Genomic DNA, 111,446 nt, shown 5'->3' with positions numbered 1-111,446 from the left:
TCGGCGCCCCCGCCGGTGCCGGCAGGGATCACGAATTCCACCGGCTTGGTGGGCTCCCATGCGGCGAGGGCAGGTGTCGTCGCCGCCAGCGCCATGACGGCCGCGGTGGACAGGCTGGCTCCGCAGGCCCGGATGCGCGAAATGAGATTCCCGATCATGTTGTCTCCTAGGTAGGCTGTGCTCTTTTTGCTTGGAATCTCAGTCGAAATCCCAGTGAGGCGAATGCTGCGCGCCGTCGCCCAAAGCCGGCTTGACCATGGTCAACTTTTCGGAGATTCCGTATGCGGGTAAGCCCGCGCCCTGCGCCGCCGGCCCATCGGGACAAGTCTAGGGTTTACCCTCTAATCGGGTAAACCCTATAAGATGACCGGAACTCGACTTTGCAATCCAGGAGTTCCCTTATGTCCACCCTCGACCAATCGTCCCGCGCGAACGCCTTCGGCGGCCTGGCCGGCGCGTTCAAGGCCTTGGCCGATGAAGCCAGCGTGCTTGTCCATGCCTTGCTGAATCCGGGCAAGATCATCGAAGAAGTCGAGCAGATGCGTGCCCTGCACCTGGACGCGAACAAGGTCGAAGCCAGCAACCCGGCGCGTGCCGCCGCGTTGCGCTGGCAGGCCTCGCGCGTCGGCCTGCGCTGAGCGCGCCCGGCCAAGGCCGGTGGGGTATTCAGCTCAGGTGAGCACCCGCCTCAACGCTCGGATCTGTTGCCACACCTGCGCCTGCGTACCGGCCACGCCCATGACCTGCATGCACCGCTCCAGCCAGCCGGTGCGCTCGCGCATGCGTTCGATGGCGCGCTGCAGGTCGCGGCGCACGGCGGCACCGTAGGCGCCTTCGGCCTTGGCAACGGCATCGCGCAGCAGCGCCAAGCTCGGCTTCATCATCGCCAGGTCGATCAGGTCGCGGCTGAATACGCCGTCATCAGCCCAGCAGTCGGAGTTGGCGAGCAACTTGCTCGCGGCCATGTCCAAGGGCGTGAGCGTTGGCACGCCGCACAGCTCGTCGGCCTTGCCGGGTACCTGCAGCCCCATGCGGGCCTCGAACACGATCTCGAACTTGATCGGCTGGTCGTCGACCTGCACGCGCGTGCGGATGCCGTACTGGTCGGCGCGCAGTTCGCCGGCCTGCGTCAGCGGCACGGCATCGGCCCGCGTCACGGTCGCAAGTCCATCGATGCCGGTCATCTCCTGGCGAAGCTGACGGTACACCGCAAGGTCCGACACGAGGAAGTCGATGTCCACCGACTCGCGGTACTCGCCGAAGCGCAGCGCGATCGCGGTGCCGCCGCCGAACAGGCAGCCCCGTTCGCGTAGCCGCGGCCCATCGAGCGCCTGGAGTACCCGCGCGACGCGGCGGTGGTGCGGCCGCTCAAACAACAGGGTCGCTCCCGAGTGCCAACCGCAGGGCATCGACGAGGTCCCGCTCGGCCGGAGACAGTGTCGTGGGGTCGAGGTGCCGCCAGTTGCGCTCGTAGATGCCCAAGGCTTCGCGCGGCGTGAGTTCTTGCGGGCCGTGGACCTGCCACGCCAGTTCCTTGAGGCCAGGGTAGTCGGCGATGCGGACGCGCGCGGGAAGCCAGCCTCGGCGATGCGTTTCGGCGGGCGCAGCAGCTTCCTCCTGCGGCCGGATCGCCACAGCCAGACCCAGCGCCACCAGCACCCGCAGGTACGCGGCCATGGTGACCGCAGGTTCGCCCTTTTCGATCCGGTGCAGGGTGACGCGCGAGATGCCGGCAGCTTCGGCCGCGGCCACGGCGCTGATGCCCAAGTCCTTGCGGCGCCAGCGCACCGTGGCGCCGATGGCGGCCAGGGCCTCGGCGGATTGGGGAGTGAGCTCAGGGCCTGGACCGGGCATAAGTGTTTCTCATTCTTGACAAAATCAGTGATTTGTCAAGAATGAGAAACAAATCAGTGCAGTGCGTGGCGCGCTGCGCCTACGATGCTCGCCGCATCCACGCCGAAGAACCGGCGCAGCGCCGCGCGCGTGTCGCTGCGGCCGAAGCCGTCGGTGCCCAGCGTGAGGTAGCGGCGGCCTTCGGGCAGGAATGCACGGATGCTTTCAGGCACCGCGCGCACATAGTCGGTTGCCGCGATCACCGGCCCGCTGCCGCCCGCCAGCTGCTGCGCGATGAAGGGTGTGCCCGGCGCCGCATCGCCGGCCAGCGCACGCTGCTCGCAGGCTCTCCCATCGCGCGCAAGTTCGCTCCAGCTCGTGACGCTGAAGACCTCGGCCTCGATGCCTTCCGCGGCCAGCAGCTGCGCTGCCTTGATCACCTCGGTCAGGATCGCGCCGGAGCCGAGCAGCGTCACTTTGGCTGACGCGCGCTCCGGGCCCGCGAAGCGATAGCAGCCGCGCAGCACATCGGCCTCCGCGCCTGCCGGCAGGTCGGGCTGGGCATAGTTCTCGTTCATCAGCGTGACGTAGTAGAAAACGTCCTTCTGCTCGACCATCATCTCGCGGATGCCGGCATCGACGATCACCGCCATCTCGCCCGCGAACGCCGGGTCGTAGGCCTTGCAGTTCGGGACGGTGGCGGCGATCAGGTGGCTCGATCCGTCCTGGTGCTGCAGCCCCTCGCCGCCGAGCGTGGTGCGCCCCGAGGTGGCGCCGAGCAGGAAGCCGCGTGAGCGCTGGTCGGCCGCGGCCCAGATCTGGTCGCCCACGCGCTGGAAGCCGAACATCGAGTAGTAGATGTAGAAGGGCAGCATCGCCAGGCCGTGCACGCTGTAGCTGGTGGCCGCCGCGGTCCAGCTCGCGATGGCGCCGGCCTCGCTGATGCCCTCTTCGAGGATCTGGCCGTCGGTCGCCTCGCGGTACGAGAGCACCGAGCCGATGTCCTCCGGCGCGTAGCGCTGGCCCACGCTCGAATAGATGCCGACCTGCTTGAACAGGTTGGCCATGCCGAAGGTGCGCGCCTCGTCGGCCACGATGGGCACGATGCGCGGGCCCAGCGTCTGGTCCTTCATGAGGTTGCCCAGCATGCGCACGAAGGCCATGGTGGTGCTCATCTCCTTGCCGGCGGCGGCGATCGCGAACTGCGCGTAGGCCGCGATTTCCGGCTTGGCGACCGGCTCGCACGCGGTCTCGCGCTTGGGCATGCTGCCGCCGAGCGCGGCGCGCTTTTCGAGCAGGTAGCGCATCTCGGGGCTGTCCCCGGCCGGCTTGTAGAAGGCGGCCTGCGCGGCCTGCTCGTCGGTGAGCGGCAGATCGAAGCGGTTGCGGAATTCGAGCAGGTCGTGCTCGTCGAGCTTCTTCTGCGAGTGCGTGGTCATCTTGCCCTGCCCCGCGCTTCCCATGCCGTAACCCTTCTTGGTGTGGGCCAGGATCACGGTGGGCTGGCCGCGGTGAGCCGCGGCCGCGGCATAGGCGGCATGGATCTTCACCAGGTCGTGGCCGCCGCGCTTGAGGCGGTCGATCTGCTCGTCGGTCATGCCTTCCGCGAGGCGCGCGAGCTCCTCGTTCTGGCCGAAGAAGGTGTCGCGGTTGTAGCGCCCGTCCTTGGCCGCGAAGGTCTGCATCTGGCCGTCCACCGTGTTGGCGAAGGCGCGCGCCAGCGCACCACCGCTGTCGCGCGCGAACAGGCCGTCCCAGTCGCTGCCCCACACCAGCTTGATCACGTTCCAGCCGGCGCCGGCGAAGAGTTTTTCGAGCTCGTCGATGATGCGGCCGTTGCCGCGCACCGGGCCGTCGAGGCGCTGCAGGTTGCAGTTGACCACCCACACGAGGTTGTCGAGCCGCTCGCGCGCGGCGAGCGTGAGCGCGCTCATCGATTCGGGCTCGTCCATTTCGCCGTCGCCGAACACACCCCACACTTTCCGTCCCTCGCAATCGAGCAGGTTGCGGTGCGTGAGGTAGCGCATGAAGCGCGCGTGGTAGATCGAGCTGATCGGACCGATGCCCATCGAGCCGGTCGGGAACTGCCAGAAGTCCGGCATCAGGTACGGGTGCGGATAGCTGGAGAGGCCGCGTGCGCCGTGGGCGGGCGCCGTGAGTTCCTGGCGATAGTGCCGGAGATCCCCCTCGCTCAAGCGCCCTTCGAGAAAGGCACGCGCGTAGACGCCCGGCGCGCTGTGCGGCTGGAAGAACACGAGGTCGCCGCGCTGCTTCTCGTCGCGCGCATGGAAGAAATGATTGAAGCCGGTCTCGAACAAGTCGGCCGCACTCGCATAGCTCGCGATGTGGCCGCCCAGTTCGCCATAGGCCTGGTTGGCGCGCACCACCATCGCGAGCGCGTTCCATCGCATCAGCGAAGCCAGCCGCTCTTCGATCGCGAGGTCGCCCGGGAACGCGGGTTGCGCCTCGACCGCGATGGTGTTGACGTAGGGCGTCGACAGCTCGGGCTGCCAGCCGATGCGCTGCGTACGTGCGATGCGCGCGAGTTCGTCGAGCATCCAGCGCGCGCGTTCCGGCCCGTGCGCCTCGGCCAGCGAAGCGAAGGCCTCGCGCCATTCGGCGGTTTCGACCGGGTCGGGATCGTTCAAGGGCATGTCGATCAGTGCGCGCAGCTGACCGGAAGAAATCGGGGCGTTCATGAACCGCACTTTAGGCCGCCTCCGATGGAATGGGCTGCCGTTCCAGCGTCTCTTTCAAGGTTATCACGGCATAGAATGCTGCCATTCAGCCACTTTGAAGCATTTCATGCAACTGGACGCGATCGACCTGCGCATCCTGGACGAGCTGCAGCGCGACGGCGCACTCTCGAACGTGGAGCTCGCGCGACGCGTGCACCTCTCGCCCTCGCCTTGCCTCGCGCGCGTGAAAGCGCTCGAAACGGGCGGCGTGATCCAGCGCTACGTGGCGCTGGCCAACGCGGCCGTGCTGGGGCTCGGGCTCAACGTGTTCATTTCGATCAGCCTCAAGACGCAAAGCAAGAAGTCGCTGGCCGACTTCGAACAGCGCATCGCCGAGCACGACGAGGTGATGGAGTGCTACCTGATGACCGGCGACAGCGACTACCTGATCCGCGTGGCGCTGCCCGACATCGGTGCGCTCGAGAAATTCATCCTCGAGCAGCTGACGCCCATTGCGGGCATCGAGAAGATCCGCTCGAGCTTTGCGCTCAAGCAGGTGCGATACAAAACGGCGCTGCCGCTGCCGGCAGCGCCGTCCTGAATCGCTCGGGCCTTACAAGCCGATCAGACCGCCGTCGTTCTTCGTGATCACGACCGTGGCCGAGCGCGGGCGCGCATTGCCGCCTTCCGGCCAGTGGCTGCCGAAGAGCGCCGGGCTGCCGATGTTCGCTGCCGCCGTGGTCTCGCCCGGGTGCTGGATGTTGACGAACAGCGCGCGGCCGTCGCCCGATTCGGCGATGCCGGTGATCTCGCAGTCCTTCGGGCCGACGAGGAAGCGGCGCAGGCCGTCGGTGCCCGGCGCCTTGCCGACGAAGGTGACCTGCGTGCGCGGGGTCGCGCCATCGACGTTGGTGATGGTCTTGGCAGCGCCGTCGCCCACCTTGCCGGGCACGGCGCCCAGCAGCATGCAGTTGGTGACGTCGGTGTAGGCGCCGTCGTCGGTCTCCAGCCACAGCAAGCCGCTGGTCACGCTGCTGAACCACAGGCCGTCGGGGCTCGAGAAGTCGTTGTCGGCGACCAGGCCCGAGAGGTTGATGTCGGCCGAAGCCGTGGCGCGCGCGCCGAACAGGTACACGTCCCACTTGAAGCTCAGGGCCGCCGGGTCGGCGCCGTCGTCCGCGAAGCGCACGATGTGGCCGTTGGGATTGCCGGTCTGCGCCGTTGCGGCCACGCCCTTGGGGTCGTTGTAGAAGCGCGGGTTGGCCGCATCGGTGGCCGTGATGGGACGCGAAGCGGCGTTGGTGTTGGTGAGGGTCACATAGACCTCGCCGGTCTTCGGATTGACGGCCGTCCACTCGGGGCGGTCCATCTTGGTGGCGCCGGCCGCATCGGCCGCGAGGCGCACGTTGATCACCACGTCGGCTGCGTCGGCGAAGGCGTAGGCGGGATTGCTCGCCGTGATGCCGTTGACGCCGAGCTTGAGCTCCAGCCACACGCCCGTGCCGTCGGCATTGAACTTGGCGACGTAGAGCTTGCCGTCGTCCATGTACTTGTCGCCGGCCGCCAGCCCGCCATTGATGTCGGCCGCATCCCAGGCCTTGGTCGACACGAACTTGTAGATGTACTCGTTGCGCGAATCGTCGCCCATGTACCAAACCAGGGGCTTGCCGGCCACCACCGGGCCGAGGCAGGCGCCTTCGTGGCCCATGCGGCCGAGCGCGGTGCGCTTCTTCGGCGTGCTGCCGGGCGTGAAGGGATCGATCTCGACCACCCAGCCGTAGGTGTTGGCGCCGTTGCGGTAGTCTTCCGTGGCGGTGGCGCCGGTGACCTGGGCATTCCAGCGGCCGTAGATGTTGTCGGCCGTGTCGGGCGTGACGGTGGACCAGAGTTCGCGACCGGTGCCGGCAACGCCGTAGCGCGTGAAGGCGGCGATCTCCTTGGCGCTGCGGCTGGGGTTGTCGGTCGCGGTGATGCGGCGGAAGTAGCCGGCCCAGTTCTCCTCGCAGGTCAGGTAGGTGCCCCAGGGCGTGGTGCCGTTGGCGCAGTTGTTGAGCGTGCCGCGGGTCTTGCTGCCGTTGGTGCTGAACTTGGTCTTCAGGTAGTCGGTGTTCGCAGCCGGGCCCGAGAAAGTCATCTCGGTCAGCGTGTGGACGCGGCGGTTGAAGCTCGAGTCCTGCTTGTAGCTCCAGCTGCTCGCGCCCTTGTTGACCTCGATCACGCTCACGCCGTGCAGGAAGAACTCGCGCTGCACTTCGTCGGCGACGCTGCGGACGGCGGCGTTGCCGGTGCCGACGATGGTCTGGCCGGTGGGATGCAGGAACAGCGGCGTGATGGCTTCGTGGTTCATCGCGAGCAGGCCGCGCGAGGCATTGGCCGGGTCCCACTTGTTCGAAGCATTGATGCCGAAGAAGGTCATGCCGTCATGGTGGTCGCCGGCGCGCTTGTCGTAGGTGGCGGGCGCATCGGTGCCGTCGTTCGCATAGGCAGGCACGCCGGCCGCGATCGGATCGCCGAGGCGGTACAGCACGGTGGCGGTATAGCCGGGCGGCACGCTGACGACGTCGTCCAGGCTCTTGGCGACGGCGGTGAAGCCGAGCTTCGGTGCGGCCGGCGCCGGTGCGGGCGCAGGGGCCGCAGCGGGTGCCGGCGCAGCCGGCAGCACCGGGAAACCGCCGCCGCTGCCGCCACCGCCGCAGGCTTGCAACAGAGCGGCGCCGGCGGTGCCGACGCCCAGGCCGAACAGATGGCGACGGCTCAGGCGCGACGCGATCAGGTCGTTGAAGGAGAGGTTGGGGCTTGAGTTGTGGCCGATGTCGTCGGGGTCGATCGCAGCGATTTCGTTATGGGTCTTGGCGGTCATTCGCAAAACTTTCAGTGGGGACTGGTTGTAGAAAAACTCAGCCCGGTACGCTAAAAGTTCAATGTGACGCCCGGAAGTCAGACATGGGTCAGATCCGCGACGCGCGGCCTCCTCCGCCGCCGGCGGTCGTTGTCTCAGCGCGCGTGCTGCAGCAGGCGCGCCGCCGTCTCGTACATCGCGGCGTTGTTGAAGGCCGCGAGCCCGGCCGTCAGCAGCGCGATGCACGCGGCGACAGGGCCCGGCAGCGAACGCGCGGCAAACACCGCGAGCGCCATCAAGAGCGGCAGGAAGTGCGCGGCATAGAGGAAGGTCTCCTCGCCGTAGATCAGATGCAGCGCAACCTGCGCCGCCAGCGTGAGCCCGAGGACCTTGCCGAAGGCATGCCACTGCGGCGAACGCACGAGCCCGTGCACGCCGGCCGCCAGCAGCAGGGTCCACAGGCCGAGCGCGAGCATGCCGGCCCAGCTGCCCGAACCGGGCGCGCTCAGCTGCACCGTGAGCCAGTTCAGCTTGGGCGCTTCGGAGGCCTTGGCCAGCAGCACTTCGGGCACGCTGATCGGATGCCAGAACATGCCGGCGAGCTTGTGCAGCACGGTGCCCGACTGCTCCAGGTTCACGTAGTCCGCCTCTTCCCGGCTGCCGAGAAAGAAGAACTTGGCGAAGCGGTAGAGGAAGCGCTGCGCCACCGAGACGACGGCGACGACCACGAACGCGATCGCGCTGATGGCGAACGCACGCCGCCAGGGCCGCTGGACCACGGCCAGCGCCAGCCCCGCGACCCAGTTGGTGACCGTGATGCTGAGGCTCGCGATGCTGGCGGCGATCAGCAGGCGGTCGCTCACCGGCCGATGCACCGCCAGCGCCGCGACCAGCAGCACCCACAGCAGGGTCAGCGACCCGATGCCGAAGGTCTCCGGCACCGAGAACCAGAACTGAAAGCCGGCGCTTGCGATGGCCAGCAGGGAAAAGCCGAGCGCAACGAAGCGGCCGGTGCCGAGCAACCGGCACAGCGCATAGAAAGAGATCACCCACAGCGCCGCCACCAGCGCCGCGAAGCGCATCGCCACCTGCAGATCGCTGCCCGGCCACAGCACGCGCAGACCGGCGACCAGCGGATGGATGAGGATCGAGGCGATCGGATGGACCTTGGTGCGGTAATGGTTGCTCTGCGAATCCACCATGTTGGCCAGCACGCGCGGCAGGTCGGCCTGGAACCAGGCGTCGAGGCCCTCGGGCTTGAAGAGCTGCGGCGGCAATTGGCGCGACAGGGCCGCGAGCAGCATCAGGGCCAGCGCCGCGAGCAAGGCGACGAGCAGCGCATCCCAGGCTAGGCTGCGCTTCATCGGGGGCGGATCCACGCCGGCGCCGGGCCGCCCCCAAGGCGGCGTGCGGCCCCCTCGGGGGGCAGCGACGACACGAAGTGCGAGAGCGTGGGGGCCATGTTCAGCCCGCCATCCATAGCGCGACGGCGCCGATCGCCACGGCCAGCCGGCTGACCCAATCGCGCGCGGCGAAGACCACCGGGTCGTCGTGCAGCACGCCGCGGATCGCCTTGAGCCAGATGCGCATGGTCCAGAACAGGAAGACCGGGATCAGCACCCAAAGATATTGGGGGTTCTCGTAGCGCGCCACCATCTGCTGGTCGTGCAGGTAGAGGCCCAGCAGCAGCGCCGCCATCTGCCCGGCTGCCACGCCGGTGCACAGCACGAAAGGCGCATCGGTGGCCACGTAGCCGCGATTGCGCTTCATCTGGCGCACCTCGGCGGGCGGGCCGGTCAGCTCGACATAGCGCTTGGCCAGCGCCAGGCTCAGGAAGATGAAGAGCGAGAACGAGAGGATCCAGAAGGACAGCGGCTGTCCGGTGGCCGCCGTGCCGGCCGCCACCCGGATCGTGTAGAGGGCGGCCAGCGAGAACACGTCGACCACCGCACGGCGCTTGAGATGCAGCGAGTAGGCGGTGGTCAGCGCCATGTAGAGCAGCAGCACGCCCACGAAGGCATCCGGCAGCAGCGCGAGCGACAGCGCCAGCGAGCTCGCACACAGAAGGCCTGTCATGACCAGGCCCGCCGGCACCGAGATCTCCCCGGCGGCGAAGGGCCGCGTACGCTTGCGGTGATGCCGCCGGTCCGTTTCGAGGTCGAGCAGATCGTTGAGCACGTAGATGCCCGAGGCCATGAGGCCGAAGGCCAGGAAGGCGAGCGCAGCGTTGACGACCAGCGACTGCGTGAGATCGTGCAGCACCGGCATCAGCGGCAGGAAGATCAGCAGGTTCTTGAGCCACTGATGCAAACGGGCGCCGTACAGATAGCGCTTGAAGGAGGTGCGCGGCGGCACGATCCGTGCCTCGACCGTGGTCGCGCCGGCCGCGCGCCGGGCCAGCGATTCGGAGCGGCTGACCACCACCGCGGCCTCGGCGCCGCGCCAGACCGCGAGGTCCACGCTGCGATCGCCTGCATAACTGAAGGCGCGGCCGCCGGCGTCGGCCTCGATCGCCGCCAGCTTGCCCGCGCCGCGCAGGTTGCGCTCGCCGTCGGAGGCGAGCACCGCATCGAAAAGGTCCAGGTGCCGCGCCACCGCGTGCGCGAGCTTGGCGTCGCTTGCCGTGGCCAGCACCGTGCGGCGGCCGGCGGCGCGCGCGCTGCGCACCAACTCGATCACCTCGGGCCGGTAGGGCAGGGTCGTGACATCGACGGTGGCGCGCTGCGCCACCTCGTCCTTGAACGCCGCCTTGCCGCGCAGCAGCCACAGCGGCAGAGAGAGCAGCGAGAGCGGCGAAGCGCGCACCAGCTGCAGCAGGGATTCGTGCAGCAGGTCGGTGGCGATCAGCGTGCCATCGAGATCGACGTAGAGCGGGCGCATGGTATTGAGGCCTGTCATCAGGACCCTAGCTCCGGCCGAGCACCACGACGCCCGCCATGATGATGGCGATGCCCAACACCCGGCCGGCGGTCAGCGGCTCGCCGAACAGCTGCCACGCGAGCAGGGCCGCGATCACGTAGCCCATCGACAGCATGGGATAGGCGACGGTCACGTCCACGCGCGTCAGTGCGAGGATCCACAGCCCAGCGCTGAGGAAATAGCAGACCAGGCCGAGCAGGATCCACGGCTGCGTGGCCGCGTTCCATGCGGCCGCCATCAGCGAGGCGCCGCTTCCCATGGCCACGGTGCCCAGCGTCTTGGCACCGGCCTTGAGCATCAGCTGCGCCGCCGAGTTGAGCAGCACGCCCGCGAAGATGATCGAAAAGGTCTGGAGATTCATGAAGATCCTTGCCCGTCGAAGGAAAGGATCATGCCCTGGCACCCGTTACTTCGGCCACAAGACCCACAAACGCAGAGGCTGATTCACGCGCGCGGCCAGGCGCCCCGCTTCGGCGCCGGTGCCGGCGAAGTAGTCGGCGCGCACTGCGCCGACGATCGCGCTGCCCGTGTCCTGCGCGACCACCAGCTTCGCGAGCGGCACCACCGGCCCGGGCGAGGCCAGCCAGACCGGCGTGCCGTAAGGAATGCTCTCGCGGTCGACCGCGATCGAGCGCCCGGCCGTGAGCGGCACACCCTGCGCACCGACCGGGCCGGCGGCCGCATCGGTCTCGGACAGCGGCTCCTCGCGGAAGAACACGTAGCGCGGATTGCTCCACAGCAGTTGCGACAGGCGCTGCGGGTTCTGCGCCACCCACTGCTTGGTGTCGTCCGGCCACAGACTGACTTTCGTCGCGCCCTGGCTCACGAGCCATTGCTGAACGCTCTTGTACGGCTGCTCGTTGGTGGCCGCGAAGGCCACGCGTACGGTGCGCTGGGAGCCGTCGGCCTCGGTGATGCGCAGCCGCCCCGAGCCCTGGATGTGCAGCATCAGCACGTCGATCGGATCGGCCAGCCAGGCGATCTCGCGGCCGCGCAGCGCGGCCTGGGCCTGCGGCAGGGTGTCGATCTCCTGCCGCGTGTACCAGGGACGGCGCGCCACCAGACCGGCGGGCGCCTGGTAGAGCGGCACGGTATGGGTGGCGGTCGGCCGCCGCGAAGCGTCGAACACCGGCTCGTAATAGCTCGTGAGCTTGCCTTCGTTCTGGCCGCCCGCGAGCGATTCGACGCGGTAGGGCTGCAGCCTCTGCTGCATCCATTCGCGCTGTTCCTCGGTTTCGGCGAGCGCCAGCTGGCGCACCTCGCGGCACAGCGGCGCGAAGGCCGCGTTGGGGCGCGCGCAATTCGCGATCAGCGCACCCCAGCCTTCATGCAGCGCGTCGTCGCCGAAGCCCGGCAGCTCGGACCAAGGCACGGGCACCCAGCGGCTCTTGGGATGCGCGAGCGATCCGGTGAGCGGCCCCAGCTCGCGCTGCGGGCTCGCGCCCGGCACGGCCGCGGGCGTCGTCGCTGTTTCGGGCTGCAAGGTGCCGACCGAACAGCCGGCGAGCGTTGCTACGATCGCGAGCCCGACCAGCCACTGGAGTCCTTTTGTCATGGGATTGATTTTGCTTGAAGCGCTGGGCGCCGGAATCGTGCTGGTGCTGATCGTCTGGTGGACCATGTTCTCAGGGCGCAAGCGCGGCGAAATGCACGATGCGGACGATTCTGAAAAAGAGTCTTCGTCCGACGAGCCACCGCCGGGGGGCTCCACATAATTCCTCCTCGCTGAATCCAGCGTCTAAAAGGAATTCATATGAAAAAACTCGTACTCGCCACCACCGCAGCCGCCCTCGTGCTCTCGGGCTGCGCCGGCATGAGCGACACCCAGCGCAACACCGGCATCGGTGCCGGCATCGGCGCCCTTGGCGGCGCGGTCATCGGATCGGCAACCGGCGGCGACAGCCGCGCCATCGGCACGGGCGCTGCGGTCGGTGCGGCCGCAGGCGCGCTGGGCGGCTATCTCTGGTCGCAACGCATGGAAGCGCAGAAGCGCGAGATGCAGGCCGCCACGCAGGGCACCGGCATCGCCGTCACCCAGACCCCCAACAACGAGCTCAAGCTCGCGATTCCGAGCGACGTCTCCTTCGACACCGGCCGCTCTGCCATCAAGCCCAACTTCGCGCCGATCCTCAACCAGTTCGCCAACGGCCTGCGCAACAACCCGAACGCCGAGGTGCGCATCATCGGCCACACCGACAGCACCGGCACCGACGCGATCAACAACCCGCTGTCGGTCGACCGCGCCGCCAGCACGCGCGACTACCTGATCGCGCGCGGCGTGCCGCAGCAGGCCTTCCGCATCGAAGGCCGCGGCTCGCGCGAACCGGTCGCCGACAACAACAGCGATGCCGGCCGGGCACAAAACCGCCGCGTCGAGATCTACGTCGGCGAACGCCCGCAAGGCTAAGGGCGCAGCAGGTTGGCGAGTTCCACGGCCGACTTGACTTCCATCTTCTCGAACACGCGCGCACGATGGACCTCCACCGTGCGCACGCTGATGGAAAGCTGCTCGGCGATCAGCTTGTTGGGCAGGCCCTCGACCACGCGCCGCATCACCTCGCGCTCGCGCTCGGTCAGTTCCTCGACACGGCGCATCAGGAGGCGTCGCGCGCGCTGCGCCTTGATCGCGCGCAGCGAGGCGCCGAGCGCATGCTCGATGCGGTCGACCAGCGCGTTGTCCGAAAAAGGCTTCTCGCAGAAATCGAAGGCGCCGCGCTTCACCGCGTCCACTGCCGTGGGCACATCGGCATGGCCGGTCAGAAAGATGACCGGCATGACTTCCAGCAGGCCGCGCTCGGCCAGGCGGTCGAACAGCACCAGCCCGCTGGTGCCGGGCATCCGCACGTCGAGCAGCAGGCAGTGCGGCTGATCGGCCAGCGGCTCCTCCATCAAACGCAATTCGAAGGCTTCGGCACTCGCGAAATGTTCGCTCACCAGCCGGCGCGAACGCAGCAGCCAGGCCAGCGCCTCGCGCACGCTGGCGTCGTCGTCGACGATGAAGATGAGGGCATCGATCAGGGGTTGCATGTCACTCTGTTCAGGCTGCAGGGAGCGTAAAGCGAAAGACGGTGCCGCGAGGGCGTTGCGGCTCGAACACCAGCGCGCCGCCGTGCTGCTCGACCACCGTGCGGCACAGGCTGAGGCCCAGGCCCATGCCGTCGGGCCGGGTGGTGAAGAAGGGCGTGAAGAGGTGCTGCGCCACCTCTTCGCTGATGCCGCAGCCGAGGTCGGCCACCGAGAATTCGATCCAGCGCCGCGTGTCGGCCTTGTCGCCGGCATCGCTGGTTTCACCGACCGCGCGGGCGCGTGCCGCGCGCAGGCGCAGCACTCGGTCGCTGAGCTCCGGCAGGTCCATGGCCTGCATCGCGTTGCGCGCCAGGTTCAGGAGCACCTGCTCGACCAGCGTGCGATCGCACTGCACCCGCGGCAGGCGCTCCTCGAAGCTGACCTCGACGCGCACCGCGAGCTTGCGCGCCTGCAGCCGCACCAGCGGCAGCACCGCATCGAGCAAGGCCTGCGGCGCGACGGCCTCGCGCGTGCGGTCGCGCCGGCGCACGAAGTCGTGCACGCTGCGGATCACCTTGCCGGCGCGGTCAGCCTGCTCGGCGATGCGGCGCACCGCCATCGCGACTTCGCCATGGTCGCTGCCCTGCTGCGCCTGGCCCGCACCGTGCAGCAGGTTGAGCGAGCCGCTCGCATAGCTCGCGATCGCCGCCAGCGGCTGCGTGAGCTCATGGCTCAGCAGCGAGGCCATCTCACCGACGGTGGCCAGCCGCGCGCTGGCCTGCAGGCGCTCCTGGCTGGCGCGCGAGAGTTCCTCGATGCGCCGCTGCTCGCTGAGGTCGATGGAGGCGCTCATCCAGCCGGTCTGGGCGCCCTGCGCGTTGATCAGCGGCGCCTCGAAGATCAGCACCGGGAAGCGGGTGCCGTCCTTGCGCATGAAGACCGATTCGAAACCTTCGCGCGGCGGCGGCCCACCGGTCAGCCGCGCGGCCTGGCGCCGGCGGTACTCGTGCGCCAGCTCGGTCGGCCAGTACGGCGCCTCGCCGGGATGGTTCAGCAGCTCCTCGGCGCTGAAGCCCACCATTTCGCAGAAGGCGGGGTTCACGTAGGTGATCCGCCCCTGCAGGTCACGCGCGCGCAGGCCGGTGATGACCGAGTCTTCCATCGCCTTGCGGAAGGCCAGCGCGTCGGCGAGGTCGCGTTCGGCGCGCTGGCGCCGGCGCGTGTCGCGCGCCAGCAGGACCAGCACCGACACCAGCGCGATCGAGATCGCGGTGACCAGCGCGGTCAGCAGATTGGGAAAGAGATCGGGCGCGGCACGCCAGCCGTCGACGCGCAGCATCAGGGTGGTACCGGGCAGGTCGACGAGCTGCTGCGAAGTGAACACGCGCGTGCCCAGGCGGCGCGCCGCGCCGACGGCCACCAGGCGGGTGCCGTCGGCCTCGGTGAAGGCAACCTCCTGGCCGCGCGTCAGCGTCGGCGCGACCAGTTCGACCAGCGTGTCGCGCAGCGAATAGGTGGCCACCAGGTAGCCGCCGCCGTCGACCGGCAGACACAGCTCCATCACCTCGAGGCCGCCGCTCGGCACGAAGGGGACGTAGTGGCTCGGCGAGTAGGCCGGCGCGCCCAGCTTGCGTGCGGCGGCGCAGGCGAGCGCGACGTCGGACTGGTCCACGCTGCGGCTCGATTCCTCGAACACGCGCCGGCGGTAGGGCGTGTCGACGGCGGCCAGCGGGCGCAGCGCGGCGTCGCGCCACTCGAGCCTGAGCCACTCGCGGTGCTCGCGCAGCAGCGCCGCGGCTTCGATGGGCCAGTGCTCCCGGTCCATGCCGCTGGCCTGGGAGGCGCGCAGGCTTTGCGCGTTGCGCTGCAGGCCGCTGCGCAGGTCGGACACCGCATCGGCGGTGTCGCGATCCAGCGCGGTCTGGACCTGCTCGACTTCGTGGCGACCCGCCAGCCACACCACGGTGACCAGCAGCGCCAGCACCAGAACGGCCAGCAGCACCCAGAGGAACCAGCGCCGCCAGACGGAGCGCAGGAAGCGCAGCCACGCGAAGGCGTGGCGAAGGGTGCGGGCGGCGGGCAGCGTGGTGGAGGAGGACACCGAATTCAAAGTACGCAATGCGAGAGCGCGGGCAGCTGCGCGCGTGCGCGTTCAATCTGCTGCGCGTCGACTTCGAAGAGCACCACGCCTTCGTCGACGGCGCGCTCGGCCACCACCGTGCCCCAGGGGTCCACCACCATCGACTGGCCCCAGGTCTGGCGCCCGTTCTCGTGCGTGCCGCCCTGTGCCGGCGCGACCACCCAGGCCAGGTTCTCGATCGCGCGGGCGCGCAGCAGCACCTCCCAGTGCGCGGCGCCGGTGGTGCGCGTGAAGGCGCTGGGCACCAGCAGCAGTTCGGCGCCCTGGCGCGCGAGCGCGCGGTAGAGCTCGGGAAAGCGCAGGTCGTAGCACACGCTCATGCCGATGCGCCAGTGGTGGCCGTCGCGCGAGGGCAGATCGAAGCAGACAGGTTGCGCGCCGGGCGCGATCACGCGGCGCTCGTCGTAGCGCTCGCGGCCGTTGTCGAAGAAGAACAGGTGGATCTTGTCGTAGCGGGCCACGCGCTCGCCGTCCGGCGCGTAGGCGAGCGAGCTGTTGAACACATGGGTCTCGTCGCCGCTCTCGAGCGGCAGCGTGCCGCCGACGATCCACAGGCCGAACTCGCGCGCCGCGTCCGCCAGGAAGCCCTGCACCGTGCCGGCGCCGGCGGTCTCGCGCAACGCCAGCTTGTCGGTGTCGCGCGCGCCCATCATGCAGAAGTACTCGGGCAATACGGCGAGCTCGGCGCCGGCGGCGGCGGCTTCGCCCAGCAGCGCGTGGGCGCGCGCCAGGTTGGCTTCGCGGGCGATGGCCGACACCATCTGGATGGCTGCGACTTTCATGTGCGGATCTCCGTTGTTCTTCCTCTTTCAGCGCGGCGCGGGCGCCACCGGCGCGCTCAAGGCTTCGGGCAGCGGCCGGCGCGGCACCTTGGTGATTTTCGGGTCGGCCCAGGTGCCGTCGATCTGGAACTCCTGCGTGGCGGCCGCGATCAACGGCCGGCTCAGCACCATCTGCGCAAGGAAAGTGCCCAGGCCGATCGCGGGGTTGATGGCGGTGGCCACCAGCGCCGCGGTGCCGGCATTGATCTCGGGCACCACCACCACGCGCAGCTTCTGCGTTTCGCGCGCGATGTCGGCCGAGCCGTCCATCAGCACGGCGGCGTTGACGCCCTTCATCTGCAGATTGTTGGTGCTGGCCACGCCCTGGCTGATCTTGGCGTCGCCGCGCACGAAATCGAAAGCGAAGCCCTGGCTGAACACATCGCGGAAGTCGAGCGTAAGGCGCCGTGGCAGCGCCTGCAGGCTCATCACGCCGAGCAGCTTGGCGATGCCCGGATCGGCCTTGAGGAACTGACCCTGTTCGACATCGACCTGCAGCTGCCCGCCCAGGCTCGGGTAGTCGAGCGAGAAGGGCGAGCCGCTCCAGTGGACCTCGCCCTCGAGCCGGCCGCGGCCGCGCCGCACCACGTCTTTCATGCCGAAGCGCCCGAGCAGCTCGCCGGCGTCGGCGATCTCGAGCTTGAAGTCCATGGTGGTGCGGCGCTGCTCGCCGCGGCCGCGTGCGGCCGTGCTGCCCGGCACCGCGGCCCAGCTGCCCTGGGCCGTGAAGGTGGCTTCGGGCATGCTGAAAGCCAGCTTGTTGAGCCGCCATTCGCGGACCGCGCCGCCGCGGTTCACCGCGTCGATCTCGGCGCGGCCGAGGCGCCGGCCCAGGAGCTCGAAGTCGTCGACCACAATGTCGAGCGCCGGCAGCGTGCCGGGCTGCTCGTCGAGCAGCGACTCGACCGCGGTGGCCTCGCTGGGGGCGATCTTGAGACGGGCGAGCCGCGCATGCAGGCGCCCGGCCTGCGCGCTGCGGTACTCCGCATAGCCGCTCAACTCGGTGGCATCGATGTTGGCGCGCCACAGCGCGCCGTCGCGCGTGCCGCCCATCACCACGCTGTGCAGCGTGCGGCCGCCGACCGCGAGCTCCTTCGCGCGCACCGCGAGGATGGTGGGCAAGTAGGCGGACGCGTCGTCGGCAGCGGCGTCGCTGCCGGTCGCCTCGGCCGGCTTGCCGGTGGTTTCGCTGAAGAGCGCCTGCCAGGCCGGCACGTCGATGCGCGCGAGCTGGATGTTCGCAAGCACGCCGCGCTCCGGCGCCGCCGCGGATTCGCCCGCGGCCAGGCCGATGCCGATGCCGCCGCGCAGCACGCGCGGCTCGCTGCCGGAGATGTCGCGCACGTAGGAGGCCGATCCGACGCGGCCCAGTTCGATCGAGAGCCGGTCTTGCAGCAGCGCCGCAGCGCCGGGGCGTGCCTCGCGCAGAACGACCTTCTTCTCGATCGAAAGCGGCATCGCCTCGTCGGCCGGCTTGGCCAGCGGTGCGGGCAGCTGCAGCGCGAGGCCCTGCAGGCTGCTGACGAAGGAGAACTCGGAGGCGCCCTCGCGCACCGCGAAGGAGGCCGTGTAGGGCGTGCTGCCGCTGGTGTTTTTCGCCAGGCGCGCGAGCCAGTCGACCTCGCGCGCCGCGCGCAGGCCGTCGGCGGTGGCCGTGCCCTGGGCGCGCAGGCTCAGCTCGTTGGCGGCGCCGGCATAGCGGCCGGCGCCCTCGATGCGCAGCGCCCCGCCCATCGCTCGGGCCTGCACGCCGGCCAGCGAGAAGCCGCTTTCGGTGAAGCTCAGCGTGCCGCGCGCCTGGGTGAGCGGCGGCATTTCGGGGGCGATCTGGATCTCGTTGTCGGCCAGGGCGACGCTGGCCTGCACTTTCGCCTTGTCCATCGCGGCGAGCGGCAGTTCCAGGCGCAGGCGGTAGTCGGCGTTGCCGGTGGCGCGCGCGTGCGCCAGCGTCGGCCCGGCCTCGCCCGCGAGCGGCGATCCGGCGCGCAGCAGTTCACCGAGCGGGCCCTTGGCCTGGGCGTCGACCTTGAGCAGCGGTGCGTGATGTGCCATGTCCGCGATCTGGGCCTCGGCCTTGGCGATCTCGATGCCGGGCGCGCCGACGACGCGCCCGCGCGCGTTGCGCACCAGCATGCCGGCGCGCTCGAAGACCAGTTCGCCCGAGAGGCCGTTGAGCGCGGGCCATACCTTCGCCTCGCCCGCCGCAGGCGGCACGTAGGCGTAAGTGACGTCGGCCACGCGCGCAGCGATGCGGAAGTCGCCGTGCCGCGGGTCGGTGAAGGGCATGTCCCACAGGTCGCCCTTGACCTTGAAATCGACCACGCTGGCGCTGCCCTTGGTGACCGCGTCGCGCACGTAGTCGCGCGTGTGCTTGGGGATGTGCAGCGGCAGGTAGCGGAACACGCGGGTGCCGTCGGCGCGGTTGAGCTTGCCCTGCAGATCGAGCACGCCCGGAAAGCGCGAGCGCCCGCGCGAGACGGCCGGGTCGCTGGTGCGCCAGCTGGCCTGCGCCTCGCCCTCGGCGTCGGCGTTGGCGAACTTCAGGTTGGCGAGCTGCAGCTGGGTCTTCTCGCCGTCGACCTTCCAGGTGAGCTGGGTGGACAGCTGGTCGATCGAAATCATCGGATCCTCGAACACGCCCGGAAACTCGAGCGCGCCGTTCGCGATCGAGAACGCGGCGCTGCCGCCGGCCTGGCTGGCATCGAAGTCGATGGTCGCGCCGCGCAGGCCGGGCGCGCCGACCGGCGGCAGTGGCTGCGTCGGCGCGGCAGCGGCGGAACGCGGTGCCGCGGGAACAGCGGCCCTCGGCGTGCCGGGCTGCGAGGCGATGCCGAAGCCGCTGACCCGGCCGCGCGCCTGGTATTTGTCGGGCGCGCCGAGCGAGCCCTGCCAGTTGGCGTCGATGCGCTCGACCAGGCCGCGCGGCTCCAGGCCGCCGATGAGCTTATGCGTCGCCTCGCCGAGCGGCAGGCGATCCGCAATCAGCGCCAGCGCCGCGAGATCGAGCCGGTCGGCACGCAAGGCGCCGCGTTCGGACGTGCGGCCCTTCGCCGGCGTGTGCTGAAACCACAGGTTGCCGCCCGGCCAGCGCATGCCATCGGCCGTATCGAACTGCAGATTTGTGGTGGAGAACTCCAGGGTCTCGTCGGTCATGCGGCCGGCCAGGCGCCCGGTGACGGCGCGCAGCACCAGCGGCTGGAGCCCCTTGCCGAGCGAGGTGTCGACGCGCATCAGCGCCAGGTCGACGGCGCCGCCGATGACCTTGCCCTCGTTGACATCGGCCCAGACGCGCAGGGCGCCGTTGCCCTCGCGGATGCGGGCGTCGAGCGCCACGTACTGGCCGAGGCGCGTGGCGTCGATGTGCGGCAGCTCGGCATAGACCTGGCCGTCCCAGCTCTGCCACTTGCCGCTGCGCACGGACAGCAGCGGCTGGCGGAATTGGCCGCGCAGCGTGAAGCGCTCGCCCCAGCCGGCCGGCGGCGTGGCGTCGAGCCGCATCGCATGGCGGCGGCTGCTGTTGCGGGCCACGAACTGCACGTCGGTCAAGAGCAGCGGCGCGGCGCCGCGGCGCTCGTCGGTCCAGCGCACGGTGCCGCCCTTGATCACGAACTCGCGCTGGGCAAAGAACCAGTCGGCGCCGCGGCCTTCGCCGGTGGTGTCGGTCGACATGTCGAGGCCGGCCACGTGCAGCTTGCCGAGCACGTCCAGCCGCACCTCCAGCTGCGGCTGCTCGATGTAGAGCTGCTCGAAGCTCAGGCGCCAGATGGAGCGCGGCGAGACGCTGGCCACCACGCGCGCGAGGCGCAGCGCCTCGCGCTGGCGCTCGTCGAGCAGCACCACGTCGCGCAGCTCGAAGCTCGGGAACAGGCTGCCGGACTGGGCGGTGATCGAACCGATGCGCACCGGCACGCCCATGGCCTTGCTGGCCTGCGCTTCGAGCGCGCCACGGTAGTCGCCGATTCGCGGCACAATCCAGACGTGTAGGACTACGACTGACAGCGCAAGCAGCAGCCATGCACCGATCAGCAAACCCAACAACCAGTGCGCCGTCACAGCGGTGATCTTGAGAAGCAGACGTGAAGGGGAAGACGTCGTGTCGTTCATTGAGGATCGCGCTGTGTCAGGAATTATGACCGCCAGCTCCCACCCGGGTTCCACCGAAGCCGAAGTCATCGCGGCACCCTCCTTGTCCGACTACTCGCGCTTCGTGCAGCGCCTGCGCCGCCGCTACGCGTCCGAACTCGCGCTGCTGCCGCCTGGCGAGCCGCTGCGCGAGCACATGGCGCAGGCCTTCCGGGCGCTGCGCGAGCGCGGCGACAACGTGGCCGATGCGCTGCGCACCGTGCGGCAGCTGGTGATGGAGCGGCTCATCACGCTGGACTGCGACCATCATGCGCCGCTGGCCGTGGTCACCACCGCCGTGACCCAGCTGGCCGAGTTCGCGCTCGATGTCGCCTGCCGCGAAGCCTGCGCCGAACTCGACGCGCAGCACGGCGCGCCCCTCGGCCCCGAAGGCCAGCGCGCCCAGCTCTGGGTGGTGGGCATGGGCAAGCTCGGCGCGCGCGAGCTCAACGTGTCGAGCGACATCGACCTGATCTATCTCTACGACCAGGACGGCGAGACCGCGGGCGATGCCGACGGGCGCTCGCGCCTCGCGAACCAGGAGTACTTCGCGCGCGCCGTGAAGCGCATCTATGCGCTGGTGGGCGACACCACCGCGCACGGCTTCGTGTTCCGCGTCGACCTGGCGCTGCGCCCCAACGGCAATTCGGGGCCCAGCGCGGTGTCGCTCGATGCGCTCGAAGAGTATTTCCAGGTGCAGGGCCGCGAGTGGGAGCGCTTCGCCTGGCTCAAGAGCCGCGTGGTGGCGCCGCAGTCTGTGGTCGACGACTGCTCGGCCCGGGCGCTGCGCGGCGTGGTGCTGCCCTTCGTGTTCCGGCGCTATCTGGACTACAACGTGTTCGACTCGCTGCGCACGCTGCACCGGCAGATCCGCGAGCAGGCCGCGCGCCGCAGCGCCGGACGGCCCGAGCGCGCCAACGACGTCAAGCTCTCGCGCGGCGGCATCCGCGAGATCGAGTTCATCGTGCAGCTGCTGCAGGTGGTGCGCGGCGGCAAGTTCCCCGAGCTGCGCACCCGGCCCACGCTCGATGCGCTGCAGCGCCTGGCGCGCGCCAACCTGATGCCGCAGGAAACGGCCGATGCGCTGGCCGCGGCCTACGAATTCCTGCGCCGGGTGGAGCATCGCATCCAGTACCTGGACGACCAGCAGACCCACGTGCTGCCGGTCCACGACGAAGACCTGCGCTGGATCGCGCACACGCTCGGCTATGCCGACTGCTGCCTCTTCCTGTCGCAGCTCGATGCGCACCGCGAATTCGTTGCGCAGGAATTCGACAAGCTGCTGGGCGGCAAGAAGCCTTGCTCGCGATGCAACGGCGGCAGCGCCAACCCTGCACCGGTCGACCTGAGCGAGCTGATCGACGAGCTGCCGCCGGCCTTTGCCGAACGCATCCGGGACTGGTGCGAAAACCCGCGGGTGACCGCCTTGCGCGACGAAACCCGCGCGCGCCTGCGCCAGCTCGTGCAGCGCACCGGCCAGTGGCTGCGCGAACCCGACAGCGAAGCCCCGGGGCAGATCGGCCACCATGTCGAGGCCGCGCTGCGCTGGGCCGACTGGATCGAACCCTTGCTCCGGCGCGACAACTACATCGCGCTCCTGGTCGAGCGGCCGGCGGTGCAGGAGCGCCTGCTGCGCCTGCTGGGCTCGGCCAAGTGGCCGGCACGCTACCTGATGCAGCATCCCGGGGTGATCGACGAACTGGCCAGCAACGAGATGCTGGCCGGGCGCTTCTCGGCCACCGAGTTCGAGCGCGAGCTGGAAGCCCGACATCTCTCGCTGCGCCAGACCGGCGAGGCCGACGAGGAGCGCCTCTTGAACCTGCTGCGCCATGCGCACCACGCTGAGGTGTTTCGCACGCTGGCGCGCGACGTCGACGGCCGCATCACGGTCGAGCAGGTGGCCGACGATCTCAGCGCCCTGGCCGATGCGGTACTGCGTGTGACGGCACGCTGGTGCTGGCCCCATGTGCGCAACCCGCACCGTGAAGCGCCCCAGTTCGCGATCATCGGCTACGGAAAACTCGGCGGCAAGGAGCTCGGCTACGGCAGCGACCTGGACATCGTGTTCGTCTACGACGACGACGACGAGCGCGCCAGCGAGGTCTACGCGGCCTATGTGCGCAAGCTGATCAACTGGCTCACGGTCAAGACGCGCGAGGGCGACCTGTTCGAGATCGACACCGCGCTGCGGCCCAACGGCAACTCGGGCCTGCTCACGACCAGCTTCGAGGCCTACGAGAAGTACCAGCTCGGCCGCGGCAGCAACACCGCGTGGACCTGGGAGCACCAGGCCATGACGCGCGCGCGATTCGTGCTGGGGGATTCATCGCTGGGCGAGCGCTTCGACCGCATCCGCGAAGCCGTGGTCACCGCGCCGCGCGACCGCGACGCGCTCAAGGCGCAGATCGTCGCGATGCGCGACAAGGTGCGCGCCGCGCGTCCCGTCAAGGCCGACCGTTTCGACGTCAAGCACAGCGCGGGCGGCATGGTCGATGCCGAGTTCACGGTGCAGTTTCTCGTGCTGTCGGAAGCGAAGGCGCATCCCGAGCTGATTCCCAACGTGGGCAACATCGCGCTGCTGCTGCGCGCCGAGAAAGCCGGCCTGCTGCCCGAAGGGATCGGTGCGAACGCGGCCGCCGCCTACCGCGAGCTGCGGCGCGTACAGCACCGGGCGCGGCTCAACGAAGAGCCGACGCAGGTGCCGATGAGTTCGTTGGTGGCCGAGCGCGAGGCCATGCTGGCCTTGTGGAAGGTGGTGTTTGGCTAGGCCGGCCAGTGCACGCAGCCTCGCGCTGGTCGCCGGCGCGGTACTGCTGCTGTTGGCCGGTTGCGCCAGTGGGCCGCGTGGCGGCCCCGGCATCGGACGCGACGGTCCCGATGCCAATCCGCCCGCGGGCCTCGGCCAGGTGCCCGATGCGGAGCCGCGCGTGGAAGCGATCCGCAGCAGCGGGGGCACCAGCAAGCCCTATGTGGTGCTGGGCCGGTCCTACGTGCCGATCACCGACGACCGGCCGTGGCGCGAAACCGGCCTCGCCTCCTGGTACGGCCGCAAGTTCCACAATCAGTCCACCGCCAGCGGCGAGCCCTACGACATGTACGCGATGACGGCGGCGCACAAGACGCTGCCGCTGCCGAGCTACGTGCGCGTGCGCAACCCGGCCAACGGACGAGAAGCCGTCGTGCGGGTGAACGACCGTGGCCCTTTCCACGACGACCGGATCATCGACCTGAGCTACACCGCGGCCCTCAAGCTCGACCTGCTGCGCGGCGTGGCGCCGGTGGAGATCGAGCGCATCACGAACGAGGACATCCGCGCGGGTACATGGCGGCGTGGCGACACGGGCACTTCAGCGCTGGCGTCGGCCGCCCCCGTGGCGCCACGCCCGCTTGCGCCCGACAGCGTGGCCGTGCCTGCGGCCCTCACCAGCCCAGTGCTCGCCGCGCCGCGCGCGGAGGTGCGCGAGCTCGCCGCGCTGCCGCCACTCACGGCCGAAGCCGCGCCGCTGCCGGCAGCAGCGCCCGAGGCCACGCTTGCGTCGGCCTCATCGCCGAGCTCGGGCTTCTGGGTGCAGCTGGGCGCCTTCAGCCAGCGCGACGGCGTCGATCGCTTCCAGCAGCAGGTGGCACGCAGCCTGCCCACGCTCGCGCCGGCGCTCAACGTGTTCGCGGAGCGCGGCACCTACCGGCTGCAACTCGGGCCCTACGCCTCGCGCGAGCTGGCGCGCGACACGGCCGAGCAGGTGCGCAACGGACTGCAGCTCGCACCGATGATCGTCGAGCGCCGCTGACCTTTCAGGGCGCGGGCGTCCTCAGCGCCATCAGTTCCTCGCGCGTGATGGCCCGCGACGAAAACTGCGCGGCAATGCGTTGCAGCTTCTCGGGATTGCGCTGCGTGCGGATGCGCAGGATGCGCTCGCCGTCGGTCTCGATGGTCTGCACCGACTCCAGCGCGCCGTTGAAGAAGCGCAGCAGGCCCGGTTCGCCATTGACTTCCACCACCTGCAGGCGCAGGCCGATGCCGAGCAGCCGCACGACCGCGTAGTAGTACTGCGCAATGCGCTGGGCGCCGCGCAGCATCTGGCGAAAGGCGGGCACCTTGCCGCCGCTGTCTCCGATCAGCTCGACGTCTTCGGCCAGAAGCGCCTTCAGCCGCGCCATGTCGCCGCTGGCCGCCGCCTCCGCAAACCCCTCCAGCAGGCGCTGGTGAGCCTCGCGCTCCACCGCGAAGCGCGGCCGCTGGTCCTGGATCTGGGTCTTGGCGCGATGCACCAGCTGGCGGCAGGCTGCCTCGCTCTTGCCGAGGGTGCGGGCCACGTCCCCGTAGTCGGCATCGAACACCTCGCGCAGCAGGTAGGCAGCGCGCGCCTCGGGCGCCAGTCGCTCGAGCACGGCCAGGAAAGCCATCGAAACGTCGTCGGCGCGCTCCAGCATCTGCTCGGGCGAGGCCGGCGCATCGGTCACGAGCGGCTCGGGCAGCCAGGTGCCGACGTAGTGGTCGCGCTGCTGCTTGGCGGCGCGCAGCCGGTCGATCGACAGGCGCGTGACCACCGTGACCAGCCAGGCCTCGGGGTTGTTCAGCGCATCGACGGTGGCATCGTTCCAACGCAGCCAGGCGTCCTGCACCACGTCTTCGGCATCGGCGGAAGAGCCGAGCATGCGATAGGCGATGCCCAGCAGGCGCCGGCGATGGCGGTCGAAAGTTTGGGTGGAAGCGTCCATATGCAAGCAAGACGGACGAACTGCCCGTCTTGTGACGGGCTCTGCACAAACGCTCAGGCGCCTTGGTACGCGGGCTGTGGCCCCAGCGAGGCCGCCAGTTCCTTGCGGTAGCGGTTGAGCTCCTGCACGGTCTTGAAGCTGCGGTTCATCAAGAGGCTCAGGTTGTGCAGGATGCGCTCGCCGACCTTGTTCTCCCAGACGGCGTCGAACTTGATCTGCTTGTCCAGCCAGTGCTCGAGCCAGTCCGGATCGGGCACGCGGCTCTGGATGGTGTCGCGCGGGAACAGCGCCTTGTTGACGTGCAGGTTGGTCGGATGCAGCGCCTGGGCGGTGCGCCTGGCGCTGGCCATCAGCACGCCGACCTTGGTGAAGGCCGCGCGCGCCTCATCGCCGAACTTTTCCATCGCGCGCTTCATGTAGCGCAGGTAGGCGCCGCCGTGGCGGGCCTCGTCCTGGCTCAGCGTGGTGTAGATGTGCTTGATGACCGGCTCGGTGTGCCACTCGGCCGCGCGGCGGTACCAGTGGTTCAGGCGGATCTCGCCGCAGAAGTGCAGCATCAGCGTTTCGAGCGGCGGCGCGGGGTCGAAGTCGAAGCGCACGTCGTGCAGTTCCTGCTCGGTGGGCGCATGCTGGGGGCTGAAGCGCTTCAGGTACTCCATCAGCACCAGAGAATGCTTCTGTTCCTCGAAGAACCAGATCGACATGAAAGCCGAGAAGTCGCTGTCATGCCGGTTGTCGCGCAGGAACATCTCGGTGGCCGGCAGCGCCGCCCATTCCGTGATCGCGTTCATCTTGATGGTCTGGGCCTGTTCTTCGGACAGGCGGCTTGCATCGAAAGACTGCCACGGAATATCCTTGTCCATGTCCCAGCGGACGGATTCGAGCTGTCTGAAGAGTTCCGGATAAAGCATCAATGTCTTTCTTAAGCCGGCGGATTTTAGTCGGCTGCTTTGGCGCGCTCGTGACAAGCGCGCGATGATGGCGGCTGCGTACCCCCGCCGCGGCGCGGATGCCCCCCTTTTTCACACCGGAAACCCGCCATGCGAATCTCGATCCGACGGCCAGCGCTCTTTCTTTCGGCGCTCGCGGCTGCTGCCTTTCTTCTGCCGGCCAGCGCCAGCGCCCAGGCCACGAGCGCCCCGGCCCCGCCTCCCGCCGCTTGCCCCCCCATCCTGCAGCACACCTTCCCGCGGCTGCAAGACGAAAAACCCCAGGCGCTGTGTCAGTATGCGGGCAAGGTGGTGCTGGTGGTCAATACGGCGAGCTTTTGCGGCTTCACTCCGCAGTACAAGGGCCTGGAGGCGCTGGACAGCAAGTACCGCTCGCGCGGACTGGTGGTGCTGGGCTTCCCCTCCAACGATTTCTCGCAGGAGTCGGGCACGAACAAGGAGATTGCCGAGTTCTGCGAAAGCACTTTCGGCGTGAAATTTCCGATGTTCGCCAAGTCCTCGGTCCGCGGCGCGGAGGCCAATCCACTGTTCAAGGAGCTGGCACAAGCCTCGGGCACCACGCCGAAATGGAACTTCTACAAGTACCTGATCGGTCGCGACGGCAAAGTGGTCGAGTCCTATTCGAGCATGACCTCGCCAGACGATCGCGGCTTCGTGCGCGACCTGGAAAAGCAGCTCGGGCCCAACTGACGCGCCGCCTGCGGCATTCGTCACAAATGCTTACCACTGCCCCGGGAACCGGCTCCCGCGGGCTGGGCTCATACCGGTCTCGGGCACGTAAAGCCCGGCCATTTTCATGTTGCGAGGTCTTCTGGGCGCTTGCCGTTCGGTCGAAATCCCGAGGCGATTCTTCTCCTCCTCCCTCCCTCCCTCCTTCGTTTCGGGGCGCCTCGCAGCATTTTTATATTCCACCTCCGGGTCGAAGAAAAAAGGCGCCTTGCGGCGCCTTTCTTTTTTCGTCAGGGCTGGGTGTCGGCGAAGCTGGGCCGAAGCATCAGCTTGTCGTACAAGCGGGCCAGATTGGCGTGCTCGCCGCGCCAGTCGATCTCGGGGAAGCGATAGCCGACCCAGCCGAGCGCGCAGCCGACCGCGATGTCCGACAGGCTCAAGTGGATGCCGCTGCAAAAGGGCTTGTCGGACAGGCCCTTGGCCATCGCGCGGATGCCGCCCTCGACCTTGGCGCGCTGGCGATCGATCCAGGCCTGGCTGCGCTCACCGTCGGCCCGGCGCGCCCAGGTCGCCTCGAGGCGCCAGAGGATGCCGGCGTCCATCACGCCGTCGGCCAGCGCTTCCCAGGTCTTCACTTCGGCGCGCTCGCGGCTTTGCTGCGGAATCAGCTTGCCGACCGGCGAGAGGGTGTCGAGGTACTCGACGATCACGCGCGAGTCGAACATGGCCTCGCTGCCGTCCATGATCAGGCAGGGAACCTTGCCCAGCGGGTTGGAACTGGCGATGGTCGTGTCGTCAGACCAGACGTCCTCGATCACGAACTGGTAGTCGAGCCGCTTTTCGGCCATGACCACGCGCACCTTGCGCACATAGGGACTGGCAGCGGATCCGATCAGTTTCATGCAGGCTCTCTCCCTTCCGGGGTCGTCGTTATAGCGTTTTGATTCTAGTTGACGTCCTCCCCGCCCAGAAGGACGGGGATTCCTACCGCGCCACGCAGGGGCAAGCCCAGTCATAGTCGTTTCGGTGGGTTCCTGCGCCTGTCCCGTGGGCGCGAGCCCTCGGGCTTTCGAGGCTGCACCCGTAACGCTCGCGCGTGGCAGGTGTCTAACGTCCTCTTCGCAGGCGGCAGCTCCTGGTTGCCCAGAAGCCCGCCCTCGGGCTGTTCTCGCAGCCCAAGCCGCGCGCCCCGCGGTCAAAATGTTCTTTGAAGCATGCACATCTGCATGCTCTGCGTGGCCGCACTCCGCGCAGGAAAAGAGCGCTTGGCTCATTCGGTTGTCAGCGCTCAGGTGACCGCAAAGACGGCACTTGCAGCTGGTGTAGGCCGGATTGACCTTAACCAGTTCGCCTCCACGCGCGGCGAGCTTGTATTCAAGTAAGCGGGCGAACTCGCCCCAGCCTTGGTCGAGGATGGCCTTGGCCGCGCTCTGGCTCCCCCTGAAGGACGAAGCTTCCGAGGGGCCCGGTGAACGCGCGCAGTGCAGAATCGACTACATACCAACGAGGGAAAAGGTAGGAAAGCATGGACATCGAAGCGCCTGTCGACGCCACCCCGGAACGCCATCCGATCGAATTCACGGCCAGCGGCAGCGAGTACTTCCGCATCTGGATCGTGAACCTGCTGCTGATCATCGTCACCCTCGGCATCTACCTGCCCTGGGCCAAGGTCCGCAAGCTCAAGTACTTCTACAGCAACACCTGGGTCGGCGGCGACGCGCTGGACTTCCACGGCGAGCCGGTCAAGATGCTGCGCGGCACGCTGATCGCCGCCGGCTTCCTGATCGCCTATTCGGTGGGCAGCAACTTCTCCGGCTGGGCCGCGCTGGTGGCCGCCTTGGCCTTCGTCGTGCTGTGGCCGGCCCTCTTCCGTGCCGCGATGCGCTTCCGGCTCGCCAACACCAGCTGGCGCGGCCTGCGCTTCCACTTCGCCGGCGACACGGCCGGCGCCTATGCCTGCATGCTGCCGCCGCTCGCGCTGGCGCTGCTGCCGGTGGCGCTCGCAGGCGCGATGGCCGGCACCGGCGGCGAGGCGCCCCAGGCGCTGCCGGCGGTCGCGGCCGGCGTGATCGGCATCGGCATGACGGCCTTCATGGTGGGCGTGCCCTACTTCCTCTGGCGCGTGAAGCGCTACCAGCACGGCAACTACGCCATCGGCGGACTGCAGACGCGGCTCAAGGCCGACGTGGGCGTGCTCTACGGCATCTTCATCAAGCTGATCGGGCTGAGCTTCGTGGCCTTCGTGATCGCCATCGTCGTGTTCGGCGGCCTCGCCTTCGCCGGCCGCAAGAGCGGCATGGGCGCGGCCTTCGTGGTGCTGGTCGTAGTGCTGGGCTTCGGCGGCGTCCTGCTGTTCAACATCCTGCCTAAGTCCTATCTGCAGGTGCGGCTGCAGAACCTGCTGTGGTCGACCACCGGCAACGAGCTGATGCGTTTCGACAGTCGCCTGCTGCTCAAGAACTACCTGGGTCTGCAGTGCAAGAACTACCTGCTGATCTTCCTGACCCTCGGCCTCTACTGGCCTTTCGCCGTGGTGAACACGCGGCGCGCGCAGATCGAGGCGGTCGAGCTACAGACCCGCATCGGGCTGGACCAGATCAGCCAGGTGGCCGGGCGCGAAGACCCGGGCGCGACGGGCGACATGGCGGCCGATCTGTTCGGTTTGGACATCGGGATGTGAGCTCAGCCCTGGACGCGCGCTTCTTCGACGGCCGCAGCAGCCGGCCATACGCGGCGCGCCTGCACGTCCAGGGCGACCTGTTGACGATCGCGCCGGCGCCGGGCGAAACCTTCGCGCCGGTCACCGTGCCGCTGGCCCAGGTGCGCTGGCCCGAGCGCACGCGGCACGGCGGGCGCATCGCGCAATTGCCGCAGGGCGCCAGCGTTCAGGCACTCGACGTCGCGGCCTGGGACGAGTGGGCCGCGCAGCAAGGCCGCGCCGAAAGCTGGGTGGTGCGCGCCCAGCAGAACTGGCGCGGCGTCGCGATCGCCTTCGTGCTGCTGCTGGCCGCCACCGCGACCCTGTACCAATGGGGCCTGCCCTGGGTGGCGCGCGGCGTCACCGCGGCGGTGCCGCTTCGCGTCGACGCCTTGATCGGCGAGGAGGTGCTGGCCTCGGTCGACCAGTCGCTGCTGCAGCCCAGCGCCCTGCCGCCCGTCGAGCAGGAACGCATCCGCCGCGCCTTCGCGCGGATGGTGCGGGCGGCCCACCCGGAGGATGCGGAGGGCGGGCCGGCCTGGAAGCTCGAGTTCCGGCGCGGCCGCGACAAGCAGCTGGGCCCCAATGCGCTGGCGCTGCCGGGCGGCACGATCATCCTCACCGACGAGCTGGTGCAGCTGATGCCCGGCAACGACGAAGCCGTGTTCGGCGTGCTGGCCCACGAGTTCGGCCATGTGCGCCAGCGCCACGCGATGCGGCAGCTGGTGCAGGTCTCGGCGGTCGGTTTCGCGGTATCGGTCGCCTTCGGCGACTTCGGCACGCTGATCGGTAGCGCGCCGGTGCTGCTGGCCGCGCTGGGCTACTCGCGCGATGCAGAGCGCGAGGCCGACGCGGAGTCGGTGCGCCTGATGCGCGCGGCCGGCATTTCGCCGCGGGTGATGGTCGGCTTCTTCGAGGCCATCGAGCGCTGGCGCGGCGCGCAGAAACGCGCCGGGCTCGACGACGACGCCATCGGCCTGGCCTTCTCCTCGCATCCGGCCACAGCCGAGCGGATCGCCTTTTTCAAGGAGGCGGCGGAGAACTGAAATTGATAGCGGCGGGGCGCCACCTAAAATTGGCCCATGAGTTTCTCTACCGTCTCCGCCCTTTCCCCCCTTGACGGCCGCTACGCGGCCAAGCTCTCGGCGCTGCGCCCGCTGATGAGCGAACAGGGTTATATGCACCGGCGGGTGCAGGTCGAGGTGGCGTGGTTCATCGCCCTGTCCGACTGCGGCTTCCCCGAATTCAAGCCGCTCACAGGCGGCGCACGCAAGTACCTGCTGGGCCTGGTCACCAATTTCTCCGAGGCCGACGCGATCGCGATCAAGCAGATCGAGAAGACCACCAACCACGATGTGAAAGCGGTCGAGTACTGGATCAAGTCGAAATTCGAGGCGCGGCCCGAGCTGCTCGCGGCCTCCGAATTCGTGCATTTCGCCTGTACCAGCGAAGACATCAACAACACCAGCCATGCGCTGCAGATCCAGGCGGCCCGCGAGAAAGTGGTGCTGCCGGCGATCGACGGCCTGATCGCGACCCTGCGCGCGATGGCGACCAAGTTCGCCGCCGTGCCCATGCTCTCGCGCACGCATGGACAGACGGCGAGCCCCACCACCGTCGGCAAGGAGTTCGCGAACGTCGCGGTGCGCCTGGCCAAGGCGCGCGAACGGATCGCCGGCGTGCAGCTGCTGGCCAAGATGAATGGCGCCGTCGGCAACTACAACGCGCACATGGCGGCCTGGCCCGAATTCGACTGGGAGGCCTTCAGCCGCAAGGTGGTCGAGACGCCGGCACCGCTTGGCCTGGGGCTCAGCTTCCAGCCCTACAGCATCCAGATCGAGCCGCACGACTACATGGCCGAGCTCTTCGATGCGGTGGCGCGCACCAACACCATCCTGGTCGACCTCTCGCGCGACATCTGGGGCTACGTGAGCCTGGGCTACTTCAAGCAGCGCCTCAAGCCAGGCGAGATCGGCTCCTCGACCATGCCGCACAAAGTCAACCCGATCGACTTCGAAAATGCCGAGGGCAACCTCGGCCTCGCGAACGCGGTGCTGCGCCACCTGAGCGAGAAGCTGCCGATCAGCCGCTGGCAGCGCGACCTCACCGACAGCACCGTGCTGCGCAACATCGGCGTGGCCTTCGGCTATGCCGTGCTGGCCTACGCGAGCCTCGCGACCGGCCTGGGCAAGCTCGAACTCAACGAGGAAGCGCTGGCCGAGGACCTCGACGCCTCGTGGGAAGTGCTGGCCGAGCCGATCCAGACCGTGATGCGGCGCTTCGGCGTCCAGGGCGCCTACGAGCAGCTGAAAGAAGTCACGCGCGGCAAGACGGTGACGGCCGAGGCGCTGCACGGCCTGATCCGCTCGCTGGAGATTCCGGAGGCCGAGAAAGAACGCTTGCTGGCGATGACGCCGGGCAGCTACATCGGCAAAGCCGCAGAACTCGCGCGGCGGATCTGATGGCCCTGAAATCGACGATCTTCAAAGCCAACCTTGCTGTCGCCGACATCGACCACGGCTACTACGCCGACCACGCACTGACGCTCGCGCGCCATCCCAGCGAGACCGACGAGCGAATGATGATCCGGCTGGTGGCGCTGGCGCTCAACGCCTACAAGCTGCAGGACGTGTGCAACGGCGACGGCACGCTGGCCTTCGGCGCCGGCCTGTCGAACCCCGACGAGCCCGACGTCTGGCTGCGCGATTTCACCGGCGAGGTGAAGCTCTGGATCGAGGTCGGGCAGCCCGAGGACAAGCCGATCATCAAGGCCTGCGGCAAGGCCGACGAAGTCATCGTCTACTGCTTCAATCACGCGGCCGAGATCTGGTGGCGCGGCATCGAGAACAAGCTCACGCGGCCGCAGAACCTCAGCGTGTTCCGCGTGCCGACGGCCGCCTCGCAGTCGCTCGCCGCGCTCGCGCAGCGCTCCATGCAGCTGCAGGCCACGATCCAGGAAGGCGCGCTGATGCTGGGCGACGGCAGGCACAACATCGACATCGAGCCCGTGCGGCTGAAGTAGACGGGCTTCGGTTCAGGCGGGCGGCATCATCGCGCCGCACTGCCAGCACTGCTCGAATCCGCCTTCGATGAGCTCGCCGCAACTGCACTGCCAGCGCCGCTGCGGCCGGTGCTGCAGCTCGTGGAGCAGGCGCTCGGCCAGCGCGAACTGGGACTCGTCCTCGATCCAGATCTCGGGCAGGCACTGATCGGGCGGCAACTGCCCGGCCGCGGCGCCGAGGTATTCGCGCTGCACCGAGGCCGCGACCCCGTCTTCGCGCAGCGCATGCACCCACAGCGTGGCGATCGCCAGGTTGGGGGCTTGCACGAGGCGGCGCATTGGAATTTCTTTCAGCTCGGCGCGTCCGCCGGAACCGGGTCCTCGGGCCAGACGTGCTCGGCCTCGCGCGCCCGCTCGGCGTACTTGTTGAAGCGCCAGGCGCTGTCCTGCATCGTAATGCGGCGCCAGGTCGAGCGCTTCTCGCCCGGGGTCATGGCGGGCCAGTGCTGCACCTCGTCGAAGCTGCGCCCGCAGCCCTTGCACTCGTCGTCGCCCTGGCTGGTGGAGCAGATGGCGATGCAGGGCGTGTCGGGCGTGCTGAGGTACCACGCCAGCCAGGCATCCCAGGCTGGTGCGGGAAAGCCGACCTCGTCGACCTCGTCTTCGTGGTGAAACACCATCAGCGCATAGACCTCGGCCAGCGCGCGCAGCTCGGGCGCGAGGGTGATGCCATCGGGCGAGGGCTTCTGCTCGCGCCAGAAGTTGATGGCGGCCTCGATGTCGGTGATGTGGATGGCGGCCATGAGGTCGGAAAAAAGCGAGCGGGCATCATAGTCCCGCAAAGTCCCGAGGCGATCGAAGGTTATGCGGCGCTACAAAATCCATAGCATCGGATGGCCGAACAACGGCGCATGCAGACGTTTTCTCTTTGAAGCCCGGGGAAATTCCAGTTGCCACGCCGGGGGTCTCGATGCTTTAATTCAGGCCACGAAGGGGAGTAGCTCCCGTCCGCTTTCCCGAAGGCGGATATCGCCAGGTCGTCAATACGAAGCGCACAACACTTCCGGCCTGACGGGCAGCCCATACACGCTGCCGAGCAAGACCTTCGATTTGAACCCGTGCAGGTTTGATCGAAGCGATTGCAAGTTCCCGGGGCCACCCGGTCCTCATTCAGTCGCTTCATCCGAGCTGCTCGGGATAGAGCAAAACGAACAGAGGACTTTATGGAACAGCTACTGGCCCCCGAATTCTGGGTCGCCGTCGGTCAAATCATCATGATCGACATCCTGCTCGGCGGCGACAACGCCGTCGTGATCGCGCTGGCTTGCCGCAAGCTGCCGCCGGCGCTGCGCACCAAGGGCATTCTCTGGGGCACGGCCGGCGCCATCGTGCTGCGCGTGATCCTGATCTTCTTTGCGCTCACGCTGCTCGCGATCCCCTTCCTGAAGGTGGTCGGCGCGCTGCTGCTGGTGTGGATCGGCGTCAAGCTGCTCGCGCCCGACCACGATGACGCGCACGGCAACATCGCCGCCAGCGACAAGCTGTGGGCCGCCGTCAAGACCGTGATCGTGGCCGACCTGGTGATGAGCGTGGACAACGTGATCGCGATCGCCGGCGCCGCTCAGGGTGCGGGCCAGGGCCACCAGATGCCGCTGGTGATCTTCGGCCTGCTGGTCAGCATCCCGATCATCGTGTGGGGCAGCCAGCTCGTCATCAAGCTGATGGACCGCTTCCCGATCATCATCACGCTGGGCGGCATGCTCCTGGGCTGGATCGCGGGCACGATGGCCGTGACCGACCCGGCCGTCAGCAATCTTGCCGCCTGGACCTGGGTGCCGAAGCTCCCGCAGACCGACACGGTGCGCTACATTGCCGGTATCGGTGGCGCGCTGCTGGTGCTGGCCATCGGCAAGTGGGTTGCCATGCGCAAGCCGAAACCCGAAAGCACCGCCACGGCCTGATCTCGCAAGAAAGAAGGAGCACCCATGGAAAAGATCATTCTGTATGTCGACGATGCGGCCTATGCGCGCGAGTTTCTCGCGAAGCTGTCGCCGGAAGCGGTCGGCACGGGTGCCCGGCATTGGGTGCTGGTGGCTTGCGCGCCGCGCATGACGCATCGCATCAGCAAATGGGTGAGCCACAGTGCGCGCGAGAACTGGCGCAGCAAATGGTTCGCCAAGGTGCAGGAGCAGCTGCTGCCGGCATTGCGGCTCGAAGGCGGCGAGGTCACGCCGGTCCTGGCCAAGGGGCCGCTGGCCGAGCTGACCCAGCGGCTGAAGCTGGAGCACGGCGCGGCCCAGGTCGTCGATGCGCGGCGGCCGAAGATCGGCGTCGACCTCGAGCCCGTGGCGCCGGATGTGCCCTCGCCCGGCCAGTCGGGCTGGGCCTTGCCGGGCGCGGTGCTGGGCATGGGCGCGCTGCTGGTGCTGGCCAACGAGCTGTCGGAATAGGGCTCGTCGTCCCGCGTCCGGCGCATGCGACTTCTCCTCAAATGGCTGCTGAGCGCGCTCGCGCTCCTCGCAGTCACCTACGTCTACAGCGGCGTGCAGGTGCCGAACTTCACCTCGGCGCTGATCGCCGCGGCGGTGATCGGCCTGCTCAACATGTTCGTGCGGCCGGTGCTGGTGGTGCTCACGCTGCCGGTCACCATCGTGACGCTGGGGCTTTTTCTGTTCGTGATCAACGCGCTTCTGTTCTGGGCCGCCTCGGGGCTGCTCGGGGGCTTCCATGTCAACGGCTTCGTGGCGGCGCTGATCGGCTCCCTGATCTACTCGCTGCTCGGTATCGTCATCGAGGCGGCATTGGGCGGCCTGTTCTCCAAGCGAATCATTTGAGCGGCGGTTCGGCCGCCTGCTCCTTCACCAGCGCCTCGACCGCCCGCGCGCGCGTGTCGATGATCGACGCCTCGTAGTGATCGATGGGCACACCGCCCTGCCCCTCTGCGCTCTTTCGCATCAGTTCCTGCGCAGCCTTGAGCCGGTCGCGCGCGCCCGCGTAGTCGAGGACGGCGACATTGGCCTCGGCATCGGCGCGCACCGCGCGCAGCGTGTCGTTCTGCGCCCCGTAGAGATTGGCCAGCGTGCGCCAGGCGGTCGCATCGCGCGGATGCCCGGCCACCCAGTCGCGCAGCGGCGCGACCATCGGCGCCGGATTGCGGGTGGCGACGGCCGCCTGCGCGGCGAGCAGCATCTCCGGCCGGTCCTTGGCCTTGGTATCGAGCAATGCGGCCGCCTTGGGGGCATCGTTCGCCGCGAGCTCGACCTCGGCGGACAGCAGGCGCGCCAGGCGCGAGGCCGCCGCATCCTCCGACGTCCGCGCGACCAGCCGCTGCGCCAGCGCGCGTGCGGCCTTGAAATCGCGCAGCTCGTTGGCCGACAGCGCCGCCGCGTAGAGCGTACCGGCCTGCTGGGCCGGCGAGCTGCGCGCGAATTCGCCGGCCCCGGCGGCGTTGACCCACAGCCGCAGCACGTCGACGCCGGGGCGCGAGAGCACCCGGGCGCGGGCGGCGATCATCGCGTGGTCCATGATGAGCGGCATCGTGTGCTCCGCGCCCGGCTTGAACTGGAAGCGCCCCTGCATGTCCGAGATCCGCTCACTGTTGAGCGGGTGGCCGCGCAGGTAGGGATAGGAGCCGTTGTCGTTGAGGCGCGAGGCGTATTGCAGCTTTTCGAACATCGCGGCGGCGCCCTGCGGCGCGAAGCCGGCCTGCGTCATCACGCCGAAGCCGACGCGGTCGGCCTCGCGCTCCATGTCGCGCGAGAAGCCGAGCTGGCTCTGCACGAAGGCGGCCTGGCTGCCCATCATCACCGCCTGGCCGGCATCCGGATTGCGGCTCTTGCCGGCCGCGATCATGCCGAGGATCATGCCGGCGAGCAGCAGCGGCATCTGCCGGCTCTGCTTGGCCATGATGCGCGAGATGTGGCGCTGCGTGACGTGCGAGAGCTCGTGCCCGAGCACGGTGGCGAGCTCGTCGCGGCTGCCGGTGGCCGAGATCAGCCCCAGGTGCAGCCCGAGATAGCCCCCCGGCAGCGCGAAGGCATTGATGCTGCGGTCGCGCCCCAGCAGCACCGTCCAGGCGAAGCGCTCGTCGAGCTCGGGCGTGAGATCGCCACGGGTGCGCGCCGCCGCCAGCAGGCGCTGCCAGATGTCCTGCACATACTCGACCAGGACCGGATCGTCGATGTAGTCGGGGTCGCGGTACAGCTCGCGCGCGATCTGGTCGCCGAGCCGGCGCTCAGCGCTGGCGGTCATCTCGCCGCCGTCGCCCATCCCCGGCAGCAGCTGGGCCTGCGCCAAGGACGGCAGGGCGAGCTGGGATGCTATCAAAAGCGTAGCGCACAGGGTTCGCAGCCGAGGCCTCGGCGGTCGAATCGGGTGGAGAAAAAGAGTCAAGCGCGGCATTCCTCGTCAATGGCTCGGCCTCGTATGATGCGTCACTCTACGGAACGTTCATCCATGAGTCCACTCACCCATTTCGACGCCCAAGGCCAGGCCCACATGGTCGACGTGGCGGGCAAGCCCGCCACCCACCGCGTGGCCGTGGCGACCGGCCGCATCGAGATGCAGGCCTCGACCCTGGCGCTGATCGAATCGGGCACGGCCAAGAAAGGCGATGTGCTCGGCATCGCGCGCATCGCGGGCATCCAGGCCGCCAAGAAGACCAGCGACCTGATTCCCTTATGCCACCCCCTGGCGCTGACCCGCGTGGCGGTGGCTTTCGCCATTGCTGAGGGCGGGGTGCCACAGGTGGCGTGCACGGCCACGGTGGAGACGGTTGGGCCCACCGGGGTCGAGATGGAGGCGCTGACGGCGGTGCAGGTGGCGCTGCTCACGATTTATGACATGTGCAAGGCGGTGGATCGGGGGATGACGATCAACGGTGTGCATCTGCTGGAGAAGCACGGGGGGAAGTCGGGGAGTTACACGGCGGGCGACCCCCCGGCAGGCTGAAACGGGCCTATTCGAACGGATCGTCTATCGGCTGGTTGTCGAGCCAGCGGCCGTACTCGCGTGGGAACGCCTTCTTGAAGCGCATCGCCTGCGCCAGCGCTTCGTCGTTCAGACCGAGCAGCATGGCGCTGTCGATCAGCTTGGCAATGACCCGCGGCTCGGGCGAGAAGTGAAGAAGGTGCTGCGCCAGCGCGTGCACCTCGGCCGCGTTGGCGGCGCTGACCGGCGTCAGCATGAGCTTGGCGAACTTCACCTGGTTCGCAAACAGCCATGAGCCCCGGAGCTTGGCCAGGGTGTCGTCTCGCCAGGTCGACAAACGCTCATCGCGCGCGAGGTAGATCTGGCTGATGCGGGTGTAGTCCCACGCGGCGTAGCCGACGGCCACCATCAGGACCGCCGCAGCAGCCAACGAAGGCCCTGCATTCCGCTTCAACCGTGCTTCCCGCGATCCGGGCCACAGGAAGCCCATGCACAGCCCGAAGACGAGCTGGAAGGGCCCGTACCACAGCGGGTACTCGAGCAAGCTGTGCAGCACGATCACGCCGAGCAACCCCCACACCATGAGCCGCGCCGAATCCGTCTCGCGCCAGGGTCGCGCGGCCAGCACCAGCCAGCCGAAACCACCACAGATCAGCAGCGCCGCCGGGATGCCGAGCTCGACCGCGAGATGGAGCGGCAGGTTGTGGGCGTTGTCGAGAATCTCGACGAAGCGCGAGCCGTCGTAGAGCGTGCTGTAGTGCGCAAAGCTCAGTTCGCCCCAGCCCCAGCCGGTCCAGGGGTGCTGGGCGATCAGGTCGAGGACGTTGCGCCAGAGCACCAGGCGGCTGTGCGCATCGGGCGCGCCTTCGCGCAGGCGGTGCATCATGTTTTCGACGCCGGAGCCGGCGAGCAAAGGCAGCAGCCAGGCGGCGGCGAAATAGGCGGGAATCAGGGCCAGCAGTTCCAGGGGGTGCGGCAGCATGTAGTCCGCAGTTCTCCCGTTCGAGCGATGCCGTTCACGCCAGGCAAGCAAAGCGGCGGTGCCGCTGATCAGCAGAAGCTGCAGCAGCCCGGTGCGCGAGGTGGAAGCGGCGGCTGCGAGGATCAGAAGCAGCCCGGCCGGCAGCAGCGCAGCGCGTACGCGGCGGCCGCTTGCCGCATGCAGCCAAAGCCCTGCGATCAAGGCCATGCTGATCAACGTGGCGAACTGGTTGCGCTGGCGCAGGTTGCCGTAAGCCTGGCCCAAGTCGGATGAGGTCGTCCACGGGGCGAGCGGCTCGGCGAGGCCGTAGTACTGAAGCAGGCCGAGGACGGCGTTGATGAGGCCGGCCGCGAGCAGGCCCCACGCCAGCGCCGAAGGCCGTGACGCCGACACGCGTGCCAGCCCGGCACCCACGCAGGCCGCCAAGCCCACAACCGCCACGGCAATGACCGTGGAAATATCGAGTGTCGGGTTGTCGGATCGCCTCACCAGGATCGACACGCCGGCCAGAGCCAACCACAGCCCCACGCGCCGCGCGGGCAGCGCTACCGGTCCTGCCAGCAGCAGCAGCGCCGCACAGCTCCATGCCGCCAGTTGCTGCCAGACGTTGGCCGATGGACCAGCGGCGAAGGGGAAAAGAAAGGACAGCGCGATCAGCGCAGCAGGAACGAGGACCGAGGCGATATCGGGTGCGGGCGCGTCTGCGCGAGCTGCGTTTGGCGTCATGCGCGAAATTGTGCCTGCAGGAAAAAGTACACGAATTGCCCATCCAGAGTCGACGAAAGGGAGCGGCGTGCTGACAAGCGGTAAATCAAAAATCGTTGGATTGGTGACAATTTGTGACCATCGTAAACGTTGCGATCAAAGGTCATCACAGTGCAAAACGCCTCTCTGTCACGTTGCCGCTCGGCGGGCTTCACACTCATCGAAGTCATGATCGTGGTCGCCATCGTCGCAATACTTGCCGCGATCGCCCTGCCCGCCTATCAGGACTATGTGATGCGCGGCCGGCTTGTCGACGCGCACAACGGCTTGGCCGCCATGCGGGCGGACATGGAGCGCTTCTACCAGGACAACCGCACCTACGCCTCGGTTGGCACCACCTTCATTTCGCCCTGCAAGGTCGATGAAACCAAGCGCAAGGTCGGCACCTTTACGCTGTCTTGCGACGGCGATCCCACCACCACCGCGTTCAAGCTGAAGGCGGAGGGCAGCGCCACGACCAGTGGCTTCACCTTCACCGTTGACCAGCAGAACAACCGCACCTCGACGGTCACCGGTGTATCGGGCTGGAGCGGCTGCGCCAACGATTGGGTCGCCAAGAAGGGCGGTTGCTGATGCACGCTCTCCCGGTATACAACCGACGAGCGGCCGGCTTCACGCTGATCGAGCTGATGGTCACTGTCTCCATCATGGCGCTCCTGGCGATGCTGGCCGTGCCGGCGTTCTCGACCTGGATTGCCAACAGCAAGGTGCGCACCATCGCCAACGCCTTGCAGGATGGTCTGCGCACTGCACAGACCGAGGCCACGCGCCGCAGCCGCCAAGTGGTGTTTGCGCTGACGGATGACAGCAATCCCAGCGACGGCTATACCGCCAAGGAGAACGGCAAGTATTGGGCCATCAACACCATCACGCTGACGGACAGCGGCGAGACCGCAGCTTTCGTGGAGGCCGGCGTGCTCGCAGCCTCCGGCGCCAACGTCACCATCACCGGCCCGGTGGCGGTTTGCTTCAACTCCCTGGGCAGGCTGGTGACCAATGCCTCCCCCGGGGTCACCAGCGCCAGTTGCACAGCCGGCGACTCCACCTACAAGGTGGAACTCGCCGGCGCCGACCGGCCGCTGCACGTGCAGATCAAGCTCGGCGGCCAGGTACGCATGTGCGACCCGGCCAAGACCCTTTCCGCTACCCAGCCCGATGGCTGCACCGCCTCATGAAACCCGCTCCTCGCAACCCCGCCGCGCACAGCCAGGCCGGTATCGCCCTGATTGAGGTACTCGTGTCGATCCTGTTGTTCTCGCTCGGCATCCTCGGTCTGATCGGCCTGCAGGCGCGCGCCATCAACTTCTCGGTCGATGCCGAAGACCGCAACCGCGCCGCGCTGCTGGCTGACGAGTTGGCCAGCACTATGTGGCTCAACAAGACGGTCGATCTGCCCAGCGCCGAAAAGGAAAAGTGGGAAGACAAGGTGGAAAGCGCCCTGCCCGGCGCCAGCGCGAGTGTGACCCCCAGCGGCGACACAGCCACCATCAGCATTAGCTGGCGCGCGCCGAACCGCGCCGCCTCAGCGGCCGACAGCAGGCTCACGACCCAGGTGGTGCTGCCATGAAATCCACGCGCCCCTTCCGCCGCGATCCGCTGCCGCGGTCGCAACACGGCCTGACCCTGGTGGAACTGCTGGTCGCCGTGGTCATCGGCCTGGTGGTCACGCTGGCCGTGACGAGCACCATCACCATTGGCGAGGCGCACAAGCGCACCACCACCTCGAACAACGACATCGGCCAGGCGGGCGCCTATTCGGCCAGCGTGCTCGACCGCGCGCTGCGCAGCGCCGGCTCGGCTTTCACGCAGGCGTGGAGCGCGGGCGGAGTGTTCGGCTGCAAGCTCAGCGCCGATCGCTCCAACGCGGCAATCCTGCCGCGCACGGATGCCGATGGCGCCTTCAAGGCCCCTTTCGCCGGTTTCCTCGGTGATCTCGCCGGGCAGAAGGATCTGCGCGTGGCACCGGTGCTGATCGGCAAGAGTCAATCCAAGTCGGGCTCGGATGTGTTGATGGTCATGGGCAGCAACGGTGCGGCCGGCGATGTGGCACGCCCGAGCATCGGCAACGCCGGCGGCGACCAACTCACGTTGAACACCACCATCGGCCTGCTGAAGAACGATCTGGTACTCGTCAGCCAGAGCGGCAAGACGGACTGCCGGCTGGACCAAGTTTCCTCGGCTTCGACTTTCGACGACAACTACACCGACAGAATCAGCCACGAGTTCGGCCGGGGCAGCCTGCCCTTGGCCGGCAGCTATCACAACGCCTCGAACACTACGGCGCTATTGAGCGTGGCGGACGGCTCGGGCTATCTCTCGGCACTGGGCAAGCCCGACAACATTCAGTTCCTGCTCTTCGGTGTGGGCGACAACCACACGCTCTTCAGCTATGACCTGCTGCGCACCGGCGGCACCGACACGCCGCAGCCGATCGCCGAAGGCGTTTACGGCCTCTACGCGCGCTACGGTCTGGACACCAATCTCGACGGCAAGCTCGACACCTGGGCCGCGCCCGACGCGACCGGCTGGGACATCGCCACCGTGATGAAGACGCCCGCCACCGCGCGCCAGATCGTGGCCGTGCGTGTGGCGCTGGTGATGCGCAGCACACTCTACGAAAAGAGCAGCAGCACCAACGTCAAGGTGGACGGGGAGGCGGACGCGAGCTATGTCGCCCCATCAAAGCTCACCCTGTTCACCAGCCTGGACGCGACCTTCCAACAGGACGTACCGATCACCGACCGCCATTACCGCCACCGCGTCGTCGAATTCACCGTTCCTCTGCGCAACATGCTGTTGCTGCCGACCACATGACCAAGCAATCCCTTCCCAAGGCATCGCGCGAGCGCGGCGTGGTGCTGCTGTTTTGCCTCATCGTGCTGGTGGTGCTGCTGTCCGGCGGCGTCGCCGTGGTGCGATCGATGAATAGCTCCCTGTTCAGCGCCGGCAACCTCGCCTTCAAGCGCGACCTCGTCAATCGGGGCGAACTTGCGGCCTCGACGGTGCTGACACAGTTCAAGAGTGGTGCGCTGGCCACGGTCGCCGACACGTACAACAACATGCCAGCCAGGAACTACAGCGCCGTGCAGTTGGTGGCCAACGACCGGGGCATTCCGATGGTACTGCTCAAAACGGGCGCCACTCCCACCGGCAAGAACGTCGCCGGCGCCGATTTTTCGCCAACCAGTGCCGACATCAAGGACGACGCCGCAGGCGTCACCATCCGCTACGTGATCGACCGCCTGTGCAGCGCCACCGGCGAACCCACCATCACCACCACCAACACGCCGCCCACGTCAGCCGGTGCCGACGTCCACTGCGTCTCCGTTCCGTCCAGCACCGACCTGATCGGCGGCGATGCGCGACGCGCCGGCAAGGACCTGGGCAATGCATTGGCGCTGGTCTATCGCCTGACAGTCCGCGTGAGCGGCCCGCGCGACACGCAGGTGTTCCTGCAATCGTCCTTCACCAATCCTCTCGAATAGCCGGGGCAACGAGCCATGAATCACCCTTTGTCGTCGCACCCGGGCCTGCGCCGCGCCGCGCGCACCACCATCGTCTGCGCGGCCTTGCTCGCCATGCAGAATCCGATTCCTGCCGCCAGCCTGGCCGACCAACCCTGGGCCGCTACCGCCGACGTGCCCGGCAATCTGGCGCTGGCGCTCTCGGTCGAGTGGCCCACAGCCTCGCGCACGGCCCACACGGCCGCCTATTCGAGCGCCAGCGAGTTCAAGGGCTACTTCGATCCCAACAAGTGCTACACCTACACCTACGACGCCACCAGCAACGGCGTGACCAAGGCTGACGGCAGCGCCACCGGCAACAAGAGCTACTTCCAGCCGGCCGGCGCGGCCACCAGCCACACATGCACCGGCAGCAACGACAGCAAGTGGAGCGGCAACTTCCTGAACTGGGCCGCCACCGCCACCATCGACCCCTTTCGCTGGGCCATGACCGGAGGGCGCCGCGTGGTCGACACAGCCGCCGAGACCATTCTTGAAAAAGGCTGGCATTCGGGCCAGGGCCTGTTTGACGACCGTGACCTGCCCGTGAGCGAGATCGCCGGTGCCACACCCTTCACCAGCGCCAACCAGTTGACCATCAAGGTCAATGGCATGGGCTTCAAGATGCGCCTGACCGCCAACCCGCGCACACTCAAGGGCGAGTACTACAACAACACCGCGCTCAGCGGCAGCCCGACCCGCACCGTGGCAGCCGATTCGGCCGACCACATCTGGGGTTCGGCCAAGCCGTTTTCGGACATCAACGCCGACAATTTCGCGGCGCGTTATACCGGTACCTTCGTCGCGCAAGAGACCGGAACCTACACCTTCCGCACCATCTCCGACGATGGCGTGCGCCTGTACGTCAACGATGTACTGATCATCAACAACTGGACGAACCACTCGACCACCACCAACGACGCAACGGTCACGCTGACCAAGGGCAGCAGCTTCACCGTCAAGCTCGAATACTTCGACAGCGGAGCCGATGCGGTGATACAGCTGCAATGGGCAACGCCCTCGTCGCCCACGGTGTTCAGCTCCTTTGGCGGCGCGGCCGGCAGCACGACGGCGGTCGACTACAACAACGAAACCGGCAGCGGCGTCTACGACCTCACGATGCGCACGAAGGTGTGCGACACCTCGGCCGGCGCCGGCGGAGTGGAATCCAATTGCAAGGCCTACGGCAGCAACTACAAGCCCGAGGGTTTGCTGCAGCAGTACGCGCAAAAGATGCGCTTCAGCGCCTTTGGCTACCTCAACCAGTCCACGGCCGCAGATGGCACAGGCAATGGCAACGCGCGCGACGGCGGCGTGCTGCGCGCGCAGCAGAAGTTTGTAGGCCCGAGCGAGCCGGTACCGCTGAAATCGGCGAAGACCAATACGGTAGGGGAGTGGAATGCTACTGACGGGACGCTTGTGCAGAACCCCGATCAAATCACCTCGGCGTTGGGCGTGACCATCGCGGATAGCGGTGTGATCAACTACCTCAACAAGTTCGGCCAGTTGACACCCGGCAACTACAAGTCGCGCGATCCGGTCAGCGAGATGTACTACGCCGCTCTGCGCTACTTCCGCAATCTTGGCAATGTGCCTGAATGGACCAACACTGCCGGCGCGTCCAACGCAACGATAAAGACCTGGGTGGATGGTTTCCCGGTCATTGCTACCGACTGGAAAGATCCAATCCAGTACACCTGCCAACGCAACTTTGTGCTGGGCATCGGCGACATCTACACCCATGCAGACAGAAACGTACCCGGCAACACGGCCGATCCTTCCGACCTGGTGAACACCACCCCGCCGGAATTGGTGCGCAAGGACACCACGGTCGACGCCGTGAAGGCGACCGACAAGGTCGGGGCATTGCAAGGGCTTGGCGCCATCGGCACCGACAACACCGGATGGGGCGGCCCGGGCCGTGGCAATTCCGCCTACATGGCCGGCTTGGCCTACGACGCCAACGCCAAGGACATCCGTTCCGACGTGGACGGCAAACAGACCGTGCAGACCTATTGGGTTGACGTGCTGGAGCAGTCGTTTCAAAAGAACAACCAGTTCTACCTGACAGCCAAGTTCGGCGGCCTCAACGTACCCGGCGGCTTCGACCCCTACACGTTCGACCAGGCCATCCCGGACCTCTGGTGGTCCACCAGTGGCGATACGCTGACAGATACCCGCCTCACCACAGATGCCACCCAAAAGAAGCCCGATAACTACTTCACTGCCGGCAACCCCGACGACATGATCTCGGGCCTCAAAAAGGCCTTTGCAGCCATCGCCAACGCGATCGAAACCTTTACCACCTCGTTCTCGCCATCGACATTCCAGTTCGCTTCCAGCGGGTCGGCTTCCTATGGCGCCCAGTTCAACGCCAAGTACTGGAGCGGCGTCCTGTCGGCCAGCGAACTGACCTTTGCCGACGACGGCACCCCCACCGCCACCGCCAAATGGAGCACCGGCACCACTCTTGAAACGCAGCTCGCCGGTGCTGGCTGGAATACGGATCGGCGAGTGGCCACCTGGAGCGGCTCGGCGGGTATTCCGTTTCGCAAAGCCAACCTCAGCAGCACACAGCTGGCGACCCTGGACACCAGCTATGTGAGTACCGACGACAGCGAGAATTACCTGAACTGGCTGCGCGGTGACCGCAGCAACGAACGCACCGAAATCACCACCACCAAGCCCTACCGGTTCCGCAAGACGCTGCTGGGCGATGTGGTCAATGCCAAGGTCACGCCGGTGGCAGTGCCGTCGCGAACCTTCTCGGAAACGGTCAACGTCGGCTACAGCAACTTCAAGACCACGTGGAAAGATCGCCTCACCATGGTCTACGTGGCGGCCAATGACGGCATGCTGCACGGCTTCAACGGCTCGCTCGACAGCAGCACCGATGCCAATGCCGGCAAGGAAGTGTTTGCGTACGTGCCGAGCGCGTTGTTCGCAAAGTCCAGCAGTTCGGATGCCGACGGCTTGCTGGCCCAGTTGGGCAACCCGCTGTACTCCCACAAGTACTATGTGGACGCCACGCCGATCGCCTACGACCTCGACTTCAACAATGCCGGCGGCGCCTTCAAGACCACCAAGGCATCGGATTCCGACTGGCGCACCCTGTTGATCGGCGGGCTCGGCAAGGGCGGCAAGGGCTACTACGCCATCGATGTCACCGACCCGGCCTCCATGACCGACGAAACCAAGGTGGCCGCCAAGGTGAAGTGGGAGTTCACCGATTCGACCATGGGCTACAGCTACGGCGCGCCGCTGGTGGTCAAGACCAAGAAGTACGGCTGGGTAGCCATACTGACCTCGGGCTACAACAACAGCGACGGCTACGGCTACGTCTACTTCGTCAACCCCACGAATGGCGCTCTGCTCGAGAAGGTGCGTACCGGCAGCGCTTCGGACGGCTTGACTCAGGTCACCGGCTTCATGAAGGAGTTCAACGACGGTACCGTCGATGCCCTCTATGTGGGAGATCTCAACGGTCAGCTTTGGCGCTTTGATGTGACGGCAGCCAAGGACACCACTACCACTACCGCTTACCCCGCGCCCCTGCTGCTGGCAACGCTCAAGAGCGACGACGGCACCGCACAACCCATCACCACGCTGCCGCTGATCGAAATTCAGCCACTCACGCGCAAACGCTTCGTGCTGGTGGGTACCGGGCGTCTGCTCGACATCTCGGACGTGGAGTCGACTGCGCCGCAGAGCTTCTACGCCATCTTGGACGGCGGCGTGAACACCTTCAACAGCGCAACCGACCTGCCGGCCAGCGCATCGTTTCCGCTGACGCGCTCCATGCTGACCAAAGTCAGCGACCTGACCGCGGGCATCACCCTCACCAATATCTCGATGGGCTGGTACACCGAGCTGGGCACCAGCACGACCTCCGCCTGGCGACTGGTGCCCAACAACCACCCCACTTACAGCCGCGGCATCGTGGCCTTCGCGGCCTTCATGACCGCCGGCAATCCGTGCAGCCCCTCGGGGATCAGCCGGATCTACGCCATCGATATTGGAAACGGCAAGTCGACTCTGCTAAACACCAGCGACGCCATTGTTTCCTACATCGAGACCGCCTCGGCGATCACCGACCTGGAGTTCGTCAAGGTGGGCAACAAGGTGCGGCTGGTAGCCGGCGACTCGACCGGCAAAGTGACAAACCAGCGCTTCATGCCGCCGCCGAGCCAATCGTTGCGGCTGCTCAACTGGCGTGAAGTGCCGACGGTGGATTGAAGTGGCGTGCTCGGCGCGTCACGCCTCGGGCGCATGATGACCTATATGTTGCTTTCGAACCGGATGGAGCGCGGTTTCGGGGCGCCGCTTCGACCCAACGTTGGCTAATGCTAATGCATACCGGAGCACTGGCGCCAAGCAGCGGTTGATCGGCGAGTTTGCATGCGGCGTGCATTCGGGATTGCGAGCACCGCTTGGAGGCACCCCGGGGGCACGGCGAGCAAGGCGTTAGTTAGCGCCGCAAATCGTTACTGCCTCAGCGCTCCGCGCCCTTGCGCTGGGCCCGAGCTTCTCCGTGGGCCGTTCGGCTCAGAACGACTCGCGCTGTGCGCCAGACAATAACCAGATCAAGCCACAAGCTCCGCTTACGGGCATATTGGCAGCAATGCTCTAGCTTGGCGGGCAGGATTTCCCGAACGTAGAGCTCCTCCGGATCCTGCGCAGCAGCGAGCACCGCGCTCTCGTCTCTGTAGGCAATCGAGGCAAGATCCGTGATGCCCGGCCGTACGCTCAGGATCAGATCGCGCGCTTCGCTCGGATACAGCGCGATATAGCGCGGCACCTCGGGCCGCGGGCCGACCACGCTCATGTCGCCGACCAGCACATTGACGAATTGCGGGAGTTCGTCGAGCTTGTATCGACGCAGGAGCGCTCCCGCTCGTGTGATGCGCGGATCAGCCCCGACCGTGATCAGCGGGCCCTGTTCCGCGGCGCCGACCCGCATGGTTCTGAATTTGTAGATCGCAAAAAGCCGACCCCGTAAACCGACGCGTTCCTGGCGAAACAGAACAGGCCCTCGCGAATCAAGCTTGATCCACAGGGCAACGAACACGAGCAGGGGCGCCGATAGCAACAACGCGCAAAGCGCAAAGACGATATCGAACACCCGCTTGAGCATCAGCCGAGCACCTCGCGCAATGCAGCAATCACCCGGTCCTGATCGCGGTCGGTCATCGCTGTGAACAAGGGAATGCTCACCATCGATTGATAGGCCGCATCGGAGTGCGGGAACATCGCCGGGGTGAGCGCGTAGCGGTCGCGCCAATAGGGCTGTCGATGGAGCGGCACGTAGTGCACGCTGGTACCGATGCCGCGGTCGGACAGCGCCTGCACCAGCTCGTCCCGCGTCACCTTGGCGGACAAAGCGAGGCGAATCACATAGAGATGCCAGGCATGCACCTCGCCCGCTGGAGGGTCCGCAGGACAGATCAGCGGCAAGGAGCTCAGCGCTTCGTGGTAGCGCGCGGCCAAGTATTGGCGGCGCTCGAGAAACCGCGGCAGCTTGGTCAACTGCACCAGCCCGATCGCCGCGGCGATGTCCGTGAGGTTGTACTTGAAACCTGGGGCGATCACCTCGTAGTACCAGGCAGGCGTCTTCGACTGGAAGCGATCGAAGGCATCGCGATTGATGCCGTGCAGGCGCATGACCTTCATGCGCTCGGCAAGCGCGCTGTCGCGGGTGACGACCATGCCGCCTTCGCCGGTGGTGATCGTCTTGTTGGCGTAGAAGCTGAAGACGGTGACGTCGGAGCCCAGTGTTCCAACGAGCTGGCCGGCGGATGTGGTGGGCAACGCATGCGCTGCATCCTCCACCACCTTCAACTTGTGCGCTTGGGCCAATGCCAGCAGCGCAGGCATGTCCGCGGCAAGACCTGCGTAGTGCACCGGCATGATGGCCTTGGTGCGCGGTGTGATCGCCGCTTCGACAATTCGCGGGTCGATGCACAGTGTGACGGGGTCGACATCCACCAGCACCACGTCGGCGCCCAGGTAGCGCACGACTTCCGCGGTGGCGGTGAAAGTGTGCGTAGTGGTGATCACCTCGTCCCCCGGGCCGATGCCGAGTGCTTCGAGCGCAAGGTGAAGGCCAGCCGTGGCCGAGTTGACCGCCAGGCAATGCAGCGCCGGGTCACCGAGAAACGCGCCGAACGCGTCTTCGAAGCGCTTGGTCTTCGGGCCGGTCGTGACCCAGCCCGACTTCAGCGCGCTTGCGATTTCGGCGAGCTCCTCATCGCCGAGTTCGGGCAATGCGAACGGCAGGAACGGGACTTCTTCTGGCATGGCTTCAGGATTTGGCGATCCACGCGAGCACATGCGTGCGCAGCACTGGAACGGTATTGAACAAGGTGTAGAGAGAAGGATGCACAGCAGCCACGCGCCGCGCGATCGGTGGAGCCAGTGTGATGCGCTGGGCCTGCATTTTCCCCTGCGGGAAGAGCTCACGAACGCGTTTGAGCGGTACACCGCGCACATCGGCATTGCCGGGGTTGTTGACGGTGAAGTCGTACCACAGCACGCCGCCGCCGGGCTTCACCCATCGCCACATGGCGTCGGCCAAGCGTTGCTGGAACGCGTCGTCGAGCAGCGAGGAGAACACCGTGGACTGCAGCACGACGTCCTGGCTCGCTGATGGCACATCGACTTCGCAGGCGTCGCCGCAGCTGAGGCGAAGCGCCGGCGGCAGCATGTCTCTGGCCTTCGCGTGACGCTCTTCCAAGAGCTCTACCCCCTGAAGCTTGTGAGGGTCGAAGCCGAAGCGTAGCAACTCGAGCAGATTGCCTCCCGAACCGGAGCCGACCTCCAGCAGCGCGAACGTGGAAAGATCTTGCCAACCCAAACGACGAAACAACCGCAGCATCTTCTGCTGGCGCTCGTGAACCGACTGCCATACCGACGGGTTCAGCGGGTTGTAGCGCCAGTCGACGCCGTGGACTGGCCGCCGAGCGTAGCGCTGGCGAACCGCAGCAATTTCTGCCGAGTCCTCTGTCATGCCAAGGCCTCCACGAAGCGCTTGGCCAACGTTGGCCAAGTGTGATGATGCCGCACGTACTCTCTGCCCCTGCGCCCCATTGCATGCCTCGCCTCGACATCGGTCTTCGCCAAAGCGCGCAACCCGTCGGCGATCGCAGTCGGCGACTCGGCTGGCACCGACAGCCCGCAACTAGCTTCCTGGACCGGATCGTTGCCTGCCTCGATGGCGCTGAGCACCACACATCCGCCCATCATGTAATCCATCAGCTTGTTGGGGGCGATGCCGAAGCGAAACAGCGGAACGCGCTGCAAGCCGATGTAGGCTACATCTGCAGCGGCCAACAGCGAAGAAATTTGACGCTTCGGGATGGGCTCGAACATACGCACCTGGGTCAACCCTTCGGATGCCACTCGCCGCGACAGCCTGCCGCGCTCGGCGCCGTCCCCCACGAGCACAAAGCTAAACGGCTCTTTGGCCAGCAGCGCTGCTGCGTCGAGCAGCGAATCCAGCGCGTTGGCCAAACCATGCGCACCGGCATACACCACCACCAACCGCCCGTCGCCACGGGCCTGCCGAATGTGCTGCGCGAGCTCCGGCGCAAGAGCTTCGCCGGCCTGATCCCACTCTTCGGTCTGCACGCCATTGGGCACGATATGTAGCTTGGCCAGATCGAGCCCGTGCGCCGCCAGATGATCGTGGACTTTGGGCAGCATGGACACAACCACATCGGCTCGTCTGCAGGCAAAGTTTTCGGCCGCCTGGCATACCGCAATGAAGGGGTGCCGCGCCGACATGCCGTTGAGCTCCATCGGCGACAGCGGCCACAGGTCGTGCACCTCGTGGACCAGCTTTGCGGAAGCCAGCCGTGCGACGCGATGTGCCGGCCAAATATCCATGGGGTAAGTGCTGGACGCCACCACGACATCAGGCTGAAAGTCGCGCGCGAGCTGTTCGGCATCCCACATGAGTTGAGAGCAAAAGGAAGCGATGTTCAGCGCCCGACCGATCCCGTTCCCGCGGTACCGGGAAGTCCGATACCAAAGATAGTCCACACCGTCGATCGACTCCCGGTGCGTACGTCCAGCGAGGTCCGGCTGGACGCTGCGCACGTGCGAGTGTGAAGCCGCCACGATGCACACCGTATGGCCGGACCGAACCCATTCGCGCGCCAGATAATAGGGTCGATACTCCATCCCGTGCTGCAAGGAGCCCGCGTAGTGGTTGATCAGCAGGATCTTCACCCCTCGGATCCTCGCATGATGTCTGCGATTCGCCGCGCGGCGTCGCCCTCTCCATACGGGCGCACTGGTTCACCCGAGGTACCCAAGGCCGAACGGAAAGCGGTCCGCAACGCCGCTGCCGAGGTAGGCGGCACGAGGCGATTCCATCCGGCATCGACCAGTTCGACCCATTCGGTTTCGTCACGCAGCGTGACGCACGGTTTCTGGAAGAAAAAGGCCTCCTTTTGGACGCCGCCTGAATCGGTAATCACCATCTCCGCCGACTGTTCCATCTCGATCATGTCGAGATAGCCCAGCGGCTCGACGCAGTGCAGTCCTGTCGTTGCGTTCACGTCCAGGCCGAGCCGCGCAAGTACGCCTCGTGTACGCGGATGCAGCGGCCAAACCACATCAATCTCGCTGGACAGCGCGATCAACGCCTCCACGATCAAGCGCAGCCGCTGCGGCTCATCGGTGTTCTCGGCACGATGAATGGTTACCAGCACGAACGGACGCCTCGACAAAGCAGCAAGCGCCAAGGGGCGCTCGCTGCGAGCGAGCGCCACCGCGGCGAAGTACAGCGCAGCGTCGTACATCACATCCCCAACAAGGTGGACCTGTGAGCTGGCGATTCCCTCGCGCTGAAGATTAGCTACCGCAGTTTCCGTCGGGGCAAACAGCCAATGCGATACATGGTCGGTCAGTACGCGATTGACTTCTTCGGGCATGCGTCGATTGAACGAGCGCAAGCCAGCCTCGACGTGCGCCACCGGGATCTGCAGTTTTGCCGCGGCAAGGGCTCCGGCCAAGGTCGAATTGGTGTCGCCATATAGCAGCACGGTATCAGGCCGCTCATTCACCAGCACCTCTTCGATGCCTGCGAGCTGTGCCCCGGTCATCGCGCCGTGGAGACCGCCGCTTACGCCGAGATTCCAATCGGGGGCAGGAATTCCAAGTTCTCGGAAGAACACGCTCGACATGTTGTCGTCGAAGTGTTGGCCGGTGTGTAGCAAACGCTCTTGTACCCCAGCAGACCGCAGCAACATTGCGCTCAAGGCCGCGGCCTTTATGAACTGAGGGCGCGCGCCAACGATGGTGATGATATTCATGACGAATCGCTTCTAGCTTCAATCAGCAACGCAGCTCAGCTTGCTATGCTTGCGCATCTTCGCCCCGTTGCAGGAGAGGTCGGTAATGCAAAAACAATCACCTGTCGGAGCGGAGGTGCTGGCACGCTGTGTGTTCTTTCACTGGTTCCTCTACCGCGGCAGGCTGCACGCGAGCGCTTGATCGCGTCAACATCAAACCCCATCGTGCCAGATCGTCGCGACGAACCAGCCCCACGAACAGCGTTGTACCCAACAGCAATGCTACGAGCAGTGCCTTGAGTGCCAATAAGACCTCTGCGTTCCAAGGCGATCTTTCCAGCAGTAGATCGAGCGCGATACAAACTCCGTAGGCAACAATGGCTGCCATCACCGCCCGCATACGCAGCGGCAGGGAATAAAACCGCTGACTGGCGCGAAGCCACAACACCAGAAACACGATCGCTGCTACGCAAGTGGCCACTGCGGCACCCAACGCACCCCAGCGCGGGATCAGCAGCGCATTGAGGCCGATCGACACCACGGCACTGATCGACGTAAGCATCAGTTGCCAACCCGTACGCCGCTCTATCGCGATACCCGGCAGAAAGATGTACATCTGGGTCATCAACGCCGCCGGAGCCAACCACGGAAGCAGTACGGCAGAAGCGGCATAGTCGGGCGTCGTGATCCAGTTCAAGACTTCACGCGCGTAGACGCTGAAAGCCAAACAGGCCACTAGAGCTGCCGCAATGAAGGCCTCGAGAATGCGTGCAAGCTGTCGCGGCACACTCTGCTCGCGATGGTGGACATAGATGAGGGGCGTCAGCGCACCCTGGAACCCAACGATGAGCAAAGTAGTCAGGCCGGCGATTCGGGAAGCGACGCCGAACACAGCGACTTCGTCCAATGACGACAGGGCGTTGAGCATCAAGCGGTTCACATAGAAGCTGCAGAAAATTGCCAAACCAGCCGGCATGAGCGGCAGCGAAAACTTCAACATTCGTGCCAGTTTCTTGCCGTCAAAAGTCAGCTCAAGACTGTGCCGTAGCAGCACCAAGCTGATCAGGCTAGCCAACGCAGCTGAGGCAGCCTGACCCCACAAAACACCTTGAAGACCGTCCCACTTTCCCAAAACCGCGCCCAGAATCAGTGTCAGCCCTGCATATAGCATGCTGACGACCGCATAGGCGCGTGGCCGCAGCTCCCAGCGAAACTGGCTTTGCAGCTGCAGAAAAACGGCGTTCAGGGCGATGAACAGCAGACCTGCCCGCATCACCGGCTCGAGTTCGGTGCTGCCAAGCAGCCCTTTCGCGAGGGGCGCGGCGGCGAAAAGTGCGACGATCAGGAACGCGGCGTGGACCAGCAACGTGAACAGCAAAGCTGTACTCGCCAATCGCCGGCGTGCCGTCGCTTCGGGTTCTTCGGCCCAGTCTCGGGCCATGCCTTGGCCAACTTCGAGCGCTACGACAAGATTGACGAGTAGCCCGAAAGTGACGATCAGATCGAGAGCGCCATATTCCGCCGGGGCCAACAACCGCGTGTATAGCGGCACGAGCAGGAACGACAGCCCGCGCGAGGCGATGGCGGCAAGTGCGTAGATTGCGCCATCGCGCATCAACTCGCGGATCAAGTGGCCCCCCGGGTGGTGCCCTCTAAGCATGGCAAATTGACTCCGGCCCACGCCGCAAACGCAGACTCCAGCTTCGGCTTGTCGGTAAGTGCAAGCGCCGCAATCCCTCCATGCTGGACCAGTTCGCGAACGCGCTCCCGGGCCTTGTCCTCGGGCAAACCGCATCCGGCTAGATAGCGTATTGATGAAGGATCCAGCCACCAGGCTGGCGGCACATCTCCGCGCAGAATGCGCAGCAGTCGCTCCGCCACTCGCTCGCAGGCCCATTCGGTCTGAACAAAGTTCTTCGCCGCCTGGCCCAGCGCATGGCGCGCATCGGCATCCGCAACGAGTTCTTCCAATGCCACCTCGAAGAAATCAGGATCCACAAATCGCGTCGGCGGTTGCGGCAGGCCATTCAACGCCTGACGCAGCTCACGCGAGAAAAATCCCCCAACGAGTGCGGGCTTGCCAAGCTGGGCCGCTTCCGTGGCAAGGCCCGCCATCGGCGTGTCGGAGAAGAGCTGGTCAACGACCAGGTCACACTGCTGCAGCGCGTCGAGCACCGCGCTGTTGCTTGCCCCGTTCAGTGTCAGCAGTTCGACAGCGAATCCTCGCGCCTTCAAACTTTGCACCGCGGCCTCGATGCGTCTTGTGCCTTTGACCGCAGGATGAGATGGGCTGTGCAACAGGTACACCGTCGTTCCGGTGCGCGGCGCGTCGGCCAGCGAACCGTGCGAATCACCGTTGGTAGTCGAGGCGCCATCTACCCGCGCTTCGAGACTACGCGGAAAACCAAGCGCAAACCAATTGACGACCGGTCGCTCGTGGAAATGAGCCGTGCCCGGAGCATTGACGCAGACAGTCGCACCAAGCTCCAGACGGCGCACCTTGCGCTTCTGGCGCCGCGTGGCACGCTTCATTGCTTGCGGCGTCGACGCTGGGTAGGCACCGTTGATATACGGAGGCCGAGCATCGGAACCGACGAAGATAACAACGACCGGTCTCTGCAGCAGCCGCAGCAACCACAGTTCGAACTTGGTGTTGGTCAATGTCTTGCCAGCCAGAAACACGAAGGCCTGATAACGCCAAAGCGCCCAACACAGCACCGGCCAGCCCAGCATCAGATGAACGAGCGCCAATGGCGCCTTTAGCCACAGGTGCCGCATCGGCAGGCGGCGGCATAGCGTGCCCGTCCACTTCCAACAGCGCACCAGCAGCGCGTCCGGCTCCGTTGCGCCGTAGCCGAAAGGATGCGCCGCTTCCAGCACTATTTCTGCGGTCACCCCGATGCGCTCAAAACCCGCTCGTAGCCCCTGCGCTATGCCAGCCACTTCTGTCGGGCCGATGAACACTTTCATCGAACGCTCATCGGGCTAGGCATCAGTGCCGGGCTCATCACGCTGCTGGCGCAGTTCTTCTTTCAAGCGCGTCACGAATGCTTCAGTGACGCTCCCAACACTCTTCGCGGGTGCGCCGGCAACGATATCGCCGGCTGGAACGTCGTCGCTGACGCATGACATCGGCAACACCACCGCACCATCGCCGATGCGCACCCCGGGATTGATCACGCTGTGGCCCACGATGTAGCAACCTGCGCCGATGTGCGTTGAACGTCGAACGACATGCGCCCCGCCCGGTCGATTCTCGTGAAGCAAATTGGCCAGTACGCTTGTATGCGTCCAAACATAGACGCCGACACCGATAGTGCTGTGGTCGCCGATGCTGAGGCCGCCTGACGCATCGAGGTAAGCGTTCTCACCGATCCAGACGTGTTCACCGCACTTCAATTTTTCTGCTTGGAGGATCTTCGTGTTCTCCCGGACGCGGCAGCTAGCAGGCAACCCGAACAGACGCGCACGCTCGTCGTCGGTCAACAACTGTGCCACAAAGCGGCGCACGATATCCTCGCGCAGACCCCGATTCCGATCGGTGTCGATCATCGCAGCCGATACTTCGGCAAGCAGACGATCTGCGTCTGGATAGATCCTCTTTAGAAAGTCCATCATCAAGCGGACCTCTGGCTATGTTCGATAGCGCGACCGAGTGCGGCGACGACGCGACCAACTTCTTCTGAACCGTACTGTTCGCAGAACGGCAGGGCCAACCCCTGCCGATACAGACGTCGAGCATGGCGCATGTCGTCTTCCGACGCGGCAAGCCCTTGAAACGGCGGCAGCTCGGACAAACACTGAGCACCCAGATTTCCTTCAATGCCGTCGGCGGCCAGTGCCTTGACAACTGCCGCTCGATCCAGCCAATCAGCCAGCACGACCATATAGGTCTGCCAGCTGTGCCCCTCGCAAGAGGCCGGCCTGACGAGATACCCCGAAGCGGCGAACGATTCGAGGGCCTCGTGGTATGACGTGGCGAGCTCGCGTCGCGCTGCGATCCAGTCACCCAGGTGCGGCAACTGCGCTCTCCCGAGCGCTGATTGCAAGTTGGTGAGTCGATAGTTGTATCCGGCTTCGTGGAAAACCATGCCCGCACTGGTGCGTTCCATCCCGTGGCTCCGCAGCCGCCGGAGGCGGCGCACCAAGTCGTCGGAGTCGGATATCAGCAGGCCGCCTTCACCCGTGGTCAGCGTCTTGCGCGGATGCAACGAGAAGCAGCCAATTGCGCCAAACGTGCCCACCGGACGTCTCCCGCTATGCGCTCCTATCGCGCAGGCAGCATCTTCGATGACCACCAAGCCTTCTTTCTCGGCCCACGCCGATAGCTCAACCATGTCCACAGGGTGGCCAAACTCGTGAACCGGTATCACTGCGCGCAGGCGCGTTCCGTCACCTCGTGAGCGCCAGCGCCCCAAAGCCGCACTGGCGCTTGCCGAGGTGATGCAATACGACGACGGGTCCACGTCAACGAGAACCGGCTGTGCGCCCACCAGTTTCACCACGTTGCCAGTTGCGGGGAAGGTGAAGTTGGGCACCAGTACTGAATCGCCCGCCCCGATGCCAAGCGCCACCAGCGCCAGGTGCAATGCAGCGGTACCTGACGACACCAGAACGGCATGGCGAGCCCCCAGGTGCTGGGCGAGTTCAACTTCGAATGCTTCGCCTTCAGTTCCATGAACCAGTTGCCCGCTACGCAACACCGCCACTGTGCGATCGATCGCCTCTTGCGGCAGATTGGGTATGGAGAGGCGCAACATTGACTGGGGCATAACCTCTTACGCTCAGGTGTTGAAGATGGAAGCAAGCGGTGGAAGTTGCCCCTCGTTTGCCGCGATCCACTGCATGGTGCGTCGCAGGCCCTCGTCGAGGTCAACCGCCGCCTCAAAGTCGATCATTTCTTTCGCCTTGTCGACTCTCGGTATGCGAAGTTCGATATCGGCCGATAGTGCTGGCCTAAAGAGGATTCGGGAGCGCGCGCCTGCGATGCGACATACCGATTCGGCGAGGCCGTAGATGGTTGTCACGGCCCGGGCGTTGCCGATGTTGAAGGACTCCCCCACAGCTGCGGGATGCTCCAAGGCGCAGAGCACGCCGTTCACCATATCGTCCACGAAGCACCAGGCGCGAATCTGGCTGCCGTCGCCGAAGATAAGAAGGTCCTCGTTCTTCAGCGCTTTGCGAATAAAAATGGACAGCGCACCTTCACCGGTCTGGCCAGGCCCGTAGACATTGAATGGTCGGACAGTGACTGCTGGAAGCCCGTACTGCTTGTAGTACGCATGGGCGAGGTGTTCGCCTGCCAGCTTGGAAACTGCGTAGGTCCAACGCGCCTCACCCACAGCACCAGTCACGGTGTCCGAGAGCTCGCTGACCTTGAATGCCTGAGAGCCGAAAACCTCAGAAGTCGAGAATTCCAGGAAACGGTCGATGCCGCCGACCTGTTGCGCCGCTTCGAGGGCATTGGCGGTGCCGATCATGTTCACGCGCATCGTTGAAACAGGGTTCCGAACAGTCGACTCGATGCCGGCGATGGCTGCAGCGTGAACGACGATCTGCGCGCCCTGCATAGCGTCTTTCAACCGCTCGAAATCGAGCACGTCACCCTCGATCTGCGAGACGTTCGGATGCTCGGCATATGGGGTGTCCTTCAGCGTGTTGCGCGTGTAGTTGTCGTACACGACGATGCGGTTCGACCCAGCGAGCCGGGCAATCAATGTGCTTGCGATGAACCCTGCGCCACCGGTTATAAGAATCGTCTTACCTTCAATCATCCTGGAGCGTCCTTAAGAAGGCATTACGTTGTTGCACTATGGCTCCGCAAAGACCGGGCCAGCGCATTGATCACAGTATCCTGCTGCGTCGACGACAGGTCTGCGCTCATCGGCAGGCTCACCACGCGCGACGCAGCCAATACGCTTTCAGGGCATTCGTCGGAGTTCCCGTATCTCGCGTATGCGGGCTGATGATGCAAGGGTACGGGATAGTGCACCGCGGTCGGAATTCCGAGCTCCTTCATCATCGCCTGAAGGTGATCTCGCTGTTCGACGAACACCGTGTATTGGGCCCAGACACAGTCGCGATCAGCTCGCACCTCGAGCGTGTCGACGCCTAGACCGGCCAACAGCTCGTGATAGCGAATGGCGATCTGTTGGCGACGCTGAAGCTCCCATGGAAAACGCTCCAGCTTCGCGAGCACGACAGCACATTGCAGAGTGTCCATACGCCCACCGACGCCGACGCGGATGTGGGTGTAGCGCGCGCTCTGCCCGTGAATGCGGATCTCGCGGCTAGCCTGGGCCAGCGCATCGTCATCCGTAAAGAGCGCCCCCCCGTCCCCATAGCAACCGAGCGGCTTGCTTGGGAAGAAGCTGGTGCAACCGATAGTGCTCAAGTTGCAGCTCTTACGGCCCTTGTAGCTGGCCCCAAAGCTCTGCGCCGCGTCTTCGATCACGGCCAAGCCGTGCTGTGTCGCGATGGTGTTGATCGCATCCATATCGGCAACCTGACCATACAGGCTCACCGGCATGATCGCGCGAGTGCGGTGCGTGATCTTTGCTTTGATCAGCGATGCGTCGATGTTGCAGGTGTCGGCTTCGATATCCACAAAAACGGGCACGCCGCCGAGCAGCGAAATCATCTCTGCAGTGGCCGCAAAGGTGAACGGCGTGGTGACAACTTCATCGCCCGGCTTCAGATCGATCGCCATCAGAGCAATCAACAAGGCCTCCGTACCACTGGCAACTGTGATGCAATGCTTCGCGCCGGTGTACGCCGCGAGCTTGTCTTCCAGTTCCCTGACCTCCGGTCCCATGATGTACTGGCCATGGTCCAGCACCCGTTGCATGCGTTCGGCAATCTTGTCCTTCAATGCCGTGTATTGCGACTTGAGGTCAACGAACTCCAGCTTGTCGCTCATGTCGACACCTCGGCGACCAGTGCACAGACGCCGTCGCGCAAGATGTATTGTTCGCCAGTGACTGGACACGTCGCCTGCTCGCCGGCAAATACCAGCCGCTCGCCGTGCCGGCTCATCCAGCCCGCAAGCCGAGCAGGCACGCCGAGCACCAACGCAAAGTCCGGCACATCGCGATTCACGACGGCGCCAGCACCCACAAAAGCATAGCGCCCCACCGTCACGCCGCAGACGATGGTGCTGTTGGCCCCTAATGTCGCGCCCTGACGTACGAGCGTGGGCCGGTACTCGTCTTTGCGGCTCACCGTGGACCTGGGGTTGTAGACATTGGTGAAGACCATGCTGGGCCCGCAGAACACATCGTCTTCGAGCATCACGGCGTCGTAGATGCTGACGTTGTTCTGGATCTTGACGTTGTTGCCGATCCGCGCGTCGTTGCCGACATAGACGTTCTGCCCAAGGGAGCAGTGTTCGCCGATGGTCGCACCGGCGCAGACGTGCACCCAATGCCAGACACGGGTTCCTTCCCCAATACGGGCGCCCGGATCAATGATGGCTGTTTCGTGGACCACGGCGCTCACGAACTCAATCGTTTCAGAAAGGGGTGACTGTCAGAGTGCGCAGGGCTCGGTTGAGCCGTGCGAATGACATGTACGGTTTCAACGGCTTGGCGCGCATCTGCCAAACCGTAGCCCCGCCCGGCCAGAATTTCCTGGTAGCTCACGGTGTGAAGGTCCGTGAACCCTTCGGAAAACTCCAGTTCCTCTTCGTTTACGACGATCGATCGATAGGTCGTCTTCTTGCCTTTGACCTCATCCGGCAAATCGCCTGCATCGATGGAAAGAAACCAGCGCACGCGAGCCCGCTCGTATTCAAGAAAACCGGCAGCCTTGTCGTCGCTGGAGTGGTGTACCACATTGCTCCGCACCCGCCCAAAGATGAAATGCAGCATGTCGAAGAAATGCACACCGATGTTGGTAGCCACGCCGAAGGACTTGCGCGGATCGCCCTTCCAGCTCGCTGCATACCATCTGCCGCGCGACGTGATGTAGGTCAGGTCCACATCAAACTTGGTGTCGGCGGGCGCATTGGCGACCTTTTCGCGCAGCCGGAGAATGGCTTCGTGGTGACGCAACTGAAGAATGGTGAACACGCGTTTCCCGCTTTCGCGCTCGACCCGCTCCAATTCGTCAAGCAGATCGGGCGTGGGCACCAGCGGCTTTTCGCAAATCACATCACAACCGAGGCGCAGGCCCGCTGCGATGTGCGGATGGTGAAGATGATTGGGGGAGCAGATGGACACGTAGTCCAGGGCGGACGACGGCGATCGCTTGAGTTGGTGACCGTGCTCGTAGAACGATTCGAACGCCGTGAAGAACTCGGCGCCTGGCGCGAGGCTGTCGATGATGCCGACAGAGTCGTTGATGTCATAGGCTACGGAGAGCCTGTTGCCGGTGTCCTTGATCGCGCGCATGTGCCGCGGTGCGATGTAGCCGGCCGCGCCGATCAGTGCAAAGTTCTTCATTTCTTCAGAGTCTGAATACGGTGAAGCCGGCGTTCGCCGCGTCATGTCGATCGTAGAGCGACTTCACATCTGTGAGCACGGGTGCGGCGTGGCGGCAGTAGCCGCGCAGCACTTCGGGCGAGAGCGTTCGGTATTCGGTATGCCCCACCGCCACCACCAGAGTATCGACCGGGCTGCTCTCGTCGATGACCTCCAATTCCAGGCCGTATTCGTGCTGCACTTCTTCTGCGTTGGCCCACGGGTCGCTTACCGCGACTTGCGCGCCCCATGCCTGCAACTCGCGCACCAGGTCGACCACCTTGCTGTTGCGGATGTCAGGGCAGTTCTCCTTGAACGTGATGCCTAGTACACCAATTTTGCAACGTGGTACATCCATGCCGGCCTGCAACATCAGCTTGATGGTGTTGCGCGCTGCATAGCGCGCCATGTTGTCGTTGATGCGCCGCCCCGCCAGGATGATCTGCGGGATGTAGCCGACCTGCTCCGCTTTGTGGGTGAGGTAGTACGGATCGACGCCGATGCAGTGCCCTCCGACGAGGCCGGGTCGAAACGGAAGAAAGTTCCATTTGCTTCCCGCCGCCTCCAGCACGTCGAGCGTGTCGATGCCGAGTCTTTCAAACAGGACGGAAAGCTCATTCATTAGCGCGATGTTCAGATCGCGCTGGGTGTTTTCGATGACCTTGGCGGCCTCGGCCACCTTGATGCTGCTCGCCTTGTATGTGCCTGCCGTGACGATCCTGTTATAGAGGCGATCAACCGCTTCTGCTACCTCAGGTGTGCTACCGCTGGTGATCTTTCTGATCTTCGTCAACGTGTTGACCTTGTCGCCTGGATTCACCCGTTCCGGGCTGTAGCCGCAGAAGAAGTCCTCGTTGAACACCTTGTTCGAATACTTTTCCAGGGCGGGCACACAGACTTCTTCGGTCGCACCGGGATAAACCGTCGATTCGTAGATGACGACGGCGCCTTGGGGCATAACCTTTGCCACCGTTTCGCTGGCGCTCAGCAAATGGGTGAGATCGGGGCGATTCGCGCTGTCGACTGGGGTAGGCACGGTCACGATGAACACATTGCAGTCGCGCAGATCGGCCGCGTCGACGCTGTATGTCAACCGGTTCGCGTCTCGCAAATCTGCAGGGTCGGTCTCCAACGTTCTATCGTGACCGGCCTTGAGCTCTTCGATTCGGCGCTGATTGGTGTCAAAGCCGACGACGGACATCAACTTGCCGAATCCCACTGCCAAGGGAAGACCGACATACCCGAGTCCGACGATGGCAAGCTTGATCTCTGCAAAGTTCATGTCTTATTCAATCGATGGCGTTTTCGGCGTGTAGCCAGGTACCAGCAAACGCAAAAGATCCTTCATTGCCGCGACATTGTCGTTGCGCGCGACGCTCAGCAAAGTCTGCAAATGAACTTTGAGGTCAGGCCAAGCCATGAAGTCTTCTCTGGCGCGAATGATGCGGGGGTGACTGGTGGGCAGAGGATTCTCCCCGATGAGCAGTTCTTCGAACAGTTTTTCACCGGGGCGCAATCCGCTATAGGCTATGTCGATATCTCCGGTGGGGCGTGTCTCGCTACGAACCGTCAACCCGGCGAGGGCAATCATTCGTTTTGCGAGATCGAGGATCTTCACCGGCGCGCCCATATCCAAAACGAACAGGTCGCCGCTATCCGCCATGGCTCCGGCGTGCAATACGAGTTGGGCCGCTTCCGGGATGGTCATGAAATAGCGCGTCACTTCGGGATGGGTCACTGTGAGTGGCCTCCTTTCTGCGATCTGCGAGCGGAAGAGCGGCACCACGCTGCCGCTTGATCCCAGCACGTTGCCGAATCGCACCATCGAAAAGCGAGTCGTGGGGAGCATGGCGCCACCCTCACCCGTGCGGACCTCTTCGAACACCGCCTCGCCGCAGCTTGCCAGCGCCTGCAGCACGAGTTCTGCAACCCGCTTCGTCGCACCCATGATGTTGGTCGGGCGAACGGCCTTGTCGGTGGAAACCAAGACAAAATGATCCACGCCGGCGGCCAGCGCTGCGCGGGCTACGTTCAGCGTGCCGAAGACGTTGTTGAGTACGCCTTCGCCGGGGTTGGCTTCGACCATCGGCACATGCTTGTAGGCTGCGGCGTGGTAGATCGACGCGGGCTTGTACGTGACGCATATTTCGGAGATGCGCTCGAAGTTGCACACGCTAGCGAGCAGCGGAATGGTGCGCACCTGGAGCCCGCTGCGTCCTATCAGAAGTTCCAGTTCCTGATGAATTCGATACAGGGCGAATTCGCTGTGATCGATCAGCAGAATCTGACTCGGACCCTGCTGCACGATCTGGCGGCACAGCTCGCTGCCGATGCTGCCGCCGGCACCCGTGACCAGCACCACCTTGTGCGCGAGCTTGCGCGCCAGCAACTCAAGGTCTGGCGCAACCGGCGGCCGGCCCAGCAAGTCTTCGATATCCAGATCGCGAAAGTCCTGCACCGTCACGCGGCCACTGGCCAAGTCGGCCAGACCCGGAAGCGTACGGATGCGGACCGGCAGCGCAGACAGACGTTCGATGATCTGGTTGCGCCTTTCGCGGCTGGCGCTGGGCAACGCCAGCAAAATGTCGGTCACCGCGAACTTGCTCGCGAAAGCCGGCACGGCGGCCGGCGACATGACCGGCACGCGGTTGATGGTACGACCCGCCTTGCGCTCGTCATCGTCGACGAAGCCGAGCAGGGTGTACTGCTGAGCGCTGGCCAGGGCGGCCGCCGTCTGCGCGCCGGCGCTTCCGGCGCCGTAGATCAATAAGCGGCTTGAAGTACGAGCGGTGTTGACCATCAGCCAGTGCCAGGCCAACGTCCGGCTCCCGGCGACCAGCAGCAGCAGAATGAGCGGCTGCAGAACGCTCAGGCTGCGGGGTATGCCCTCCCATAGATAGAGCGCAATCACGGCGGGAAGAAAGAGCAGGCCGTAAATCGTAACGGCTTTGCTCGTTGCAAGGATCGCGGCCAAACCGGTGTAGCGAAAAATCGCGCGGTACAGACCAAACTTCACAAAGACGGGAATCGACAGCAAGGGAGCGATCGCGTACACCGCCCATTCCATTCCCACGGGCCGGTGCCAGGTGTCCAGCCGGAGTGTGAACGCGAACCAGGTCGCCATCAATGCCAAGCAGAGGTCGAGCCCAACCACAACCATCCGCTTGCGGGAACGGGGCCAACCGAGGATGGTTTCTTGCACTTTGCCTTCAGGCTGCGTTTGACTGGGGTCGACGTGGTTCGAAATGGCCGTGTAGCCGATTGCTAGGGACTGACGGCCTGCGTCGACTGGACTGCAGCGGGCCATTCGATACCTGCCAATTGTGGATGCAACTTCTGTGCTTGTTCCCACCTTGACGGGCCGGACGCACACTGCTCCCGCGGAACGATGTGGCACATCTTTATCAGCCAATCGCGCGCCTCACGCGGCTGCTGGTTCAGCCCAAGCAGAATTGCCAGCGTTATGAAATTGCGGGAACTTGGCCATATGACAGTGACCTCTCGCGCCCACTGGAGCTCAGGCAAGGAAGCCCCTGCAACGGGCTCGAACTTCATGAAGCGCTGTACCTCGCGCAAATCGGTTAGCAACAGTACCTCTGGCGCCTCCGCCGCACGGCTGTTCTGAATCTGTGCTCTCTCCAATTGCAAGGCTGCATACGCCGCCTCAACCCGGAAGTAATCACGCACGACGAATCCCAACACAATTGCCCCTAAACACCAGGTTCCGACCAGCAGCCACCGCCCAGTCCACCGTGAGGGCTGCCCCAAGGGCCAGATCTTCAAGCCCGCATTCAAGGCACCCATCGCCAGTCCGGTTGGCAAGAGAAAGTAGGCGTAGTGCAGCGGCAGTTCCAGCATCGCATGTATCCCGACCACCAGCACCATCAGCAGATACAAAGCTTCCTCCGGCCGACGCACCCGACGCGCGGCCGTTACCAACCATGCCAGCACGCAACCCGTCAACAGGATGCCAAGAGGAATTCCCGCCCACAGCACGAAGTCGAGAAATAGATTGTGCGACTGAAAAAACGGGATGTGCAGAGCCGGATGGCGTTCGGCCACGGCCACTTGAGCCGGCAGCACCTGATTCCAGCCATAGCCCGCCCAGGGGCGCTGCCAAGCCGCATCCAACAACATTCGCCAAAGCTCGGGCCTCAATTCATGGCCGAGACGCTGCACCATCGATCCGGGCACGTCGAGCATTAAGACCCGCCGGAGCGGCTCCAGTAGCAGCAACACCGCGACATAGAAGGCAGCCAAGCCGACGGCGTATTGGTGGACGTGCCGCGCGCCCCACAGCTTCTTCCAGCACCACGCGGCCAGCACCAGGACCAGCAACCCCAGCATGCCGGCGCGCGACTGCGTCAGTGCCAGACCAATCAGCAAAAATGCCGCGCCGAGCAAAGCCGCCGCGAGCCCCAACTGCCTGCGCCAAACACCCCAGCCGAAGGCCAGCAAGCCCCAGAGAAGCAAGGTGGCAAGCTGGTTGGGCTGCGACATATTCGCGTAGGGGCGAGCGCCATCCGAACCGACCGTCCAGACATCCAGGGTGCCGGGGTCGGCCGATCCCAGCCATTGCTGGAGCTGCAGTGCCACCGAAATGACCGCAGCGATGCCAATGGCCGAAAACAAGATATCGCCCATCCAGACGGGCCGCCAGCCTTGCCACTGCTGGCCAATCATCAGCGCCAGCAGGAATCCCGCTGTGTAGGTGGTGGCGATCCAGGCCTGCCCAGCAAACGGCAAAGTCCCAAAAGCATGTTGCGCAAAGGGCAACGGAATCAGAAGGGCGACGACCAGCGCCAAGCCGTGCCAAATGACGGCCTGCCGCGCCCGCACCATGACCACCAACCCGATCACCGCCAGCATCGTCGCAACCCAGGTGTCGCAATGAAACGAAGTCCATGGCTTCGAGTGATTGGGCAGCAACCAAGCCAACGACAGCAAGGCAGAGGCCATGGTCGCCCAGACGGGCGCAAGTGAGGTTTGGGAAAGTCGATTCATCAAGCTCGGCGACGTTTGAATTTCGCCATAAAAAAAAGCCCCGACCGGGGCTTTTTTTTGTCAAGTCAGGTTAGATGCGGCATTCATTGGGAACGTATTTATTCTTCGCAGCAGCCGAAACTTTGCACACCCACTTGATTGGGCCTGCCGGCAAGGTACCGTTGGTCAAAGCTACGCCATTGGCGGTCGGGGTCAGCGTGATGCTCAACGCCCCTGCATTAGCAGTCGTTGTGAGCGAAATGACGCCCGTACCGATAGCTGTGGACATGACTTCGAGATTCTTCAGCCCCGATCCAGCCGCGATGTCATCGACGCCAGCATTGAGGGAAGCGCCGTTAGCAGCATTTTCACCAATGGTTGATTTTGCGCCAGATGCGATAACCAGTGCTTCAGTCACACGCGCACGCACCGTATAGTCTTGATACGCGGGCAGCGCCACAGCAGCCAGGATGCCGATGATCGCCACAACGATCATCAATTCGATAAGGGTGAAACCCTTTTGCACGTTGCGTGCGATGGAACGACGGTTCATTTCAAGAAACTCCAGTTGGTTGAAGGGCCCGAGGAGGGCCCCCGGTGCGTCCAACCTCCGCAGCATCTGTGCCATCCCTGCTGCTCGCCTCTGAAGCAAACCTTGGTGTGCATTTGTTCACTCTGGAGTTACAACAGGTGACACAACCTGTTGCATATGCCACACGTGGGATGACAAATTTTGTCAGTCGACCACCGACAGTGTCAGACCTGCAGGACCCCCGCTGCCTCCAGCCACCGAATGTCCCACCCCTTCGTGCCATGCACCTGCGAGCCGGCGGCCAACATGTCGATCTGGCTCATGATTTCTTCGGTCTCAGCCGGCTTGGTGTGGGTGATGTAGATCGGGTAGTTTTTTCCGGACACGATGTTGGCCAGCTCGTCAGCCAAAGTCGCGGGCGACAAATGCAAGCTGCGCTGCGCCAAGGCCTGCTCTCGATTGCTGAACGCCGTTTCGATGACCAGCATGCCCACATCAAGCTGATTCACCCGCTGCCAGAAGGCCGGATTGCGCTCCGTGTCGCCGCTAAAAACCCAGTTCGGGCCTCCCTCGGCGCAGCGCACCGCGTAGCCGCAGGCCGGCACGGTGTGCACAGCCGGCAGCACCTCGATGTTCTTCAACGCCCGGGTTCCCAGCTGGAGCTCCTGCCCCACCACGATGTCATGAAAACTCACAAACGGCGCCTCGCGACTTGGAATGCTCGCGAAATCCGGCCAAATGACGTTGTTGAACACGTGGGCGCGCAGCGCCTCGATGGTGGCGCGCAGCGCATGCACGCGCAGCGGCCTGCTGCGGCGGCTGGCCACGGCGTCGATCATCAGGGGCAGCGCGGCGATGTGGTCGAGGTGCGAATGGGTGAGCACCACGTCGTCGATGGCGGCCATTTCGGCCAGGCTCAGGTCGCCGACGCCGGTGCCGGCGTCGACCAGCAGGTCGCTGTCGACCAGGAATGACGTCGTGCGGCAGTCCTTGGCGATGGCGCCCGAGCAACCCAACACGCGCACCTGCATATGCGAGGCCTTTTGTTTTCTATTTGGTTTCGAACCGGGTTGCGCCATCCCAGTTCTGGTCTTTGGGCTGCAACGCTATCGAGGCTAAACGCTGCGCGTACAGCTGGTAAAGGAATTTTTTGGCATCTACAGCCGGCAGTGGGGTCAAGCCTCTGGCCCGTACCAAAGCCTCGGCGCGGCCGGCCGTCGCTCAGCCGGCGACGAACTGCATCCGCGTGCCGCCGAGTTCGAGCACATCGCCGTCCTGCAGGGCGACGGCCTCGTTGCCGAGCGGCTCGCCGTTGAGCTCGGTGCCGCCGTCGATGGGCGCCACCACGTAGCCGTGCAGGCGCCGCGTGACGGCGGCGACGGCCACGCCGGGCTTGCCGATGGTGGTGACGACCTTCTGCAGGGAAAGCTCGCGCCCGGCGCCGCTGCCCGACAGCACGCGCATGACGGCCACGCCGGTGCCGCCGCCGAAGGGCTGGTGCACCGTGGGTGCGGAACTGAGGGGAATCGGGCCCGACGGTGCCGGCGCGATGTGCGGCGCCGGCCCGGCCCCTTCTGAGGCGCCGCTGGCCACCAGGTAGCGGATCTTGTACTTGCCGACCTCGACGACGTCGTTGTGCTCGAGCGCCTGCTTCTTGACGGCACGCCCGTTGATGTAGGTGCCGTTGGTGCTGTTGAGGTCTTCCAGGTAGACGTCGCCGCCGATCATGTGCAGCACGGCGTGCTCACCGCTGATCGCCAGATTGTCGATCACGATGTCGTTGTACGGCCGCCGTCCCAGCGTGGTGCGGTCCTTGGCGAGCGTCACCTCCTTGATGACGACACCGTCGATCGAAACGATCATTTTCGGCATGGCCGACTCCTGGATCTCATTTTTTTGGGCTATCCGGATGCCTCGAGCGCTTCACCTGAGCCTGCTCTGGCGAGGACAACCGAAATGTTGTCCCTGCCGCCATTGTCATTCGCAGTTGAAACCAAAAGTGTTGCTTTCTCCGAAAGACCGATATCTTGTAACAAAAGCGTGAAAAGCTGCGCGTCGGGAACCATCTCGCTCAGCCCATCGGAACATAGCAGGAAAAGGTCCCCGGGTTTCACGTTGTGCTCGTGCATTTCGAGCTCCACATGGCGTTCGATGCCGAGCGCCCGCGTCACCAGGTTGCGGTGCGGCGACTGGGCGGCCTGCTCGGGCGTGATCGCGCCGGCGTCGAGCTGCTCCTGCAGCAGCGAATGGTCGCGCGTGAGCTGTTCGAGCTTTTCGTTGCGCAGCCGGTAGCAGCGGGAGTCGCCGATGTGGCCGACGATCGCGCGCTTGGGCCCGAAGGCGGCCAGCACGAGCGTGGTGCCCATGCCCTGCAGCTGCATGTTCGCGACGCCGGCTTCGAGGATGGCCGCGTTGGCCTCGTCGGTACCGGCCTGCAGCGCGCGGCGCAAGGCCCGCGGGTTGGCGGTCGTCCCGGCGTGGGCCAGCCAGCGGCCGAAACTGGCTTGCAGCAGCGCGATAGCCATGCCGCTGGCCACCTCGCCGCCGTTGTAGCCGCCCATGCCGTCGGCCAGGAGAACCAGGCCCAGCGAGGCGTCGAAGGCGATCGTGTCTTCGTTGTTGGCGCGCACCCGGCCGGGGTCGGTGAGCGCGGCGAAGTCCCAGGTCAGCGAGCCGGTGTCAGGAGAAACGGATGCGCCCAGGTTCGCCATGAATCAGTTTGGTTGAGGAGCCGAGCCGTCAGTGCGCGGCGGCGGCCGCGCGCCTTTGCTGCCATCGGCCGACAGCGACGACGAAGAATGCGCCGGCCGCGGCGCCTGCGTAGTGCAGCCAAGGGTCGGCCGCCAGGGCGCCGCGCAAGGCGACGTCGCTCACGATGGTCTCGCCGCCGACCCAGCCGATCAGCGCGGCGCCGAGCATGATGATGATCGGGAAACGTTCCATGAGCTTGATCATGAGGGTACTGCCGAAAATTACCAACGGGATGCTGATGGCCAAGCCCAACACGAGCAGCACCATGCTGCCCTGCGCCGCGGCGGCGACCGCGATCACGTTGTCCAGGCTCATGACCAGGTCGGCCAGCAGGATGGTCCGCACCGCGGCGAGCATGCTGCCGTATTCCTTTTCCTCGCCGTTGTCGTCTTCCTCATCGCCGAGCAGCTGCACGCCGATCCACAGCAGCAGCGCGCCGCCGAGGATCTGCAGGTAGGGCAGCGCCAGCAGCTTGGCAGCGACCACGGTGAGCGCGATGCGCAGCACCACGGCCGCACCCGAGCCGAACAGCACGGCCTTCTGCTGCTGATGCGGCGGCAGCGAACGGGCGGCCATCGCGATCACCACCGCGTTGTCTCCCGAAAGAATGATGTTGATCCAGACAATCTTGACGAGCCCGATCCAGAAATCGGCAGTTTGCAAATAATCCATGCCTCATATCCACTGTTATGTATTGAAAAAGCGCCCGCAACGTGAATTGCGAGCGCTTTTGTTCTTGTGTGGTCGAGGAGGCGGACGTTTTAGAGCAGCGCCTTGAGGCGCTTGGCCAGCTCCGAGAAGTTTCGTGTGACCGTGAAACCGCACTCTTCCATGATGGCGAGCTTGGCATCCGCCGTGTCGGCACCGCCGGAAATCAAGGCGCCCGCGTGGCCCATGCGCTTGCCCGGAGGGGCGGTCACGCCGGCGATGAAGCCGACGATCGGCTTCTTCATGTGGTCCTTGCACCAGCGCGCCGCGTCGGCTTCGTCGGGGCCGCCGATCTCGCCGATCATGATGACGGCGTCGGTGTCGGGGTCGTCGTTGAAGGCCTTCATCACGTCGATGTGCTTCAGCCCGTTGATCGGGTCGCCGCCGATGCCCACGGCGCTCGACTGGCCGAGGCCGATCTCGGTGAGCTGCGCCACGGCTTCATAGGTCAGCGTGCCGGAGCGGCTGACCACGCCGATGCGGCCCTTCTTGTGGATGTGGCCGGGCATGATGCCGATCTTGATCTCGTCGGGCGTGATCAGGCCGGGGCAGTTCGGGCCGAGCAGCAGCGTCTCTTTGCCGCCGGCAGCGACCTTGGCCTTCATCTTGTTGCGCACTTCGAGCATGTCGCGCACCGGAATGCCTTCGGTGATGCAGATCGCCATGTCCAGGTCGGCTTCGACGGCTTCCCAGATCGCGGCGGCAGCGCCGGGCGGCGGCACGTAGATCACCGACACGGTGGCGCCGGTTTGGGCCGCGGCTTCTTTCACCGAGCCGAAGATCGGGATGTTGAAGATCGACTCGCCGGCCTTCTTCGGGTTCACGCCGGCCACGAAGCAGTTCTTGCCGTTCGCGTATTCCTGGCACTTCTCGGTGTGGAATTGGCCCGTCTTGCCGGTGATGCCTTGGGTGATGACTTTGGTGTCTTTGTTGATGTAGATCGACATGACGTTTCCTTAGGCTTTCTTGACTGCTGCCACGACCTTCTGGGCCGCGTCCGCCATGGTGTCGGCGCTGATGATGGGCAGGCCCGAATCGGCCAGCAGCTTCTTGCCTTCGACTTCGTTGGTGCCCTTCATGCGCACCACCAGCGGCACCTGCAGGTTGACCGCCTTGCAGGCCGCGATCACGCCGGTGGCGATGGTGTCGCACTTCATGATGCCGCCGAAGATGTTGACGAGGATGGCCTCGACGTTCTTGTTCTTCAGCATGATCTTGAAGGCCTCGGTCACCTTCTCGGGGGTGGCGCCGCCGCCCACGTCGAGGAAGTTGGCCGGCTCGCCGCCGAACAGCTTGATGGTGTCCATGGTGGCCATCGCGAGGCCGGCGCCGTTCACCAGGCAGCCGATGTTGCCGTCCAGCGAGATGTAGGCGAGATCGAACTTCGAGGCTTCGACTTCGGCCGCGTCTTCTTCGTCGAGGTCGCGCAGGGCAACGATATCGGGGTGGCGGAACAGCGCGTTGCTGTCGAAGTTGAACTTGGCGTCCAGGGCGATGATGTTGCCCTTGCTGTCACGGTTGAGCGGGTTGATCTCGACCAGCGAGGCATCCGTCTCCATGTAGCAGGTGTAGAGCTTCTTGAAGATGTCCACGGCTTGCGCGGTGGAATCGGCCGGGATGCCGATGCCGTCGGCGATCTGCTTGGCCTGCGCGTCGGTCAGTCCGTCCTTGGGGTCGGCGAAGACGGTGATGATCTTTTCGGGCGACGAATGCGCGACTTCCTCGATGTCCATGCCGCCTTCGCTGGAAGCGATGAAGGCCACCTTCTGCGTCGCGCGGTCGGTGACGGCCGAGACGTAGTATTCCTTCTGGATGTCGGCGCCGTCCTCGATGTAAAGGCGGCGAACCTTCTGGCCTTCGGGGCCGGTCTGGTGGGTCTTGAGCTGCATGCCGAGGATGTCGCCGGCGAGCTTCTTGACGTCGTCGATGCTCTTGGCGACCTTCACGCCGCCGCCCTTGCCGCGGCCGCCCGCGTGGATCTGGGCCTTGACCACCCACACGGGGCCGCCGAGTTTCTGGGCGGCTTCGACCGCCTCCTGCACCGTGTATGCCGGAATGCCTCGCGGCACAGGCACGCCGAACTTGGCAAGAATTTCCTTGCCCTGGTACTCGTGAATCTTCATGAGGGTGTCTCTCGGAACGAGGTTGAGAACGGGAGAATTTGGCTGTTGTCCGCGGGCCACGGCGATTGGGGAATCGGGCGGCGGACAGCAGGCGACTGTATCATGGTGCGCCGCACCAACGGCCCGCCGTGGCTGCGGCCAATACGTAATTTCTTCTTACGCGACTTCCCAGGCAATCCGAGGCTTGCACCATGCCCAAGGTCTTCATCGACGGCGAAGCCGGTACCACCGGCCTCCAGATTCGCGAGCGGCTCCAGCAGATGCCGCAGATCGAACTCGTGAGTATCGCGCCCGAGCTGCGAAAGGACGTGGCCGCCAAGCGGGAGCTGATGGCCGGCGTCGACCTGGTGGTGCTCTGCCTGCACGACGATGCCGCGCGCGAGTCGGTGGCGCTCATCGACCAGCTCGAAGGCCAGGGACAGCGCCCCAAGATCATCGACGCCTCGACCGCGCACCGCACGGCCGCCGGCTGGGTGTTCGGCTTCCCCGAACTGGTGGCCGGCCAGAAGGAGGCCGTGGCCAAGGCCGAGCGCGTGGCCAACCCGGGCTGCTACGCGACCGGCGCGATCGCGATCGTCCGCCCGCTGGTCGATGCCGGCCTGCTGCCGGCCGACCATGCGATCGCCCTGCCCTCCGTCAGCGGCTACTCGGGCGGCGGCCGCACCATGATCGAGGCCTACGAGGGCGGAAAGGCACCGCTGTTCGAGACCTACGCGCTGGGGCTCAAGCACAAGCACATTCCCGAGATCATGAAGTACACCGGCCTCACGCGCCGGCCCGTGTTCATTCCCTCGGTCGGCAACTTCAAGCAAGGCATGCTGGTGCAGCTGCCCCTGCACCTGGACGAACTGCCCGGCCGGCCCAAGGCGGGCGACCTGCAGGAGGCGCTGGCCGCGCACTACGCGAAGAGCAACACGCCCGAAAAGTTCGTGAAGGTGCTGCCGCCCACCGAGGACGGCAAGATCGACGCCCTCGCGCTTAACGACACCAACGAGCTCGAGATCCGCGTGTTCCCGAACGAGGACCACCGCCATGCCGTCGTCATCGCGCGGCTGGACAACCTGGGCAAAGGCGCCAGCGGCGCCGCGGTGCAGAACCTCAAGCTGATGCTGGGGCTGTAAGCCCGCGCAGCTGCATTTCGCGGCTGACCCTCACTCGTTAGGGTCGTACCGCAAGACCTTTGCCACGACGGCGCCGGCAAATCCACGCGCCAGCAGAAAGCGCGTCTGCTTCGCGCGCTCCGCCGCGTCATGCGGCAGCGTGCCGAAGCGCTGCCGCCACACTTCGAGCGCACGGTCGAACTCGCTGCCCGAGAGGCTTACGAGCGCTTCGGCCACCGCTTCGGGCGCAACGCCCTTGTGCAGCAGCTCCTGGCGCACGCGCGCGGCGCCGTGCCGTGCCGCGCGCTGGTGCAGCACCGACTGCACCACCCTCGCCTCGCTGATGAAGTCCTTGGCGGCCAGCTCGTCGAGCGCACGCGCCAGCGTGCCGGGCTCTTCTTCGTACTTGGCCAGCTTGCGTTCGAGCTCGCTGCGCGAATGCTCGCGCTGGCTCAGGAGACGCAGGGCGCGGCCTTTGAGAGACGGAGCGCTGAAAGCCATGGCATCCGGTTACTTCTCGGGCGTGACGTCTGCCGCTTCGGCCAGAAGCGGAATGCCCAGCGATTCGCGCACCTTGTTCTCGATCTCGCGCGAAAGCGCCGGGTTCTCGCGCAGGAACTCGCGCGCGTTGTCCCGGCCCTGCCCGATCTTCTCGCCGTTGTAGGCATACCAGGCGCCCGACTTGTCGACGATCTTGGCGTTCACGCCCATGTCGATGATTTCGCCCTCGCGGCTGATGCCTTCGCCGAACAGGATGTCGAACTCGGCCGTCTTGAAGGGCGGCGAAACCTTGTTCTTCACCACCTTGACCTTGGTCTCGTTGCCGATCGCCTCGTCGCCCTTCTTGATGGTGCCGATGCGGCGGATGTCCAGGCGCACCGAGGCGTAGAACTTCAGCGCATTGCCGCCGGTGGTGGTTTCGGGCGAGCCGAACATCACGCCGATCTTCATGCGGATCTGGTTGATGAAGATGACCATGCAGTTGGTCTTCTTGATGGTGGCGGTGAGCTTGCGCAGCGCCTGACTCATCAGGCGGGCCTGCAGGCCGGGCAGCGAGTCGCCCATTTCGCCTTCGATTTCGGCCTTGGGCGTGAGCGCGGCGACCGAGTCGATCACGATCAGGTCGACCGCGCCGGAGCGCACCAGCGAATCGACGATTTCCAGTGCCTGCTCGCCGGTGTCGGGCTGGCTGATCAGCAGGTCCGACAGGTTCACGCCGAGCTTCTGCGCGTACTGCACGTCGAGCGCGTGCTCGGCATCGACGAAGGCGCAGGTGCCGGCCTGGCGCTGCATCTCGGCGATGACCTGCAGCGTGAGCGTGGTCTTGCCCGAGGATTCCGGACCGTAGATCTCGATCACGCGGCCGCGCGGCAGGCCGCCGACGCCGAGCGCGATGTCGAGGCCGAGCGAGCCGGTGGAGACCACCTGGATGTCTTCCAGCGCCTCGCCTTCGCCCAGCCGCATGATCGTGCCCTTGCCGAACTGCTTTTCGATCTGGGCCAGCGCGGCCTGCAGGGCCTTGGCCTTTTCGCTGCCTGCGACCGAGATGCTGGTGCCTTTGACGAGTGCGTCCATGTGGAAATCTCCTTGAATATCAACGGGTTGTTGTGGATTCATCCACTCTGCTTTTAATCACAGGCTGGATGCTTGAACAGTAGTGTAGAGGTTGATGGATTCGAGTAAACCCATTTTTTGGTCAGTTTGCTTTACTATCGATCGCACGTGATAGACGCTGCATTTCCGATCGACCCCGACGCTTGGCGCCAAACCCACCTGGGCCGCCTGCTAGGCCATGCCATGCGCCGCTTCGACGAGCGCGTGCTGGCGCTGATGGCGCACGATGCCGACGTGCCGCTGGCGCTGTCGAACCTCGCGGCGCGCGCGCAGGTGAGCGCGGCGCACATCCACATCACGCGCCATCTGTCGCGCGAAGGCTCGCGACTGACCGAACTCGCCGAGCGCGCCGGCATGACCAAGCAGGCCATGGGCACGCTGGTCGACCAGTGCGAGGCCTGGGGCCTGGTGACGCGCGGCCCCGATCCGCTCGACGCGCGCGCGCGGCGGGTGCTGTTCACGGCCGATGGGCTGGCCTGGCTGGAAGCCTTCCGCCATGCCGTGGCGCAGGCAGAAAAAGAGTTCCGCGCCAGCGTCGGCGACGAGATCGCCACCGTGGTAACCATCGGTCTCGAAGCCTATGCCGCGGCCTAGAATCCCAGCGTCTGGAGACACGCCATGCGAATACTGATTGCGGAAGACGACCAGGTGCTGGCGGATGCCCTGCTGCGCAGTCTGCGCACCTCGGGTTCGGCCGTCGACCATGTGGCGACCGGTTCGCAGGCCGATGCCGCGCTGATGACCAACAGCGAATTCGATCTGCTGATCCTCGACCTCGGCCTGCCCAACATGCACGGCCTCGAAATCTTGAAGCGGCTGCGCGCCCGCGGCTCGCAGCTGCCGGTGCTGGTGCTGACGGCGGCCGACAGCGTCGAGGAACGCGTCAAGGGCCTGGACTACGGCGCCGACGACTACATGGCCAAGCCCTTCTCGCTGCAGGAACTCGAGGCGCGCGTGCGCGCGCTCACGCGGCGCGGCATGGGCGCCACCAGCAATGCGATCAAGCACGGCCCGCTGGTCTACGACCAGGCCGGCCGCGTGGCGACCATCGACGGCAAGATGATCGAGCTCTCGGCGCGCGAACTCGGCCTGCTCGAGGTGCTGCTGCAGCGCGCCGGCCGGCTGGTGAGCAAGGACCAGCTGGTCGAGCGGCTGTGCGAGTGGGGCGAGGAAGTGAGCCTCAACGCGATCGAGGTCTACATCCATCGGCTGCGCAAGAAGATCGAGAAGGGCCCGATCCACATCGCCACCGTGCGCGGCCTCGGCTACTGCCTCGAGAAGATCCCGTGATTCCCCTGAGCCTTCGGTGAAGCTCTTCCAGCGCGCACAGCGCTCCCTTTTCGGCGAGATCCTCGATTGGATGCTCACGCCGCTGCTGCTGCTGGTGCCAGTCAGCATCGGCGTCACCTGGCTGGTCGCGCAGGGCATCGCCAACGCGCCCTTCGACCGCGAACTGCAACACAACCTCCGCACGCTGGCGAAGCTGGTGAACCTGCAGCAGGACGCGGCGCAGTTCGTGCTGCCGCAGGCGGCGCGCGAGATTCTGCGCGGCGACGACGCCGACCGCGTGTACTACCAGGTGCTGGACGGGCATGGCGAGCTGCTGAGCGGCGAGCGCGACGTCCCTTTTCCCCATACCGACGAGCCCCCGGTGACGGGCACCGTGTACCTGCGCGACGGCGAGATGCACGGCAAGCCGGTGCGTGTGGCCTCGCTCTGGGTGGCGGGCGCCACGGCCGACGAACCCCCGGTGCTGCTGCAGATGGCCGAGACGCGCGAGAAGCAGTCGGTGCTCGCCGCCGAGATCATCAGCGGCGTGCTGCTGCCGCAGTTCGCGATCCTGCCGCTCGCGGTGCTGCTGATCTGGCTCGCGCTGGTGCGCGGCATCAAGCCGCTGTCGGTGGTGGAGGCGCGCATCCGCGAGCGCCGGCCCGGCGACCTGAGCCCGCTCGACGAATCCTCGGTGCCGCTCGAGGTGGTGCCGCTGGTGCTGTCGGTCAACGACCTGCTGAGCAAGCTCAACGATTCCATCGGCACGCAGAAGCGCTTCCTGGCCGACGCGGCGCACCAGCTCAAGACGCCGCTCGCGGGGCTGCGCATGCAGGCCGACCTGGCGCAGCGCGAGGGCGCCAATGCGAACGAGCTCAAGCAGTCGCTCAAGCAGATCGGCCGCGCGAGCATGCGCGCCACGCACACGGTGAACCAGCTACTGTCGCTGGCGCGCGCGGAGGGCAGCGGCGCCAGCATCGCGCGCCAGCCTTGCGACCTGGCGCGCCTCGCCATCGAGGTGGTGCGCGAAGCGGTGCCGCGTGCGATCGAGAAGCGCATCGACCTGGGCTACGACGGCGCCGAGGAGGGCGCGCCGGGCGTCGTGCTCGAGGGCAACCCGACGCTGCTCAAGGAGCTGGTGCGCAACCTGGTCGACAACGCCATCAACTACACGCCCTCGGTGCCCGAGCGGCCGGGCGTGATCACGGCCCGCGTGCTGGGCGATCCCTTCGGCCGCATCATCGTGCTGCAGATCGAGGACAACGGCCCCGGCATCGCCGAGCACGAACGCGAGCTGGTGTTCGAGCCCTTCTACCGCGTGCTCGGCAACGAGGCCGACGGCTCGGGGCTGGGCCTGCCGATCGTGCGGGAGATCGCGCGGCAGCACCATGCGACGGTGCAGCTGGAAGACGCCCATCCGGGCCAGCGCCCACCGGGCACGCGCTTCAGCCTGCGCTTCGACGCCGACGGGGGCGACAACGCCTAAGGCTTCAGCGCAGCAGGCGCCTCGTCCTTGCGTATCTGCAGCAGCTGCGGCCGCAGCTGTTGCGCCAGCCGCTCCGGTTCGGTCTCGCTGAAGCGCGCCGGTGTCGTGCCGAACATGGCGAGACCGCCGCGGGTCCACGCGAAGTAGCCCACATTGGCCACCAGCAGCAGAAGAACCAGTGCGCGCAGCAACATGCCTACTGCGCCGGCCGCACGCTGACTTCGGCGCTGGTGATCGTCTTCATGCCCGAGGCCGTCTGGACCAGGAGCTCGCCGCCCCAGCCCACGCCCTCGCAGCGGCCCACGGTGCCGTCGCTGAGTTGCACCTCGCGGCCGCGCAGGATGTCGCGCGCCGCGAAGCGCTCGGCAAAGGGCACGAAGCCGCGCTCGCCGAACAGCAGCACGTCGTCCACCAGCGGCACCACGATCTCGCGCAGCAGCTCGGGCGCGGTGACACGCGGGCGCCACTGCCGGATCCATGCCGGCGCGGTGCTGAGGCCCGCGGCCTCGCGCGGCCCGATGTTGAGGCCGATGCCGATCACCAGGTAGCGCTCGGCCGTGCCGTTCTGGGGCAGGGCGGTTTCGATCAGGATGCCGCCGAGCTTGCGGTCCTCGACCCACAGGTCGTTGGGCCACTTGAGCGCAATGCCCCCTGCCTTCGACGGGTCCAGGCTATCCGCCACGCTAACGCCGACCGCGAGCGAAAGCCCCGACCAGTCCCTGGGCAAGAGCGGCAGGCCGAGCGAAAAAGTCAGCGAGGCAGGTTCGTCTCGATCCTGTGCGCTCTGCCAGAGGCGCCCCATGCGGCCCCGGCCGGCGGTCTGCCGCTCGGCCACCAGCAGCACCGGCGACGAGCGGCCGTCGCGGGCGCGCCGCATCAGCTCGCTGCTGGTCGAATCGATCTCGGCAACGACCTCGACCGAAAGCCCCGGCAGCAGCGGGGCCAGGGCGGCGGCGATCTCGTCTTCGAACCAGGGGGTGGCCATGGTCAGCGCTTGCCGTCCTTGCCGTTCTTCTTGGCCTTCTTGTTGTCCTTCTTTTTCTTCTTGTCTTTTTTCTTGTCGTCGGACTTGGGCGCCAGCAGGGTGCCGCGGCAGCTTTCGGAGCCGCACCAGCAGGGGAAGTCGGCCTTGAGCTTCTTCGTGTAGGGCTCGTCGATGATCAGCCCGTAGTCGTAGTTGAGCTCCTCGCCGGCCGCGATGTTGCGCAGTGCCTTGATGAAGACCCGGCCGTCGGTTTCGTCGGCCTCGCAGTTGGGCTCGCAGGAATGGTTGATCCAGCGCGCGGCATTGCCCTTCACGCCGCCGTCGATCACACGCCCATCATCGATGTGGAAGTAGAAGGTATGGTTCGGCTGCGCCGGGTCGTGCGGATGGCGGCGCAAGGCCTCCTTCCAGGTGATGAGCTCGCCCTTGTATTCGATCAGCGTCTCGCCCTCCGCGAGGTCCTGCACGGCGAACACGCCGTTGCCGTGAACGCCGGAGCGCCGTGTCTGGATGCGGCGGCCGCCGGAAATAGGGGATTTGGAAGGCATCGCCGAAGTCTGTTAGTTTGAATATGTACGCATGCGCGTGCGCGTACGCACGCGAGAAGCGCCAGATTGTAGATGTGACCCCCACGCTCCCGCACTGCGTGTCGTCGCTGCCCCCGAGGGGGGCAGGCCGCCCGTCCGTGCGAAGCGCGGACTTCGCCGCGCTGGCGGCCCGGCGCCGGCCTGAATACGAGGAACTGTTAATGAAGACTTTGGTAATTGCAGAGAAGCCATCGGTGGCCCAGGACATCGTGCGCGCGCTCACGCCGGTGGCCGGCAAGTTCGACAAGCACGAGGAACATTTCGAGAACGAGAAGTACGTCGTCACCAGCGCCGTGGGCCACCTGGTCGAGATCCAGGCGCCGGAGGAGTTCGACGTGAAGCGCGGCAAGTGGAGCTTTGCCAACCTGCCGGTGATCCCGCCGCGCTTCGACCTGAAGCCGGTCGACAAGACCAAGACCCGCCTCAACGCGGTGGTGAAGCAGGCCAAGCGCAAGGACGTGACCCAGCTCATCAACGCCTGCGACGCGGGCCGCGAGGGCGAGTTGATCTTCCGCCTGATCGAACAGTACGCCGGCGGCAAGGCGCCGCTGGGCAAGCCGGTCAAGCGCCTGTGGCTGCAGTCGATGACCCCGCAGGCCATTCGCGACGGTTTCGAGCAGCTGCGCAACGAGCAGCAGATGCAGGGCCTGGCCGATGCGGCGCGTTCGCGCTCCGAGGCCGACTGGCTGGTCGGCATCAACGGCACGCGCGCGATGACCGCCTTCAATTCGCGCGACGGCGGCTTCTTCCTCACCACTGTCGGCCGCGTGCAGACGCCGACGCTGTCGGTGGTGGTCGAGCGCGAAGAAAAAATCCGCAAGTTCGTCAGCCGCGACTACTGGGAGGTGCACGGCAGCTTCCTGGCCGAGGCCGGCGAATACCCCGGCAAGTGGTTCGATCCGAACTGGAAGAAGCCGCCGCCCGGCCCCGACGGCGCGCCCGATCCCGAGCAGCGCGCCGATCGCGTATGGAACGAACGCGACGCCACGGCCATCGCCGAGGCCGCGCGCGGCAAGCCCGCCAGCGTCACCGAGGAAAGCAAGCCCACCACGCAGGCCTCGCCGCTCTTGTTCGACCTGACCTCGCTGCAGCGCGAAGCCAACAGCCGCTTCGGCTTCAGCGCCAAGACCACGCTTGCGCTCGCGCAAAGCCTCTACGAGCGCCACAAGGCATTGACCTATCCGCGGACCGACTCGCGCGCGCTGCCCGAGGACTACCTGCCGGTGGTCAGGCAGACCATGGGCATGCTCGCCAACAGCGGCATGAAGCATCTCGCGCCCTTCGCGAAGCAGGCGCTCGACGACAACTACGTGAAGCCCTCGAAGCGCGTCTTCGACAACGCCAAGGTCAGCGATCACTTTGCGATCATCCCCACGCTGCAGGCGCCCAGCGGCCTGTCGGACGCCGAGCAGCGGCTCTACGACTTCGTGGTGCGGCGCTTCCTCTCGGTCTTCTTCCCGAGCGCCGAGTACCAGGTGACCACGCGCATCAGCACGGTGGAGCAGGGCGGCAGGAAGTACCCGTTCCGCACCGACGGCAAGGTGTTGGTCAAGCCGGGCTGGCTCGCGATCTACGGCAAGGAAGCGCAGGACGACGAGAAGGAAGACGACAAGGACGGCAAGCGGCTGGTGCCGGTCAAGCCCGGCGAGATGGTGCGCGCCGAATCGGTGGAGACCAAGGCGCTCAAGACCCGTCCGCCCGCGCGCTATTCCGAAGCCACGCTGCTCGGCGCCATGGAAGGCGCGGGCAAGACCATCGACGACGACGAGCTGCGCGAGGCGATGCAGGAAAAAGGCCTGGGCACGCCGGCCACGCGCGCCGCGATCATCGAAGGGCTCTTGGCCGAGAAGTACATCCACCGCGAAGGCCGCGAACTCATTCCGACCGCCAAGGCCTTCCAGCTCATGACGCTGTTGCGCGGCCTCGGCGTGGAAGAACTCTCCAAGGCCGAGCTCACCGGCGAATGGGAACACAAGCTCGCGCAGATGGAGCACGGCAAGCTCAGCCGCGAAGCCTTCATGCGCGAGATCGCCGAGATGACGGAGCACATCGTCAAGAAGGCCAAGGAGTACGACCGCGACACTGTGCCCGGCGACTACGCGACGCTGGCGACGCCGTGCCCCAACTGCGGCGGCGTGGTGAAGGAGAACTACCGCCGTTATGCCTGCACAGGCAAATTGGGCCAGGAGCCCTGCGGCTTCTCCTTCGGCAAGTCGCCGGCCGGCCGCACCTTCGAAGTGGCCGAGGCAGAGGCGCTGCTGCGCGACAAGCACATCGGCCCGCTCGAAGGCTTTCGCTCCAAGGCCGGCTGGCCCTTCGTCTCGGAGATCGTGCTCAAGTACGACGAGGAGGCGAAGAACTGGAAGCTCGAATTCGACTTCGGCGACGACAAGAATGCCGAGAGCGGCGAGATCATCGACTTCAGCGGCCAGCAGTCGCTGGGCCCGTGCCCGAAGTGCGGCGCGCGCGTGTTCGAGAACGGCAGCAACTACATCTGCGAGAAGTCGGTGCCGACGACCGAGCAGCCGACGCCGAGCTGCGACTTCAAGACCGGCAAGATCATCCTGCAGCAGCCGGTGGAGCGCGCCCAGGTCGAGAAGCTGCTCGCCACCGGCAAGACCGACCTGCTCGACAAGTTCGTCTCGATGCGCACGCGCCGTCCGTTCAAGGCCTTCCTCGCCTGGAACAAGGACGAAGGCAAGGTGACTTTCGAGTTCGCACCGCGCGACAGCAAGTTCCCGCCGCGCAAGACCTTTGCCAGGGCGGCGCCCGCGGCCGCAAAAAAGGTGGCTGCCGCGAAGACGAAGACGCCTGCAGCCAAGAAGGCCGCGCCCGCGAAGAAGGCCGCCGCGCCCAAGGCGCCACGCAAGCCGGGCGCCGGACTCAAGCCCAGCGAGGCCCTGGCCGCGGTGATCGGCGCGGAACCCGTGGCGCGCACCGAAGTCATCAAGAAGCTGTGGGACTACATCAAGGCCAACGGCCTGCAGGATGCGGCCAACAAGCGGGCCATCAACGCCGACGCCAAGCTCAAGCCGGTGTTCGGCAAGGACCAGGTGACGATGTTCGAGCTCGCGGGTATCGTGGGCAAGCACCTCGGCTGATCAAGAAGGAGATTCCTGTGAAGAAGCTCGTTTCCATGCTCCTCGTCGCGATCGCGCTCGGCACCGTCGCCGGCTGCGCATCACGCGCCGTCGCCGACGGCGACCGCTCCGCCACCACCGGCGGCAGCGGCATCACGGTGTTCGGCACCATCGACGCGGCCGTCAGCGGAAGCCGCAACCGCTAAGCAGCAACTAGCGCATCAGCAGCGCCTGCCGCAGCAGCCGCGCCGCGCGGTTGCGGATGCGCCCCGGCGCGCTGCGCAGCGGCCCCCGCGGGCTCACCTTCGCGGTCGCGCAGGCCCAGAGAAAGTCCTGCAGGATGGCCGTGTCGTCCACGGTCTCGGTGCTGCCGTACTTGTGGAACTCCGGATGCCACTGGGTGGCGGCGATGTAGCTGCGGCCGCGGTCGACCCGGCGGCGGATGGCTTCGGGCACGTGGTCGGGGATGCTCCAAGCGTCGACCTCGAAGCCGGGCGCGATGTCTTTCACGCCCTGGTGATGGATGCTGTTGACGCGCGCCGTCTCCATGCCCGGATAGAGCTTCGACAGGCGCGAGCCCGGCGTGATGCGGATGTCGTGGAAGTGCTGGTCGTAGGCCACCGGGTCGCGATGCCGGATGCCGTTGGGATGCTGCGCTTCGATATCCTGGTAGAGCGTGCCGCCGAAGGCCACGTTGATGAGCTGCAGGCCGCGGCAGACGCCGAAGATCGGCTTGCCGACTTCCTCGAAGGCCTCGACCAGCGCAAGGTCATAAAGGTCGCGGACGCGGTCGCCGATCCAGGCGTCCTTCAGCGGCACCTCGCCGTAGCTGCCGGGCCAGACATCGGCGCCGCCATGCATCACCACGCCGTCGAGCCACTCCGCATAGTGCGAGAGCTTGGTGTCGCCGCGCGCCGTTTCGCCGGTCGGGCAGGGCACCATCACCACCATCGCGCCGGCCGACATCAGCCAGTGCGCGATGGACTGCTCGACATACTGCAGCGTCTTGTTGGTGAACAGCGAACGCTCCGGGTCGGCGTGGGAGAAGCAGGCAGACAGGCCGATCTTGAGGCGTCCGGAAACGGTTTGTGGCATCGCAATCAAGGCTGGCGCCGCGCGGGCCGCGCCGCCCTTGGTGAACAGAAGAGTATTGTGAAACGTTCGAAAGGCCCGCGCAGACGACAGCCACCCGCAGCTGCGTCGGACAGCGCCGCGGAGATAGGATCGCCTCTTTTCTGTTCGTGACCCCAGGAGATACCCATGAAGACCATCAAGGGCCCGGCCATCTTCCTGGCCCAGTTCGCGGGTGACAGCGCACCCTTCGATTCGCTCGACACCATTGCCGCCTGGGCGGCGAGTCTCGGCTACAAGGGGGTACAGATCCCGAGCTGGGACGCCCGCCTCTTCGATCTCAAGACGGCCGCGGAAAGCAAGACCTATTGCGACGAAGTGAAGGGCATGCTGGAGCGGCACGGTATCGAGATCACCGAGCTCTCGACCCATCTGCAGGGCCAGCTGGTGGCCGTGCATCCAGCTTACGACACCGGCTTCGACGGCTTCGCCGCACCCGAGGTGCGCAACAACCCGGCCCGGCGCCAGCAATGGGCGGTGGACCAACTGCACCTGGCGGCCCGCGCCTCGGCCCATCTCGGGCTCACGGCGCATGCGACTTTCTCCGGCGCGCTCGCCTGGCCCTATCTTTATTCGTGGCCGCCACGCCCGCCGGGACTGATCGAAGAGGCCTTCGACGAACTCGCGCGGCGCTGGCTGCCGATCCTCAATGCCTTCGACGATGCCGGCGTCGACGTCTGCTACGAGATCCATCCGGGCGAGGACCTGCACGACGGCGTGAGCTACGAGATGTTCCTCGAGCGCGTGGGCCAGCACCCGCGCGCCTGCCTGCTGTACGACCCGAGCCACTTCGTGCTGCAGCAGCTCGACTACCTGGCCTACATCGACCACTACCACGAGCGCATCAAGATCTTTCACGTGAAGGATGCGGAGTTCACCCCGACCGGCAAGCAGGGCGTCTACGGCGGCTTCCAGTCATGGATCAACAGAGCAGGGCGCTTCCGCTCGCTGGGCGACGGCCAGGTCGACTTCAGGGCGATCTTCTCGAAGATGGCGGCCTACGACTTCCCGGGCTGGGCGGTGCTCGAATGGGAGTGCTGCATCAAGCACCCCGAGGACGGCGCCCGCGAGGGTGCGAAATTCATCGCCGACCACATCATCCGCGTGGCCGACCGGGCCTTCGACGACTTCGCGGCCGGCGGCGTCGACACCGCGGCCAACAAGAGGATGCTGGGGATCGCGCCTTAGATCCCTAGATACCGGAAGGCTTGCGCAGGGTTTGCATGCGGTCGACCGCCTGGATCCGGATCTTGCGCGTCTCCGAGCCCTGCTGCACCGTGAGCACCACCTCCGCATCGGGTGCCGGCCGCTTCCAGAGCTGCTTGTAGAAGGCCTCGAGCGTGGCGACCTCGATGCCGTCGACCTCCAGCACCACGTCGCCGGGCTGAAGCCCCGCCGCCAGCGCGGGCCCCTGCCGGTCCACGCGCACGATCTGCACATGCCCGTCGCGTTCCGAGGACGAGAGGCCGAGCCAGGGCCGGATGCTCGCCCGCGTGCGGCCGGTGGACTGCATCTCCGCCAGCACCGGGCGCAGCAATTCGACCGGCACGAACATGTTGCCCGGCAGCGTGCGATCGGCGCCCGCGGCCTCCAGCACGAACAGGCTGCCGATGCCGACCAGCTCGCCGTTGCGGTTGAAGAGCGGTGCGCCGCTGTGGTTGGCCACCGGCGGGCTGGTGAAGAGCGCCGATTCGATGTGGTATTCCCAATAGCCCGAGAAAGGCCGCGTCGCGATCAGGCGCGTAAAGCCCACTTCGGTGCCGCTGCTGCTGCCGGTGGCGACCAGCAGCGGCTCGCCCGGCGTCAGGCCGGCGACGCCTGCCAGCGGCACCGGCTCGACGCCGCGCAGCGGCACCAGCGGGCGCAGCAGGCCGAAGCCGGTCGCGAGGTCGTAGGCGATCTGGCGCGCAGGCAGCGTGCGATCGTCCTGCGTGATGACTTCGATGGTCTCGGCTTCCAGCAGCAGATAGCCGATGGTGAGGATCAGGCCTTCGGGCCCGATCACCACGCCAGAGCCCGATCGCCGCATCCCGAGGGTGTCGGCCGAGGTGGCGCCCTCGGTCGCAGTGATGCGCAGTGCGACGACCGCGTCGCCCGCGCGCTGGAGGGCCTGGACCTGCGGGGACACGGCTTCGGTCTGGCGCGGCGCGCCGGGGGTGGCGGCATGCGCCGCAGAGAGCACGGACAGAGCGAACAACCAGAGGGCGCAGGCGACCAACGCCCACAACCGTCGGGGCGATTCTCGAGTCTTCATGGCCGCGCTCCTTGGAACGAAGTTGAGTGTGATGGTGCGCCGCAAGCGACCAGCTCGCAAGTGGCCGACTACATCAACCCCACCAGGCGCTGGACAGCCTCCTCGATCCGCTGCGCATCGATCAACCCATAGCCGAACGCCAGCCCGTTCGTGCCCGTTCCCGCCAGTGCATAGCGCTCCAGCGAAGACAGCGCGATGCCCGCGCCGGCCGCGCGTTCCACCACCGTCTCGGCACGGCCGCGCCCGCGCAGCCAGGCCGACAGATGCAGCCCGGCCTCCGACGGAATCAGCTCGAGCCGCCCGGCTGCATGCCTGGAAAGCGCCTCCAGCAGGACGGTGCGCCGCTCGCCATAGACGCGGCGCATCTTGCGGATGTGGCGAGCCAGGTGTCCTTCGGCAATGAAGGCGGCCAACGCATCCTGGGCCAGCGCCGGGCTGTGCCAGTCGGCCAGTTCGCGCGCCTGCACCAGTGCCGCGCGCGCCCATGGCGGCGCGACCACGAAGCCCAGGCGCAGCGCCGGGAAGAGGCTTTTCGAAAAGGTGCCGACGTAGAAGACCGAGCCGGCGCGGTCGAGCGTCTGCAGCGCGTCGAGCGGGCGGCCGGCAAAGCGGAACTCGCTGTCGTAGTCGTCCTCGATCACCACCGCGCGACGCTCGCGCGCGAAGGCGAGCAGCTCGGCGCGGCGGCGCGGCGACATGACGGTGCCGAGCGGGAACTGGTGCGAAGGCGTCACGCAGATCACGCGCACATCCGACGGCAGCCGATCGACGCACAAGCCCTCGCCGTCGAGCGGCACCGCCACCAGCCTGGCGCCCGCTGCCGTCATGGCCTGGCCCAGCGGCGGATAGAACAGCTGCTCGACCGCCACCACCGTGCGGCCCGGCACAACCAGGATGCGCGCCAGCAGGTTGAAGGCCTGCTGCGCGCCGGCGGTGACGACCACGTCGGCCGCGGCGCAGGCCACCGCCCGCGTGAAAGACACATGCCGCGCGATCGCCTCGCGCAACGCGGGCTGCCCCTGTGGATCGGCGTAGTCGGCCGGCACGCGGGTGATCGCGCGCAGCGCGCGGTCGGAGAGCCGCCGCCAGATGTCGAAGGGGAAGGCGCCGGCCTCGGGCAGGCCGACGCGGAAGTCGTCGCGTGCCGGCGCGGTGTGCAGCACGGGCTCGCGCGCCATGCGCGGGCTGCGCAGGGGAACCAGCCGCGCATCGGGCCGCTCGGGCCGGCCGGCGACAGCAGCCGGCGCGCGCCGCGGACGCGGCAGCGTGTCGGCCACATAGGTGCCGGCGCCCGGCCGCGCCAGCAGATAGCCCTCGCTCAGCAGCAGATCGTAGGCCGCGACCACGGTGTTGCGCGAGATGCCGAGCGTGGCCGCGAGCGCGCGCGAGGCCGGCAGGCGCAGGCCGGGCTGCAGCCGGCCGTCGAGGATGGCGGCGCGCAGCTGCCGGTGCACCGCGCGCAGCAGATCGCGCGATCTCTCGGGCGGCAAGCCGATGGCCAGTTCGAAAATTGGCTCCATGAAGTTCGTCGATTGTGGATCTTTTTTTGGTCCACTTTCAATCCTATTCTCAAGCCGTCAAGAACCTCACCAGGAGTACGAGATGCCCGAACTCTGCGTCACCCAGCCCCTCGCCGCACCGGCAACAACGCCCGCCCATCGCCTGCCATGGAGCCTCGCCTGGCTCGCGCTCGGCGCCTTCGCGATCGGCACCGAAAGCTTCATGATCGCGGGCCTGCTGCAGTTGCTGGCCGCCGATCTGCAAGTGAGCGCGGCCCGCGCCGGCCAGCTGGTCCTGCTGTTCGCGCTGAGCTATGCGATCGGCTCGCCGCTGATGGCGGCGCTGTTCGCGCGCATCGAGCGCCGCCGGCTGCTGATCGCGGGCCTGGCCGCCTTTGCGGCGATCGCGCTCGCGGGCTCGCTGGCGCAGAGCTTCGCGCAGCTGGCGCTGGTGCGCGTTGCGCTCGGGCTCACGGCCGGCGTGTTCCTGCCTACCGCAAGCGCGGTCGCGGCCTCGCTGACCGCTCCGAGCCTGCGCGGCCGCGCACTGGCCGTGGTGACCGGCGGCGGCACCGTCGCCGTCGCGCTGGGCGTGCCGCTCGGCGCCTGGATCGCGGGCTGGGGCGGCTGGCGCATGGCCTATCTGCTGGTCGCCATCCTCGCGGCACTCGGCGCACTGGGCCTCGCCAACGGCCTGCCGAGGCAACTGCCGCGCGAAGCCCAAGACAATGAAGCCCGCTCGCCGGCCCTCGCTGCGGCGCGCCAGCCGGGCCTGCTGCCCGCGCTGCTGACCACGGTGCTATGGGCCACCGGCGGCTTCAGCTTCTACACCTACATCTCGGTCTTCCTCACGCAGACGCTGGGCTTCGGCGCCGAAGGCGTGGGCGCGGTGCTTTGCGCGATCGGCGTGGCCGCGGCCGTCGGCACCGCTGCCGGCGGCTGGGCCACCGACCGCTTCGACGCCGACCGCGTCGCCCGGGCCTTCGCTCTGATGCTGGTCCTGATCCTCGGCGGCCTCTCCCTGGCGGCTGAGGCCCTGCCGCGCTCGGCCGCCGTGCCGGCGATCGTCATGCTCGCGACGCTCTGGGGTTTTGCCGGCTGGGGTTTCGGCCCGGCGCAGGCGATGCGGCTGATCCGCCTGGCACCCGCGCAGGCACCGATGACGCTCTCGCTCAATGCCTCGGCGATCTACCTCGGCATCGCGTCGGGCTCCGCGCTCGGCGGGTTGGCCATCGATGCGATCGGCGTCGGCGCGCTCGGCTGGGTCGGCTCGGCTTGCCAGTTCGCGGGCCTGATGCTGCTGATGCGCGCAGCGCGTTCCGCTCGCTGAGCGCGCTACATTTTCGATAGCACTTCACGCAGGAAGGGCGGCATCTGCCGCCCTTTGCCTCGATCCGACGGTGCATTGCCAAGCAACAGTCATACCATCTCGGTTAGAATGCGGAGTTCGTTTCGATACCCGACGAAGTATTTCGTCACTCAGCCGGCTGACCTGGAATACCAGGCCTTTCATTCTCAAGCCGGCTCACACAGTGTGTTGGTGCGCCAGACCGGGCGCCCATGATTGCCACCACTGCCTTCGTACCGTTGAAGCGAACAGCGCGCTGTCCGCTCCGGTGGGCGCCATTTCCGGCCCGGCCTGCGCCCGTTTCACTGTTTGTTCGCGCATTGCGGCGTCGCAATGCGCAGGCGCCCGATTCGAACCATCTACACACACTATTCGGAGTCCTCATGCCCAAGGAAGAACTGATCGAAATGAACGGCGCAGTCACGGAAGTGCTGCCCGATTCCCGCTACCGCGTGACCCTGGACAACGGTCACCAGCTGATCGCCTACAGCGGCGGCAAGATGCGCAAGCACCACATCCGCATCCTGGCCGGCGACAAGGTGTCGCTGGAGCTGTCGCCCTACGACCTGACCAAGGGCCGCATCACCTTCCGCCACCTGGAACGCCGCGGTCCGCCGCCGGTCAACAGCGGCAACAACTCGCAGCGCCGCTGATCCTCTTGCCGTGACGGGTCCCGCCACCGACTTCGCCGCGCTGCCGCTGACGCCGCAGACGCTCGCGAACCTGAAGCAGCTCGGCTATCTGCAGATGACGCCGATCCAGGCGGCCAGCCTGCCGCCGGCGCTGCTCGGCCATGACCTGATCGCGCAAGCCAAGACCGGCAGCGGCAAGACCGCCGCCTTCGCGCTGGCGCTCCTGGCCAACCTCAATCCGCGCCGCTTCGCGGTGCAGGCCATGGTGCTGTGCCCGACGCGCGAGCTGGCCGACCAGGTGACGACCGAGATCCGCCGCCTGGCGCGCGCCGAAGAGAACATCAAGGTGGTCACGCTCTGCGGCGGCGTCGCATTGCGCGGGCAGCTCGCCAGCCTCGAGCACGGCGCCCACATCGTGGTCGGCACGCCGGGCCGCATCATGGATCACCTCGAGCGCGGCAGCCTCGATCTGGAAGCGCTCAACACGCTGGTGCTCGACGAGGCCGACCGCATGCTCGACATGGGCTTCTTCGACGACATCGCCAAGGTCGCGCGCCTGTGCCCCAAGGAGCGCCAGACCCTGCTGTTCTCCGCCACCTACCCCGAAGGCATCGCCCAGCTCAGCGCGCAGTTCATGAAGAACCCGCAGCAGATCACGGTGCAGGTGCAGCACGAGGAAGGCAAGATTCGCCAGCGCTGGTACGAGGTGAAGGACAGCGAACGGCTGCACGCCGTGAGCCTGCTCCTGAACCACTTCCGCCCGCCGAGCACGCTGGCCTTCTGCAACACCAAGCAGCAGTGCCGCGACCTGGTACAGGTGCTGCAGGCGCAGGGCTTCAGCGCGCTGGCCCTGTTCGGCGAACTCGAGCAGCGCGAGCGCGACCAGGTGCTGGTGCAGTTCGCCAACCGCAGCTGCTCGGTGCTGGTCGCCACCGACGTGGCCGCGCGCGGGCTCGACATCGCGCAGCTCGAAGCCGTGATCAACGTCGACGTCACGCCCGACCCCGAGATCCACATCCACCGCATCGGCCGCACCGGCCGCGGCGATGCAGAAGGCCTGGCGCTCAGCCTGGCGAGCATGGACGAGATGGGCAGCGTCGGGAAGATCGAGCAGTTGCAAAGCCGCGAATCCGAATGGCACCCTCTGGCCGGACTCGCCGCCACCCAGGCCGAACCCCTGCAGCCGGCCATGGCCACGCTGCAGATCGTCGGCGGCCGCAAGGAGAAGATCCGCGCCGGCGACGTGCTGGGCGCGCTCACCGGCGAGGCCGGCTTCACGCGCGACCAGGTCGGCAAGATCAACGTCAACGAGTTTTCCACCTATGTGGCGGTCGATCGGCGCATCGCGCGCGAGGCCGTGCACAAGCTTTCCACCGGCCGCGTCAAGGGCAAGACCGTCAAGGTACGGTTGCTCGACGATGTGGCTTAATTACGCCCTTCGACCTTTTTTATCCGAGCTTTCCATGACCAAGAAAATCCGCACCGAGGCAGATCGCATTGCCACTCCCAAGCCCGTTCCGATGCCCGGCTACAGCCTGCCCAAGATGGGTGGCGGCCAGAAGGTCAGCCTCGAGCGCGGCACCGCGACCCGCAGCAAGAAGAACCCGGGCAAGCGGGCCAAGAAGGGCGGCTGAACGCGCCTCGCGCTTCATTGTCCAAGCTCCGGAATACGCGCCCTCGGGCGCGTTTTTCATGTCCGACGACTACCAGATCCACATCCCGCCTTCCTTCTTCGCGATCTACACCGACGCGAGGCAGCGCCTGCGTGAGCCGTTGGCCACCGTGCGGGCGCGCTACGAGGTGTGCGAGGACCTCGCCAACCACCTGGTGCAGCACGCGCAGCTGCTGCATCACGTCGAGGTGCCGTCGGAAGAAGAAATCCTCCTGCGCATCCATGCCGGGCTGAACTCGCCCGAGGCCGGCGTGTCCGCGGCAGAGGCTGGCTGGATCGTGCAGCGGCTGGCCGAGCTGCTCGGCTGGAACTGTCCGCCGCTCGACCATCGCACCCACCGTTCGGGCTGAGCCCGTCGAGGCCTGTCCCGAGCTTGTCGAAGAACCCTTCGACAAGCTCAGGGGGAACGGTGGCGCGCAACCGGCGCCTCGCCCATGAGTGGAAAGGGCGGGAGCGGCCGATGCGCCACTTCCTTGGCCGCGGCGTGCTCCATGCCCAGTCCGCGCAACACGCAGGTCGCGACCTCGCGGCCATGGTTCGGCGGCGCCAGCCCCAGCGCCACGCTGCGCATGGCCTGTGCGACGGTGCCGTTGATCAGGTCCATCGCCGCCGCCTCGTTGGGAATGCGAAAAGCCTTCTGCTTCACGCCCAGGCGCAGGTCGGCCAGCACATAGTCGCGGATCTCGAGCAGCAGCTCGGGCGCCGCGGCCGCCACATCCAGCATCATCAGCGCCCACTGCGGGCTCTGCTCGGCCAGCCAGATGTAGCGCTGGTTGCCGATCGCCATGCGCTGCGCGCCCTCGGCGATCCCTTGCTGGCTGTCGGCGATGCGGCGGCACAGCGTGTCGGCCAGCAGCAGCGCGACGGCGCTCGCGACTTCCTCCTTGGTCTTGAAGTGGTTGTAGACCGTGCCGGTCGTCATGCCCGCGACTGCCGCCAGTTCCTGCATGGTGGCGCCGGCGAAGCCGCGCGCCGTGAAGACCCGGATCGCCGCCTGCACCAGCTGCACCCGCGTGCGCTCGCGCTTCGCCAGGCCCAGCTGGGGCCGCCACACACTTTCGGCCAGGGCCTCTGGCAAAAGTGGTATGGACGGGTCGCCCAAATTCAGGACATCATTCATTTTTAGACACATCCATCATTTTTGCCCCCAACCTTCATTTATAGAGAGTTTGCCATGCCTCCCGATCTCCGCCTCGGCTATCTGGTCTTCGAAGCGCGCCGTCTTCCTCGATGGGAGGCGTTCTGCCAACACATGCTCGGCCTCGCCGCGCCTGCGGCCAACATCGACGGCAGCCTCGGCTGGCAGATCGACGAGGCCTGCCAGCGGCTGATCGTTCAGGAAGGCCCGACCGACGACCTGGCGGCGCTGGGCCTCGAATGCGCGAACGACGAGGTGCTGGACAGCCTGCTGCAGCGCCTTCGCCAGGGCGGCATCGAAGTGACGGCAGCCGACGCGGCGCTTCGCAGTGCGCGCCGCGTGCAGCGGCTTCATCGCTGCACCGACCCTTGCGGCAACAGCGTCGAGCTGTTCACCGGCCTGGCCGCCGCCGCGCAGCCTTTCGCATCGCCGGTCTTTCCCGAAGGTTTCCGCACCGGCGAGCTGGGCCTGGGCCATGCCGTGCTGGTGTCGCACGAGCTGGCGGCGATGGAGGCCTTCTACGTCGGCCTGCTGGGCTTCGGCGTGACGGAGCGGCTCGCAACGCGTGTCGGCCCGATGGACATCCGCGGCGTGTTCCTGCACTGCAACCGCAGGCATCACTCGATCGCGCTGTTCGACATGCCGCTGTCCAAGCGCATCCACCACTTCATGCTGCAGGCCGAGCGGCTCAGCGACATCGGCATCGCCTTCGAGCGAGCGCGCCGCCACAAGGTGCCGCTCTCGCTGGAACTCGGCCAGCATCCCGATCCCGACGGCACCTTCTCCTTCTACGGCGCCACGCCCTCGGGCTTCGACTTCGAGATCGGCGCCGGCACGCAGACCATTGACCCCACGGGCTGGGAAACACAGCACACCGATGTCACCAGCGCCTGGGGCCACAAGCCGAAGCTGCGCCTGCAATTGAAGATGGCCGCCGGGCTGATCACGCAGAAGATGTCCGGCGCACCGCGCCAGGCGAAGGAGCTCGCATGACGACAACGACCAAGCGCTGGCTCAAGCGCGGCGCCCTGGCCCTGCTGATCCTCGTCGCCCTCGCCGCCGCCGCCCTGTTCGCCGGCGACCAGCTGGCCCGCCACAAGATGCAGCGCAAGCTCGAGGTCGCGGTGAAGGCCGTGCCCGTCCGCGAAGACGCGGCTGCGCTCGAACGCGGTCGCTATCTCTACGCCTCGCGCGGCTGCGTCGACTGCCACGGCGCCCAGGGCAACGGCAGGATGTTCCTCGACGACGGCAAGGGCATGCGCATCGCCGGGCCCAACATCAGCCCCGGCCCCGGCAGCGTGGTCGCGGGCTACGCGCCGGAAGACTGGGTGCGCGCCATCCGCCACGGCGTCGACCCCAAGGGCCGCGTGCTGATGGTGATGCCGAGCGAGGACTACAACCGCTTCACCGACGAAGACCTCGCCTCCCTGGTCGGCTACATCCGCAAGATGGAGCCCGCCGCGGGCGGTGCGGCGGTACTCGACCTGCCGCTGCCGGTGCGCGCCTTCTACGGCTTCGGACTGATGCACGACGCCGCCTCGAAGATCGATCACACGCTGCCGCCCGCGCAGCCGGTGCCCGACGGCGTGAGCGTGGCGCACGGCGCCTACGTGGCCAACATGTGCCTGGGCTGCCACGGCGTCAAGCTCAACGGCGGCAAGATTCCCGGCGGCCCGCCCGACTGGCCGGCCGCGGCCAACCTGACGCCTGGCGAAGGCACGTCCATGACGCGCTATGCCGACGCCGATGCCTTCGCGCGCATGTTCAAGACCGGCAACCGGCCCGACGGCACGCCGATCAAGGTCATGCCCTTCGGATCGCTCGGCCAGATGAACGACACCGACGTGCGCGCGCTCTTCCTGTACCTGAAGAGCCTGCCGCCCAGTCCGCAGGGTTAGCGTCCCGCGAGCGCCTCGCGAAGCCAGGGGCGTGGAAGGCCGCTTGCCTGCAACGCCGTCGCGCCTGTCCTTGATCAAGCTCGCACCGCGCGAGCGCACGGGTCCCGCGGCCCGGCACGAAGTCGTGGCCAGTGTGGACAGCGCGACCGGTCGTCCGAGGGCCTCGCGATCAGTCGCGACGGCCGCCACATCGCGAAGGTGAACATGCGCGAAACCGCCTTCGCACCCGATTCGCCGCGCTACACCAAGCAGGCTTCGATCAGCTATTTCAGCTTCGACCCCGGCCGCAGCGCACTCGCCAAGGTGGGCGACTATCCCTTCGAGGGCATGCTGCCGGAGGGCGGCAGCTTCGATGCCGCCGGCCGGCATTTTCTGGCGACGGTCTTCGAATACGCGGACGGCAGCACGCCCGCCGGCGGCATCGAAGTCTGGCGCTTGGGCGATGCCGGCAAGCCGGGCCTGACGCACCTGGGCCGCATCGTGGTGCCGCACGGCGCGCACCACGTCGAGCTCACGCCCTAATCGATCTTCGCGCCCGAGGCCTTGACCACCACGCCCATCGCGTCCCAGTCGGCGCGCAGCAGCTTCTGGAAATCCTCGGCCCCGGAACTGCGCGGCTCGACGCCGAGGCGCATCAGGCGCTCCTGCATCGCCGGCTCGGAGATCACCTTGTTGAGCGCCGCATTGATCTTGTCGACCTCGGCCCTGGACGTGCCGGCCGGTGCGAGCAGGCCGATCCACGAATCGAACTCGTAGCCCGGCAGGCCGCTCTCCATGGCGGTCGGCAGCTTGGGCAGGAAGGGGCTGCGGACCTTGCCGGTGGAGGCCAAGAGCGTGATGCGCGCATCGCCCTGCAGGCCGATCACGCCGATGCTCGACGAAGTCACCGCCTGAACGCGGCCGGCCAGCACCTCGTTCACCGCCTCGCCGGTGGACTTCATCGGGATGTGCGTCATCTGCAGACCGGCCTTGGCGAGGAAGGAGGCCATCGCGAGGTGCGTGGCGCTGCCGTTGCCGGCCGAGGCGTAGTTGTACTTGCCCGGATTCGCCTTCACCTCGCGAATGAACTCCGCCGTGTTCGACACCTTCATGTCGCTCGACACTGCGACCACGTAGCCGGCATTGCCGATGCTGGCCACGCCGACGAAGTCCTTGAGCGGGTCGTAGGGCAGCTTGCTGTAGAGATGGCCCGCGATGTGGTGGCTGGCCGCCGCCAACACCAGCGTGTTGCCGTCGGCCGGCGCCTTGGCGACGATCGCCGCGCCCACCGTACCGCCCGCGCCCGCGCGGTTCTCGACGATCACGCTGGCATTGAGCGCCGTGCCCAGCTCGTTGTTGAAGGCGCGCGCCACCGTGTCCTGCACGGCGCCGGTGCCGAAGGGCACCACGACGCGGATCACGCGCTGCGCATGCGCGGGCGCCGCGGCTGCCAGGGCCAGCAGGCCGGCCGCGGCGAAGGCGGCCAGGGAACGTCGGGTGAACAGGTGGGACATCGCAGCGGCCGCTTTCGTCATGGTTGTTCTGGAAGTTCAGGTGCCGGCCGGAAGCCAGCGCTCCACCAGCTTCACGAAGTAGCTGGCGCCGATCGGAATGATCTCGTCGTTGAAGTCGAAAGACGTGTTGTGGATGATGCAAGGACCGGGCCCGTGGCCTTCGAGCCGGTGGTCGCCGTCGCCGTTGCCGAGGAAGGCATAGCAGCCCGGCCGCGCGAGCAGCATGTGGGCGAAGTCCTCGGCGCCCATCACTGCGGGCAAGTCGTCGGTCACCATGTCCTCGCCCACCACCTCGCGCATCACGCTCGCCGCGAACTGCGCCTCGGCCTTGTGGTTGACCACCGGCGGCGAGGCGCGCACGAAGCTCACCTCGGCCGTGCACTCGTGCGCCTGCGCGATGCCCTGGGCCAGCGTGCGCAGGCGCTCCTCGATGCGGTCCAGCGCGGAAATCGAGAAGGTGCGCACCGTGCCGCCCAGCGTGGCGACGTCGGGAATCACGTTCGGCGCGTCGGAGCCTTGCAGCTGCGTGACCGCGAGCAGCGCGCGCTCGGTGCTCGCGATGGTCTTCGGCACCAGGGTCTGCAGCGCCTGCGCCAGCGCGACGACGGCACCCACCGGGTCGATGCCCGTGTGCGGCATCGAGGCATGCGTGCCGCGGCCGCGCATCGTGATCTTGTAGGTGTTGCTCGAGGCCATGAGCGCGCCTTCGTTGAGCGCGAAGCGGCCGACCTCGCCCACGGGAAAGTTGTGCAGCGCAAACACCGCGTCGCAGGGGAAGCGGTCGAAGAGCCCGTCCTGGATCATCTTCTTGGCGCCCGCCTTGCCCATCTCTTCGGCCGGCTGGAAGATGAAGTTCACCGTGCCGTCGAAGCGGCTGCCCTTCTGCGCCAGGTGCCATGCGGCCGCCAGCAGCATCGTCGTATGGCCGTCGTGGCCGCAGGCATGCATGCGGCCCGCGTGGGTGGACTTGTGGGCGAACTCGTTGGCCTCGGCAAGCGGCAGCGCATCCATGTCGGCACGCAGGCCGATGCTGCGCGTGCCTGTGCCCTGGCGCAGCACGCCCACCAGCCCGGTGCCGGCGATGCCGCGGTGCACCTCGATGCCCCATTCGGCGAGCAGCTTGGCGACCTTCTCGGAGGTGCGGTGCTCTTCGAAGCCCAGCTCGGGATGCGCGTGGATGTCGCGGCGAATGTCGACGAAGCGGCTGACGTCTGCGAAGGAATCGGCGAGGTTCATGACGGCGGTCGTGGGGAAGAAGCCACGGATTCTGACGCAGCTTGGCCCGGCGCGCGTCCCGGCCTAGGATGGCGCATCACCGATCCGATGAAGGCCCGCCATGAGCAACGAGCTGCGCAGAAAACTGCACGAGCTGCAGGAGCTGTCGAACAACGCGCCCGACCCCCAGACGCGCGCCATCATCGAGGCCCTGCGGCTTCAGACCGCGATCCTCAACGAGCGCCTGTTCGCCATCGAGCTGCAGCTGGCCGAACTCGGCAAGGGCGGCCTGCCGAAGCCGGAGCCCTGAGCGTCGCGCTCAGGCGCGTGCGGCGTTGCGCTTGCGCGTGGCGGCGGCCTTCTTCGCCGAGGCCGAGCGCTCCGCGGCGCTCCGGCTGGCGGAGGCCGAACCGCCGATGTGGCCGCCCTTGCGCGAGGGCGCATGGCTCTCGGCCTTGCCGCGGCCCGAGCCGCTCTTCTTGCCGCCGCCGGTCTCGGCGTTCACCGTGGCCCATGCGCGCCGCTCGGCTTCACCCTTCGCGACGCCGCGTTTCTCGTAGCCTTCCTCGATGTGCTCGGCCTTGCGTTTCTGCTTGTCCGAGTAGGAGGATTTGTCACCTCTTGGCATGACGATTCCTTTCGTAAGACCTGGAATACGGCAAGGCTGCGCTTCACGAATCACTGGTAGCGCAGGCCGGCTTACCGCCTCTGCGTAGGCGATGGCTCACCGGGCTCGACGCGCCCGAATAAGGGCTGCACATGCCACCAGCCCGGCAGCAGCGCGCGGATCTCCTGCTGCGCGAAGCGGTCGTCGAGCAGGTACAGCACGCCCGCGTCCTCTTCGCTTCGAATCACGCGTCCGGCGGCCTGCACCACCTTCTGCAGCCCCGGATAGACATAGGTGTACTCGTAGCCGTCGCCGAACAGCGCCTGCATGCGCTCGCGCATGATCTCGTTGGCCTCGTTGTGCTGCGGCATGCCCAGGCTGGCGACGAAGGCACCGACCAGCCGATCGCCCGGCAGATCGATGCCCTCGCCGAAAGCGCCGCCGAGCACCGCGAAGCCGATGCCCTGGCCGCCGGGCGCGAAGCGCGCAAGGAAGGCCTCGCGCTCGGGCTCCCGCATGCCGCGCGACTGTGCCCACACGGGCACGCCGGGGTGCCGCGCCGCGAAGGCCTGCAAGGCGCTGTCCAGGTAGTCGAAGCTGCTGAAGAAGGCCAGGTAGTTGCCCGGGCGCTCGGTGAACTGGCCTCCGATGATGTCGATGAGCGCCGCGAGCGAGCGGCCGCGGTCGCGAAAGCGCGTCGAGACGTGCATGGCCACGCGCACCGTCAATTGTTCGCTGCGAAAGGGCGAGTCGACATCCAGCGTGGCCGTGTCCTCCGGCAGGCCCAGCGTGTCGCGGTAGAAGGAAAAAGGCGCGAGCGTGCCCGAGAAGCAGGCAGCCGACGCGCAATCGGCGAAGCGCCGTTCGAGGAAGGGCGCCGGCACCAGGTTGCGGATGGCCAGCGCCGCGGCGCCGCCTTCGCCGAGAGTGGATTCGAAGACCGAATGCGTGCCGAAGGAATCGGCCAGGCGCAGGAAGTGCAGCGCATCGAAGAAGAAGCGCTGCAGCGGACCTTCCGCTTCGTCGGGACGGGCGGCGAAGTGCTCGGCCATGGCCGAGACCGCCTCCTGCAAGGCGCGCTCGAAGCGCTCGGCAATGGCCTCGTGCGCCTGGTAGGCGACGGCCTGGTCGCGCTGCTGCAGCGTCCACTCGCGCTGCAGCTTGTCCAGCACCGGCTTGAGGCCGGCCGGTGCATGGCGCCGCGCCTCCGCCAAGGCCCCGGTTTCCAGCTCTGCGCTGTACATGCCGCGCGCGCGGCCCAGCAGGTTGTGCGCCTCGTCGACCAGGAGCGCCACGCGCCACTCTTCCTCTTTCGTCAACGCGTAGAGGAAGGCGCTGCTGTCGAAGTAGTAGTTGTAGTCGCCCACGATCACGTCGCTCCAGCGAGTCATCTCCTGGGCCAGGAAGTAGGGACAGACCTGGTGCGACAGCGCGATGCGGCGCGTGGCCTCGCGGTCCAGCCAGCCCGCTTGCGCGGCTTCGGCGCGAGCCGCGGGCAGGCGGTCGTAGAAGCCGCGCGCGAGCGGGCAGGCCTCGCCGTGGCAGGCGCGGCCCGGGTACTCGCAGACCTTCTCGCGCGCCGCGAGTTCGAGCACGCGCAGCGGCGCGTTCTCGCCAGCGAGCAGGCGCAGGCTGTCGAGCGCGAGCGCCCGGCCCGAGGTCTTGGCCGTGAGGAAGAAGATCTTGTCGATGTGCTCCGAAGGGCGCGCCTTGAGCAGCGGGAACAGGGTGGCCACCGTCTTGCCGATGCCGGTGGGCGCCTGCGCCAGCAGGCAGCGCCGCGAGGCGGCCGAGCGGTAGACGGCTTGCGCCAGCTCGCGCTGACCGTGCCGGAACCCGGCGTGCGGAAAGGCCAGCCCGGCGAGCGCTTCGTCGAGTTCCGCGCGGTGGCCGGCCTCCTGTTCGGCCCATGCGAGGTAGCGCCCGCACAGCGCCTCGAAGTCCTCGCAAAGCGCCTCGCGCGTCCAGCTCTCGGCCAGCGCAAACTCCTCGCCGGTCGCGAGTTCGAGGTACACCAGCGTGACCTCGATGTCGGGCAGCGAACGCTCTTCGCACAGCATCCAGCCGTAGACCCTGGCCTGCGCCCAATGCAGCGCGCGATGGTTCGAGCGGATGGCCGCGAACTCGCCGCGAAAGGTCTTGATCTCTTCCAGCCTGCAGCGCCCGGCGTCGTAGCCGTCGGCGCGCCCGCGCACCTGCAGCCGGCCGAAGCGCGAAGCGAGCGCCACCTCGCACTCGTAGTCGGCATCGCGCCGGCCCTGCACCAGGCGATGCCCGGCAATGCCTTCCTGCGCGCTCGGCGCGGGCACGAAGCGCAGGTCGAGGTCGCCCGCCTTCGCGGCGAAGGCGCACAGCGACTTCACCGAGACCGCAAGGGTCGGCGCTGTGGCAGTGGAAGAAGCGGGTTCGGTGCGCATGCCGTGATCTGTATGAATATACAGTGACCCTGAAAGGGAAGAGACAAGCCATCCACTTGGATGGTGCTAGGATGGCGCCATGCCACGAAAAAGCGCCACCCTGGCCTCCGCTGCAAAGCCCGTCGACGAAAAGATCACGATCAACGTGGGCTGCGTCGATCTCGGGCAAATCGACCTGCTGGTGCAGGAAGGCTTCTATGCCAATCGCACCGACCTGATCCGCACCGCGATCCGAAACCAGCTGGCCACGCAGATCGACGTGGTGCGCCAGGTCGTCTCGCGCAAAGCCCTGGTGCTTGGCATCCAGCACTACTCCGCTGCCGACCTGCAAGCCGTTCAAGCGGCCGGTGAGACCTTGCAAATCCGCGTGCTGGGACTGGCTGCGATCGCTCTCGACGTCACCCCTGCGCTGGCGCTGGCCACCATCGAGTCCATCACCGTGCTGGGGGCACTGCACGCGAGTCCGGCCGTGAAGGCTGCGCTCGCCGGACGCATCGGCTGAACCCCAACCCCTCTGAAAGACCAAGATGAACCCTGACTTCAAGCATCTGATGGCGCAAGCGAGCCGGCTGACCCGGGCGGGCGACCTTCACGCGGCAACCGCTGCGATCCAGGCCGCGCTGGGCCGCATGGGACTCGCGCAGCCGACGACGGGCGAAATGCCGGACGTGATCGACGTCGAGGCCCGGCGAGTGCCTGATCGCCGGCCGGCGGGCGTCGATCTGGAGGCGCCGGCCGCGTACGTCGATGTACCCGCTTCGGGCAGTTTTATCGCCGGCAGCTTTGCCGACGCAGCCGGCCGCCGCGACTACAAGCTCTTCGTCCCGCCGCAGGCCGGCGAACGCGCGCTGCCATTGGTCGTGATGCTTCATGGCTGCACCCAGGATCCCGACGATTTCGCCGCGGGCACGGCGATGAACGAGGCTGCGCTGGCGCAGGGCTTCTTCGTGCTGTATCCGGCGCAGTCGCGCCAGGCGAATCCACAGGGTTGCTGGAACTGGTTCAAGCACAGCCATCAGCAACGCGGCCGCGGCGAGCCCGCGCTCTTGGCGGGCATGACACGCGATGTGATGGCGCGTCACGCGATCGACCCCCAGCGCGTCTACGTCGCCGGACTGTCGGCGGGCGGCGCGATGGCCGCGATCCTGGGTGAAGCGTATCCCGACCTGTTCGCCGCGGTCGGGGTCCACTCCGGCCTGGCAGCGGGTGTCGCATCCGACCTGCCGGCTGCTTTGATGGCGATGAAGGCCGGCGGCGCGATCCAGGGCGATGTGGCCAGCGGCGTGCCGACCATCGTCTTCCACGGCGATGCAGACGCCACCGTCCATGCGAACAACGGCGCTCAGGTCATGGCCGCCAGTGTGGGGAAAACGACCTCCGTCGACGTCGAACATGTGCAGAGCAACGGCAGCCGCGGCGCAACCCGGCATTCGCACCGCTCGGCCGACGGGCGCGTGGTGGCCGAACACTGGGTGGTCCATGGCGGCGCTCACGCGTGGTCGGGGGGCAGCGCCAAGGGTTCCTATACGGATGGCCGGGGCCCCGACGCCAGCGCCGAGATGCTGCGCTTCTTCTTCGAGCATCCGCGGCTGCCGGCGCACTGATCGCCGGGGGCTCAGTCGATCAACCGGTTCTTCAGCGCGTAGTACGTCAGGTCGCTGTTGGAGGAGAGATTCATCTTCTCCATCATGCGCGTGCGATAGGTGCTCACGGTCTTCACCGACAGCGACAGGTGATTCGCGATGTTGCCCGCGGTCTCGCCCTTGGCCAGCTTGAGGAAGACCTGGAACTCGCGTTCCGACAGCTGCTCGTGCGACGCGGCGTCGTTCTTGCGATCGAGCTGGCGCGCCAGCAGCTCGGCCACGCCGGGTGTGATGTAGCGGCGGCCCAGCGAGACGAGGCGAATCGCGTTCACGATCTCCATCGGCTCGCATTCCTTGTTGAGATAGCCGCTCGCGCCCTGGCGGATCAGGTTCATCGCGTAGTGCTCCTCGGGGTAGCCGCTCAGGACGAGGATGCCGACCCCCGGCGCCTTGGCGCGGATCATCGCGATGGCATCGATGCCGCTCTGTCCGGGCATCGAGAGATCCATGACGAGCACGTCGATCTCCGTGGTGCGCACCAGCTCGATCGCCTCGCGCCCGCTGGCGGCTTCGCCGACCACGCGCAGGTCCACGTGCTGGGAAAAAAAGTCGCGCAGTCCCGTACGCACGATGGCGTGGTCGTCCACGATGCCGATCTTGATCATCCGATTGCTCCTCGCGGGCCTCGGGAAACGCTCGAGAAGTCAAGCGCGAGGCCCTGACGGAGGATGCGGCCCAGGCTCGGGCACGCGCGTGAGGGCACCGCCCGCGCATGCGTAGGTCGAAGCGTCGGGTTTCCGGGCATCCCGAACCCGATGCCGTCCGACATCCGCATGCCCAGGCGCTGCGTAGCTTCCGGGACATCGCTCACTTCATCTCGAGGAATACGCCATGGAATCCTCAGACCTCCGTCCTCTCGCGCTCGTGACGGGCGCGTCCTCCGGCATCGGCCTCCACCTGGCCAAGCAGGCGGCGCAAAACGGCTTCGACCTCGTGATCGGCGCCGACGAGCCGCTCGAACAGGCCGCGGGCGAGTTGCGCATGTTGGGCGCCGAGGTGACCAGCGTGCAGGCGGACTTCGCGATGCGCGAGGGCGTCGACAAGCTGTTGCTCGCCGCCGGGGAGCGCAACATCGATGCACTCTTCGCCAATGCGGGGCACGGCCTCGGCGGCGCCTTCCTCGACCAGGACTTCGCCGCGGTCCAGCACGTGATCCATACCAACATCACCGGCACCATCTACCTGCTGTACCGCGTGGCGCGCCACATGAAGGAGCGCGGCCAGGGCCGCATCCTGATCACCGGCTCGATCGCCGGCTTCCAGCCCGGCAGCTTCCAGGCCGTCTACAACGCCACCAAGGCCTTCATCGACTCCTTCTCCTTCGCGCTGCGCAACGAGCTCAAGGACACCGGCGTCACGGTGAGCTGCCTGATGCCGGGCGTGACCGACACGCACTTCTTCGCGCGCGCCCACATGCTCGACACCAAGCTGGCCCAGCAGGAGGACAAGGCCGACCCGGCCGAAGTGGCCAAGGTGGGCTTCGAGGCCATGATGAAAGGCGAGGCCGACGTGATCGCGGGTTGGAAGAACAAGATGCAGGCCGCGCTCGCCCATGTGACGCCGTCGGACACGCTGGCCGAGCAGCACCGCAAGCTGGCCCAACCCGGAAGCGCACGCGAGCCGGAGCGCGCCGGCCATGCCGAACGGTGACGGCACTGCAGCGGCCAAGGCCGCCGCGGAGTACCTCGGAGATCACGGCCTGGTGCTGGTGACGGCCGAGTCCTGCACCGCGGGCCTGATCGCCTCGCGCCTGGCCGAGGTGCCGGGTGCGGGCCAGGTGCTGGAGTCGGCCTTCGTGGTGTACCACCCCAAGGCCAAGCAGCGCTACCTGGGCGTGAGTGCCGGGACCATCGACCGCTACAACCTCACGAGCGAACCGGTGGCGCTGGAGATGGCCCGCGGCGCGCTCAAGCACAGCGACGCGAACCTGGCCATCGCCAACACCGGCGTGGCCGACGATGCCGACTCGGCGATCAGGCCCGGAACCCAGTGCTTCGCGTGGGCCTTCCGCGAAGGCAAGCGCACGCAGATCTTCACCGAGACGCAGCGCTTCATCGGCCGCCGCAACGAGATCCGCGAGGCCGCTGCGGACTACGCGCTGGAGCGCATCGCGCTCTACCACCGGCGCTTCAAGCACTGAAGAAGAAAGGCCCGCTTCCGCTCAGTCGACCGAAACGACCAGCAGCGCGAGCGAGGCGGGCGCCATCGCGGCCGTGGCGAGCCAGCCCAGCTGGCCTTCATCGGCCGGTGCCGCGCCGCGCTGTGGGACTTCGTCGAGTCTGCGCGGTGGACGCGGTCTTGGACGACAAGGTGCGGGACGGCTGCTGTCTACGGTGGTTTGCAGCAACCCCTCATCCGCAGGAGCACACAGCCATGACTTCTTCTTCCGATTCCGGCGATGTCGCCGTGCAACAGCGCAAGGTGCAGCGCGAACAGGACGCCAAGGACCGCGCCGCGCCCGACAAGCCCAAGAGCAAGAAGCCGGTGCAGGCCGGCCACCGCCCCGAGCCCGAGAACCCGATGCCGGCGCAGCACCTCAAGAAGCCCGGGCTCGAAGTCGAGATGGACCTGCAGCCGCGCTTCAAGGCCTCGGGCTACCTCGGCAGCGGCAAGCTCGACGGCATGGTGGCGCTGGTGACCGGCGGCGACTCGGGCATCGGTCGCGCGGTGGCGCTGCTGTATGCGCGCGAGGGCGCGGAGGTCGCGATCGTCTACCTCGATGAAGAGCAGGTCGATGCCGAGGAGACCAAGCGCTGCGTCGAGGCCGAGGGCAAGCACTGCGTGCTGATCCCCGGCGACGTGCGCGACCCGGCCTTCTGCAAGCGCGCGGTGGAAGAGACCGTGCAGGCCTTCGGCAAGCTCGACATCCTGGTCAACAACGCGGCCTTCCAGCTGCATGCGGCGAGCATCGAGGACATCACCGACGAACGCCTCGACCTCACCTTCAAGACCAACATCTACGGCTACTTCCAGATGGCGCGCGCCGCGGTCCCGCATCTGCGCAAGGGCGGATCGATCATCAACTCCGGCTCCGTCACCGGACTCGAAGGCAGCCCGCAGCTGCTGGACTACGCCACCACCAAGGGCGCGATCCATGCCTTCACCAAGTCGCTGGCGAGCAACCTGCTGGACCGCGGCATCCGCGTCAACGCGATCGCGCCCGGCCCTGTGTGGACGCCGCTGAACCCCTCCGATCGACCGGCCGAGGAGGTGCAGGAGTTCGGCAAGCACACCGACATGAAGCGGCCCGCGCAGCCCGAAGAGATGTCGCCGGCCTACGTGTTCCTCGCGGCACCGTGCTGCGCGAGCTACATCACGGGCATCGTGCTGCCGATCACCGGGAGCGTGGGCGCGGTTTAGTGTGCGGCCGCACATTGGCGCGGCGCTGGCGCCGGTACCAGCGCGAAGCCAGCACGTTGCCGAGCGTCACGGCGCCGAGCAGCAGCAGCTGGCGGATCAGCACGGCGCTGGCGCGCGCCACGCGCCGGTCGATCTCCGCCTGCGCCGCGGCCGTGCGGCCCAGCCCCGAATAGTCGGGGGGAGGCGGCGGCGTTTCGACCGATGCCACCGCCGCGCTGCCGTCCACACGATCGGTGCCGGCCGCGTCCTCGGCCGCACTCGCCTTGGTGGCCGCCACCGCCTTGACGCCCGAAACGGAACCATGCTCGTTGGCATAGACCTTGGTGAACTCGGCGCCCAGCAGGAAGATCTGCGCCGCGTAGTAGACCCAGGCCACCAGCACCACCAACGAGCCCGCCGCGGCGAAGGATTCGTTGACGCCGCTCTTGCCGAGATAGAGCCCGATCGCGAGCTTGCCGAGCTCGAACAGCACGGCCGTGACGCCGGCGCCGATCCAGACATCGCGCCACGCGATGCGTGCCGTGGGCATGAGCTTGAAGATCATCGCGAACAGCACGGTGACGATGCCCAGCGAGATCAGGACGTTGAGCGACTGCAGCATCAGCTCCCAGCCCGGCACCAGGCCGCCGAACCAGCTGCCGAAGGCGGCCAGCGCCGCGCTCACCAGCAGCGACACCATCAGCAGGAAGGCCAGCGCCGCGCTCACCAGCAGCGACACCATCAGCAGGAAGGCCAGTCCCAGGATCAGGCCGAAGGACAGCAGCCGCGCGCGCAGCACGGCCCACACGCCCGAGGGTTTTTCTCTTTCGGGCACGTGCCAGATGCGGTCCAGCGCGCTCTGCAGTTCGGCGAAGACGCTGGTGGCGCCGATCAGCAGCACGACCATGCTGATCAGGCCGGCGACCAGCCCCTTGCCAGGCTCGTCGACGCTGCGCAGCAGCGACTCCACCGCGACCGCGCCCTCGCGCCCCACCAGCCCCGAGACCTGCGCCACGATCTGGCCCTGCGCCGCCTCGCGCCCGAAGAGCGCGCCGGCGATCGCGATGACGATCACCAGCAAGGGCGCCAGCGAGAAAATCGTGTAGTAGGAGATGGCCGCGCCCATGCTCGGCGCGTAGTCGTCGACCCAGGCCATGACGGCCTTGCGGCACAGGTCGAAGAGCTGCTTGGCTTTCATGGTGGGCGACTGTCGTCGTGGACGCAATGTCTTTCTCCGCGCGCCGATGCGCCATGCGCCAAGCTTGCGACTTGGAGTAGGCGGCGGCTCACGCCCCGCGCCGTCGCTGCTAGTGCTTCGACACGCCGCCCAGCACCCGCACCAGCTCGTCGTACACCAGCCGCACCCGCGCCGGCACCGGCGAACGCTGCACGCGGTAGACGTAGACCGGCCAGGGCTCCGGCGCCTCCGCATCGAGCACCGGCACCAGCGCGCCCGACTGCAGCCCCGGCTCGGCCAGCGGCGCGACGAGTTGGCCGAAGCCCAGGCCGGCCAGCACGGCGGCGCATTCGGCGTCGGTGTCGTCGGTGACGAAGGCGGGCGCCGACACCGTCATTTGCCGCCCCCTGCTGAAGGGCCAGGGCCACGGGCGGCCGGAGCTGCGGTCGATCAGCGCCGTGAGCGGCAGGCGCGCGAGTTCGTCGATGCTTTGCGGCACGCCCGTGCGCGCGATGAGCGAAGGCGCCGCGACCACCCGCAGCGCCATCCTGCCGACCGGCTTGGCGACGAAGCGGCTGTCGCGCAAGGGGCCGGCGCGCACGCCGACATCGATCTGCTGGCCCACCACGTCGGCCAGCTGCTCCGAGAGACGCAGGTCCAGCGTGAGGCCCGGATGCACTGCCAGCATCGGCGCCAGCGCCTGCGGGATCAGCCGGCGGCCGAGCACGCTGGGCGCCGCCACGCGCACCGTGCCCGCGTGCTGCGACAACGCACGGCGATCGATGCGATGAAAGAGCTGGTCGACGCCGCCGACCGCTGCACGTGCGCGCTCGGCCAGCTGGCGGCCGAAGTCGGTGAGCTGTACGCCGCGCGTGCTGCGATGGAACAGCGGCTCGCCCAGCTCCTCTTCGAGCTCGCGCACCGCGCGCGTCACCACCTGCGGCGAGACCGACAGCCGGATCGCCGCATCGCGGAAGTTCGCGGCATCGGCGGCGGTGCAGAACACGCGCAGGGCTTCGAGACGGTTGGACATGGAGTGTTCCGGATTGGCGAATTCTGAACTCGCCAGAGTTTCATTTACGGGAACGCCCGGATTTTCCACACTGAGGGCGTCTGTTCAACCCACCCACCCAAGGAAAGCACCATGACATCCGTTCAAGACAATATCCAAGGCAAGGTCGCCATCGTCACCGGCGCGAGCAGCGGGCTCGGCGAATCGACGGCGCGCCACCTGGCCGCACGCGGCGCCAAGGTCGTGCTCGCGGCACGCCGCACCGACCGGCTCGAGCAGGTCGTCGCCGAGATCCGCGAAGCCGGCGGCGAGGCCATCGCGGTCGCGACCGACGTCGCCAAGCACGCCGACCTCGACAAGCTGGCCGCCAAGACCGTCGAAACCTTCGGCCGCATCGACGTGCTGGTCAACAACGCCGGCGTGATGCCGCTGTCGCCGCTGGACAAGCTCAAGGTCGACGAATGGGACCGCACCATCGACGTCAACATCAAGGGCGTGCTCTACGGCATCGCCGCCGTGCTGCCGCGCATGAAGGCGCAGGGCAGCGGCCACATCGTCAACGTCGCCTCGATCGCGGGGCTGAAGGTGTTCACGCCCATCGGCACGGTGTACAGCGCGACCAAACATGCGGTGCGCGCGATCTCCGAAGGCTTGCGCGTCGAAGTCGGCAACAGCGGTGTGCGCGTGACCATCGTGTCGCCCGGTGCCGTCGAGTCGGAACTCAAGCACGGCAGCAGCGACCCGGAGAGCGCGGCTGGGGTGAAGGCCTTCTATGACGCGAACCAGATTCCGGCGGATTCGGTGGCGCGCGCGGTGGTCTATGCGGTCGAGCAGCCGGCCAACGTGGACATCAACGAGGTGGTGCTGCGGCCGGTGTCGCAGGAGTTCTGAGCTTCTCGCCGGCATCAAGGAAAAAAGCCCCAGGCCGCAAGGACCTGGGGCTTTCGCCAGTGGAGAACCGATCAGTCGAGCAGGTTCAGCTGCAGGTATCCGCCAGTGGTCACGTTGGATGCTCCCACGATCGTGAAGAGCTTCGTGTTGTAGGTCGCGAAGTAGGTGGAACCCGTGCCATCCGGGAACTGGCGCATGCCGGCAGGACCGAAGGCGCCCATGCCGCCATAGGTGTTGGCGTGCGCGGCCGTCGTTCCGTCGGCGTTGATCACGCTTCGGGTGTTGCCCGTCGCCGTCATGTCGATGCTGGCCCAGCTTCCCTTGGTCGATCCGCCGTGGCCTGTCGCCGCCGCCCAGACCGGCGTGTCTTGCACGCCAAGCCGCCACACGAGCATGCCGGGCGTCGAGGGCGCCGCGCCCGCCGACAGATAGACCTTCTGGTCGCCGATGCGGGCCATCGCGAAGCGGCCGTTCTCGGCAGGATTGGCGTTGTTGACGATGTGCCAGACGCCTGCAATCTCCGTCGCGCTGACCGTGTAGGTCGCCACCGAGGCCGGCGGGCAGTTCGGGATGCTGTAGATGGTCGAGTCGAAGCAAAGCTTCATGACCGTGCCGCCGGACGAGACCTCCGTCTGCGTGATCTGCGAAGTTTCCGCGGCTGCTGTCCGCTGGATGCCGAGGCGGTTGTACACGCCATCGAGTTGCGCCTGGCTGGTGACCAGGTTGCGCGCGCCGATGAAGGGCTTGACCGCGTAGGTACTGCCTGTGCCGAAAGGATCGACGAACGGAAAGTTGCCGACCACTGCATCCGTCGTCATGCGGAAGCGCGACGTGTTGGCGACCGAAGTGACCCGGCTGGTCTTGAAGAAGTAGGTGCCGGCTTCGGAGCTGTCCGTGTTGAAGGTATCCGTCACGGGCGCGCTGCCGTCCTGGTTGACGAAGGTGTAGACGTTGGCATTGAAGTCCAGCGTCAACTGATACTGGAGCGCGTTCGCCGCATAGACGCGGTAGGTGCCGTTGCGCGCATCACCGGCCGAGACGTTCAGCACGGTGGCCTTGGTCAGGGACTGGTTGGCGCTCGCCTTGGCCGAGACCGTGTAGCTGACGGCGCTGGCCGTGCCATTGAGAATCTGCGCGGCCCACTTGCTGCCCGACACGCTCGGATTGCGCAAGCTGACCGCCGCTTCGCTGGAGGTGCTCGTCGTCCAGTCGGCGCTCTGGCTCGGTGTGATCTCCACGGTGTCGCCGGGCTTCACGGCGAACTGGCCGTTGGCGTCGGCTGTCGCAGCGCTGCCGTTGATCGATACCGTCGCCGTCAAGGCCGCCGGCGCACTGAAACCGCCCCCGCCCCCTCCGCCGCCACCTCCCCCGCAGCCGACCAACCCAGCCGCCATCGTCGCCGCGCAGGCGAACGAAATCAAAAGCCTCATGTAGTTCCTCGTGTCGTTGTGGTTTGGGCGCGACCGAATGTGGCCCTCCGCGCCGACCGGGAAGATACATATGGTTTCAACGAAAAGCAACGATTAATTAACTTTAGTTTTACTTTCTTGGCGCGGAACTGGAGCACCCGGTCGGGCGCTCATTCATTCCCCCACATGGCAGAACGGATGCCAGCGCACGACGGGGTGCTCGCACAGCCCATCGTCGAACACGCGATGGGTCAGGCGCGAGGCGAAGTACTCGGAGGTGTCCCAGTCGCGGTCCAGCCATTGCATGGCTTCCATCAATGCTTCGGGGTTCCGCCGGTCGCGGTACTGGTCCAGCAGCGCCGAAGTCAGCCGCCGGCTGGCGTCGGCATCGCCGTTTGCCGCGCCGACGCGAAGTCCGTCGAGATGCGTCGTGGCCACGAGAGCGTGCCGCGGCGGCTCCGCGCGCGGCAAGGCCAGCACCGCCGCGGCCGAAAGGGCCAGCGCGAGGCCGACGGCCGCCAAGGTCCTGACAGGACGCGCACGAAGAGCATGCGTTGCATTCATGACGGCTTCCCTTTCGCTGCGGGGTGTTGGCATCGCGCTTTGGAGCGAGGCGCGATGGAATGAATTTTTCTCGTCCGCAGGGCGGCTGGGAATCGCGTCTATGCGCTATCGCCAACGATTTCGCGCGCGGCTACCGTCAGCAGCCCGAGCGGAGAATGGCTCAAGGGCAGGCTGCGATGCCCCTCGACAGGCATCCAGAACGCACGGCTCACATGCGCGCAGCAAATATGTACGGCTCAAGTCAGCAACTGCGCTCAGACGCCATGACCACGACTGCCGGCACCAACGAGCATCACCCGATCAAGGTGAACGAAAATCTGCCCACCTTGCACTCGGCTCGCAGCACAAACTTCTCATGAAAATCCAGAAAGACTCCGTCGTCACCCTCCGCTACAAGGTAGCCAACGCCACCACCAACAAGCTCATCGAAGAGAGCCGCGATCCCATGGTCTATCTGCATGGCGGGTACGACAACACCTTCCCCAAGGTCGAGGCTGCGCTGGAGGGCAAGGAGGCCGGTTTTCAGACCACGCTGAATCTGCAACCCGATGATGCGTTCGGTGTGCGCGACGAATCGCTGGTGCGCACCATCTCGAAGGCTGACTTCCCGCCAGGCGTCAAAGTGGGCGGCCAGCTCGAAGGCCGCAACGACAAGGGCGAGCCGCAGGTCTTCACCGTGATGAAGATCAAGGGCCCGCAGGTGATCCTCGACGGCAACCATCCGCTCGCGGGCAAGGCGCTCAAGTTCAGCGTGACGGTGACCGGCGTGCGCGCCGCGACCGAGGAAGAGATTGCCCATCGCCATGTGCATGGCGAGCACGGGCACCATCACTGAAGCGCGTCGCTCCTCGGCGCATCGGCGAAGTGCTTCACTCCGGGAGCTAGCGCGCTCTCGGATTCGGATCGACCCAAAGCTTCGACAACCCTGCCGCCACGCTTTCGCGGCTCTGCGGCATCCCGGCGCTCGCGGCCTCATCCGCTGCTGCAATGCCGTTCTCCATCGTTTCTGCCTCCGTCGGCTGCGTGCTCACGGGCGGCATCACTGTGGGGTCGATGTCGGGGGGTGGGATGGCGATGGGCATGGCGTGACTCCTTTGCATTGATCGCAAGGTAGCCCTCGCCCGCCTCCGCGACCTGTAGGAAGCCGCCGTGGTCAGAACGGGCGGCCATCCTGGCTTCGTGTCAGACCCACCAGCGCCCGGCTGCCAGCGCAGCTCTTCCGCGTGCGCTGGACGACAGCCTCGCTCTAAAAGCTCACGCGCAGGCCGATGGTGCCCTGAACCGACGACTTCACCCGGGCGTCGCCGCCGGCGCTGGAGATGCGCCCGACCTCGCCGTACACGGTGGTGGCGGGTGTCAGCGCCAGCGAAAGGCCGGCCGCCACTTCGGTCGCGGTGTAGCCGCTCGCACCGGAGATGACGGTGCTGCCGGTGGTGCCGACGAAGGTCGCCACGTCGGTGCCTGAACTGGCACGGTAGACGCTGAAGCGCGCATAGGGCTGCAGCCGGCCCGCGCCGGTGGGGATGTCGCCCTTGATGCGCACGCCCAGCCGGCCGATCCAGCCTGCTTTGGTGTCCTGATGGACTTGCGCGCCGGCGATCGACACGTCGTCGAAACGTGTTCTTTGGCGGATGAGCTGTGCCTGCGGCTCGATGCTCCAGCTCTCGGTCAGGGCGAAGGACTTGCCGGTTTCTATCGATGCCGAGAAGCTGCGCGCCTTGCCCGACACCGTGAGCCCGCCGTCGGGCCGCACGCTGTAGCGGTGCCTGCCGGCTTGCAGAACGGCATCGACATACCAGCCGCTCGCATCGCGCCAGGTGGCATAGCCGCCGAGGTAGCGCGACTGGAGATCGGTGTTGCCGACCCTGCCGAAGGTGCCGCGCGCGTTGCCGTTCACGTCGACGCCCCCGTCCAGCGAGCCGACGTAGAGGCCGGCGCGCCAGTTGTTGCCGGTCAGGAGGTCGGCGCCTGCCTGCAGGCCGCTCACCTGGCCCCGGCTGTGCGCGGCGGCGCTGCCTTGCTGGCGGATGTCGAGGTCGGTGTAGACGGCATGCACCCAGACATCGCGGTTGGGCCCCGAATCGCCGACCCGGCGGTTCAGGTTGCCCAGCATCGCGAGATCCGCTTGGCGAAGTTGCGCCGGGAGGGCGGAGAAGAGCGGCATTTCGTTCCGATAGGCGGGTGCGACAGGGGCAGGCGCGATGGCCTTCTTGTCGGGCTCTGCGGCCGCCGCGGCCGCCGGCTCGCCCTCGGCGGCCGCCGCTGGGGCTTCTGCTGAGGGTGCAGGTGCAGGTGCCGGTGCCGGTGCCGGTGCCGGTGCCGGTGCAGACGCAGGCGCAGGCGCAGGTGCCGGTGCCGGTGCCGGTGCAGACGCAGGCGCAGGCGCAGGTGCCGGTGCCGGTGCCGGTGCCGGTGCCGGTGCCGGTGCCGGTGCCGGTGCAGGTGCCGGTGCAGGTGCCGGTGCCGGTGCAGGTGCAGGTGCAGGTGCAGGTGCAGGCGCCGGCGCAGGTGCAGGTGCAGGTGCAGGTGCAGGTGCAGGTGCAGGTGCAGGTGCAGGTGC

Annotated in this window: 108 protein-coding genes and 1 pseudogene (1 of these 109 running past the window's edge); 46 read left to right on the top strand and 63 right to left on the bottom strand. The window is 66.6% G+C overall.

The features are described from left to right. On the bottom strand, nt 1-158 hold the start of the coding sequence (locus tag BLS74_RS18480; RefSeq protein ID WP_093108601.1) for a Bug family tripartite tricarboxylate transporter substrate binding protein. Its footprint begins 874 nt before the window's first position; 158 of the gene's 1,032 nt are visible here — the first part of the coding sequence; the start codon lies at nt 156-158; its stop codon lies beyond the left edge, outside the window. A 243-nt stretch (nt 159-401) separates the two neighbouring features. On the opposite strand from BLS74_RS18480, the gene BLS74_RS18475 reads away from it, so the two are divergent. Beyond that, a complete protein-coding gene (locus tag BLS74_RS18475; RefSeq protein ID WP_093108600.1) occupies nt 402-638 on the top strand; it encodes a hypothetical protein in 237 nt (78 codons plus the stop codon). Nucleotides 639-671: 33 nt separating this feature from the next. Here BLS74_RS18475 and BLS74_RS18470 read toward each other — a convergent pair whose 3' ends face one another. The 3 genes from BLS74_RS18470 to mdeB are packed head-to-tail and all read right to left on the bottom strand — an operon-like array spanning nt 672 to nt 4,532. Beyond that, nucleotides 672-1,376: a nucleotidyl transferase AbiEii/AbiGii toxin family protein gene (locus BLS74_RS18470; protein ID WP_093108599.1), complete on the bottom strand. Its 705-nt coding sequence runs from the start codon at nt 1,374-1,376 to the stop codon at nt 672-674. Further along, a complete protein-coding gene (locus BLS74_RS18465; protein ID WP_093108598.1) occupies nt 1,369-1,854 on the bottom strand; it encodes a helix-turn-helix domain-containing protein in 486 nt (161 codons plus the stop codon). The genes BLS74_RS18470 and BLS74_RS18465 overlap by 8 nt, the downstream gene beginning before the upstream one ends. A gap of 53 nt (nt 1,855-1,907) precedes the next feature. Further along, nucleotides 1,908-4,532: an alpha-ketoglutarate dehydrogenase gene (gene mdeB, locus BLS74_RS18460; RefSeq protein WP_093108701.1), complete on the bottom strand. Its 2,625-nt coding sequence runs from the start codon at nt 4,530-4,532 to the stop codon at nt 1,908-1,910. A 106-nt stretch (nt 4,533-4,638) separates the two neighbouring features. Between mdeB and BLS74_RS18455 the strand changes: the two genes are divergently transcribed. Next, nucleotides 4,639-5,112, top strand: coding sequence for an Lrp/AsnC family transcriptional regulator (locus tag BLS74_RS18455; RefSeq protein ID WP_093108597.1), 474 nt, complete (start codon nt 4,639-4,641; stop codon nt 5,110-5,112). A gap of 12 nt (nt 5,113-5,124) precedes the next feature. On the opposite strand, the gene BLS74_RS18450 is transcribed toward BLS74_RS18455, so the two are convergent. From BLS74_RS18450 to BLS74_RS18430, 5 genes are all read right to left on the bottom strand, one after another. Further along, nucleotides 5,125-7,371 carry a PhoX family protein gene (locus BLS74_RS18450; protein ID WP_093108596.1) on the bottom strand — a complete coding sequence of 749 codons (2,247 nt, stop codon included), beginning with the start codon at nt 7,369-7,371 and terminating at the stop codon, nt 5,125-5,127. 134 nt (nt 7,372-7,505) lie between these two features. Next, nucleotides 7,506-8,714 (bottom strand): hypothetical protein, encoded by a 1,209-nt coding sequence (locus tag BLS74_RS18445; RefSeq protein ID WP_093108595.1) that lies wholly within the window; start codon nt 8,712-8,714, stop codon nt 7,506-7,508. A 100-nt stretch (nt 8,715-8,814) separates the two neighbouring features. Continuing rightward, on the bottom strand, nt 8,815-10,248 hold the full coding sequence (locus BLS74_RS18440; protein WP_212733679.1) for a UbiA family prenyltransferase: 1,434 nt from the start codon (nt 10,246-10,248) through the stop codon (nt 8,815-8,817). Between the two features lie 7 nt (nt 10,249-10,255). After that, complete coding sequence (locus tag BLS74_RS18435; RefSeq protein ID WP_093108594.1) at nt 10,256-10,630, bottom strand: SMR family transporter; 375 nt, start codon at nt 10,628-10,630, stop codon at nt 10,256-10,258. Nucleotides 10,631-10,675: 45 nt separating this feature from the next. Next, nucleotides 10,676-11,824 carry a murein transglycosylase A gene (locus tag BLS74_RS18430; protein WP_093108593.1) on the bottom strand — a complete coding sequence of 383 codons (1,149 nt, stop codon included), beginning with the start codon at nt 11,822-11,824 and terminating at the stop codon, nt 10,676-10,678. Here BLS74_RS18430 and BLS74_RS34465 point away from each other — a divergent pair. Together BLS74_RS34465 and BLS74_RS18425 are read left to right on the top strand one after the other, a co-directional pair. After that, nucleotides 11,823-11,984, top strand: coding sequence for a hypothetical protein (locus tag BLS74_RS34465; RefSeq protein ID WP_170855646.1), 162 nt, complete (start codon nt 11,823-11,825; stop codon nt 11,982-11,984). The genes BLS74_RS18430 and BLS74_RS34465 overlap by 2 nt on opposite strands. A 38-nt stretch (nt 11,985-12,022) precedes the next feature. Continuing rightward, complete coding sequence (locus BLS74_RS18425; protein ID WP_093108592.1) at nt 12,023-12,676, top strand: YiaD family glycine zipper/OmpA-like lipoprotein; 654 nt, start codon at nt 12,023-12,025, stop codon at nt 12,674-12,676. On the opposite strand, the gene BLS74_RS18420 is transcribed toward BLS74_RS18425, so the two are convergent. The 4 genes from BLS74_RS18420 to BLS74_RS18405 are packed head-to-tail and all read right to left on the bottom strand — an operon-like array spanning nt 12,673 to nt 20,340. Continuing rightward, the gene (locus tag BLS74_RS18420) at nt 12,673-13,296 is read right to left on the bottom strand and encodes a response regulator transcription factor (protein WP_093108591.1); all 624 of its coding nucleotides are present in this window, start codon (nt 13,294-13,296) and stop codon (nt 12,673-12,675) included. The genes BLS74_RS18425 and BLS74_RS18420 overlap by 4 nt on opposite strands. A 10-nt stretch (nt 13,297-13,306) precedes the next feature. Next, on the bottom strand, nt 13,307-15,358 hold the full coding sequence (locus tag BLS74_RS18415; RefSeq protein ID WP_093108699.1) for a two-component system sensor histidine kinase NtrB: 2,052 nt from the start codon (nt 15,356-15,358) through the stop codon (nt 13,307-13,309). Nucleotides 15,359-15,381: 23 nt separating this feature from the next. After that, nucleotides 15,382-16,197 (bottom strand): carbon-nitrogen hydrolase family protein, encoded by an 816-nt coding sequence (locus tag BLS74_RS18410; RefSeq protein ID WP_093108590.1) that lies wholly within the window; start codon nt 16,195-16,197, stop codon nt 15,382-15,384. A gap of 27 nt (nt 16,198-16,224) precedes the next feature. Beyond that, nucleotides 16,225-20,340, bottom strand: a complete 4,116-nt coding sequence (locus tag BLS74_RS18405; RefSeq protein ID WP_093108589.1) for a YhdP family protein — start codon at nt 20,338-20,340, stop codon at nt 16,225-16,227. 25 nt (nt 20,341-20,365) lie between these two features. Between BLS74_RS18405 and glnE the strand changes: the two genes are divergently transcribed. Beyond that, a complete protein-coding gene (gene glnE / locus BLS74_RS18400; RefSeq protein ID WP_093108588.1) occupies nt 20,366-23,125 on the top strand; it encodes a bifunctional [glutamate--ammonia ligase]-adenylyl-L-tyrosine phosphorylase/[glutamate--ammonia-ligase] adenylyltransferase in 2,760 nt (919 codons plus the stop codon). Beyond that, a complete protein-coding gene (locus BLS74_RS18395; RefSeq protein WP_093108587.1) occupies nt 23,118-24,146 on the top strand; it encodes a septal ring lytic transglycosylase RlpA family protein in 1,029 nt (342 codons plus the stop codon). The genes glnE and BLS74_RS18395 overlap by 8 nt, the downstream gene beginning before the upstream one ends. 4 nt (nt 24,147-24,150) lie before the next feature. On the opposite strand, the gene BLS74_RS18390 is transcribed toward BLS74_RS18395, so the two are convergent. Both BLS74_RS18390 and BLS74_RS18385 read right to left on the bottom strand, forming a co-directional pair. Then, entirely contained in the window at nt 24,151-25,077 is a 927-nt protein-coding gene (locus tag BLS74_RS18390; RefSeq protein ID WP_093108586.1) for an RNA polymerase sigma-70 factor, read from the bottom strand. 53 nt (nt 25,078-25,130) lie between these two features. After that, a complete protein-coding gene (locus tag BLS74_RS18385; protein ID WP_093108585.1) occupies nt 25,131-25,988 on the bottom strand; it encodes a ferritin family protein in 858 nt (285 codons plus the stop codon). Nucleotides 25,989-26,117: 129 nt separating this feature from the next. Between BLS74_RS18385 and BLS74_RS18380 the strand changes: the two genes are divergently transcribed. Beyond that, nucleotides 26,118-26,717 (top strand): glutathione peroxidase, encoded by a 600-nt coding sequence (locus tag BLS74_RS18380; RefSeq protein ID WP_093108584.1) that lies wholly within the window; start codon nt 26,118-26,120, stop codon nt 26,715-26,717. Nucleotides 26,718-26,986: 269 nt separating this feature from the next. Here BLS74_RS18380 and BLS74_RS33915 read toward each other — a convergent pair whose 3' ends face one another. Beyond that, nucleotides 26,987-27,598: a glutathione S-transferase N-terminal domain-containing protein gene (locus BLS74_RS33915; RefSeq protein ID WP_139191714.1), complete on the bottom strand. Its 612-nt coding sequence runs from the start codon at nt 27,596-27,598 to the stop codon at nt 26,987-26,989. A 623-nt stretch (nt 27,599-28,221) separates the two neighbouring features. Here BLS74_RS33915 and BLS74_RS18370 point away from each other — a divergent pair. The 4 genes from BLS74_RS18370 to BLS74_RS18355 are packed head-to-tail and all read left to right on the top strand — an operon-like array spanning nt 28,222 to nt 32,416. Continuing rightward, nucleotides 28,222-29,376 (top strand): YjgN family protein, encoded by a 1,155-nt coding sequence (locus BLS74_RS18370; RefSeq protein ID WP_093108582.1) that lies wholly within the window; start codon nt 28,222-28,224, stop codon nt 29,374-29,376. Further along, a complete protein-coding gene (locus BLS74_RS18365; protein WP_093108581.1) occupies nt 29,373-30,440 on the top strand; it encodes a M48 family metallopeptidase in 1,068 nt (355 codons plus the stop codon). Before BLS74_RS18370 ends, BLS74_RS18365 begins: the two co-directional genes overlap by 4 nt. A gap of 36 nt (nt 30,441-30,476) precedes the next feature. Continuing rightward, nucleotides 30,477-31,856, top strand: coding sequence for an adenylosuccinate lyase (purB, locus tag BLS74_RS18360; protein WP_093108580.1), 1,380 nt, complete (start codon nt 30,477-30,479; stop codon nt 31,854-31,856). Then, on the top strand, nt 31,856-32,416 hold the full coding sequence (locus BLS74_RS18355) for a YaeQ family protein (protein WP_093108579.1): 561 nt from the start codon (nt 31,856-31,858) through the stop codon (nt 32,414-32,416). The genes purB and BLS74_RS18355 overlap by 1 nt, the downstream gene beginning before the upstream one ends. A 12-nt stretch (nt 32,417-32,428) precedes the next feature. Here BLS74_RS18355 and BLS74_RS18350 read toward each other — a convergent pair whose 3' ends face one another. Further along, nucleotides 32,429-32,734 carry a hypothetical protein gene (locus tag BLS74_RS18350; protein WP_093108578.1) on the bottom strand — a complete coding sequence of 102 codons (306 nt, stop codon included), beginning with the start codon at nt 32,732-32,734 and terminating at the stop codon, nt 32,429-32,431. Between the two features lie 11 nt (nt 32,735-32,745). Further along, nucleotides 32,746-33,198, bottom strand: a complete 453-nt coding sequence (locus BLS74_RS18345) for a DUF3717 domain-containing protein (protein ID WP_093108577.1) — start codon at nt 33,196-33,198, stop codon at nt 32,746-32,748. Nucleotides 33,199-33,618: 420 nt separating this feature from the next. On the opposite strand from BLS74_RS18345, the gene BLS74_RS18340 reads away from it, so the two are divergent. From BLS74_RS18340 to BLS74_RS18330, 3 genes are read left to right on the top strand one after another with little or no spacing between them, the layout of a single operon-like run. Then, nucleotides 33,619-34,356: a TerC family protein gene (locus BLS74_RS18340; RefSeq protein ID WP_093108576.1), complete on the top strand. Its 738-nt coding sequence runs from the start codon at nt 33,619-33,621 to the stop codon at nt 34,354-34,356. A gap of 24 nt (nt 34,357-34,380) precedes the next feature. After that, nucleotides 34,381-34,845 carry a hypothetical protein gene (locus tag BLS74_RS18335; protein ID WP_093108575.1) on the top strand — a complete coding sequence of 155 codons (465 nt, stop codon included), beginning with the start codon at nt 34,381-34,383 and terminating at the stop codon, nt 34,843-34,845. Between the two features lie 24 nt (nt 34,846-34,869). After that, nucleotides 34,870-35,229 carry a phage holin family protein gene (locus BLS74_RS18330; protein WP_093108574.1) on the top strand — a complete coding sequence of 120 codons (360 nt, stop codon included), beginning with the start codon at nt 34,870-34,872 and terminating at the stop codon, nt 35,227-35,229. Here the strand turns inward: BLS74_RS18330 and BLS74_RS18325 are convergent. Beyond that, a complete protein-coding gene (locus tag BLS74_RS18325) occupies nt 35,222-36,796 on the bottom strand; it encodes a M48 family metalloprotease (RefSeq protein WP_093108573.1) in 1,575 nt (524 codons plus the stop codon). The genes BLS74_RS18330 and BLS74_RS18325 overlap by 8 nt on opposite strands. A gap of 54 nt (nt 36,797-36,850) precedes the next feature. Between BLS74_RS18325 and moaC the strand changes: the two genes are divergently transcribed. Next, nucleotides 36,851-37,345 carry a cyclic pyranopterin monophosphate synthase MoaC gene (gene moaC / locus BLS74_RS18320; protein ID WP_093108572.1) on the top strand — a complete coding sequence of 165 codons (495 nt, stop codon included), beginning with the start codon at nt 36,851-36,853 and terminating at the stop codon, nt 37,343-37,345. A gap of 7 nt (nt 37,346-37,352) precedes the next feature. Here the strand turns inward: moaC and BLS74_RS18315 are convergent, their stop codons facing one another. Next, complete coding sequence (locus BLS74_RS18315) at nt 37,353-39,032, bottom strand: PglL family O-oligosaccharyltransferase (protein WP_093108571.1); 1,680 nt, start codon at nt 39,030-39,032, stop codon at nt 37,353-37,355. A 150-nt stretch (nt 39,033-39,182) separates the two neighbouring features. Between BLS74_RS18315 and BLS74_RS18310 the strand changes: the two genes are divergently transcribed. The 6 genes from BLS74_RS18310 (at nt 39,183) to BLS74_RS18285 (ending at nt 46,810) form a co-directional block, all read left to right on the top strand. Next, a complete protein-coding gene (locus BLS74_RS18310; RefSeq protein ID WP_348272432.1) occupies nt 39,183-39,644 on the top strand; it encodes a type IV pilin protein in 462 nt (153 codons plus the stop codon). Further along, nucleotides 39,644-40,246: a GspH/FimT family pseudopilin gene (locus tag BLS74_RS18305; RefSeq protein ID WP_093108569.1), complete on the top strand. Its 603-nt coding sequence runs from the start codon at nt 39,644-39,646 to the stop codon at nt 40,244-40,246. The genes BLS74_RS18310 and BLS74_RS18305 overlap by 1 nt, the downstream gene beginning before the upstream one ends. Further along, nucleotides 40,243-40,638, top strand: a complete 396-nt coding sequence (gene pilV, locus BLS74_RS18300) for a type IV pilus modification protein PilV (RefSeq protein ID WP_093108568.1) — start codon at nt 40,243-40,245, stop codon at nt 40,636-40,638. The genes BLS74_RS18305 and pilV overlap by 4 nt, the downstream gene beginning before the upstream one ends. Next, a complete protein-coding gene (locus tag BLS74_RS18295; protein ID WP_093108567.1) occupies nt 40,635-41,885 on the top strand; it encodes a PilW family protein in 1,251 nt (416 codons plus the stop codon). Before pilV ends, BLS74_RS18295 begins: the two co-directional genes overlap by 4 nt. Continuing rightward, entirely contained in the window at nt 41,882-42,556 is a 675-nt protein-coding gene (locus BLS74_RS18290; RefSeq protein WP_093108566.1) for a hypothetical protein, read from the top strand. Before BLS74_RS18295 ends, BLS74_RS18290 begins: the two co-directional genes overlap by 4 nt. Before the next feature lie 306 nt (nt 42,557-42,862). Beyond that, entirely contained in the window at nt 42,863-46,810 is a 3,948-nt protein-coding gene (locus tag BLS74_RS18285) for a PilC/PilY family type IV pilus protein (RefSeq protein WP_244503923.1), read from the top strand. Between the two features lie 256 nt (nt 46,811-47,066). Here the strand turns inward: BLS74_RS18285 and BLS74_RS18280 are convergent, their stop codons facing one another. From BLS74_RS18280 to sucC, 23 genes are all read right to left on the bottom strand, one after another. Continuing rightward, the gene (locus BLS74_RS18280; RefSeq protein WP_093108564.1) at nt 47,067-47,708 is read right to left on the bottom strand and encodes a sugar transferase; all 642 of its coding nucleotides are present in this window, start codon (nt 47,706-47,708) and stop codon (nt 47,067-47,069) included. Continuing rightward, nucleotides 47,708-48,871 (bottom strand): DegT/DnrJ/EryC1/StrS family aminotransferase, encoded by a 1,164-nt coding sequence (locus BLS74_RS18275; protein WP_170855645.1) that lies wholly within the window; start codon nt 48,869-48,871, stop codon nt 47,708-47,710. The genes BLS74_RS18280 and BLS74_RS18275 overlap by 1 nt, the downstream gene beginning before the upstream one ends. A 4-nt stretch (nt 48,872-48,875) precedes the next feature. Beyond that, nucleotides 48,876-49,580 (bottom strand): class I SAM-dependent methyltransferase, encoded by a 705-nt coding sequence (locus BLS74_RS18270; RefSeq protein WP_093108562.1) that lies wholly within the window; start codon nt 49,578-49,580, stop codon nt 48,876-48,878. Continuing rightward, on the bottom strand, nt 49,577-50,803 hold the full coding sequence (locus tag BLS74_RS18265; protein ID WP_093108561.1) for a glycosyltransferase family 4 protein: 1,227 nt from the start codon (nt 50,801-50,803) through the stop codon (nt 49,577-49,579). The genes BLS74_RS18270 and BLS74_RS18265 overlap by 4 nt, the downstream gene beginning before the upstream one ends. After that, a complete protein-coding gene (gene wecB / locus BLS74_RS18260) occupies nt 50,800-51,891 on the bottom strand; it encodes a non-hydrolyzing UDP-N-acetylglucosamine 2-epimerase (RefSeq protein ID WP_093108560.1) in 1,092 nt (363 codons plus the stop codon). The genes BLS74_RS18265 and wecB overlap by 4 nt, the downstream gene beginning before the upstream one ends. A gap of 97 nt (nt 51,892-51,988) precedes the next feature. Next, nucleotides 51,989-53,500 (bottom strand): lipopolysaccharide biosynthesis protein, encoded by a 1,512-nt coding sequence (locus tag BLS74_RS18255; protein ID WP_170855644.1) that lies wholly within the window; start codon nt 53,498-53,500, stop codon nt 51,989-51,991. Further along, nucleotides 53,497-54,840, bottom strand: a complete 1,344-nt coding sequence (locus BLS74_RS34460; RefSeq protein ID WP_170855643.1) for a glycosyltransferase — start codon at nt 54,838-54,840, stop codon at nt 53,497-53,499. The genes BLS74_RS18255 and BLS74_RS34460 overlap by 4 nt, the downstream gene beginning before the upstream one ends. A gap of 15 nt (nt 54,841-54,855) precedes the next feature. After that, on the bottom strand, nt 54,856-55,488 hold the full coding sequence (locus tag BLS74_RS18250) for an acyltransferase (protein WP_093108558.1): 633 nt from the start codon (nt 55,486-55,488) through the stop codon (nt 54,856-54,858). Next, the gene (locus tag BLS74_RS18245) at nt 55,488-56,630 is read right to left on the bottom strand and encodes a DegT/DnrJ/EryC1/StrS family aminotransferase (protein WP_170855641.1); all 1,143 of its coding nucleotides are present in this window, start codon (nt 56,628-56,630) and stop codon (nt 55,488-55,490) included. Before BLS74_RS18245 ends, BLS74_RS18250 begins: the two co-directional genes overlap by 1 nt. Before the next feature lie 24 nt (nt 56,631-56,654). Then, nucleotides 56,655-57,644 (bottom strand): NAD-dependent epimerase/dehydratase family protein, encoded by a 990-nt coding sequence (locus BLS74_RS18240; protein WP_093108556.1) that lies wholly within the window; start codon nt 57,642-57,644, stop codon nt 56,655-56,657. Nucleotides 57,645-57,667: 23 nt separating this feature from the next. Then, entirely contained in the window at nt 57,668-58,777 is a 1,110-nt protein-coding gene (locus tag BLS74_RS18235; RefSeq protein ID WP_093108698.1) for a DegT/DnrJ/EryC1/StrS family aminotransferase, read from the bottom strand. Between the two features lie 8 nt (nt 58,778-58,785). Continuing rightward, the gene (locus BLS74_RS18230; protein ID WP_093108555.1) at nt 58,786-59,367 is read right to left on the bottom strand and encodes an acyltransferase; all 582 of its coding nucleotides are present in this window, start codon (nt 59,365-59,367) and stop codon (nt 58,786-58,788) included. Beyond that, nucleotides 59,364-60,311, bottom strand: coding sequence for a Gfo/Idh/MocA family protein (locus tag BLS74_RS18225; protein WP_093108554.1), 948 nt, complete (start codon nt 60,309-60,311; stop codon nt 59,364-59,366). Before BLS74_RS18225 ends, BLS74_RS18230 begins: the two co-directional genes overlap by 4 nt. Before the next feature lie 4 nt (nt 60,312-60,315). Further along, nucleotides 60,316-61,611 carry a nucleotide sugar dehydrogenase gene (locus tag BLS74_RS18220; RefSeq protein ID WP_093108553.1) on the bottom strand — a complete coding sequence of 432 codons (1,296 nt, stop codon included), beginning with the start codon at nt 61,609-61,611 and terminating at the stop codon, nt 60,316-60,318. 3 nt (nt 61,612-61,614) lie between these two features. Beyond that, complete coding sequence (locus BLS74_RS18215) at nt 61,615-63,531, bottom strand: polysaccharide biosynthesis protein (protein WP_244503922.1); 1,917 nt, start codon at nt 63,529-63,531, stop codon at nt 61,615-61,617. A 62-nt stretch (nt 63,532-63,593) separates the two neighbouring features. Continuing rightward, nucleotides 63,594-65,333, bottom strand: coding sequence for a PglL family O-oligosaccharyltransferase (locus tag BLS74_RS18210; RefSeq protein WP_093108551.1), 1,740 nt, complete (start codon nt 65,331-65,333; stop codon nt 63,594-63,596). Between the two features lie 70 nt (nt 65,334-65,403). Continuing rightward, nucleotides 65,404-65,865, bottom strand: a complete 462-nt coding sequence (locus tag BLS74_RS18205; protein WP_093108697.1) for a pilin — start codon at nt 65,863-65,865, stop codon at nt 65,404-65,406. 203 nt (nt 65,866-66,068) lie between these two features. After that, the gene (locus BLS74_RS18200; protein ID WP_093108550.1) at nt 66,069-66,875 is read right to left on the bottom strand and encodes a 3',5'-cyclic-nucleotide phosphodiesterase; all 807 of its coding nucleotides are present in this window, start codon (nt 66,873-66,875) and stop codon (nt 66,069-66,071) included. 190 nt (nt 66,876-67,065) lie between these two features. Continuing rightward, a complete protein-coding gene (locus BLS74_RS18195; protein WP_093108549.1) occupies nt 67,066-67,716 on the bottom strand; it encodes an FHA domain-containing protein in 651 nt (216 codons plus the stop codon). Between the two features lie 29 nt (nt 67,717-67,745). Continuing rightward, the gene (locus tag BLS74_RS18190; RefSeq protein WP_093108548.1) at nt 67,746-68,555 is read right to left on the bottom strand and encodes a Stp1/IreP family PP2C-type Ser/Thr phosphatase; all 810 of its coding nucleotides are present in this window, start codon (nt 68,553-68,555) and stop codon (nt 67,746-67,748) included. Nucleotides 68,556-68,583: 28 nt separating this feature from the next. Next, nucleotides 68,584-69,267, bottom strand: coding sequence for a TerC family protein (locus BLS74_RS18185; RefSeq protein ID WP_093108547.1), 684 nt, complete (start codon nt 69,265-69,267; stop codon nt 68,584-68,586). Between the two features lie 89 nt (nt 69,268-69,356). Then, nucleotides 69,357-70,250 carry a succinate--CoA ligase subunit alpha gene (sucD, locus tag BLS74_RS18180; RefSeq protein ID WP_093108546.1) on the bottom strand — a complete coding sequence of 298 codons (894 nt, stop codon included), beginning with the start codon at nt 70,248-70,250 and terminating at the stop codon, nt 69,357-69,359. Nucleotides 70,251-70,259: 9 nt separating this feature from the next. Further along, the gene (gene sucC / locus BLS74_RS18175) at nt 70,260-71,426 is read right to left on the bottom strand and encodes an ADP-forming succinate--CoA ligase subunit beta (protein ID WP_093108545.1); all 1,167 of its coding nucleotides are present in this window, start codon (nt 71,424-71,426) and stop codon (nt 70,260-70,262) included. Nucleotides 71,427-71,617: 191 nt separating this feature from the next. Between sucC and argC the strand changes: the two genes are divergently transcribed. Next, entirely contained in the window at nt 71,618-72,547 is a 930-nt protein-coding gene (gene argC, locus BLS74_RS18170; RefSeq protein WP_093108544.1) for an N-acetyl-gamma-glutamyl-phosphate reductase, read from the top strand. Nucleotides 72,548-72,577: 30 nt separating this feature from the next. Here argC and recX read toward each other — a convergent pair whose 3' ends face one another. Beyond that, on the bottom strand, nt 72,578-73,027 hold the full coding sequence (gene recX / locus BLS74_RS18165; RefSeq protein ID WP_093108543.1) for a recombination regulator RecX: 450 nt from the start codon (nt 73,025-73,027) through the stop codon (nt 72,578-72,580). 9 nt (nt 73,028-73,036) lie between these two features. Beyond that, nucleotides 73,037-74,101 carry a recombinase RecA gene (gene recA / locus BLS74_RS18160; protein ID WP_093108542.1) on the bottom strand — a complete coding sequence of 355 codons (1,065 nt, stop codon included), beginning with the start codon at nt 74,099-74,101 and terminating at the stop codon, nt 73,037-73,039. A 147-nt stretch (nt 74,102-74,248) separates the two neighbouring features. Here recA and BLS74_RS18155 point away from each other — a divergent pair, with 147 nt between their 5' ends. The 3 genes from BLS74_RS18155 to BLS74_RS18145 are packed head-to-tail and all read left to right on the top strand — an operon-like array spanning nt 74,249 to nt 76,895. Then, nucleotides 74,249-74,734, top strand: a complete 486-nt coding sequence (locus tag BLS74_RS18155; protein ID WP_093108696.1) for a MarR family winged helix-turn-helix transcriptional regulator — start codon at nt 74,249-74,251, stop codon at nt 74,732-74,734. A 24-nt stretch (nt 74,735-74,758) separates the two neighbouring features. Beyond that, nucleotides 74,759-75,430 carry a response regulator gene (locus tag BLS74_RS18150; protein WP_086920396.1) on the top strand — a complete coding sequence of 224 codons (672 nt, stop codon included), beginning with the start codon at nt 74,759-74,761 and terminating at the stop codon, nt 75,428-75,430. A gap of 16 nt (nt 75,431-75,446) precedes the next feature. Continuing rightward, nucleotides 75,447-76,895: a sensor histidine kinase N-terminal domain-containing protein gene (locus BLS74_RS18145; RefSeq protein ID WP_093108541.1), complete on the top strand. Its 1,449-nt coding sequence runs from the start codon at nt 75,447-75,449 to the stop codon at nt 76,893-76,895. On the opposite strand, the gene BLS74_RS18140 is transcribed toward BLS74_RS18145, so the two are convergent. From BLS74_RS18140 to BLS74_RS18130, 3 genes are read right to left on the bottom strand one after another with little or no spacing between them, the layout of a single operon-like run. Beyond that, complete coding sequence (locus BLS74_RS18140; RefSeq protein ID WP_093108540.1) at nt 76,892-77,089, bottom strand: sporulation protein; 198 nt, start codon at nt 77,087-77,089, stop codon at nt 76,892-76,894. The genes BLS74_RS18145 and BLS74_RS18140 overlap by 4 nt on opposite strands. 2 nt (nt 77,090-77,091) lie before the next feature. Beyond that, a complete protein-coding gene (locus BLS74_RS18135; RefSeq protein WP_093108539.1) occupies nt 77,092-77,880 on the bottom strand; it encodes a biotin--[acetyl-CoA-carboxylase] ligase in 789 nt (262 codons plus the stop codon). Nucleotides 77,881-77,882: 2 nt separating this feature from the next. Continuing rightward, nucleotides 77,883-78,428, bottom strand: a complete 546-nt coding sequence (locus BLS74_RS18130) for an SET domain-containing protein (RefSeq protein WP_093108538.1) — start codon at nt 78,426-78,428, stop codon at nt 77,883-77,885. 200 nt (nt 78,429-78,628) lie between these two features. Between BLS74_RS18130 and BLS74_RS18125 the strand changes: the two genes are divergently transcribed. Further along, entirely contained in the window at nt 78,629-81,568 is a 2,940-nt protein-coding gene (locus BLS74_RS18125; RefSeq protein ID WP_093108537.1) for a DNA topoisomerase III, read from the top strand. Nucleotides 81,569-81,585: 17 nt separating this feature from the next. Next, entirely contained in the window at nt 81,586-81,753 is a 168-nt protein-coding gene (locus BLS74_RS34455) for a hypothetical protein (RefSeq protein ID WP_170855640.1), read from the top strand. A gap of 7 nt (nt 81,754-81,760) precedes the next feature. Here BLS74_RS34455 and BLS74_RS18120 read toward each other — a convergent pair whose 3' ends face one another. Then, nucleotides 81,761-82,642 carry a gamma-glutamyl-gamma-aminobutyrate hydrolase family protein gene (locus BLS74_RS18120; RefSeq protein ID WP_093108536.1) on the bottom strand — a complete coding sequence of 294 codons (882 nt, stop codon included), beginning with the start codon at nt 82,640-82,642 and terminating at the stop codon, nt 81,761-81,763. Nucleotides 82,643-82,807: 165 nt separating this feature from the next. Here BLS74_RS18120 and BLS74_RS18115 point away from each other — a divergent pair, with 165 nt between their 5' ends. Then, a complete protein-coding gene (locus BLS74_RS18115; protein WP_093108535.1) occupies nt 82,808-83,866 on the top strand; it encodes a sugar phosphate isomerase/epimerase family protein in 1,059 nt (352 codons plus the stop codon). Nucleotides 83,867-83,870: 4 nt separating this feature from the next. Here the strand turns inward: BLS74_RS18115 and BLS74_RS18110 are convergent, their stop codons facing one another. Together BLS74_RS18110 and BLS74_RS18105 are read right to left on the bottom strand one after the other, a co-directional pair. Continuing rightward, nucleotides 83,871-84,932 carry a S1C family serine protease gene (locus BLS74_RS18110; RefSeq protein WP_093108534.1) on the bottom strand — a complete coding sequence of 354 codons (1,062 nt, stop codon included), beginning with the start codon at nt 84,930-84,932 and terminating at the stop codon, nt 83,871-83,873. A 68-nt stretch (nt 84,933-85,000) separates the two neighbouring features. After that, nucleotides 85,001-86,452, bottom strand: coding sequence for a MocR-like pyridoxine biosynthesis transcription factor PdxR (locus tag BLS74_RS18105; protein WP_093108533.1), 1,452 nt, complete (start codon nt 86,450-86,452; stop codon nt 85,001-85,003). Between the two features lie 82 nt (nt 86,453-86,534). Here BLS74_RS18105 and BLS74_RS18100 point away from each other — a divergent pair, with 82 nt between their 5' ends. The 5 genes from BLS74_RS18100 to BLS74_RS18085 all read left to right on the top strand — a co-directional run bounded on the left by BLS74_RS18100 (nt 86,535) and on the right by BLS74_RS18085 (nt 90,433). Continuing rightward, on the top strand, nt 86,535-87,761 hold the full coding sequence (locus BLS74_RS18100; protein WP_093108532.1) for an MFS transporter: 1,227 nt from the start codon (nt 86,535-86,537) through the stop codon (nt 87,759-87,761). A gap of 401 nt (nt 87,762-88,162) precedes the next feature. Beyond that, entirely contained in the window at nt 88,163-88,432 is a 270-nt protein-coding gene (gene infA / locus BLS74_RS18095) for a translation initiation factor IF-1 (RefSeq protein ID WP_028249914.1), read from the top strand. A gap of 10 nt (nt 88,433-88,442) precedes the next feature. Beyond that, nucleotides 88,443-89,840 (top strand): ATP-dependent RNA helicase DbpA, encoded by a 1,398-nt coding sequence (gene dbpA / locus BLS74_RS18090; RefSeq protein ID WP_093108531.1) that lies wholly within the window; start codon nt 88,443-88,445, stop codon nt 89,838-89,840. 34 nt (nt 89,841-89,874) lie between these two features. Beyond that, nucleotides 89,875-90,045, top strand: a complete 171-nt coding sequence (locus BLS74_RS34450; RefSeq protein WP_170855639.1) for a hypothetical protein — start codon at nt 89,875-89,877, stop codon at nt 90,043-90,045. 58 nt (nt 90,046-90,103) lie between these two features. Next, a complete protein-coding gene (locus tag BLS74_RS18085) occupies nt 90,104-90,433 on the top strand; it encodes a hypothetical protein (protein WP_093108530.1) in 330 nt (109 codons plus the stop codon). A 47-nt stretch (nt 90,434-90,480) separates the two neighbouring features. On the opposite strand, the gene BLS74_RS18080 is transcribed toward BLS74_RS18085, so the two are convergent. Continuing rightward, complete coding sequence (locus BLS74_RS18080; RefSeq protein WP_170855638.1) at nt 90,481-91,137, bottom strand: TetR/AcrR family transcriptional regulator; 657 nt, start codon at nt 91,135-91,137, stop codon at nt 90,481-90,483. A gap of 120 nt (nt 91,138-91,257) precedes the next feature. Between BLS74_RS18080 and BLS74_RS18075 the strand changes: the two genes are divergently transcribed. From BLS74_RS18075 to BLS74_RS18065, 3 genes are all read left to right on the top strand, one after another. After that, nucleotides 91,258-92,214 (top strand): VOC family protein, encoded by a 957-nt coding sequence (locus BLS74_RS18075; RefSeq protein WP_093108528.1) that lies wholly within the window; start codon nt 91,258-91,260, stop codon nt 92,212-92,214. Further along, nucleotides 92,211-93,119, top strand: coding sequence for a c-type cytochrome (locus tag BLS74_RS18070; protein ID WP_093108527.1), 909 nt, complete (start codon nt 92,211-92,213; stop codon nt 93,117-93,119). Before BLS74_RS18075 ends, BLS74_RS18070 begins: the two co-directional genes overlap by 4 nt. A 204-nt stretch (nt 93,120-93,323) precedes the next feature. Further along, nucleotides 93,324-93,641, top strand: coding sequence for a hypothetical protein (locus tag BLS74_RS18065; RefSeq protein ID WP_093108526.1), 318 nt, complete (start codon nt 93,324-93,326; stop codon nt 93,639-93,641). On the opposite strand, the gene BLS74_RS18060 is transcribed toward BLS74_RS18065, so the two are convergent. Next, the gene (locus BLS74_RS18060; protein ID WP_093108525.1) at nt 93,638-94,633 is read right to left on the bottom strand and encodes a tripartite tricarboxylate transporter substrate-binding protein; all 996 of its coding nucleotides are present in this window, start codon (nt 94,631-94,633) and stop codon (nt 93,638-93,640) included. The two genes, BLS74_RS18065 and BLS74_RS18060, sit on opposite strands and share 4 nt — an antisense overlap. 15 nt (nt 94,634-94,648) lie before the next feature. Beyond that, nucleotides 94,649-95,848, bottom strand: a complete 1,200-nt coding sequence (locus tag BLS74_RS18055; RefSeq protein WP_093108524.1) for a M20 aminoacylase family protein — start codon at nt 95,846-95,848, stop codon at nt 94,649-94,651. A 100-nt stretch (nt 95,849-95,948) separates the two neighbouring features. On the opposite strand from BLS74_RS18055, the gene BLS74_RS18050 reads away from it, so the two are divergent. Continuing rightward, the gene (locus tag BLS74_RS18050; protein WP_093108523.1) at nt 95,949-96,137 is read left to right on the top strand and encodes a hypothetical protein; all 189 of its coding nucleotides are present in this window, start codon (nt 95,949-95,951) and stop codon (nt 96,135-96,137) included. A gap of 9 nt (nt 96,138-96,146) precedes the next feature. On the opposite strand, the gene BLS74_RS18045 is transcribed toward BLS74_RS18050, so the two are convergent. Then, on the bottom strand, nt 96,147-96,455 hold the full coding sequence (locus BLS74_RS18045) for a plasmid stabilization protein (protein ID WP_093108522.1): 309 nt from the start codon (nt 96,453-96,455) through the stop codon (nt 96,147-96,149). Nucleotides 96,456-96,526: 71 nt separating this feature from the next. After that, nucleotides 96,527-98,851 (bottom strand): ATP-dependent DNA helicase, encoded by a 2,325-nt coding sequence (locus BLS74_RS18040; RefSeq protein WP_093108521.1) that lies wholly within the window; start codon nt 98,849-98,851, stop codon nt 96,527-96,529. Nucleotides 98,852-98,930: 79 nt separating this feature from the next. Between BLS74_RS18040 and BLS74_RS18035 the strand changes: the two genes are divergently transcribed. Together BLS74_RS18035 and BLS74_RS18030 are read left to right on the top strand one after the other, a co-directional pair. Continuing rightward, nucleotides 98,931-99,353, top strand: coding sequence for a CopG family transcriptional regulator (locus BLS74_RS18035; protein WP_093108520.1), 423 nt, complete (start codon nt 98,931-98,933; stop codon nt 99,351-99,353). Between the two features lie 25 nt (nt 99,354-99,378). After that, nucleotides 99,379-100,455 (top strand): extracellular catalytic domain type 1 short-chain-length polyhydroxyalkanoate depolymerase, encoded by a 1,077-nt coding sequence (locus BLS74_RS18030; protein ID WP_093108519.1) that lies wholly within the window; start codon nt 99,379-99,381, stop codon nt 100,453-100,455. An 11-nt stretch (nt 100,456-100,466) separates the two neighbouring features. Here BLS74_RS18030 and BLS74_RS18025 read toward each other — a convergent pair whose 3' ends face one another. Next, complete coding sequence (locus BLS74_RS18025) at nt 100,467-101,099, bottom strand: response regulator (RefSeq protein ID WP_093108518.1); 633 nt, start codon at nt 101,097-101,099, stop codon at nt 100,467-100,469. 226 nt (nt 101,100-101,325) lie between these two features. Here BLS74_RS18025 and BLS74_RS18020 point away from each other — a divergent pair, with 226 nt between their 5' ends. From BLS74_RS18020 to BLS74_RS18010, 3 genes are all read left to right on the top strand, one after another. Then, nucleotides 101,326-102,144, top strand: coding sequence for an SDR family NAD(P)-dependent oxidoreductase (locus BLS74_RS18020; protein ID WP_093108517.1), 819 nt, complete (start codon nt 101,326-101,328; stop codon nt 102,142-102,144). Next, the gene (locus BLS74_RS18015) at nt 102,131-102,634 is read left to right on the top strand and encodes a CinA family protein (RefSeq protein ID WP_093108516.1); all 504 of its coding nucleotides are present in this window, start codon (nt 102,131-102,133) and stop codon (nt 102,632-102,634) included. The genes BLS74_RS18020 and BLS74_RS18015 overlap by 14 nt, the downstream gene beginning before the upstream one ends. A 233-nt stretch (nt 102,635-102,867) precedes the next feature. Then, on the top strand, nt 102,868-103,854 hold the full coding sequence (locus tag BLS74_RS18010) for an SDR family oxidoreductase (RefSeq protein ID WP_093108515.1): 987 nt from the start codon (nt 102,868-102,870) through the stop codon (nt 103,852-103,854). Here the strand turns inward: BLS74_RS18010 and BLS74_RS18005 are convergent. Both BLS74_RS18005 and BLS74_RS18000 read right to left on the bottom strand, forming a co-directional pair. Then, nucleotides 103,829-105,031 carry a YihY/virulence factor BrkB family protein gene (locus BLS74_RS18005; RefSeq protein WP_093108514.1) on the bottom strand — a complete coding sequence of 401 codons (1,203 nt, stop codon included), beginning with the start codon at nt 105,029-105,031 and terminating at the stop codon, nt 103,829-103,831. The genes BLS74_RS18010 and BLS74_RS18005 overlap by 26 nt on opposite strands. 109 nt (nt 105,032-105,140) lie before the next feature. Continuing rightward, the gene (locus tag BLS74_RS18000) at nt 105,141-106,043 is read right to left on the bottom strand and encodes a LysR family transcriptional regulator (protein WP_093108513.1); all 903 of its coding nucleotides are present in this window, start codon (nt 106,041-106,043) and stop codon (nt 105,141-105,143) included. Between the two features lie 111 nt (nt 106,044-106,154). Here BLS74_RS18000 and BLS74_RS17995 point away from each other — a divergent pair, with 111 nt between their 5' ends. Beyond that, nucleotides 106,155-106,913, top strand: coding sequence for an SDR family oxidoreductase (locus BLS74_RS17995; RefSeq protein ID WP_093108512.1), 759 nt, complete (start codon nt 106,155-106,157; stop codon nt 106,911-106,913). Nucleotides 106,914-106,984: 71 nt separating this feature from the next. Here the strand turns inward: BLS74_RS17995 and BLS74_RS17990 are convergent, their stop codons facing one another. Further along, the gene (locus tag BLS74_RS17990) at nt 106,985-108,343 is read right to left on the bottom strand and encodes a hypothetical protein (protein WP_170855637.1); all 1,359 of its coding nucleotides are present in this window, start codon (nt 108,341-108,343) and stop codon (nt 106,985-106,987) included. A gap of 153 nt (nt 108,344-108,496) precedes the next feature. Further along, a complete protein-coding gene (locus tag BLS74_RS17980; protein WP_139191713.1) occupies nt 108,497-108,886 on the bottom strand; it encodes a hypothetical protein in 390 nt (129 codons plus the stop codon). Between the two features lie 59 nt (nt 108,887-108,945). On the opposite strand from BLS74_RS17980, the gene BLS74_RS33905 reads away from it, so the two are divergent. Next, a complete protein-coding gene (locus BLS74_RS33905) occupies nt 108,946-109,245 on the top strand; it encodes a hypothetical protein (RefSeq protein WP_139191712.1) in 300 nt (99 codons plus the stop codon). Beyond that, nucleotides 109,242-109,721: an FKBP-type peptidyl-prolyl cis-trans isomerase gene (locus BLS74_RS17975; RefSeq protein ID WP_093108508.1), complete on the top strand. Its 480-nt coding sequence runs from the start codon at nt 109,242-109,244 to the stop codon at nt 109,719-109,721. Before BLS74_RS33905 ends, BLS74_RS17975 begins: the two co-directional genes overlap by 4 nt. Nucleotides 109,722-109,767: 46 nt before the next feature. Here the strand turns inward: BLS74_RS17975 and BLS74_RS33900 are convergent, their stop codons facing one another. After that, on the bottom strand, nt 109,768-109,968 hold the full coding sequence (locus BLS74_RS33900) for a hypothetical protein (protein WP_139191711.1): 201 nt from the start codon (nt 109,966-109,968) through the stop codon (nt 109,768-109,770). 164 nt (nt 109,969-110,132) lie between these two features. Beyond that, nucleotides 110,133-111,149, bottom strand: a pseudogene (locus BLS74_RS17970) (autotransporter outer membrane beta-barrel domain-containing protein); the annotation flags it as partial. A gap of 23 nt (nt 111,150-111,172) precedes the next feature. On the opposite strand from BLS74_RS17970, the gene BLS74_RS35120 reads away from it, so the two are divergent. Beyond that, the coding region (locus tag BLS74_RS35120) for a hypothetical protein (protein ID WP_244503929.1) at nt 111,173-111,446 on the top strand (274 nt) is incomplete at its 3' end.

The organism is Variovorax sp. CF079 (assembly GCF_900101545.1).
Taxonomy (GTDB): Bacteria; Pseudomonadota; Gammaproteobacteria; order Burkholderiales; family Burkholderiaceae_C; genus Variovorax.
This window is presented reverse-complemented; position numbering and strand designations above follow the sequence as displayed.

What these genes read in the sequence shown, in the direction of transcription:
- BLS74_RS17990 (WP_170855637.1), bottom strand. Translation starts at nt 108,343, where the DNA reads ATGAGGCTTTTGATTTCGTTCGCCTGCGCGGCGACGATGGCGGCTGGG.
- recX (WP_093108543.1), bottom strand. Translation starts at nt 73,027, where the DNA reads ATGGCTTTCAGCGCTCCGTCTCTCAAAGGCCGCGCCCTGCGTCTCCTG.
- BLS74_RS18185 (WP_093108547.1), bottom strand. Translation starts at nt 69,267, where the DNA reads ATGGATTATTTGCAAACTGCCGATTTCTGGATCGGGCTCGTCAAGATT.
- BLS74_RS18245 (WP_170855641.1), bottom strand. Translation starts at nt 56,630, where the DNA reads ATGTTGCGCCTCTCCATACCCAATCTGCCGCAAGAGGCGATCGATCGC.
- BLS74_RS18435 (WP_093108594.1), bottom strand. Translation starts at nt 10,630, where the DNA reads ATGAATCTCCAGACCTTTTCGATCATCTTCGCGGGCGTGCTGCTCAAC.
- BLS74_RS18005 (WP_093108514.1), bottom strand. Translation starts at nt 105,031, where the DNA reads ATGAAAGCCAAGCAGCTCTTCGACCTGTGCCGCAAGGCCGTCATGGCC.
- BLS74_RS17975 (WP_093108508.1), top strand. Translation starts at nt 109,242, where the DNA reads ATGAAAATCCAGAAAGACTCCGTCGTCACCCTCCGCTACAAGGTAGCC.
- BLS74_RS34460 (WP_170855643.1), bottom strand. Translation starts at nt 54,840, where the DNA reads ATGAAAGTGTTCATCGGCCCGACAGAAGTGGCTGGCATAGCGCAGGGG.
- BLS74_RS18430 (WP_093108593.1), bottom strand. Translation starts at nt 11,824, where the DNA reads ATGACAAAAGGACTCCAGTGGCTGGTCGGGCTCGCGATCGTAGCAACG.
- BLS74_RS18370 (WP_093108582.1), top strand. Translation starts at nt 28,222, where the DNA reads ATGGACATCGAAGCGCCTGTCGACGCCACCCCGGAACGCCATCCGATC.
- BLS74_RS18025 (WP_093108518.1), bottom strand. Translation starts at nt 101,099, where the DNA reads ATGATCAAGATCGGCATCGTGGACGACCACGCCATCGTGCGTACGGGA.
- BLS74_RS18335 (WP_093108575.1), top strand. Translation starts at nt 34,381, where the DNA reads ATGGAAAAGATCATTCTGTATGTCGACGATGCGGCCTATGCGCGCGAG.
- BLS74_RS18195 (WP_093108549.1), bottom strand. Translation starts at nt 67,716, where the DNA reads ATGCCGAAAATGATCGTTTCGATCGACGGTGTCGTCATCAAGGAGGTG.
- BLS74_RS18110 (WP_093108534.1), bottom strand. Translation starts at nt 84,932, where the DNA reads ATGAAGACTCGAGAATCGCCCCGACGGTTGTGGGCGTTGGTCGCCTGC.
- glnE (WP_093108588.1), top strand. Translation starts at nt 20,366, where the DNA reads ATGACCGCCAGCTCCCACCCGGGTTCCACCGAAGCCGAAGTCATCGCG.
- BLS74_RS18130 (WP_093108538.1), bottom strand. Translation starts at nt 78,428, where the DNA reads ATGCCTTCCAAATCCCCTATTTCCGGCGGCCGCCGCATCCAGACACGG.
- BLS74_RS18380 (WP_093108584.1), top strand. Translation starts at nt 26,118, where the DNA reads ATGCGAATCTCGATCCGACGGCCAGCGCTCTTTCTTTCGGCGCTCGCG.
- BLS74_RS18030 (WP_093108519.1), top strand. Translation starts at nt 99,379, where the DNA reads ATGAACCCTGACTTCAAGCATCTGATGGCGCAAGCGAGCCGGCTGACC.
- BLS74_RS18140 (WP_093108540.1), bottom strand. Translation starts at nt 77,089, where the DNA reads ATGTTGCTGCGCGCACTGGTTCTTCTGCTGCTGGTGGCCAATGTGGGC.
- BLS74_RS18350 (WP_093108578.1), bottom strand. Translation starts at nt 32,734, where the DNA reads ATGCGCCGCCTCGTGCAAGCCCCCAACCTGGCGATCGCCACGCTGTGG.
- BLS74_RS33915 (WP_139191714.1), bottom strand. Translation starts at nt 27,598, where the DNA reads ATGAAACTGATCGGATCCGCTGCCAGTCCCTATGTGCGCAAGGTGCGC.
- BLS74_RS18135 (WP_093108539.1), bottom strand. Translation starts at nt 77,880, where the DNA reads ATGGCCACCCCCTGGTTCGAAGACGAGATCGCCGCCGCCCTGGCCCCG.
- BLS74_RS18150 (WP_086920396.1), top strand. Translation starts at nt 74,759, where the DNA reads ATGCGAATACTGATTGCGGAAGACGACCAGGTGCTGGCGGATGCCCTG.
- BLS74_RS18020 (WP_093108517.1), top strand. Translation starts at nt 101,326, where the DNA reads ATGGAATCCTCAGACCTCCGTCCTCTCGCGCTCGTGACGGGCGCGTCC.
- BLS74_RS18070 (WP_093108527.1), top strand. Translation starts at nt 92,211, where the DNA reads ATGACGACAACGACCAAGCGCTGGCTCAAGCGCGGCGCCCTGGCCCTG.
- BLS74_RS18205 (WP_093108697.1), bottom strand. Translation starts at nt 65,865, where the DNA reads ATGAACCGTCGTTCCATCGCACGCAACGTGCAAAAGGGTTTCACCCTT.
- BLS74_RS18100 (WP_093108532.1), top strand. Translation starts at nt 86,535, where the DNA reads ATGCCCGAACTCTGCGTCACCCAGCCCCTCGCCGCACCGGCAACAACG.
- BLS74_RS18280 (WP_093108564.1), bottom strand. Translation starts at nt 47,708, where the DNA reads ATGCTCAAGCGGGTGTTCGATATCGTCTTTGCGCTTTGCGCGTTGTTG.
- BLS74_RS18015 (WP_093108516.1), top strand. Translation starts at nt 102,131, where the DNA reads ATGCCGAACGGTGACGGCACTGCAGCGGCCAAGGCCGCCGCGGAGTAC.
- BLS74_RS18250 (WP_093108558.1), bottom strand. Translation starts at nt 55,488, where the DNA reads ATGATGGACTTTCTAAAGAGGATCTATCCAGACGCAGATCGTCTGCTT.
- sucD (WP_093108546.1), bottom strand. Translation starts at nt 70,250, where the DNA reads ATGTCGATCTACATCAACAAAGACACCAAAGTCATCACCCAAGGCATC.
- BLS74_RS18055 (WP_093108524.1), bottom strand. Translation starts at nt 95,848, where the DNA reads ATGAACCTCGCCGATTCCTTCGCAGACGTCAGCCGCTTCGTCGACATT.
- BLS74_RS18190 (WP_093108548.1), bottom strand. Translation starts at nt 68,555, where the DNA reads ATGGCGAACCTGGGCGCATCCGTTTCTCCTGACACCGGCTCGCTGACC.
- BLS74_RS18060 (WP_093108525.1), bottom strand. Translation starts at nt 94,633, where the DNA reads ATGACGAAAGCGGCCGCTGCGATGTCCCACCTGTTCACCCGACGTTCC.
- BLS74_RS18075 (WP_093108528.1), top strand. Translation starts at nt 91,258, where the DNA reads ATGCCTCCCGATCTCCGCCTCGGCTATCTGGTCTTCGAAGCGCGCCGT.
- BLS74_RS18410 (WP_093108590.1), bottom strand. Translation starts at nt 16,197, where the DNA reads ATGAAAGTCGCAGCCATCCAGATGGTGTCGGCCATCGCCCGCGAAGCC.
- BLS74_RS18455 (WP_093108597.1), top strand. Translation starts at nt 4,639, where the DNA reads ATGCAACTGGACGCGATCGACCTGCGCATCCTGGACGAGCTGCAGCGC.
- BLS74_RS18240 (WP_093108556.1), bottom strand. Translation starts at nt 57,644, where the DNA reads ATGATTGAAGGTAAGACGATTCTTATAACCGGTGGCGCAGGGTTCATC.
- BLS74_RS17980 (WP_139191713.1), bottom strand. Translation starts at nt 108,886, where the DNA reads ATGAATGCAACGCATGCTCTTCGTGCGCGTCCTGTCAGGACCTTGGCG.
- BLS74_RS18425 (WP_093108592.1), top strand. Translation starts at nt 12,023, where the DNA reads ATGAAAAAACTCGTACTCGCCACCACCGCAGCCGCCCTCGTGCTCTCG.
- BLS74_RS18440 (WP_212733679.1), bottom strand. Translation starts at nt 10,248, where the DNA reads ATGACAGGCCTCAATACCATGCGCCCGCTCTACGTCGATCTCGATGGC.
- BLS74_RS18010 (WP_093108515.1), top strand. Translation starts at nt 102,868, where the DNA reads ATGACTTCTTCTTCCGATTCCGGCGATGTCGCCGTGCAACAGCGCAAG.
- BLS74_RS18275 (WP_170855645.1), bottom strand. Translation starts at nt 48,871, where the DNA reads ATGCCAGAAGAAGTCCCGTTCCTGCCGTTCGCATTGCCCGAACTCGGC.
- argC (WP_093108544.1), top strand. Translation starts at nt 71,618, where the DNA reads ATGCCCAAGGTCTTCATCGACGGCGAAGCCGGTACCACCGGCCTCCAG.
- BLS74_RS18420 (WP_093108591.1), bottom strand. Translation starts at nt 13,296, where the DNA reads ATGCAACCCCTGATCGATGCCCTCATCTTCATCGTCGACGACGACGCC.
- BLS74_RS18200 (WP_093108550.1), bottom strand. Translation starts at nt 66,875, where the DNA reads ATGCAGGTGCGCGTGTTGGGTTGCTCGGGCGCCATCGCCAAGGACTGC.
- BLS74_RS18355 (WP_093108579.1), top strand. Translation starts at nt 31,856, where the DNA reads ATGGCCCTGAAATCGACGATCTTCAAAGCCAACCTTGCTGTCGCCGAC.
- BLS74_RS17995 (WP_093108512.1), top strand. Translation starts at nt 106,155, where the DNA reads ATGACATCCGTTCAAGACAATATCCAAGGCAAGGTCGCCATCGTCACC.
- recA (WP_093108542.1), bottom strand. Translation starts at nt 74,101, where the DNA reads ATGGACGCACTCGTCAAAGGCACCAGCATCTCGGTCGCAGGCAGCGAA.
- BLS74_RS18305 (WP_093108569.1), top strand. Translation starts at nt 39,644, where the DNA reads ATGCACGCTCTCCCGGTATACAACCGACGAGCGGCCGGCTTCACGCTG.
- BLS74_RS34465 (WP_170855646.1), top strand. Translation starts at nt 11,823, where the DNA reads ATGGGATTGATTTTGCTTGAAGCGCTGGGCGCCGGAATCGTGCTGGTG.
- mdeB (WP_093108701.1), bottom strand. Translation starts at nt 4,532, where the DNA reads ATGAACGCCCCGATTTCTTCCGGTCAGCTGCGCGCACTGATCGACATG.
- purB (WP_093108580.1), top strand. Translation starts at nt 30,477, where the DNA reads ATGAGTTTCTCTACCGTCTCCGCCCTTTCCCCCCTTGACGGCCGCTAC.
- BLS74_RS18345 (WP_093108577.1), bottom strand. Translation starts at nt 33,198, where the DNA reads ATGGCCGCCATCCACATCACCGACATCGAGGCCGCCATCAACTTCTGG.
- BLS74_RS34450 (WP_170855639.1), top strand. Translation starts at nt 89,875, where the DNA reads ATGACCAAGAAAATCCGCACCGAGGCAGATCGCATTGCCACTCCCAAG.
- BLS74_RS33900 (WP_139191711.1), bottom strand. Translation starts at nt 109,968, where the DNA reads ATGCCCATCGCCATCCCACCCCCCGACATCGACCCCACAGTGATGCCG.
- sucC (WP_093108545.1), bottom strand. Translation starts at nt 71,426, where the DNA reads ATGAAGATTCACGAGTACCAGGGCAAGGAAATTCTTGCCAAGTTCGGC.
- BLS74_RS33905 (WP_139191712.1), top strand. Translation starts at nt 108,946, where the DNA reads ATGAATTTTTCTCGTCCGCAGGGCGGCTGGGAATCGCGTCTATGCGCT.
- BLS74_RS18065 (WP_093108526.1), top strand. Translation starts at nt 93,324, where the DNA reads ATGCGCGAAACCGCCTTCGCACCCGATTCGCCGCGCTACACCAAGCAG.
- BLS74_RS18465 (WP_093108598.1), bottom strand. Translation starts at nt 1,854, where the DNA reads ATGCCCGGTCCAGGCCCTGAGCTCACTCCCCAATCCGCCGAGGCCCTG.
- BLS74_RS18220 (WP_093108553.1), bottom strand. Translation starts at nt 61,611, where the DNA reads ATGAACTTTGCAGAGATCAAGCTTGCCATCGTCGGACTCGGGTATGTC.
- BLS74_RS18115 (WP_093108535.1), top strand. Translation starts at nt 82,808, where the DNA reads ATGAAGACCATCAAGGGCCCGGCCATCTTCCTGGCCCAGTTCGCGGGT.
- infA (WP_028249914.1), top strand. Translation starts at nt 88,163, where the DNA reads ATGCCCAAGGAAGAACTGATCGAAATGAACGGCGCAGTCACGGAAGTG.
- pilV (WP_093108568.1), top strand. Translation starts at nt 40,243, where the DNA reads ATGAAACCCGCTCCTCGCAACCCCGCCGCGCACAGCCAGGCCGGTATC.
- BLS74_RS18385 (WP_093108585.1), bottom strand. Translation starts at nt 25,988, where the DNA reads ATGCTTTATCCGGAACTCTTCAGACAGCTCGAATCCGTCCGCTGGGAC.
- wecB (WP_093108560.1), bottom strand. Translation starts at nt 51,891, where the DNA reads ATGAATATCATCACCATCGTTGGCGCGCGCCCTCAGTTCATAAAGGCC.
- BLS74_RS18340 (WP_093108576.1), top strand. Translation starts at nt 33,619, where the DNA reads ATGGAACAGCTACTGGCCCCCGAATTCTGGGTCGCCGTCGGTCAAATC.
- BLS74_RS18475 (WP_093108600.1), top strand. Translation starts at nt 402, where the DNA reads ATGTCCACCCTCGACCAATCGTCCCGCGCGAACGCCTTCGGCGGCCTG.
- BLS74_RS18390 (WP_093108586.1), bottom strand. Translation starts at nt 25,077, where the DNA reads ATGGACGCTTCCACCCAAACTTTCGACCGCCATCGCCGGCGCCTGCTG.
- BLS74_RS18000 (WP_093108513.1), bottom strand. Translation starts at nt 106,043, where the DNA reads ATGTCCAACCGTCTCGAAGCCCTGCGCGTGTTCTGCACCGCCGCCGAT.
- BLS74_RS18290 (WP_093108566.1), top strand. Translation starts at nt 41,882, where the DNA reads ATGACCAAGCAATCCCTTCCCAAGGCATCGCGCGAGCGCGGCGTGGTG.
- BLS74_RS18035 (WP_093108520.1), top strand. Translation starts at nt 98,931, where the DNA reads ATGCCACGAAAAAGCGCCACCCTGGCCTCCGCTGCAAAGCCCGTCGAC.
- BLS74_RS18105 (WP_093108533.1), bottom strand. Translation starts at nt 86,452, where the DNA reads ATGGAGCCAATTTTCGAACTGGCCATCGGCTTGCCGCCCGAGAGATCG.
- BLS74_RS18450 (WP_093108596.1), bottom strand. Translation starts at nt 7,371, where the DNA reads ATGACCGCCAAGACCCATAACGAAATCGCTGCGATCGACCCCGACGAC.
- BLS74_RS18045 (WP_093108522.1), bottom strand. Translation starts at nt 96,455, where the DNA reads ATGCCAAGAGGTGACAAATCCTCCTACTCGGACAAGCAGAAACGCAAG.
- BLS74_RS18050 (WP_093108523.1), top strand. Translation starts at nt 95,949, where the DNA reads ATGAGCAACGAGCTGCGCAGAAAACTGCACGAGCTGCAGGAGCTGTCG.
- BLS74_RS18225 (WP_093108554.1), bottom strand. Translation starts at nt 60,311, where the DNA reads ATGAAGAACTTTGCACTGATCGGCGCGGCCGGCTACATCGCACCGCGG.
- BLS74_RS18325 (WP_093108573.1), bottom strand. Translation starts at nt 36,796, where the DNA reads ATGCCGCGCTTGACTCTTTTTCTCCACCCGATTCGACCGCCGAGGCCT.
- BLS74_RS18210 (WP_093108551.1), bottom strand. Translation starts at nt 65,333, where the DNA reads ATGAATCGACTTTCCCAAACCTCACTTGCGCCCGTCTGGGCGACCATG.
- BLS74_RS18330 (WP_093108574.1), top strand. Translation starts at nt 34,870, where the DNA reads ATGCGACTTCTCCTCAAATGGCTGCTGAGCGCGCTCGCGCTCCTCGCA.
- moaC (WP_093108572.1), top strand. Translation starts at nt 36,851, where the DNA reads ATGAGTCCACTCACCCATTTCGACGCCCAAGGCCAGGCCCACATGGTC.
- BLS74_RS18445 (WP_093108595.1), bottom strand. Translation starts at nt 8,714, where the DNA reads ATGAAGCGCAGCCTAGCCTGGGATGCGCTGCTCGTCGCCTTGCTCGCG.
- BLS74_RS18120 (WP_093108536.1), bottom strand. Translation starts at nt 82,642, where the DNA reads ATGCCACAAACCGTTTCCGGACGCCTCAAGATCGGCCTGTCTGCCTGC.
- BLS74_RS18040 (WP_093108521.1), bottom strand. Translation starts at nt 98,851, where the DNA reads ATGCGCACCGAACCCGCTTCTTCCACTGCCACAGCGCCGACCCTTGCG.
- BLS74_RS18085 (WP_093108530.1), top strand. Translation starts at nt 90,104, where the DNA reads ATGTCCGACGACTACCAGATCCACATCCCGCCTTCCTTCTTCGCGATC.
- BLS74_RS18315 (WP_093108571.1), bottom strand. Translation starts at nt 39,032, where the DNA reads ATGACGCCAAACGCAGCTCGCGCAGACGCGCCCGCACCCGATATCGCC.
- BLS74_RS18125 (WP_093108537.1), top strand. Translation starts at nt 78,629, where the DNA reads ATGAAGACTTTGGTAATTGCAGAGAAGCCATCGGTGGCCCAGGACATC.
- BLS74_RS18295 (WP_093108567.1), top strand. Translation starts at nt 40,635, where the DNA reads ATGAAATCCACGCGCCCCTTCCGCCGCGATCCGCTGCCGCGGTCGCAA.
- BLS74_RS18270 (WP_093108562.1), bottom strand. Translation starts at nt 49,580, where the DNA reads ATGACAGAGGACTCGGCAGAAATTGCTGCGGTTCGCCAGCGCTACGCT.
- BLS74_RS18405 (WP_093108589.1), bottom strand. Translation starts at nt 20,340, where the DNA reads ATGAACGACACGACGTCTTCCCCTTCACGTCTGCTTCTCAAGATCACC.